Source organism: Gluconobacter sp. OJB (assembly GCF_039638275.1).
GTDB lineage: Bacteria > Pseudomonadota > Alphaproteobacteria > Acetobacterales > Acetobacteraceae > Gluconobacter > Gluconobacter cerevisiae.
The window spans coordinates 1,662,523-1,774,855 of sequence record NZ_JBDIWH010000001.1; the positions used below are offsets into that span (position 1 = coordinate 1,662,523).

Here is a 112,333-nt window from a genome sequence, read left to right on the forward strand (position 1 = left end):
CGCGGCGGCTGCATCTGAAGACACTCGTGAACCTGCGCGGACATCGTAAATGCGGCTCCGATGCGCTGTCCCGGGGGGCCAGCGCGAAGCTTGGGCTGGCGCATCTGGACATGGCCTTCGAAAGCCGGGGCGCGCCGCATCGCGACCGTATTCTGCGGTTCTACGACCTGTACCAAAATCTGGCTTTTCCCATGCTCATGCACTGCAAATCCGGGGCGGATCGTGCGGGGCTGGCATCGGGGCTAGTGCTGATGTTCGAAGGCGGTACGGCTCAGGACGCTCTCAAGCAGTTGCACTGGCGGTTCGGGCATTTCAACCGCTCCCGCACCGGCATTCTGGATGCATTTTTCCTGCGCTACCAGAAAGAAGCCGAGGGGCGTCTGCCGTTCATGGACTGGGTGCGGAACGAGTATGACGAGGACCGTCTGCGCGCCGATTTCAAGGCTGGAAAGCTGGCATCCTTCGTGAATGACAGCATCCTGCGCCGGGAATAGAGCACCCGGCGGTCAGTCCGCTTTCGGGTCTGCCGGGCCGAGGGAGCGGATCAGGTCTAGCATCCGTTTACGGACCGCAGGGTCCGGGATGCGATAATAGGACCGCACCAGATCAACCGTCTCACGGCGACTGAACAGGGCCGCCTCGTCCACAGGAAGATCGAACAGGCGCGGCGGCGGCACGGCGCGCGGAGGGGCTGGCCGGGGAGGAGGGGCGCCAAATACGGACTGCGTTTCGGCAAATCCCATAACGGGCGCCTGAGCAGACTGGGGCTGACCGAAAGCCGGAGCAGCTTCCGGGAACTGCCGGGGCGTGGCTGAGGACGCGCGTGCATCCCGCGGCGCCTGCATATCATCGAAAAAGAAGCCGATCGGCACATCCAGAACCTGCGACAGATCGTAAAGACGACTGGCACCCACGCGGTTTGCGCCGCGTTCGTATTTCTGGATTTGCTGAAAAGTCAGCCCCAGAGCCTCACCCAGTTTTTCCTGCGACAGCCCCAGAAGGGTACGACGCAGCCTGATCCGGTTGCCAACATGGACATCGACCGGCCCGGCCGCAGCGGAACTGCGTGGTTCGGAGCGGCTACGATCCGTAGAAGAAGGCTCTTTTTCTGACACTTTCAAATGGTTAATTAGACAACCGCAGATTGTCAATATTAACCTTTTACACCCTGTCCATACCGTTTCCGACGCGTAGGAAGCAGGGCCAGTACCATGCACAGGACCGAAAGCGTCAAAGGCGTTGCGCGCCCGAAACGGGAGAAGACCGTTGGAGGAAGTGGTGACGGGATATCGCTGACCAGCACATCCGCCAGCCCCCAACCCAAACGGGCGGTTTCGTGTCCGGTTGCGTCATAGATGGCGGAAATCCCGGTATTATTAGCGAAAACGACCGGAAGCCCCTCCTCTACGGCCCGCATCCGTCCGGTAGCCAGGTGCTGGCGGGGACCGGCGCTGTTGCCGTACCAGGCGTCATTTGAAATCGTCACCAGCCAGTCCGGCCGGTCATTGCGGGCTGTGACGGAGCCGGAGAAAATGATCTCGTAGCAAACCATCGGCCCTACACGCCCCAGACCCGGCAGGTCCCATGTCTTCAGGCCCGGCCCCGGCGTCAGAACACCGGGCAGGACGTTAAACGGCAGAATCCACGGCTGATATTCGCCGAACGGCACCAGACGGCTCTTGTCATAGATCGCCGCAATACTGCCATCCGGGGCCACCGCGATCAGGCTGTTGAACCAGTCCTTGCCGGACTGGCGATCCGAACCAACCAGAGCCGGGGCGCCGTCTGCCGCACGGGCGATCATCTGTCGGGCAAGCGTATCTTCGTCCAGAAGGCCGGGAAAGCCAGATTCCGGCCAGATCACCACAGGTGAGCGACCGCCCTGCGCATAGGCTTTCTGCGCGCCCTGTGCGGTCAGACTCAGATAGCGGCGGAAATTGCCGACCGCATCTGCATGGCTGATGACTTCCGCTTCCGGCACGTTGCCCTGCACCAGAACGGCACGGGGGTTGACGATGTTCAGGGGGGTTGCAGTGGAGAGGCGCCATGCCCCCGCGCCAACCCACAGCACGGAGACGGCCAGTACCGCCAACGCCGCACGTCTGCCACGGAACAGAGCGAGCGAGCCGAGCACGAGGGCCAGCGACAGCCCATCCACGCCCAGAACGGCTGCGGGCTGGATCAGAACATCTCCAGCAAGACCCGGCACCTCAAGGTCGCTTCCTAGCGGATTCCACGGAAAACCCGAGAACATGAAGACGCGCCCCATGTCCATGACGGTCCAGCTTCCGGCGAACATCAGCACACGCCGCCAGCCGAGGGGCACCACGCGGCACAGCACCGCCGGAACGCAGATGAAGGGGGCAATCAATAGCGCCACGCCGGGAGACGCGAACGGCACGATCCACCAGAATTCGTGAACGCGCGTCAGGATCGCGTTCGTCAGCCAGTAGAGCCCGACCGTATGGAAGCCCATGCCGAACAGAAAGCCGCACCATGCCGCCTGCTTCCACGACCGCGCGTCTTCCGACACGCGATACAGGATCATCAGCCCCACAGGCAACAGAAACAGAAAATGGACCGGAGGCAGGGACAGGGCTGCCAGCGCTCCGGCAAGCAGCATCAGTCCGGCAAGCCGCCAGCCGCGGACAGGGAGCGTCGAAATCATGGAGAACCGTCCGGCTGACGAAGGGGCTGAAATAGAAAACAGCCGGACACTCTGCAATGTTCTGCGGAAGATCCGGCTGTGAAGCAGGCTGTCAGTCGAGGGCGTCGCGCAGGCGGCGTTCGTAATGGCGGTAATACTTGTCCGCCAGAAGTTCGCTCTTCACCAGAACGGCGACGTCGGTGGTGTTGAACTGTTCGTCCACCACCGCGCCATCACCCACATAACCGCCCAGACGCAGATAACCTTTGATCAGCGGAGGCAGCTTGTTGAGACAGGCGCGGTAGTCCAGCACATGCGGATCGGTCCGCTGCATTTCCACGTAACGGTCCGGCAGCGCGCGGATACGCAGGGCCGGCGGGGCCAGATGGTTGTGGTGCATGTAGGTGAGTTGATCGGCCAGAGCGTCCGGGTCGGTTCCCGGCAGGCTGCCGCAGCCGAACAGCACGTCGATCCGGTGCAGGAAAATGTAGGACGCAATACCACGCCACAGAAGCTGCATGGCGGAGCGTCCGCGATATTCCTTCGCCACGCAGGAGCGTCCGACTTCAAGCAGACGTCCGGGAAACTCCGTCAGGGTAGAGATGTCGTATTCGGAGGACGTGTAAAAACGCCCCACCTTCTCTGCAGCATCCGAGCGCAGCAGACGATAGGTTCCGACGACACCGGCCGCGCCGGGGCCTTTGGCATGATCGATGACCAGAAGGTGATCGGCGGCCTCGTCGAATTCATCGACATCCCGTTTGGTGCGGAAAGCGCGTTCGTCGGGATGAGCGCCGAGTTCTTCGAAAAAGACGCGGTAACGCAGGGCCTGGGCGGCGTCGCGTTCTTCCTCCGTCTCGGCGATGCGCACACCGAGCGTGCCACCCCGCAGTTCCTGAAACCCGCCTTCGCGGTTCAGGGACAGAGTGGAGAGCGTCTCCATCTGACGCAGGGTTTCTTCGCTGCTGGCCAGCGTATGTGGAGCGGAAATGGGGGTGCCATCCAGTTTGGTGGTCATGATCCGCTCTTGTTCCTGTTTTCTGGAGGAGATTTTTTCCTGTCCTCGGGCTCGGCACGACGGCCAAACAGCTCGATGCGATGAGAGACGAGGTCAAATCCCAGACGCTGGGCCAACTGGGCCAGAAGACGGACCGGTTCGTCGTCTTCGAATTCAACGACCCGGCCACTATCCACGTCAATCAGGTGATAGTGGTTACCGCTGTCGCTGGCTTCATAGCGCGCCCGTCCGCCACCGAAGTCTCGACGTTCGAGAATACCCTTCTCCTCAAGGAGACGCACCGTGCGATAGACGGTCGCCACGGAAATGCGGCTGTCGATCTCGGAGGCGCGGCGGTAGAGTTCTTCGACGTCGGGATGGTCGTCGGCAATGGACAGGACATGTGCGATGACACGTCTCTGGCCGGTCATTTTCAGACCGCTTTCCACACACAGGCGGGCAATGTGCGAATCATCCGGCACGGGGGAGGACGGGGCCTTCCGATTCCCGGGGCTGCTGCGTCTCTCAGCGGTTTTCGTATCTGCGACCATATCTGCGGCCTAGCCGAAAAACAGGCGTGTTGTCCACTTTATGGAGCCTGTCGGGTTTTCCCTGTCGCCGGGATGAAGAAACCGGCGACAGGGAAAAGAGCTTCTCAGTCTTCGCGACGACGGCCGAGGCCGATCTTGCGGGCCAGCGAGGAACGGTGGTTCGCGTAGTTCGGAGCGACCATCGGATATTCCGGCGGCAGGCCCCAGCGCTCGCGGTATTCCTGCGGCGTCATGTTGTAGGCTGTCTTGAGGTGACGACGCAGCAGCTTCAGCTTCTTTCCGTCTTCAAGGCAGATAATGTAGTCCGGGAAAACCGACTTGCGCGGCGAAACGGCCGGGACCAGCTTCTCGGCAGGAGCCTCTTCCGGAACGTTCACCGTTGCAAGAGAGTCATGAACGGACCGGATCAGGGCCGGGAGAGCGTCAGCCGGAATATCGTTGTTTGATACATAGGCCGTAACGATCTGCGCGGTCAGCTGATGCAGTTCGGGAGCATTTGTCTCTTGCGACATGATAGATTAAGTCCTTCATCCTTGAGCGAGTGAGCATGTAGCAGTCATCAATTGCTGCGTTCAAGCATAAAAAGAAAGAAACGGACCCGTGACAGAAAATGAAACATTTTTCATAGATATAACGGAGAAAAAGTGCCCCATGACAACTGTATATGTCCGAGCCAAACTCGATGCCATGACTTCAGAACAGGAACTTGATGTGTGGCTCTATGGAACAGAAACACGGAAGAACGTCAGGGCATCAGTGCAGGCACTGGGTCATACAATTCTGGCTGATTCACCTGTTCCAGACAGAGCAGATCTTTACTGCCTGAGTATCAAAAGGCGTTAGAAACAAGGACCTGCGCGTCACTTCCGTCCCTGTAATAGCCGCGACGCAGTCCAGCTTTTACAAAACCGCATGCTTCATACAGCGCAGCCGCCGGATTGTTACAGACTGCTACTTCCAGAAATACTTGTCCTTTGGGCAGAATGGCCTGCACCAAAGACCTTCCGACACCTCTGCGGCGAAAATGTGGGTGAACGGCAAGTGTCAGGATTTCCGTTTCATCCAGAACTGTCCGCGAAAGAATGAAACCGGCGGGAATATTGTCGATCAGCGCAATAACGACTTCACTTCCCTGCATGGATAGTAAATCAATAAAGGACGCCGCACTCCAGACTTCTCCGCCATAAAACGCGGCTTCATGAAGCTCCGCCAGAAGCGGCGCACATTCAATCCCCATCACCCGCAGTTGGAACTCCTGTTCCGGAGCGTTCACAGGGGCAAGGGCCTCAGACCAGCAGCGGGAGGTTTGGCCTCGGGCGGATCGACGTAAAGCGGCATCAGGGCGCCGGGCAGGACACTTTGTGCGGCCTGAACGATACCCAAGGCGGTCGGCGCCTCGCAGAACAGCACGGGACACGGCCAATCCGATTTTTCGGACACGGCATCGCCCGTCACACAAGCCCAGTCCGCGGGATCGAGATCGACGGTCTGGCTGGCCATGACGGGCCCGTGCGGCGGGTCCACGAATACTCGGCCACGACGCGCAATGTTAACACAGACAGCGTCGGGACGCCCGAGCGTGGCGCGGATGGCTGCTCCCAACGTGACGCCGATCGTGGGGCAGTTCCAGCCTGCCGCCAACCCTGCGGCCAGTGACAGCGACGAACGCAGTCCGGTGAAGGATCCCGGACCAAGGACAGCCACGACGCGATCAGGGGCCGTGATCCAGTCATTTTGCGTCAAAAGATCGCGGATAGTGGGAGCGAAATGTTCCGAGGCGCCGCGTCCGGCCATCAGCTTTTCCGCAACAACCCGGCCGTCCTCGACCAGAGCCACCAGACTGGTCAGACCGGCCCCTGCCCCGGCCCCATTGAAAACGACCGTCCTTGAAGGCCCCGTCTTTACAGACACAGACACGCTTCTCCGAAGTCCAGTCGGGGTGCACGCGGTTCTGCATGATCGAGGGTGGGTTCGTTTTCCGCCGGATAACCAAGACCGACGAGGAAATTCACGCGCCAGCCGGTAGCGTTCAGCAGCGTGTCTTCGACCATGAAACAGTCAAAGCCGGACATCGGCATGGCGGACAGGCCCAGCATCCGGGCGGCGATGATGAGATAGCCGCCTTCGAGCGTGCCGTTGCGAAACGCCGTCTCGTCGGACAGGCCCACATCGGCGGCAAACCAGTCGCGCAGGCCTTCCTGCGGATTCAGGCGAGGCAGCGCTTCGAAAAACAGCGGATCATGACACACGACGGCAAGAACCGGAGCAGCCATGGCACGGGCCACGTTCCCCGGCGACAGCGCGGGGCGGATACGCTCGCGGGCGTCCTGTGTCGTCAGAAAAACGAAGCGACCCGGCGAGCAGTTGCCGGAGGTCGGCCCCAGCTTCACCAGATCGTACAGACGGCGCAGGACATCTTCCCCGACCGGGCGCGGCGATAAACTGCGCGGCGTCCGGGCCTGCGTGAACAGGGCTTCCGCACCCGGAACCGGAGCGCAATCAGGGGCTGTCTGGCCGTCCATGGTTCAGTCCTCGACCTGTTCGACCGAGGTGACTTCGGGAACATAGTGCCGCAGCATATTCTCGACGCCATGCTTCAGGGTCGCACGGGAAGACGGGCAGCCGGAGCATGCGCCCTGCATGGCCAGATAGACCACGCCGTCTTTATAGCCACGGAACGCAATGTCGCCGCCGTCACCGGCCACGGCAGGGCGCACGCGGGTGTCGAGCAGGTCCTGAATACGGCTGACGACTTCTGCGTCTTCGGGCGCCACGTCATGTTCCGGAGCGACCTGTGTTCCCGAAAGAACCGGACGGCCGCTTTCGAAGAACGTCGTGATCGTGCCCAACACGACGGGCTTGAGGTCGCCCCAGCTGATGTCGTCAGACTTCGTGACGGAGACGAAATCGCCGCCAAGGAAGACGCGGCGCACATTCGGCTGCCCGAACAGCGCAGTCGCCAGTTCGGAGCGTCCGGCAGCGACATCGGCATCGCCGAAATCAACGGGTCGGGCATCGCCGGTCACGCTGCGGCCAGGCAGGAATTTCAGGGTAGCGGGATTGGGGGTGTCTTCGGTCTCGATGAACATCGGGGTCATGTCCTTGCGTTCCAGTCCGCCCTGACATGTGCCACTTCGTCCCAAGGTGCAAGTGTCGGGACCACATTGGTCCGACTTCGCGTGTTTTTAACGCTGGAACGTGTCCCGTCAGACCTGTTCGCCCTGCCCCTCGCCTTTTCCCTCGGTTTTCCTTGACGGGGACGGGAGTTTCTTCGGCAGGATGATGGTCGCGCACAGCCCGCCATAACCTTTCGCGGCATCTCCGTGCCCGAGAACCAGAGTGCCGCCCTCACGCGAAATTTCGCGCTGTACGATGGCCAGACCCAGCCCGATTCCCCCCGTTGCCCGCGAGCGTGAGCTTTCCAGACGATAGAAAGGAGCGAGCACACGTTCGTATTCGCTCTCGGGAATGCCGGGTCCACTGTCGCTGATGGCGATTTCCAGCGCGCCGTCCTCGCGAGTGCGAAGTGTGGCGAGAACGTTGCCGCCATAATTGATGGCGTTTTCGATCAGGTTTGACAGAACGCGCTTCATGGCGAGTGGACGCACATGAACCAGCGCGCGATCCGGCCCTTCGTAATGGGCCTCATGACCCCGATCGACATGATCGTCCACAAGGGTTTCGAGCGTCGCGACGATATTGATGGTGCGGGGGACTTCGGGATCGTCGGCACCGGCCAGATAGGCGAGGATGCCGTTCACCATGGCTTCCATCTCGTCCAGATCGGCCTCGATGGCAGCCTGTGCCTCGCCGTCATTGAGAAAGCCACAGCGCAGACGCAGGCGGGTCAACGGCGTGCGCAGGTCATGCGAGACGGCCGCCAGAGCCTGCGTCCGGTCGTTGATGAGGCTCTGGATGCGCTCCTGCATCGCATTGATGGCACGGGCGAGGCCGCGCACTTCCGGCGGCCCACGCTCAGCCAGCGGCACCCATGTTTCGCTGGAACCGATACGATCCGCAACCGAGGCCAGCGCACGGAGCGGCATACTGAGGCCGCGGATCAGCATGGTCGCGGCAATGGCGACCGCTCCGGCAGCAATCGCGGCGGAAGCCAGACCACGCGTGACGCGGTGATGACCGAGCATCCCCGGCACCCGGAAGTGAATATAGCTTCCATCCGGCAGGCGCTGGGACCCCAGCACGTCCGCACTCCCCGGCCCCAGCGTATAGAGGTCCAGATGAGCCTGTTCGAGAATGGGATCGTCCGCCTTCAGACGCCGGACGAGCTGTGTGAGCGCGACGGGAGGATGTCCCGGCAACACGGGCGCGATGGAGGCTGGCTGCCAGGCCACACTGAGTTCGCTGCCCGAGAGCATGACAGCCAGAAACGACCTCTGGCTGACGGGCGCCGCAGCCAGCACGCGCAGATCCGTGCTCAGCGCCTCGCCAAGCTGGGCGATGCGCACGTCATCGACGATATAGGTTTCAGCCTGACCGTAGAAAATGGCGTTCGTAAGGAACACCAGTGTCACTGCAACGGTCAGGACAACGCAGACGCGCCCGACCAGCCCCAGCGGCCACAGCAGAATGCGATTCTGAATATTCAGACCCGTTCAACCTCTGCCACGAAGATGTATCCGAGGCCGCGCACGGTCCGGATAAGCTGGTCGGCGTCCGAGCCCAGCTTGCGGCGCAGGCGACTGACGAGAACGTCAATGCTCCGGTCCGACACGTCGCCCAGACGGGTGCGCGACAGTTCCAGCAGACGGTCACGGGCGATGACACGCTGCGGATTGTCCAGAAAGCTGGTCAGCAGGTCATGTTCCGCGCCGGAAATGTCGACGGTCGCCCCTGAGGGGTCGGTCAGTTCGCGGCGACGCAGATCGAGCGTCCAGCCCGCGAAACGCAGCGTCTCACGACGGACGCGCTCCTGCGGGGCGCCGGTGGTGGCGATGCCGCGACGCAGCACGGCCCGGACACGTGCCAGAAGTTCGCGCTGTCCGAACGGCTTGGGAACGTAATCATCCGCTCCCGATTCGAGACCGGTCACACGGTCGCGTTCCTCACCCCGGGCCGAAACCATGATGATCGGGACCTGAGCGGGAGGCGTCTCGTTTTCGTGCTGGGCGCCCTGCCCGCTGCGAAGCGCGCGGCACAGTTCGATACCGCTTTTGCCCGGCAGCATGATGTCCATGATGATGAGATCGACAGGTGCTACTTCAAGCGCAGCCCACATCTCCTCCCCACAGGCGACACCCCGTGCGCGGAAGCCGCCGCCCTGAAGGGCACGGAGGATGAGGGTCCGCATTCCGGCGTCATCTTCGACGACAAGGATACGGGCGGGAAGATCTGGGTCGGAAAGATTTGGCACCATGTTTTTTCCATAGTCTCCACAGGGCTGACATCACAAGCAACAAATCCTGACAATAAATCTTTCAGTGATTTGAAGGCTCATGACGAAAAGCAATTGGCATCGTACAGTACAACGCAACACGGCCACACCCGTTTTGCTGGCCTGTTTCATGCGTTCAGTTGGAGCCGCCAATGTCAAGAGTTTCACCCGGCGTCGTCAGTGGCGCCAGTTATACGGCCCTCATCAAGGCCTGCCATGAAGGGGGCTATGCGCTTCCCGCCATCAATGTCGTCGGCACCGACAGCGTCAATGCCGTTCTGGAGGCGGCGGCCCGGAACGGCTCGGATGTCGTCATTCAGGTTTCGAATGGTGGCGCCCGTTTTTATGCAGGCGAAGGTCTACCCGATGCCCATCGTGCCCGCGTGCTCGGCGCGGCCTCGATGGCGCGGCATGTTCACCTTCTGGCAAAAGAGTACGGCATTGCCGTCATTCTCCACACCGATCATGCCGACCGCAAGCTGATCCCCTGGCTCGACGACCTCATCACGCTGAGCGAAGACGAGTTCCGGACGACCGGCAAACCGCTGTTCACGTCCCACATGCTCGATCTGTCCGCCGAACCTCTTGAGGAAAACCTTGAGACATCAGCCGCAATGCTCAAGCGGCTTGCGCCTCTGGGGATGGGGCTGGAAATCGAACTGGGCGTCACCGGCGGCGAGGAAGATGGCGTGGGCCATGATCTCGAAGACGGTGCGGACAACGCGCATCTCTACACGCAGCCCGAAGATGTTCTGAAAGCGTGGAACCTGCTCTCCCCGATCGGCACCGTGTCGATCGCCGCATCCTTCGGCAACGTGCATGGCGTTTACAAGCCGGGCAATGTGCAGCTTCGCCCCGAAATCCTGAAGAACTCGCAGGATGCTGTCGAGCAGGCCACGCAGAGCGGACCCAAGCCCCTCCCGCTGGTGTTCCATGGCGGTTCAGGCTCGACGCTTGCGGAAATCAATGCCGCAGTCTCCTACGGCGTGTTCAAGATGAACCTTGATACCGACATCCAGTTCGCGTTCGCCCAGGGCGTGGGTAGCTACGTTCTGGAACATCCGGTAGCTTTCCAGCACCAGATCGACCCCGGCACCGACAAGCCGATGAAATCCCTTTACGATCCGCGCAAATGGCTGCGCGTGGGAGAGAAATCCATCGTCGGCCGTCTGGATGAAGCGTTCGAGATTCTGGGCTCCAAGGGTCGGTCCATCGCGCACAAAGCCTGACGGAACCTGCTTCCGGGAGGCCTAAGCATCCCGGTCAGGAGCTCCCCGTTCAGGGACCGGGCGTTGCGGAGGCGAGCTGCGCTTTCGCCACGTCCGGATTGTTCGGCAGGGCGTCTTCCCAGCCACCGCCGAGCGCGTTGTAAAGGCGCGTCAGGTTGGTGGCCAGCGTGGCATCACTGCTGGCGAGATCAAGCTGGGCGGACTGAAGCTGCGCCTGTGCGTTCAGGACGTTCAGATAGTTCGTCAGGCCGCTGCGATACTGGCTCTGGGCCAGCATGAGCGCATGGCTGTTGTCGTTGACGGCACCCTGAAGACCCTGACGATGGAGCTGTTCGTCCCGATAGGCGATCAGGGCATTATCCACGTCATGCCATGCCTTGATGACGGCCTGCTGATAGGAAATCGCCGCCGCCTTCTGCGCGTATTTCTTCAGCTCAAGCTGTCCGTACAGCCGTCCACCCTGAAAGATCGGGAGCGAAATGGACGGCCCGACATTCCAGGCGCGTGCGCTCCAGAACCCAAGGTCGCGGAACGATAGGGTCTGGAAGCCGAAATCGGCATTGATCGTGACCTTCGGATAGAAATCCGCCGTGGCCTCACCCACTTCGGCCACTGCACCGCGCAGATGGGCCTCGGCCTCCCGGATATCGGGGCGACGCTGAGCGAGTTCAGAGGGGATGCCAACAGGAACGACAGGCGGCACGACCGGCACACCGGCGCTCTTTTCCAGCTCGGCATTCAGGCTGCCCGGAGGCGCGCCCAGCAGCAGAGCGAGCGCGTTTTCTTCCTGCGCCACAGCCTGTTCAAGCTGCGCTTCCTGACCCTGCGTGTCATGCAGACGGCCCTGCGCGGAATCCACATCCAGTTCCGTCACCAGACCACCGCGATAGCGCTCCTGCGCGATGGAGGTGATCTGTGTCAGAACCCGCAGATTGTCGCGCAGGATCTTCAGACGCTGCTGATCGCCACGCAGGCCCATATAGCCCCGCGCCATGTCGGCCTGCTGGGCGATGAGGATGGAGCGGCGCTCTTCGTCCGTGGCCTGAAGATCGGCCTTGGCAGCGTCGTACTGGTGCGCGACGCGACCCCACAGGTCGATTTCATAAGTCGCGTCGATCGCGCTGCGCCACTGGTTCAGCAGCGGAACGGTGGCACCGTCGGCCCCTCCCTGAAGGAGTGGTCCGATCGAAGATCCGAGGGTGTTACCAGCGGATTTCGCGATATTACCGCCCACCCGGCTGATGATTTCCTGCATTTCCTTGGTGCTGTACTGGCTGCGCTGATACGAGCCCGAGGCACTCAGGGCCGGGAAGCGTTCAGCCCCGGCCATGATGAGCTGCGCGCGGCTCTGCGCCAGATTGGCGGTCGCGAGGCGGAAGGACAGGTTCTGGTTGACCAGACGAGATTCCAGCGACGTCAGTTCGGGATCGTGGAAGACCTGCCACCAGCGACTATCGGCCTTCATCTCGCTGATGATGCTGTCGGGCGCACCAGTCATATGATCGGTGTAATGCGCGGGCGACCAAGGCTTGGGCGCATGATATTCAGGCCCCACCATGAGGCAGCCGGACAGGGTGAACAGGGCGCAGCCGCAGAGCAGCGCGCGGGAAGTGAAGGCTGCGCTCACAAAGAAACTCCTGAAGCGGAAATGATCTTGCAGTGACCGACCGGTTCGGTCAGCATGTTAGAGAGACGACCTGACGGACAGAAGGATTTTTCGCTCACATGACGGGCATCATGGACGACGGCCACGCGGACACTTCCGGCGGGTGCGACAACACCGATCCTTCGGGGAGCTCCAAGCGCGAACAGATCCTGAAGGGGGCTGGAGCGATCTTTCTGGCAGACGGCTACGAAGGCGCGTCCATGTCCCGCATCGCGCAGATGGCCGGCGTGTCCAAGGGGACGCTCTACAACCATTTCGATGGCAAAGGGTCCCTGTTTTCCGCGTTCTTCGAAGAACAGGTCCGCTGCCGTCTTTCCCCCATCGAGGCGTTGTCGCGCGGCGGTGAACAGTCCGTCCGCATGACCCTGACCCGCTTTGCAAAGATGGCGGTTCATATGTTGATTTCGCCGGTGGCGCTGGGGCTCTATCGCATCATCGTCAGCGAAGTCGACAAATTCCCCCATCTGGCCGATACGTTCTGGCGCTACGGCTTCGGCCGGACGCTCAACAATCTGGCGGAATATCTTGCGCGCAGCGTGGCCCTTGGAGAACTGGACATCGCCGACCCGAGCCTGTCGGCCGAGCAGTTCCTGCTGATGTGTCAGGCCCGCATCATCCAGCGCCGCCGCTTCGGACTGCCGGTCGATGACAGCGATGCCGCCATCGCGGAATTCGCGGCCTTCACCGCCGACAGTTTCCTGAAAATCTACGAACCGCGCCATCAGTGACCGCCGCCTGAGGCCTGGGCCGCCTTCTTGCCGTTGGGAGACAGCAGGAAGCACAGCGGCACCACGAACAGCGCAATCACACCGATCCAGTCAAAAACTTCGTTATAGGCCAGCATGGCGACCTGAGAGGTGAATTCCTGAAAGGTCCGGTAGAGGGCAAAAGTGTGCGCCTGCGCGGCCGGGAACCCGTGAGCCTCCGCAACCTTCTGGGCATTGCCGATATAGGCGTTGAAACCCGGATTGGCGGGGGTCATGTGGTCCGCAACATAGGTCTGATGGCGCTGCCGGGTTTCGATGATCGCTGCCGTCGCCAGAGAAATGGCGAGGGAGCCGACATAGTTCCGGGCCATCGAGAACAGGGCGGACGCATCGGCATTCAGTTCGCGCGGCAGGGTCGAGTACGCAATCGTCGAAATCGGCACGAACAGAAACGCCAGAGAGGCCGTCTGACTGATACGGTAGAGCATCAGATGCCTGAAATCGATCGCGGCATAAAGGTTCGAGGCCTGAAACATGGCCATCCCCATCGCGAAGAACCCAAACGCGATGATGTAGCGCATCTGGATGAACTTCATCAGGATGCCCACGATCGGAATCAGACAGATCACCGCAACACCACCCGGCGCCAGAAGCAGACCCGACGTGGTCGCGGTATAGCCGAGAACCTGCTGGGCGAACTGCGGAACGACGATCGCTGAAGCATAGAGCGTCGCACCAACCATCGAGATCAGCAGCGTGCCGACCGCGAAGTTACGATCCTTGAAGACCGACAGACGGACCAGCGGGTTCTTCGCATAACACAGCCACAGAATGGCTCCGATAACACCGATCACACCCAGCACGGCCATGGTGACGATGAACGGCGAGCCGAACCAGTCGTCATCCTCGCCACGATCGCACATGACCTCGAGACAGCCGAGGCCGAGCGTAATCAGGCTGATGCCGATCACGTCCACCTTCTCGCGCTTCATGCGTTCCCACGGCGGATCTTCAACAAAAGCCGTGACGGCCATCACCGTCAGGATGCCGAAAGGCACGTTGACGAAGAAAATCCAGCGCCAGGAAAAATTATCCGTTAGATAACCGCCCAGCATTGGACCCAGAACCGGGCCGACAATGGTGGCGATGGCGGTCAGGCCGAACGCCGCCCCGCGCTTTTCGGGCGGGAACGTGTCCAGAATAATGGATTGCTGGCTGGGTTGCAGGCCGCCTCCGAAGAAGCCCTGCATCAGCCGGAACACCACCAGCATCGGCAGCGATGTCGCCAGTCCACACAGGAACGACGAGACGGTAAACATCGTGATGCAGATCAGGAAGTAGCGTTTGCGGCCGAAGAACCGTGACAGCCAGCCCGAAATCGTCAGCACGATGCCGTTCGCCACCAGATAGGACGTCAGCGCCCAGGTGGCATCATCATACGAACTGCCGAGCGATCCCGCGATATGCGGCAGCGCCACGTTGACGATGGTGGTGTCCAGCACCTCCATAAAGGCCGCCAGCGTGACCGTGACGGCCACAAGCCACGGATTGTGACTGGGTTTCCAGTCCTGATGCCCGGCAGTATCACTCATTTCACATAAACCGTCGGCACGACAGACAAACCAAGGGCCAGCGGAATGTTCGGATCAAGCCCGCTATCCACCACGATCTTGACCGGGATACGCTGCACCGTCTTCACGAAGTTTCCGGTCGCATTCTCAGGAGGGAAGGCGCTGAAGGATTCACCCGAGCCGAGCTGGATGGAATCCACATGACCGTGCAGTTTGAGCTGCGGGTAGGCGTCAACTTCAAGGTCCACCTTCTGGCCGGGTCGCATATGGGTAAGCTGCGTTTCCTTGTAGTTCGCCACGACCCAGATTTCCGGCTCGACGATGGAGAACATCTCCTGCCCGACCTGCATATAGTCGCCGCGCTCAACGTTACGCTGGGAAATCCAGCCGTCATGCGGGGCACGGACTTCCGTCCATTCGAGGTTCAGGCGCGCCTGTGTCAGGTCTGCGTTCGCTGAAGCGAGCGAGGCCTGTTCCTGAATGACGCGGGCATCGGCACTGGCCACGTTTTCCTTGACCGGCTCGGCCTGCGTGAGCTGACCCTGAGCCTGAAGGACGCGGGCTTTCGCCTGATCCAGCGCGGCGCGGGCGTAGTCGATATCCTGCTGCGACGTAGCGGCGCGGGCCACTGAACGCTGGCGACGGTAATCGGCTTCAGCCTTGATGAGCTCGGCCTGAACAGCGGCGAGGTTGCCCTGTGCCGTAACGAGCTGTCCGGGGAAGTTCTTGTGCGCCACGGCCAGCATGAGCTGATAGGCGTCAATATTGGCCTTCGCCTGAGACACGGCGGCTTCGGCCTTGTTCAGGGAGGCCGCATAATCCCGGCTGTCGATTCTCACGAGCAGGTCACCAGCGTGGACGAACTGGTTGTCATTCACCAGAAGCTGCGTGACGTAACCGTTGACATGGGGCGCTATGGCAACCTTGCGACCGGCCGTGTAGGCGTCATCCGTCTCGATATTGTTGCGGGTCAGGAAAAGATAGGCCCCGATACCCACGAGAACCAGAATCACCAACAGGATCAGCGCGATCCGAACAACGGGATTGCGCTTTTTCTGCGGCTTTCCGTTCTTGTCGGATGTCGTGTCATCCTGCGCGTGATCGGCCTGATCGCCTTGCGCCATAGTGTTTTTCTCGCTTTGAAAACAGGTCTGTCAGATCATGACCGGGCTTGCTGTGCGGGGCTTGGAACCCTCCGCTGACCGATCGGTTCGGTCATCCATGACATATCGCCTCGCGGCCTTCAAGCTGGAAAAAACTGATCCGTTTCCAATTTCATATCCCTTACACTTTTGGACGTCCGCAAAAATCCCGCAGCCGCGCGAGGCCCTCTCCAAAGCGCTGCCGTTCGATCTCTCCCTGCGCGCTCTCCCCCAGCCGCAGCAGCCAGGACGGGTGGGCCAGCGCCAGACGCCGGACGGTATTTTCACCCTCTCCCGCCGTCCAGAGCGTTCCGCGCCTTTCCGCCATCGCGCGACCCGGACCATCCAGCGCTTTCAGGGCCGTGGCACCCAGCGAGACAATGAGCTTCGGTCGGACCAGCGCAATTTCCTGTTCCAGCCAAGGGCGACAGGCCGCAACATGCGCCTCATCTGGGCTCTGATGGATGCGACGGCGTCCCTGAAGGCGGAAGCGAAAATGCTTGACCGCATTCGTCAGATACAGCGCGCTGCGATCGACCCCGGCTTTTTCCAGCGCCTCCTGCAAAACCTGCCCCGCCGGGCCGACGAAGGGCCGTCCGGCCAGATCTTCCTGATCGCCCGGCTGCTCGCCAACGACCATGATCCGCGCCTCAACCGGCCCCTCCCCAACAACGGCCTGCGTGGCTGCACAGTGCAGCGGACAGGCGGTGCAGATCCGAATTTTCGCCGCCAGATCTTCAGGCGTATGCAAGAGCGGCTGGACGGGAAGATTGTCGCGGGAACGCAGTCGTTCGTGAAAAGCCGGAGCTGGCAAAGGCGCCTGTTCGGCCATGGTCCGGACGCGCGCCTCGGCCCCAGCCACAAGCTGCGGGATCAGGCGCGTTTCGGGCAGGTTTTTCCAGTACCGACCCGGCATTTCACGACGCATGGCTTTCGTACGGACGCGGGCCGGATTGAACGTGGAGGCATAATAGGTGTTCCACAGATCCCCGAACCCGTCATCCAGTTCCGGCTGTTCGCAGGGTTCGGCAGAACAGACCAGATCCTTTCCGTCCCAGCGGATGGAGCCGCGTGGGGTCAGGATCATCCAGTCCATGTCCGTAAAGCGTTTTGCAAAGAACGGCGCGACCCGTTCGAGGATGTGATGCTGCGGCTCGAACCATGCGAGGAACCGCCGCCGCCCCTCCCTTTCGACCTGCGCGGGCAGTTCGCGAAAGCGGACGAAGGCCGTCATCTTGTGACAGTCCTGTCGGTTCTGCCGGATCATGATCCGCGCTTTTGCGATATCGGCATCCGTCGCCACATCCAGCAGATGCGGATTACCCTGAACGCGCCATGCGATCCGGTAAGCGAGCGCGAACCGGCCAGGATCAGAATGGCACAGCATATCCCGCAGCAGGGCGATGCAGGACGCGCGCAATGTCGCGCTTTTCAGGATCGGAGAGTCTGACAGCGCTACCATACCATCGCTGTCATTGGTCTGCTGCCCGAACAGATCCGTCTCGCCCCCTTGAATCCGCCAGTCGAGGGCCTCGGGCGGAATCGCACGCTGCAACGCCGCACGCGCCATTTCCCGCCACGGTTCAAAGGCTGCACTGTCCTCAAGGATCAGGACGTAGCGCGTCACAAAAGATTCATCTGCTGGGGAGCAGGACTGAACAGGCTGCGCAGATCGTGCCGATCCGTCAGGCGGGCGGGACTCCAGCCCGGTGTCTGCACAAAGGGCCGGACCTTGCGGATGGACACGTTCAGCCGCGCCAGATCCTCCAGCCGCACGGCCTGATGCCGTCGCGCCCGGAGAATGGCGGCCACGGTTTTCACCCCCAGCCCCGGCACCCGCAACAACATTTCCTTCGATGCCCGATTCAGATCCACCGGAAACAGCGCCCGGTTATCCAGAGCCCAGGCCAGCTTGGGGTCCAGCTCCAGATCGAGCATCCCGTCCGCACGCCCGGCCGTCAGCTCTCCGAAAGCAAAGCCATAGAACCGGAACAGCCAGTCCGCCTGATAGAGTCTGTGCTCGCGCTGAAGCGGCGGACTTTTCGCAGGCAGCAGAGCGGAAGCATCGGGGATGGGGCTGAAGGCGGAATAATAGACGCGCCGCAGCCCATAGGAGCCGTAAAGATTGGCGCTGCTGGCCAGAACATCCTGATCGGACGCCGCATCCGCCCCCACGATCATCTGCGTGCTCTGCCCCCCCGGCGCAAACCGTTCGGCTCGGCGCCCGGTATGGCTGCGCTCCTTGCCCGCATCGATTTTCAGCCGCATTTCCCCCATCGCCTGCCGGATACCACCCGCTTTTTTCTGCGGCGCGTACTGCTCCAGCCCGGCCACGGTCGGCATTTCCACATTGATTGAAAGCCGGTCCGCATAGCGCCCCGCTTCTTCGAGCAGACGCGGTGACGCATCGGGGATGGTCTTGAGATGAATGTAACCCCGGAACCCATGCTTCAGCCGCAGGTCCCGCGCCACCTGCACAAGCTGCTCCATTGTATGATCGGATGAGCGGATAATACCCGAAGACAGAAACAGCCCCTCAATGCAGTTGCGCCGGTAAAATTCCAGCGTCAGCCACACAACCTCATCGGGCGTAAAGCGCGCACGCTCCACATTCGAAGACGAGCGGTTGATGCAATAGGCACAGTCATAGACGCAGAAATTGGTCAGCAGGATTTTGAGCAGCGACACGCATCGCCCGTCCGGCGTATAGGCGTGACAGATCCCATTTCCGGTCGTGGACCCAAGCCCCCCGCTCTTTGCGGAGTCCCGACGCGTCGAACCGCTAGACGCACAGGAAGCGTCATATTTCGCCGCATCGGAGAGAATCGCCAGTCTCTGGGAGAGTGTTTTCTTCATGTCATGTTCTTATTTCGTTCCAGAGTATGGAACGCAAGAGAAACCGTGAAATTAACCTGTTGTTTCCCGGTTTTTCGTTATTTTCGGAGGGTTTTTTTTAACGGAACGGATTCAGCTTCCGTTAACCACTCCCCCCTATCCTGAGGACGCAAACCTGCACCGACGGAGAACCGATTCAATGTCATTGTCAATCAATACGAACACTGCGGCAATGGCCGCGCTCCAGAGCCTGAACCAGACGACGGCCGACCTGACCAAGACCGAAAACGCGGTCTCTACCGGCAAGGCCGTCAACACGGCATCCGACAATCCCGCGATGTATTCCATCGCCCAGAACATGACCGCCCAGATCTCGACGCTGTCGGGTGTTTCTACCGGTCTTGCGTTCTCCGCTCAGGTGCTGAACACCGCAACGACGGGCCTGTCGAGCATCTCGGCTTCCCTGCAGTCGCTCGCAACCACGATTGGCACGAACACGACAGGCGTCGACAACTCGACCCTGAACGAAGCCATCACCAAGACGCTGGCTTCCATCGATTCCGCCGCTACAGGTGCGAAGTTCCAGGGCGTGAACCTGCTCTCCGGCCAGACCGGCAACGGCACGACCTATACGAGCCTGTCGACCGCCATGGACGCACAGGGCTCCACGTTCACGCAGAACGGCTTCAACGTAACCTCCGCCGGTCTGGGCCTGTCCAACCTGAGCATGGAAACGGCGGGGATGAACATTGATCTGGGGACCACAAACTATACCGGAACCCAGAGTTTAACACTCAGCAGCACGGCTGCTCTCCCCGGGTCAGCTGCTGTCGCTGGTCAGGCTGCTGTTGCACCAGATCCCGATAAAGGCATTGCTGGCCAGCCTGCCATCCCTGACAAGGCTGCTGTGGCAGCTCACGGCTCAGCGACGGATCCGCTCATCACATACACCTTTACGCTTGATGAAGATGGATCGCAAACGGATGCTATCTCCAAACTAAATACAGCATCAGGGGGCACCTTCGCTCTTTCCGGCGGTCAACTGACAGAAAGCGGGAATGTTACCGCAACACAAACCACCGCTTCAGACGGATCCGTAACGTTCTCACTGTCAAATGGCAAAAGCGTTGTCGCCTCCAAGGACGGCAACGGAAACTCCGTTTATACAGTTACAACCGCGACTGATTCGAATGGGAATGCGACGGGCAAGACCGTTATTTCCAATGTCGATCTCAGCAAGGCTACAGGCGCGGACGCGGCAACTGGCACAGGTGCCAGCCAGTTGATGGTCAATAAGACTAATCTGCTCACACAGGCCATGCAGTATCAGGGTTTCGCCGTAAGCCGTGATTCCAATAATCATCTCACGGTTGCGGGCAATGGCCTCGACACGTCAAGCGATGCCCTGACCGCTGCCAAAGGACTGAACTCCTCAGCCACCCCTACAGCCGTCACCGGCGCTTCCGTCGTCAGTGCCGTCGTTCAGGCTGCAATTTCGAGCGTGACGCGCACCGCGTCTTCGATCGGTTATTCCAGCACGACGATCTCCAACCTCCAGACCACGACGTCCAGCCTCTCCAACGCCCTGACGACGGGTGTTGGCGCGCTGACGGACGCCGATCTGGCAGCCGAGAGCGCCAAGCTGACCTCGCTTCAAACGAAGCAGCAGCTCGCCGTTCAGTCGCTGTCGATTGCGAACTCGCAGTCGTCCACCCTGCTCAGCCTATTCCGCGGCTGATCAGGTTTCTGAAGGGTGCCGGTTTGTCCGGCATCCTTCAGATCTTCCTCCTGCCAAAGCGCAGGACTGCTTCAGAAGCCCCTTGCCCTCTTCGTCCAGAGGCTTCTGAATTAGTCTTTTCCGAAAGGAGTTTGCCTTCGTGACCTATGCAGCCTCACAGTACCAGAAACAGTCCGGAAGTTATCTGTCTTCCCGGGAAATGGAGGTCATGGCGTTCCGGCATGTCAATTCACTGCTGACACAGGCAAAGGATCATGAAAAGAAGGTCGCAGCACTGGCAGCCAACCTGAAACTATGGAGCATCCTGTCTCTCAGCGTCGAGCGGGTCGATTGCCCCCTCCCATCCGTGCTGCGCGATGATATTCTCAAGGTTGGATCGTGGTCGATGCGCTATTCCAACGCGGCTTTCAATGCCCCCAAGGACTTGCAGCCCCTCGTTGACGTCAACAATGACATGATCGAAGGCCTCTCCACGAACACCAACCCTTCCGTCGTGACGACGGCCGCCTCTCACGCCTATGCCGGCACAACCGGGACGTCTTCGCTGGAACTTGTGGGCTGAAGCTTTTCCGCTGACAGGCTTACGTTTTTTGCGAGACGCATGAGAACTGAGAGCCAAACTCTACAAAAGGGCGCCGACTCAGCCGGACGCCCTTTTTTCATGCCCCGGTGACTTCAGGGAGTAATGGCCAGCCGGTTATCCGAACGGTCGATATCCGGAATGACGTGATCCGGGTCGAGAGTCACGGCCTTGAGACCGTCATGCACCGGCAGTGCGACCACAATATCGCTGCTCTGGCGCCAGGCCTCGGTCGGAATGCGGAGGTCTTCCGATTTTCCATCCGCATAATCGGCGCGCAGGATCACCGGTAGCGGAAGCGTTCCATAATTGCGGACCTGTACGGTCGCGGGCTTTCCGGCATCGTGATGGACGTCTCCGAGCGCATAGTCCGGGGCGGCATTGGTGAAGTACCAGCCGCGCCAGAACCATCCCAGATCCTCACCCGCTTCGCTGCTCATCAGGCGGAAAAAATCCGATGGGGATGGGTGTTTGAAAGCCCATTCCGCAATATAGTGCCGAAACGCAGCGTCAAACCGCACCGGTCCGAGGATCTGTTCGCGCAGCAATTTCAGCCCATAAGCGCCTTTGAAATACGTCACGCTATGGCGGTATTTTTCAGAAACGCCATCAGCAGCGATCATGAGCACGGGCGCATCCGGATCGGTCAGGACCGGAACGATATCCTGTGCAGGATTGCCGGTTTTGGGAGCGAATTCTGAATCGCGCTTGGGGGCGAACTCGCCGTTATTGAAGTGATCGGACGCATAGACATCAATGAAGGTGTTGAAGCCCTCATCCATGAAGGCGTTACGGCGTTCATCCGTCCCAACGATCATCGGGAACCAGCCATGACCCAGTTCGTGCGTCGTGATCCAGAAAAGCTGCGGATCGCGGTCGCTGATGCCGTCAAAAACGATGCCCGGATATTCCATTCCCGCGCCATGACCACCCAGATTGATGGCGTTCGGCCAAGGGTATTCGAACCACTGCGACGAGAAATATTCGATGGCATGTTTGACGTAATCTGTTGAGCGGTCCCAGCCATGCGGCCCGATCCCCTCACGCGGATAGACCGACATCGCAAGTCTCGGCACGGCATGATAGTTCGTCCAGGGCACGACGGGCGGCAGGTTGATGCGCGCGGCATCCCAGACAAAGGCTGGCGAGGCGGCAAACGCCACATCGCGTGTGTTCCGCATCCCGTAATGCCAGGTGACCTCACCACTCTGTTTCAGATGGCTTTTTGGATCGGTGATGTCATCGAGCGTGCGGATCATGACGCGCGCATCGCTCTGCGCGGCCTGTGCAAGGCGGTTCCGCTCGACGGATGTCAGGACCTGTTCGGGGTTGAGCAACGCGCCGGAGCCTACGAGCGTGTAGTTCCACGGCACCGTTACGCTGTAGTCAAAGCTGCCATATTCGAGGAAAAATTCCTGCCCCAGATAGGGCAGCGTGTTCCAGCCCCGACGGTCATCATAGACGCTCAGGCGCGGATACCACTGCGCGACTTCATAGATGTCGCCTTCGCGGGTCGGCGTAACAGCGGTACGGCCGCCCCACGGACCGGGGATTGTGTAGTGCCAATCGATTTTCACGAAAGCCACGCCATGCGGATCGATCGTGCGGGGCAGCGTGAGCTGCATCCGCGTGTCGGAAATCAGCGGCGTGACCTCCACTTCGCGGCCACCCTGCACGACCGAAACGTGTTCGATCGTCATGCCGTCGGTATGATCGCCCGTCATCATGTGGCTGCCGGGAATGGCGCCGACAGCAGCGCGCGTGTCGGCGCGGTAGATATTCTGGTCAAGCTGGAGCCACAGGACATCCAGCGCCTCGGGGCTGTTGTTGCTGTAGGTCACGGTTTCGGAACCGTGCAGCACATGCGCCTGCGTATCGATCCGCGAATGGATGACGTAGTCCGTACGGTTCTGCCAGTATTGCGGCCCCGGAAGCCCCGACCCTGAGCGATAGACGTTCGGAGCGTCAGGAAGGGTCAGGGGGGCGAAGACGGTGGCCGGGTCAGCGAGGGTTTTCGCAATGACGGTCTCGGGCAGCAAGGCGGCGGGAGCAAGTACGCCTCCCAGCAGGGGAAGCAGAAAAAGGCGCACAGACATCCGGGGCGGGCCCTCCGTTGGGTAAGTTCGATGTTATTCCGTTATAATATCTCCAAGCGCTCCCAGATAGGAGGCAAGATCAACTTTCAGCGGCATCAGATAGGCATTGTCGTTTTTCTGGTTCACGATACCCAGCATGCGCCGTGCAAAAGTGATGTTACCTTCAAGCGTCCCATCGTAATCACGCGGGAAAATAACGTGGTTCATGCGCTCCCAGTACCGGCGCGACTTCTCGCCCAGAACAGGCGAGATGCCCCAAAACACCGTGTCGTCCCGCAGCCAGTCCATGCAGTATTCGAGCATCGGAATGTCGAAAAGCGGCTGGGTGAAGAAGCCACAGGCCCCGGCGTCACGCTTGCGCGCGATCTCTTCAAGCTCCTGATACGGCGCACGGCGATAGGGGTCGAACACCGCATAGACCTTCAGATGCGGGGCTTCGCGGCGGTAGCGTTCAATGATCTGGGCGGACGTGTTGGGATAGACCACGCGATCGCTGCCCGCAGGCGGGGGATCGCCAGCGACGACCAGAATGGAAGTCAGTTCCGGCCGGTCCGCACCCGGCAGCGGCGCACCCGGGGCGATATCGGTCGCACGGACATGCGCGATCACCTCGAACGGCGTCTGTTTCACAATCAGCGATGCGGCGTCATGGCTGCGCAGATCAAAACGGATCAGATCCGGGACGTTCAGTGTGCTGACCTGCGGCAGAATATCCCGCACGGTCTGCACATCCGCCATCAGGGATTCGACGTTGCGTGGGACCAGTTCGACAGAAACGCGCGTCATGAGGAGGCATCCGCAGAGGTTACGGAGGATGTGGCGCGAGCCGCCTGGAGCGTGTTGTGCAGCAGGCAGGCAATCGTCATCGGGCCAACGCCACCCGGAACCGGCGTGATGTGACCCGCGACAGGAAGCGCTTCGTCGAACACTACGTCCCCGACCAGACGGGTCTTGCCGTTTTCCGCTGCAACGCGGGTAATGCCGACGTCAATTACGGTCGCACCCGGCTTGATCCAGTCCCCGCGGACCAGACCGCTCTTGCCGGTCGCAACGACCAGAATGTCCGCTTCGCGGGCCAGTTCCTTCGTGTTGCGGGTATGGATATGGGCGACCGTAACCGTGCAGTTTTCCTTGAGCAGAAGCTGCGCCATCGGCTTGCCGACGAGGTTGGACGCTCCAATCACCACAGCATGCTTGCCCGTCATGTCCTTATGGACGGACTGGAGCAGCATCAGGCAGCCCAGCGGCGTGCAGGGTACGATCCCGTCGATCCCGAGGGACAGACGGCCCGCATTGACTTCGCCCAGACCGTCCACGTCCTTGTGCGGCGCAATCGCGTTCGTCACCACAACCGGGTCAATCTGTGTCGGCAGGGGAAGCTGGACCAGAATACCGTGAATTTTCGGATTGGTGTTGAGCTGCGCGATCAGGTCCAGCAGCTCGTCCTGTGACGTGCTCTGTGGGAGCATGTGCATGAAGGAGCGCATCCCCACGCGATGGGTCTGGATCGCCTTGTTCTTCACATAGACTTCCGACGCCGGATCGTTGCCCACCAGAACGACGGCAAGGCCGGGGATCGTGTTACCCTGCTCGACGAACTTCGCCACTTCACGGCCCACCTGATCGGTCAGGGCGCGGGCGATGGCTTTGCCGTCGATGATTTTTGAGGCCAGTTCGGACTGCTTCTCGGGGGACGACATGCTCATGGGCTCTCCGGATGACAACAGGCGGTCGTTTCAGTTACGCTGACGAATGGGCCGTAACGGCTACAGGAACTGAGGATGGTCTCGTGACCGACGAAATACGCAAGAACTTCGCCAGTGACAATGTTTCTCCCGCATGTCCCGCCGTTATGGACGCCATGATGCGCGCCAATGCGGGCAATGTGGGCTCGTATGGCGACGATGCGCTGAGCCGGTCCCTGAATGCGCGGTTTGGCGAAGTTTTCGAAACGGAGGTTGCGGTCTTCCCGGTTGTGACGGGAACGGCGGCCAACAGTCTGGCGCTGTCCTCGCTGGTGGCACCATACGGCGCGGTTCTGTGCGACCAGAGCGCGCATATCAGCAACGACGAAGGCGGGGCGCCTGAGTTCTTCATGCATGGCGCCAAACTCGTCACGCTCCCCTCCGCCGACGGCCGCATGGAGGCCGAGGCCCTGCGCACGGGATTGCGGGTCAATGCGGAGGGCGGGATTCTCAAGCCCCCCATTCACGCCCTGTCACTGACACAGGCCACCGAATGGGGCACGGTCTATGCACCGAAAGACCTCGCGGCACTTTGTGAGATCGCGCATGAGCATGACGTTCCTGTCCATCTGGACGGCTCGCGGTTGAGCAACGCCATCGCGCATCTAGGCTGCACGCCAGCGGAGGCGACATGGAAAGCCGGGGTCGATGTCCTGTCGTTCGGCGGCACCAAGTGCGGGGCGATGGCGGCGGAAGCGGTCGTGTTCTTCGTCAATGACCGCACGCGCCCGGTCCTGAAGGATTTCGAGCGTCGCATCAAGCGCAGCGGGCATCTGTGGTCCAAGGCCCGCTTTTTGAGCGCACAGCTTCTGGCGCTGCTGGAAGACGATCTGTGGCTGAAGAACAGCACCCATGCCAACGCCATGGCCCAGCGCATCGTCGAAGGTCTGCGCCGTCACGCTGGCGCGCAGCTTCCGTTCGAAACGCAGGGCAACGAGGTGTTCGTCATCCTGCCGGACCGGCTTGTCGAAGAACTGGAAGCAGCAGGATTTGGCTTTTATCGCTGGCCCACGCCGGAAGGCGTATCGGGCACGCTCATCCGCCTCGTGCCGAGTTTTCATACGCGCATCGAAGACGTCGATGCGCTGCTGGCCGAGCTTGCCGCCTGAATGATCAGCCTGTTCGACCTGTTCAAGATCGGCATCGGGCCGTCCTCGTCCCATACCGTCGGCCCCATGCGTGCGGCCGCCCGCTTTGCGGAGAGTCTGTGCGATGCGCCAGACGTGGCGCGACTGCGGGTAACGCTTTATGGCTCGCTCGCCTGGACGGCCCGGGGCCACGCAACGGACCGCGCAGTCATTCTCGGGCTGGCGGGAGAAAAGCCCGACACGATAGATCCGACGCTCGCGGACGACATCGTCCATTCCGTGACGCAGGCGCATCTGATCCCGTTCAACGGTCATCCCACGCCGTTCAATCCGGACACGGACATCGTGCTCGACACGAAGACCGTCCCGCCCGTCCATCCCAACACGCTCCAGTTCGAGGCGTTCGATTCCACAGAGACCCTGCTCGCCTGCGCGCGGTTCTGTTCGGTCGGCGGCGGCTTCATCGTACCGGAACAGGCCACCGAGACCGCGACCTACGCCCAGCCCGACATGCCGTATGACTTCACCAGCGGTACGGAGCTTCTGGAGCGCACGCAAAACACGGGGCTTGATATCGCAGGCGTCGTTCTGGCGAATGAAAGCGTCTTGCGGCCCCGCGCCGAGGTCGAAGCCTATCTGGACCGGATCGTCTCCGTGATGATGGAGTGCGTGGACGCCGGGCTGCACCGCTCCGGCACGCTGCCGGGGCGTCTGAATGTCCGCAGACGAGCCGCCGCGCTGTACGAACGGCTCAAGGAACAGAGCCGCAGCAACCAGCCCTCCGCGCACGGCATCATGGACTGGATCAGCCTGTTCGCCATTGCGGTGAACGAGGAAAATGCCGCCGGAGGGCGCGTCGTCACGGCACCCACCAATGGCGCCTCGGGCGTGATTCCGGCCGTGCTGCGCTATTATCGGGAGTTCTGCCCCGAATATTCGCTCGAGGGACAGCGCCGGTTTCTGCTGACGGCAGCAGCCATCGGCGGGCTGTTCAAGCTCAATGCGTCCATTTCAGGCGCGGAAGTCGGCTGTCAGGGGGAAGTCGGCGTAGCGTCCTCGATGGCAGCAGCGGGGCTGGCGGCAGCTTTGGGCGCCACGCCGCTTCAGGTTGAAAATGCCGCCGAAATCGGCATGGAACATCACCTCGGCATGACCTGCGACCCAGTGGCCGGGCTGGTGCAAATCCCGTGCATCGAGCGCAATGCGTTCGGCGCAATCAAGGCCATCAACGCGGCCTCCCTCGCCATGCACGGCGACGGCGCGCATCATGTCTCGCTCGATCAGGTCATCCGCACGATGGCCGAGACGGGACGCGACATGAACCACCGCTACAAGGAAACGTCCCTCGGCGGTCTGGCCGTCAATTTCCCCGAATGCTGAAAAACCTCATGCTGCGGCCATGAACTCCGCAATGGCGTCCGCAGCGCGTTGCGAGCCGCCCAGCAAAGGGGTGCCAAAGGTTTCCTGAAACAGGCTTTCCTGCGCCGGGCGATACGCCACATGACGTTCCTGCGCACGGGCGATGGCGGGCATGAGATCGTCCAGATCCTCCACCACTTCGCCCAGCGTCCAGTGCAGGAAATACGGATCGTCCCGCCAGGGCAGCTTGCGCGGATTCAGGAAAACGCAGGGGCGCGGAATACCGAGAAACTCGTAAACCTGACTGCTGACATCGCCAATATAAAGCGCGGCCTGAGACGTATAGGTCATGTCCAGCATGGCGGATGACCCGGTATCGACCAGAACCTCTGGGCTGCGCTGCCGCTTGAGCTGACGTTCGCGGATACCGAACCCCTTGTGGAAGGTCTTGATATGCGGCGCTACGACCAGATTGTAATCGCTCTGGCTGGACTCACTCTGGGCCTTGAAGCCCTGAATCAGCGGCATCATCCAGCCTGATGCCGAAGTCAGCTTGCGCTGGTAGTGCGGATTATACAGCGCGAATGGACGACCGTTGCCGAACGAGATCGTTTTTTCGCGCTGTACGGCCTCGAAAACGTCGAATTTCGGATACCCTACAACCCGCGTTGTTTCCTGTTTCAGCAGACCCTTGTCCTGAAAATAGGTCTCGACCTTGGGGCCGGGAACGAGCGTCAGGTCAAAGTCCCGCACCAGATGCTCGTCATTGACATAGCGGTCTCCGGCGCCATGCATGAGCAGGATGAGTTTCGGGCCGCAAAGCCCCATTTCCTTGAGCACACCGGCCGTATATTCCGTCGCCACCACTGCATCGTACTGGTTCAGTTCGGCGATGTTCTCGCGCAGCACGACCAGACGCTCCTGATCGAGGCGTCTTGCGCGCTTCAGTAGCCGGGCTTTCAGGGATTTCGGAAACGCCTTCAGTGGCAGGTCGGGAACGTCCAGCGCGCGGCGGATGCGCGCAAGATGCTTCACCGTTTCGGGAAAACTGTAATACTCCACCACGTCATGACCGGGGATTGCAGCCAGCGCGCTGGCGACGGACGCCGTATGGTAGCACTGATAGGGTTCAGCAATATAAATGAAGGCGATTTTCATAACTGATCAAATGCGTCCTGCCTGAAAAACAGGCTGGAAACCTGTGCTTCTCGGGATTGGGGCCTTCGGAAGAAGACGGGTCGTCGCAAGATCCCGTCCGCAGAAATCCTGACACCGAAATATGTAATATTTTCTTCATAATCCCTGACCTTTTCATGTCAAGAAACCTTCCGGGAGTGCTACAATTCGTTACTGGCATGGACAGTCTGACGGGTTTGTGGTCAGTAAGGCCCGCATGTCCGGTGAACGCTCCGTTTTCAGATCCATTTTCAAAAATGTCAGCGTTCTCACCCTCGGTCGTATTGCCAATGCACTGTGCAGTTTCATCTATATTGCCGTGGCCGTCCGGGCATTGGGACTTTCCGATTTCGGACTGCTGATCCTGATCCATTCCCTGGCCTCGACCGGTTCCGTCCTGTCGCGGATGCAGTCCTGGCAAACGCTGATCCGTTTTGGCAGCGACAGCTTCAGCAGCGATGACACGGACCTTCTGCACCGTGTGGTTCATTTCTGCATTCGCCTCGACACGCTTTCTGCGGCTTTTGCCATCGTGTTCGGCCTCGTGGGCGTGCAGATCTACGGGTACACCGCACACTGGTCCGCGCATGTGCGGTTTCTGGCGGATCTATATGTGTGCGTCAGTCCACTGATGTACTCAGGCTGGGCAAACGGTATCCTGCGGATGGCGGGGAAATTTCATCTCGTCCCGATCATCGACAGTTGCGCCGCCATCGCCAAGACATTTGGCGTACTGCTGGGTTACGTCCTGCATCTGAAGCTCGGATATTTCCTGTTCGTCTGGGCCATGACGATCGTTATCGATTACAGCTTCTATGTTTATTACGCGCTGGACATCCTGCACCGGAAATTCAAATTCCGGTATTTCCGGGCGTTCCGGCACTGGCGCTGGCAGCTTCCGGGCATGTGGCAATTTACGCGCGCGGCCAGCATCAACCAGACGCTAGGCAACATCTCGGGCCATGTGGCGACGCTGGTGGTCGGGACGGGTCTGGGGCCGGCGGAAGCCGCCGTTTTCCGCGTCTGCCGTCAGATCGCGGACGGAATTGTTACTCCAGCGCAGCTCATCTCGCCCGTGCTCTATCCCGAACTGGTCCGGATGCGGGACCGGCAGGACTGGCGCGGCCTCAAACGCGTGACGTGGAAAATGTTCGGTGTTCTGGGCGCATTATCCTGCGTGCTTCTGCTGCTGTCCGCTTTCTTTGGATCAACGATTTTCCGCTTCCTGCTGCATGTCCATGTGCATCACACCTCGCTCTATATTTCCATCATGCTGCTGGCGGCCGTGTTCAGCCTGCTGGTCATCCCGCTGGAACCGCTGCTGATTGTCGTAGGGCATGTGAAGTTCCTCATGACCAACCGCACCGCCGTCATGGCGGTCTATTTCCCGGCCCTCTATGTCCTGACGCAGCATTTCGGTCTCGCGGGAGCCTGCCTGTCGACGGCGGCGTGCAATGCGACAATCCTGCTGTCGCAGATGCTGGGCGTGTGGTTCTTCTACGGCCGGATTGGCAAGACGGAGCGCTGAAAGCCCGCCACGATCAATGCAGAAAAGGCGGGAAGGTCTGACCCTTCCCGCCTTTTTCTGGTTCTGACGCGCCTCTTACTGAGCGTCGTCGGAGCTGTCGTCGTCCGAACCGGTCGGGGAGACGGCCACGAAAAGCTGCTGCCCGTCACGCAGGATGCGCAGGAGCGGCGGCTGTTTGCGACCCAGCGCGTCATGCACCTGCGCCACGACGGCCTTGGGCGACGGCGTGACGTGATTGCCAACCGCCACGACAATATCGCCCGGACGGATTCCGGCCTGATCGGCGGGTGAGCCCTGCACGACATCGGCCACGACCGCGCCCTGCACGCTGTCATCCAGACCCAGTTCCTGACGCGCACGCGGCGTCAGAGAGGCCAGCGACACGCCCAGCTTGCCCGCACCGGACTGCGCACTGTCGGTCGCATCGCCCGAAGCGTGATCCTGAGCGGACAGGTTGCCGACCGTGAAGTTCACCGTCATCGGCTTGCCATCCCGCAGCAGCCCCAGCGTCGCCTGCGTGCCTGGCGCGATGGAGACGACCTTCACCGCCAGATCATGACCTGTCTTGATCGGCTTGCCGTTCAGCGTGGTCACGACGTCGCCACTCTTGATGCCAGCCTTCTCGGCCGGGCTGCCCTTGGAGACAGAGGCCACCAGCGTTCCGTGCGGCGGCGCGCCCGGCTCGGGGGACTGGAGGTTAAGGGCCTGCGCCATCGTGGGCGAGATGTCCTGCCCCTCGATGCCGAGATAGCCGCGCGTGACATGGCCGGTCTTTTCAAGCTGGCTCACGACGGATTTCACGGTATCGGACGGGATTGCAAAACCAATGCCGATCGACCCGCCGCCATTGGGCGAGATGATCATGGAATTGATACCCACGACCTTGCCGTCCTGCGTAAACAGCGGACCGCCAGAGTTGCCGTGATTGATCGGGGCATCGACCTGAATGAAGTCGTTATAGGCGCCCGAATGCAGGTCACGCCCCAGTGCCGAAACGATACCCGCCGTCACCGTACCACCCAGACCATACGGGTTACCCACTGCAATAACCCATTCGCCCGGCTGCACCTCGTCGGAATCGCCCAGTTCAATGAAGGGCAGCTTGCCGGTCGGCTTGACGCGCAGCAACGCCACGTCCGTCTTCGGGTCGCGACCGATGATCTTGGCCGGGAGCGTCGTGCCGTCATCGAGCGTGACCGTTACCTTGGTCGCCCCATTCACAACGTGGTTGTTCGTCACAACATAACCGTCAGACGAGATGATGAACCCCGAACCACGGGCCTCGACCGTCCGGTTAGGCTGCTGCTGTTGCGGCATCATCTGGAACGGGAAGGGAAACGGGAACGGCGAGCCCTGTCCCATACCACCGCCCCCACCGCCCGGGCCGTTTTCTTCTTCTTCCGCCACATCCGCCTTGATGTGGGACGTGATGGACACGACAGCCGGCTTCACCTGCTTGACGAGCGTGACGAAATTGGGGAGCGCCTGAACGCCCGTCTGGGGCTTGATGGCGCCGCTGGGTGCTGTGGCTGCGGGCGTTGTGTCCGCAAAAGCGAAGGGGGCCGCGACCAGCATGGTGGTGGCAGCGAGAGCGGACAGGGACGTGCGAAAGCGTGTGGTCATATCAATCCCGACTTGTTGCGAAACATCGTGGCTTATAGCGCTGAACTATGAACCCCGTTCCCGTTCCACAAGCTGACCGCCGGGTGAAACATCCGTAAGTTCGTGACGGACTGTGAATTTCGGCAGCCGCAACCTCATTCTGCGATGGGTTTACGGAGTTTGCGGAAGAAGTCTTTCAGCAACCCCGACGCCTCGCGCTCGCACACCCCTCCGATCACTTCGGGGCGATGCAAACAGGACGGACGCTCGAAAATCCGTGGCCCATGCTCCACCCCACCACCTTTGGGATCATACGCGCCGAACACGACCCGCCTGATCCGAAAATGTACGATCGCAGCAGCGCACATCGGGCAAGGCTCCAGCGTCACGACTAACGTGCAGTCCGTCAGACGCGGACTTTTCAGAAACGCGGCGGCCTCGCGCATGGCCAGAAGCTCGGCATGGGCAGAGGCATCATGCGCGCCTTCCACGTGATTGCGCGCGATCGCCAGAACGCCTCCGTCCGGCGCCAGCACGACCGCGCCGACTGGCACTTCCCCACAGGATGCCGCCTCCCGCGCGGCCTGTAGCGCCGTCTGCATCGCCGGACCAATATCCGTGTGAATCCTTGTCTGACCCTGACTCATGATGCGATGATGCGGCGCATGACCCCTCCCCGTCCATCCCCTTCGCAGCGCGCGCCGCTGATCGGCCTGACGCTGGATCATGAACCCGGCGGTCCGGGGCAGTTCTCGCGCTATCCCTTCCATGCGCTGCGGGAAAATTACCTAACGGCCGTGAGCGACGCGGGCGGTATGCCGGTTTGTCTGGGTTATGATTGCGATGCCGAGGCCCTTATGGCGCGGTTGGACGGGCTGATCGTCACGGGCGGCGCATTCGACGTCGATCCGGCGCTGTATGGCGAGGACCCACATCCACTGACCAGCCCGCGCCCGGCCCGCACCGCCGCCGAACTGGCCCTGTTGCGAGCCGCACTGGCGCAGGGCAAGCCGGTTCTGGGCATCTGCGGCGGCATGCAGCTTCTGGCCGTACACGCCGGAGGCACGCTGATCCAGCATCTTCCCGAAGAATTGCAACACGAACAGCCCAACCCGCGCCACGAACCCGGCCATGCGATAGACATCGTCCCCGACACGAAACTCGCGCAGATCGTTGGGGAGGAGCGCATGAGCGTGAACTCCTCGCATCATCAGGCCGTCCGTGACCCCGGACGGGCCAAAATCTGCGCCCGCGCGCCGGATGGCACCATCGAAGCGATCGAGCTTGATGGCCCCGGTTTTGCCATTGGCGTACAGTGGCATCCCGAATTCTCCCTCGACCCCGGCGACCGTCGCCTGTATGCGGCGCTTGTGGAGACTGCACGATGACCGACGACGACACCGAAAACACCGCCCCCGAGATGCCCGAAATCTCTGACCTGCACGAGGACACTGCGCCCGAAACGGACAGAGCCGCCCCGAGAGGCGAGCGCATCGCCAAGGCGCTGGCCCGCGCCGGCGTGGCCAGCCGCCGCGATATCGAACGCATGATCGAAGACGGACGCATCAAACTGGGCGGACAGATCGTCACGCATCCGGCGACGTTCGTGCAGCCGGGCGACATCATGCTGGTGGACGGCAAACCCGTGGACTCCCCCGAGCGCACGCGCCTGTGGCGCTACCACAAGCCCGACGGCCTGATGACGACCCACAAGGACCCGGAAGGCCGTAAAACAGTATTCGACACGCTGCCCGAAGGTTTGCCGCGCGTCATCAGCGTGGGGCGTCTGGATATCAATTCCGAAGGTCTGCTGCTGCTGACCAATGACGGCGAACTGGCCCGCCGCCTCGAACTGCCCGGCAATTCCTGGGTCCGTCGTTACCGCGTGCGCGTTTTCGGTGTTGTAGACGAAAAGCGTCTGGCTTCACTGATCAACGGTTTCGACTATGACGGCGTGCGCTACGGTTCCATCGAAGCCGCACTGGACTCGAAAAAAGGCGACAATGCCTGGCTGACGGTCAGTCTGCGCGAAGGCAAGAACCGCGAAATCCGGCGCGTCATGGAAGGTCTGAACCTGCATGTCAGCCGTCTGATCCGTCTGTCCTACGGCCCGTTCCAGCTTGGTTCGCTGAAGGCCCGCGAGCTTGAGGAAGTCCCCGGCAAGACCCTGCGCGAACAGATGCCGGACCTTCCCGCCCCGAAGCGTCAGCGGACGCGCTGATCGATGCGGATTGTTGGAGGAGACAACAAGGGCCGAGCCCTGACCGCGCCGTCCGGAACCAGCACGCGCCCCACGTCGGACCGCACGCGACAGGCGATTTTCGACATGCTCGCCCATGCGCCTTGGTACGGACAGGAGGAGCTGGAAAAAGCCCTCGTTCTGGACTGCTATGCCGGAACTGGCGCAATGGGGCTTGAAGCCCTGTCACGCGGTGCGGAAAAAGCCGCGTTCATCGAACGTGACCGCAGCGCACTGGCGGCATTGCGGATCAATCTGGACATCTGCAAGGCCCGGGACCGCTCCCGCGTGCTGAGTTGCAGCGTCACGCATCCGCCCAAGGCCACGGAACCCTACACGCTGATTTTTCTGGACCCGCCCTATGGCAAGGGGCTGGTCGAATCGGGTCTGCGGGCACTGGCGCGGAACGGCTGGCTGGCACAGGGCGCACTGATCGTGACCGAAACGGGGGCCACGGAAGAATTTACGCCCATCATGCCACCTTCCGAACACTTTATGCCCACACTCACGCCAGAAATCCTCTGCGAGCGTCGTTTTGGCGCCGCGAAGGTGACGATCTGGAAGCATTCCTCCACTTTTCCTTAATTTTCCCTCTGTATTCAGTACCCTGTCGGCTATAGTTCAGAGTGAATTTTACAAGCCGCAATCCAGAAAACCGACGGGGTGACGAGACTTGGCCGCGTTCAGCCGATCGACCAGTACAGTGCGCAACATCGTCCGCGATGCCCATGACCGGCACATGACACCAAAACTGCGCAGTGCCCTGCGCGCCCGCTGCATGGAGCTTCTCGGGCTGGTCCTGCTGATCTTCGCCGTGGCGGTCGGGATCGCGCTGTGGAGCTTCAATCCGCACGATCCGTCCTTCAACACCTCGACGGGAACGCAGCCGACGAACCTGCTGGGCCGCACGGGCGCGACCATTTCGGATGGCCTGATCCAGTGGCTCGGCCTCGGCAGCGGCATGCCGATCGTCATCCTGCTGGCCTGGGCCTGGCGCATGGTCCGCCATCACGGCATGAGCCTGCCGATCCTGCGGATCGTGGCCGCCCTCGCCCTCCTTCCCGCCAGCGCCACCTTCATCGGCACGCTCCAGCTTCTCATTCCCGGCCTTCAGGTCGATTGGCCGACCGCCAGCGGTCTGGGTGGAGAAATGGGCGTCTCCTGCGCGCAGCGTCTGCTGGGCGCGGCCCATGCCGAAGCCGGGGCGGCTGGAAACGCGATTGCCGTTATTCTTGTCCTGCTGCTGATGGGCCTGTTGCTGCCGCTCGCGATGGGTCTTGAAGCCCGCGAATGGCGTGCTCTGGGCAAGACAGCCATGGTGTTAGGACGCCAGCCCTTCTCGCTGGCCAAGCGCATGAACGGCCCGCAGACATCCGATCATCGTCCCGCACCCGATCCGCGCCTTTATGAATTCCAGCCCAGCCCGGCCGGTGGCGCTCCGGCGGCGGATGCAGCCCCTCTGTCCTTCCTGCGTCGCAGTTTCGGCAAAAGCGATCCGCGTTCCCGGCCTGAGCCGTTCGTGCCGCAGAATACCGGCTGGATGCAGCCGCCCATGGACACGCAGGACGATCCCTACAGCCAGCCAGCCGCCGAAACACGCCCGGTCAGCCGTACGGAAGCCGCAGCCGCCCGCGCCCGCCAGACCACCGTCCCGGAAGAGGAAGAGGCACCGTCCAACCCCTATGCCGAGCGTCTGGCCCAGATCGCCCGCCAGCGTGACACGCCGCTGCCCCCTGTGCGCCGTCAGATCGACGACGAAATGGACGAAGAACTGCCCCAGAGCAGCATCGACACGCCGCCCGAACCCGAACCGCAGAAGCGCGGCCTGTTTGGAATGCGTCGTCCGGAACGCCCTTCCGAAGCTGTTGCGCCCCGTCCTGCCGCCCCGCGCAATGCCGTAACGACCGGCTGGGAACTGCCGCCGCTGGGCCTCCTGAACCCGCCGCCGCCTCATGCCGTGACCGGCCCGTCACAGGAGACGTTGCAGTCCAATGCGCGTCTGCTGGAGAGCGTTCTGGCCGATTATGGTGTGCAGGGGACAATCGGCGATATCCATGCCGGTCCGGTCGTCACGCTGTACGAACTCGAACCCGCACCGGGCATCCGTTCATCGCGCGTAATCGGGCTCGCCGATGACGTAGCGCGCTCGCTGTCTGTTCTGAGCGTGCGTATCGCAACCGTGCCGGGACGCAACGTGATCGGCATCGAGGTGCCCAACGCAAAGCGCGAGACGGTCTATTTCTCCGAACTGCTCCGCACGCCGGAATGGTTGAACGGAAACGGGCGTCTTCAGATCGCGCTCGGCAAGGATATCGCTGGCGTTCCGGTTTATACCGACCTTGCGAAAATGCCGCATCTGCTCGTCGCGGGTACGACCGGCTCGGGTAAGTCGGTCGGCGTGAACGCCATGATCCTGTCGCTGCTCTACCGGCTCAGCCCGGAAGAATGCCGCCTGATCATGATCGACCCCAAGATCCTCGAACTGTCGATCTATGACGGGATTCCGCATCTCCTGACGCCGGTTGTGACGGAACCTGCAAAGGCCGTCAGCGCGCTCAAATGGACCGTGCAGGAAATGGACCGCCGCTATCGTCTGATGGCGCAGCTTCAGGTCCGCAACATCAACGGCTACAACGAACGCGTAAACCAGCTCCGCTCTTCGGGCGAAATGGTGACCAAACGCGTCCAGACCGGCTTTGACCCCGAAACGGGCCGCCCGGTGTTCGACGAACAGCAGGTCGCAACAGAAAACCTGCCCTATATCGTCGTCGTCATTGACGAGATGGCCGACCTGATGATGGTCGCGGGCAAGGAAATCGAAACGGCCGTTCAGCGTCTGGCCCAGAAGGCCCGTGCAGCAGGCATTCACGTCATCATGGCGACGCAGCGGCCCTCCGTGGACGTCATCACCGGCACCATCAAAGCCAACTTCCCAACCCGGATTTCCTTTCAGGTCATCAGCAAATTCGACAGCCGCACGATCCTTCAGGAACAGGGCGCCGAACAGCTTCTGGGTCAGGGCGACATGCTGTTCATGCAGGGTGGCGGCCGCATCACGCGTGTCCACGGCCCGTTCGTGGCGGATGAGGAAGTCGAGGCCGTGGTGGCAGATCTACGCTCCAAGGGCGACCCGATCTATAATGACGACGTGGTCTCCGGTCAGGATGACGACAGCGCGGGCGGCCTGACGGCAGGAACGGGCTCCGGCGGTGACGGAGAAGGCACCCTGTTCGATCAGGCCGTGGATATCGTAATGCGTGAAGGCCGGGCCTCCACGAGCTTCATCCAGCGCCATCTTTCCATCGGTTATAACCGTGCGGCCAAGCTGATCGACCAGATGGAAAAGGAAGGCATTATCGGTGCCGCCAACCATGTGGGCAAACGCGAGATCCTTGTCCGCCGCAAGGAAGAACATGAAGACTGACCGGAAAGACCGGATCCGACGCGCAAAAGCCTCGCGCAACGCCCATAAGCCGCGCCGCCTGCCAGAACAGACGGACCTCCCCGCGGCTGAAGGCCCGCGCACACCGTTTTATCCGGGAATGGACATTCCCATCCTGCTGGAAACGCCGCGCTTCCTGATTCTGGACAAACCAGCAGGACTGGCGGTGCATCCCGGCCCTTCCACGCAGGATTCCGTCGAAACCCGCCTGCTGCCGCATCCGCGCGGAGGGCCGTGGCTGGCGCATCGGCTGGATACGGATACGTCCGGCTGCCTGCTGGTTGCACGGCGCAAGACGGCGCTGTTAGAGGCACAGGCAGCGTTTCAGGAACGCCAGGTCCGCAAGCTCTACTGGGCGGTTGTGGTGGGGGATCTGCCGCAGGATAGCGGCGAGATTAATGCGCCGCTTCTGCGGAAATCTGCCCCCTCAGGCTGGCGCATGGTTGTGGATGCGAAAGGCGATGAGGCCCGGACGCGCTGGCGTGTGCTGGGACGCGGGAAGGGTCTGTGCTGGGTAGAGCTGGAACTGCTCACAGGACGGACCCATCAGGCCCGCATCCATTGCGCGGAACTGGGAACGCCGATCCTTGGCGATAGGGTTTACGGGGCTGCGGCAGGTTCTTCTTTGCCGGGGCTGCATCTGCTCGCCCGCAGTCTGGAACTGAACCTGCCATCCGATACGCTCGTCGCGGAAGCGCCCCCGCCAGATTTCATGGCGGGAACGCTGCGGCGAATGGGATGTAAGAGTGTGGGTTAGTCCTGAACGAGTTTCAGGGTTCCCGTCACACTGTGGATAACGACATGATCGCGGCCATCGCCGACCTTGCCGGTGGCCGTGATTGTCCGGGCCTCTTCTGACCCGCTGGATTCTTTTTCCCAGTTCCCTGTCTGCACAATCAAACCGAGCGACTGCTCAAGCGGCAGTGTCTTGTCCGAGCGGCGCTGCTTCAGGTGAATGTCGAAGGTTCCGCCAAAGCCATGCGGCAGATGGATCGTCATGTCACCGCTGACCGTACCGATATCAATCGTGCGCCTCTGCGGCGCGGCATCGAGGGTAAGGTTTATATCTCCGTTAACACTGCGGATCATGACATCCCGGGCAGCATGGTTGATCGTGTCGTCACCACTCACGCTACGGATCGAAGCCGCGCCGTCGGAATGATCGAGCGTAACATCGCCGCTGACGCTGCGGATTTCGACAGCGGCTATCGCATGATCCACATCCAGCGTACCGTTGACCGTATGAACGTTGAGCGGCCCTCTGGACTGCTTGATATGAATATCGCCGCTGACGGTCCGGACGGACAGGGGACCGTCTGACGTCCCGATGCTGACATCGCCGTTAATGCTGGAGATTTTTCCGCCCTCGGGCAGGGCAGACAGAGAGATATCGTCTGAAGTCGAAGACTGGATCAGCGGTGCAGCGCAGACCGGAAAGGCCAGTGCGGTACCGAAGGCGAGGATAGGAAGGGAAAGCGCGAAACGGTTCATGGTATGGGCCTTTCGGGCTTCAGCAATTTACGACAGGACGGTTGAGCAGGGCAGCATGGACGCCACGGGCAATGGCCCAGGCCGTGAGAATACCCCAGGCCAAGGTCAGCCCCCACGGCACCACCATGAACACCAGTCCAAGGCCGCCCGTGATGGCGCCCAGACCCGCCACCATGACATGGATCGTCCCGATCACGGTCAGGGCGAGCGCGCCGTACCAGAACATCCGCACCTGCCAGTCGAGCTGCGTGCGCGTCAGCCCCGTAGCGGAGCGTCGGCTTTTATGCGCAATCATCACGCCGATCAGGGCTGTCACGCCCGTGAAAAATCCGGCGACATACAGAGCATAGATCAGCAGGACCAGATCGCGGCCGCTCCGGGCATCATCTCCGCGACCATAACGGCCTGCGGGTTCGTAAGGGACGTAGGATGCGTACATGAGGGAGACATTCCTCTGAGAAAAACTCGACAGCAGCCTTGATGCATGAACCGTGCCAGATCTGGATTTCCTGAGATTCCAGTGAATGGAATCCGTCTGGAACTTCAGGAAATGGCGTATTGCGCCAGTTCGTAACGAGCTTATTCCGCCAATGCCTGGAAACGTCTGGGAAGCGGGCCTTCTCCTGCCAGAATTCCACGCACGCCCACGACCAGCGATACAAGCAGGACGATGTTCCAGACTGCGAAAATGCCGATCGGCAGCAGGAAGATAAGCTGGCCGGGGCCAGAACTTCCGGGCGGTTCTGTCAGGAAGCATGCCAGAAACAGAGCAGCACAACCGATGATGAAGGCAACATCATACCAGAACAGGCGCACCAGCCAGTTCAGATGCATCCGCTCCACCCCGACGCTCGATCTGCGCAGGAGATAGGCGACGATGACACCCGCCAGAAGGCTGATTCCCGTGAAGAAACGGGCGATATACAGCGCGTAAACGAGCAGGACGCCGCTTCTGCCGATGACAGGGGTGGATTCTTGGGAGGATCGGGAAAATTCGCTCAAGCGCGTCTCCTGATGGAAGGTTTAAATAAAAACGCCCGACCAAAGGGGCCGGGCGCAAAATCACGCGATGGTGATGTCCCGGAGGATGTCAGCGGCCCAGTTTGCGGAGCTTCACACCCGCCATGAGCCGTTTTTCGATGACGGCAAGAGACATTCCCCGCGTCTCGGGCACGAACAGGAACGTGAGCAGCAGGAACAGTGCGTTCAGACCGGCGAAGAGCCAGAACGTGCCTGCTGTGCCGAGGGCCTGCATAAGGGTCAGGAAGCTTACACCAACCAGAAGATTGGTCATCCAGTTGGTGAAGGTCGAAATGGCAATTCCGAAATCGCGACCGCCGAGTGGCTGAATTTCGGAGCACAGCACCCACATCAGTGGCCCCGCCGACATGGCGAAACCAGCGCAGAAGATCATCAGCAGAAAAACAGCCGCGATCTGGGAGGACTGCGTGGTCATGCCGGTCTGGAGCAGCATGGCAAGAATGCCCATACCGAACGCCATGACCGTGAAACCTGCATAGAGGATCGGCTTGCGACCCCAGCGATCAACCAGCCCCACAGCCACGAAGGTCGCCAGCATGTTCACCAGACCGATGATGGCCGTGCACCACATCTGCGACTGAGCATCGAAATGCGCCGCCGCGAGAATATTGGGCGCGTAATACATAACGATGTTGATGCCCGCGAGCTGCTGCATCATCTGAAGCATCACGCCCAACGCCACGGAACGGCGGAAATTGGGATTGGTGCGGAAGAGCTTGAAACCCTCCTGTTTCGTCTCAAGCTGCTCGCGGATGGCACGGATTTCCTTGGCGGCTGTCAGCGGGTCATCCCGCAGATCAAGCAGGATCTGCCGCGCTTCTTTGTGACGTCCCTGCGCCATCAGCCAGCGCGGGCTATAGGGCAGGAACAGCACGCCGATCAGAAACAGAATGGCCGGAATACCCGCCACACCGAACATCCAGCGCCAGTTGCCGCTATAGGAAAAATACGTGTCGGACAGGAACGCAATGAAAATGCCGACCGTCACCATAAGCTGATAGGTCGAGACCATCGCCCCGCGGGACTCTTCGCTGGCGATTTCTGACAGGTAGAGTGGGGCGGTGAAGGCGGAAATCCCCACCGCAACGCCCATGACGACCCGAAAGGAAATCATGGACGCGACCGACCAGCTCATGGCGCAGCCAATCGTACCGACCACGAAGATCGCCCCCCCTACGATCAGGGAATGTTTGCGGCCAAGAGTTTTGGACATCCAGCCCGCACTCAAAGCACCTGCCGCCGCACCCGCCATCATGGAGCTGACGACCCATTCCAGCGCGATGGTGGAAGCGTGATATTCCTTGCCGAACAGGTCCAGCGCCCCTGCCACAACACCGATATCAAGCCCGGACATGAGACCCGCCAGCGCCGCGATCACGCCAATGGCGATGATCTTGAAGCGCGTTGCGTCGAAAATGGATGTGCTGCTGTCATCCTGCGGCGAAATGGTCCCTGTTGTTCCAGGCTGATCGTTCATAGGCCAGTGCGTTCCTTTTGTTCTGTCATAGAATGACATCAATCTTTCATGCGGATGTCATATCCGTAACCTATAACACAAAACCGTTTACAGCGTGAGCGCGCTGCGGATCTCGCCGACTGTGAACCCGTTCCAGTTCCGCATGGTCTGCGTGGCAGTTGCGTCCAGAATGTCGCGGTCTGCGGCGTCCCGGCACAGTGTTTCACCGCCGAAGCGACGCAGCAGGGCGGACATTACGACTTCCGCAGCGCGGTTGGCGCCGTCATCGGTCTTGATGGCCAGACCGAGGCCCAGTTCCGGCAAAGACGCGATCATCACGCCTTCTGCGCCCATCTTCACAAAGACCCGTGTGCCGAACCGATCCATGATTTTCGTGTCGTAGCGCCCTGTCCCGGCGACCATGAACGGATTGGCCGCCACGGCCTCACGAAGACGTGTGGTCGCACGGGAGCGCCCTTCGGACAGCCCGGTTCCCGCACCAAATTTTGCAAAACCTTTCGCAAGCGCCTTCAGAGGGACGGCATAGGTCGGCATGGAACAGCCATCCATGCCGCGGTTAGCATCGTCATGTGGCGCGTCCATCATGACGGCCAGCACATCCGTCACGCGGCGCTGGATTTCGTGGGACGGGTCGATATAGCCGGTCGGATCGATTCCCTGATCGCAGGACAGGCACACCATGCCCGCGTGTTTGCCCGAACAGTTGTTGTGCAGCGGGCAGGCGTCCTGATGTGCGGCCGCCAGCGCGCGGCCAGCCGGTTCGTAGGTCGGCCAGTGCGTTCCGCATTCCAGAGACCCGACATCCCGGCCGACCGACGCCAGCATCGTGGCCGCCATTTCGGCATGGGCTTTCTCGCCACCATGCGAGGCACAGGCAAGCGCCAACGCATCGCTGCTCAGACCGAGACGGTCCGCAGCGCCACTTTCCACCAGTTCGATCGCGAGCAGGGACTTGACGGTCGAACGCGGAAATACCGCTGCCTCTACATCCCCACACGACCAGACCACGCTGCCATCGGCATCCACGACAACCGCGCGGCCCAGATGATGGGATTCGACACGTCCGCCGCGCGTGACCTCGGCCAGAAGGCCCGACTGTGCTGCCATATGATACTCTCCCTGCCTCTCATGATTTTTCTGGACCGAGCACATAGCACGGACGGCCGTCCTGACGATCTGCCGTCAGCCAAGGCTGGATCAGACGCCGCCGGACACGCACGATCCCCAGATCTTCCGTCACCGGAGCATCCGCGAGATCCTGCGCCAGATGCGCGGCCGTGCGGAATATGAGGCTGTCCGTCAGAGAGAGGCCATTTTCCACAATCATCCGGGCGCTGACGAAATCCGTCAGATGATACACAAACGCTTCCCCAGACGGAGGGCGGAACCTGACAGGATTCAGGAGGCAGGCTTCGACCTCCTCCGCATCCAGATGCGTCCGCGGTGGCGTCCAGCCCAGAAGATCCGGCTGATCAGCCGGAGCCACAGAGGCGCGGGGCAGCGGAGTTTCCGGGCGCGGACGACGGGACTGGGGTAGCGTTTCAAACAGCGGCGCCGACGACGGGGAACGACGGCGGCCCATGCGTTTCAGCCTGCCGTGGTTTTCGGGCGGCGTACCGGCAGGACACCGGCTTTCTGACAGGCCACGCACAGGCCTTCAATTTCGACGGTCGCGGACTCGGCTTTAAAGCCCATGCTCTGTGCCGCACGGGTCAGAACCGGCGCGATGGATTCCTGCTCAAGTTCCCACGCCCGATCACAGCCTCGGCAGATCAGAAACTGCGCCCGGTGCATTCCGCCTTCGTCATGGTGGTTGCACCCATGCGGACATTCCACGGCGTGCGAACAGCCTACAAAGGCGCTCAACCGCTCCAGACGGTGGATCAGACTGTTTTCCAGCAAAAAATCCAGCGCCCGGTAAACCGTAGGCGGGGCGGCTTTCGGGTGGGCAGGGCGCAGTCTGGCTAGAAGATCATAAGCTCCGGACGGTTTCTCGCTGGACAGGATCAGCCCCAGCACCTGCCGACGCGTTTCGGTCAGGCGCTGCCCGTTGCGCTGGCACCACTCAGTCGTGAGGTCGAGGCGCTGTGTGACTTCGGGCGAGAAAACGAGCGTATCAGCAGTGGCAGAAGAATCCGGCATGGACGTCAATATGGCATCCCCGCCCTGCTTTGCCGAGAGACCCACGCACAAACAGTGTCAGGTTGCGAACTGCCGCACCAGATCCTGGATCAGGTCCGGATCGCTTTCCAGCATGACCTGTCGGCGGAGTTGGTCGCAGTCTTCGAGCGTCAGGGTGCGGATCAGGCGCTTCACACGCGGCAGGGAGGCGGAGTTCATGGAAAAGGACCGCAGACCCAGACCGATCAGCAACGCCACCACGCGCGGATCAGACGCCATTTCCCCGCAGACCGAAATCGGACGGCGCGCCTTCAAGGCCGAATCTGCCGCCGCTTCGATCAGTCGCAGCACCCCCGGATGAAGCGGGCTGTAGCGGTCGGCTACCATGGAATCCGAACGGTCCACGGCAAGCGTGTACATCGTCAGGTCATTGGTGCCGAGCGCCATGAAATCAGCGTGCCGGGCCAGCGTATCCACCGTCAGAGCGGCGGCAGGGGTTTCGATCATGATCCCCAGCGGCGGCAGCGGATCGGGCAACGTATGGCCCTTGCGCTTGAGGCGTCGGGCCACCCGGTCATAAATCTCCCGCGCTGCCACGATTTCGTCTGCGGACGTCACCATCGGCAGCAAAATCCGCACCGGCCCGATGACTGCGCCCTCTTCAGGCTCGGCAGCCCGCAGGATCGCGGCGAACTGCGTTTCCAGCACATCCGGCACCCGCAGGAGCAGACGCACACCCCTCAGGCCCAGCGCAGGATTTCCACCATCCGCAACCTGCTCTGCCAGACCCAACCGACGCATACAGGCCCTGCCCTTTTCGCCACCCCAGTCCAACACGCGGATCGTGACGGGACGGCCATCCATGGCCTGCACGATGGCGCGATAGGCGTCGGTCTGGCCGTCTTCGTCGGGCAGGTCTTCGCGTTCACCGAACAGGAATTCGCTACGCAGAAGACCTATGCCCTTCGCACCATTGCGCAACAGCATCGGCATTTCCGCCGGCAGTTCCAGATTGGCCGAAAGTTCAATGTCTTCGCCGCTCTGAAGCTGGGCTGGCAGACGCTTGAGCCGCCCGAACGCCCGCTTTTCCTTGACCTCACGCTGCGCGAATTCCCCCGCCAGACGCAGTTCGGTTTCGTTAGGTGACAGCGTGACGGTCCCGAGATGCCCGTCCACGACCAGCATCTCGCCTTCCTGAACCTGCGCCATGAGGTTCGGAACGGCGAGGATGGCGGGAATATCGAGCGCGCGCAGCAGGATCGCCGTGTGGTCCGCGCCGCCCCCGCCCTGCGTGACGACCGCCGCAATCCGCGCAGGATCGATCATGGCAACATCGGCCGGACGCAGCTGCTCCGCCACCAGAATAGAGCCGGGAGGCAGGCTCGAAAACGCGCGATAGGAGATGCCGGTCAGGTTCCGCATCAGGCGCCGCCCGACTTCTTCGAACTCGCCCGCAAGACGCAGATTGGCGTCGGCGTCCTGTGCGCTGTTCTCCCGCGCCACAGCCTCAGCCATGCGAGAAACCTGCGCCGCCAGTTCCTGCGTGACGTCCGAGACGGCTGCCTCCGCACAGAGCCCCTCACCCGCGATCCGCTCCCGCACCTGACGCACAAGTCGCGACGGGCCGAGCATGCGTTCATAGACCGTCAGAAGGGAGGCGATTTCCGCACGCCCCTCTTCCGGCAAGCCGACCAGCCGGTCGCGCATTTTCTCTATCTGATGAAATGCCCGAGCGATGGCTTCGTCCAGACGGACGTTCTCTACCTCCGGCCCAATGGCGCTGTAGCGTTCGGTGATGTCGGGCAGCGGGAGGGCTTCAACCCGTCCGGCAGGGCCGAGTGCCATACCGGGCGTGATGGCCTTGCCCTGAAGAAACGTACTGGAGGACGCGCTGCGGCGGGGCTGTCGGGAAGAGCGGCGACGGGACGGCGTTTCAGTCACGCTCGCCAAATCCGTCCGCGATCAGGGCCTCCAGAGCATTGAGCACCTCGACCGCCTGAGGCCCGTGGGCACGGAGCGTCACGCTCTGCCCCTCCCCGGCTCCCAGCATCATCAGTCCCATAATCGACAGGGCGGAGACGACATTGGAGCCGTGGGCAATCGTGGCCTCGGCGTCGAAACACTCGGCGGTCGTCACGATCTTGGCGGCTGGTCGGGCATGAAGGCCCAGATGGTTGACGATGCTGACAGTGCGTGGCGGGACGGACAGGGTCGTATCACTCATTCAGCGAACTCGATTCAATGAACCGGCAGCGTACAGGCACGCGGCCCGCCATGGAGACAGGGAGCAGGAAGTTGGGACGCCACGGCGATATACTTCCGCCCCGCCATTGTGGCCTTTTCCACGCAACCCGCAAGATCCAGATCGCGACGTGTTTTCGCCAGTTTGACCAGCATCGGCACATTCACGCCCGACACGACCTCAACATGCCCCGGCTCGCGCAGGGACAGCGCCAGATTGGAAGGCGAACTTCCAAAAATATCCGTCAGCACCAGAACGCCATCGCCGGTATCGAGGCGCTGGAGCAGGCGTTCGGCCGCAGGACGCAGCACGGCGGGATCGTCATCATCCGCAACGCCGACCACGCCCACCTGAGTCTGCGGACCCACGACATGAACCAGCGTTTCCAGCAGGACATCGCCAAGACGTCCGTGCGTAATCAGCATGAGTCCGATCATACTGTTCTGTCCTGTAAAGAAAGATCCTGTAGTGGGTCCTGCGGAGGGACGGCCCAGCGCCGGGGCGCCACCCCTTTGCGGGCGAGTTCGCGGTGCAGAACCATCATCGGCCCGACCGGCATGGTTTTGGGAAGAATACGGGCCAGTTCTTCCACGATCGTCACCGAGCGATGGCGTCCGCCGCTGCATCCGATAGCGATAGTGGCATATTTCTTGCCTTCCGCGACAAAACGGGGAAGCACCAGTTCCAGAAGGCTCTGGATATGGCCGAAAAAAGCGGGATAGGCCGGGTCTGACTTCACGTACTGCACGACTGCCTCATCCAGACCGGTCATGGGCTGGAGGAACGGATCATAATGTGGATTGCGCAGGAAACGCGCATCGAAAACCATGTCGGCTTCGCGCGGCAGACCTGACGGATAGGCAAAGGACATCAGCGCAACCGTCAGCCCGTCCCCACCCGAGCAGCCAAAGCGCGTTTCAATCAACTGGCGCAGCTCCGGCGAAGGCAGGTCGGACGTGTCGATCACCAGATCCGCATTGGCGCGCAGCGGAGCCAGAAGGGCGGTTTCCTGCTCGATTCCGGGAAGAATGGTGCCGCTTGTCACCAGCGGATGGCGGCGGCGCGTGGCGGTGAAGCGACGCAGAAGGATTTCAGGTTCGGCAGTGGCGTAGAGGAGTTGCACCACGCAGTCCGGCAGAAGGCGAAGGCGCTCCAGCTCTTCAAGAACGCGAGAGGCTTCGAACCCGCGACTGCGGACGTCGATTCCGATGGCCAGATTCTGTCCGGCCCGTGACGCGAGCGCTTGGATCAGGTTCAGAGGTGGGTTGTCCACGACCTCATGACCCAGATCTTCCAGAACCCGCAATATGGATGATTTTCCCGCCCCGGACAGACCCGTTACAATCAGGATCCGACGGGACCCGTGACCATAGCCGGATAAGGAGCCAGACTCGGGATGGTTCGCCGATGCCATGCCACACTCTAGCCTTTTTTCTTTTGGTACGGAACTATTTCAAACCTTCACGTTTTTTTAGCGTTTCTCCGGCCCCGGCGACCCATTCGTAAGAGCCGCAACAGGCTTTGAGCGCTGCCCTGATCCGGGCCACCGTTCCCGGAAAACCGGGCTCCAGACACAACATCACCGCACCCGTCCAGGGGTCCCGGCACGATTCGGGCAGGCGTGGCTGTCCCTGCCCTAGACAGACCCGCAGGCGGACCGTCGCTTTCACAACAAAAGGTGTCCGCAGAATTCCCACACCCCGGACTTCGATCAATCCTGCCAGCCGCGCGGGGGCCGAAGCGACCACCCCCTCCAGCAGCACACGGTCATCCGCCACGAGATCAAAACCCGCATCCATCAGCCGCAGGGCCAGTTCCGATTTCCCCGCGCCCGGGGGGCCGGAAATCAGGACAGCTTCCCCGTTCCACGCCACGCAGCTTGCATGGACCGAATCTTCAGAGAGGGATGGCGAGACGGACATGACGGATTGCGACCTCATCAGGAGCGGACTAAGACCTTGGACCGGACAGGGGCATGACGGCCCCCTGACATGGATCAGGACTTCGAACCACCATGGGCGTATCCTTCCCTTCATCGACCGTCACCGTACATGGAGACGAGGTCACCTGCACGGATTTCAGTGGTTTCAGCCCGGAAGGGGATCGCCCCGGACGGCTGTCGGATGAGTGTCAGGCAGCACTTTCGGCCATTTCTCTGGCTTTGGCCGATCATGGCCTCACGCTGGACCACACCCGGCATGTCGCGGCCATGATCCGCGAGGGCCAGACCTTCAGCCAGTGTCAGGCAGCCCTGAACGAGGCTTTGGGGGCCGCAAAACCCGCGCTGACCCTGCGGATCGTGCAGCGTTTTCCTTTCCCCGAACAGCGCATCGCCCTCAGCCTGACGGCTACACCTCACGGATAATGGAAAAATACGCCACTTCATGGCGGATTTTATGATTTTACCGAGGTGATTTATCTTCAACCTGCTGAAGATCGAATTTTTCTGACTGAAAATAAAAACTGGCACGCTTCCTGCACTGAAGATTTCCAGACGCAATCAGCGTCGGATCTGACTTCAGGAACGTCGTGCCATGACCCGTTTTTCCTCCTTGCTGCTCTGCGCCCTCTCCATCACCAGCCTTGCCCTGCCGCTTCAGGCCACACACGCCGCTCCCAGCGGGATCGGGACGACCAGCACGGAAATTGACCTCTCGTCGCTGGATCTCAGGGCCACGCGGGACTGGACCATCGCCAACCAGAAAATTGCCCAAGCGTCTCACGTCGTCTGCCAGAAGCTCATTCAGGACAACTGGCTGGTGGACAGCGATGGCGCCGATTGCGAGCAGGACGCCTTTTCCCGCGCCCATGATGACCTTTACGTCCTGCGGGATCAGCAGCGCGCGCGGCATCAGGCTGGTCATGTGATCCTTGCCCTCTCCGCCAGGAAGTGACCGCCATGTCCCGGCCCGCTTTTGCGGCCCTGATGCTGGCGCTGCCAGTGGCCGCGGCCCTTGTTCCGGGCGCGATTGCGGGCCTGTACCCGGAACCAGCCATCACCGTGCAGGGCACGGGCCGGATGGTAGCATCAGGACGCGCGAGGGAGCCGCACCACGAAACACGCCCCCCGGATCGCCCCGGACGCATCCATCCGGTTCTCGGCGAACAGGTTGCCGCGCAGGGCGTGAATGATCTGCCGACTGATCGCGAGCCCGAGCCCGGAATGCTGGCCGAAGTTCTCGGTCTGGGGGCGCTCTGAATAGAAGCGGTCGAAGATGCTTTCCAGCTTGCCGGGCGGAATGCCGGGGCCCTGATCGGTGATGGTGATTTCCACCACGCTGCCCGTTCCCGGCCCGCTGCCTGCGATGTCGCGCGCACTGGCATGGAGGGCGATGATGCCCTTCGGCGGCGAGAACGAGACCGCATTGCCAATCAGGTTCCGCAATACCTGAACCAGACGATCCTCCACGGCCAGCGCCTTGAGCGGCGGGTCCTGATCGCGGACATCCAGACGCAGCACGGGATCGTTTTCCCGGCGGGTGGTCTGATGCATTTCCGCGAGAATAGCGAGGAGAGCGACGACCGAAACGGGTTCAGGCCGCACGCGGGAGAGTTCGGCATCAATCCGGCTGGCATCGGAAATATCGGTAATCAGACGGTCCAGCCGTTTGACGTCGCTGTTGATGATCCCCATCAGCCGGTCGCGACGTTCAGTAATCTGAATGCGCGGCAACGTCTCGATGGCGGAGCGGATGGAAGAAAGCGGGTTCTTGATTTCGTGGCTGACATCGGCGGCGAAGCGTTCGATGTCGTCCATTCGCGCCCAAAGCGCCAATGCACTGCCCCGGAGCGAGCGGGCCAGAACGCCGATCTCGTCCCGACGGACCAGCAACCGTTCAGGCACCAGATCCTTGCGCCCATCCGCCTCACGCATGTCGTTGGACGCGCGCGCCAGAGTCAGCAGCGGACGCGCGATCGTGAGCGACAGATACCAGGACAGCAGCACCGTCACGACAAGCGCCGCCAGAACCAGCGACAGGATCGAGGACCGAACGGCGAAAAGCGTCCGATCCACTTCCGGCGCGTGACGCGTCAGCTGGATTTCGCCAACCGTCACACCATCGCGCACGACCGGCTCCACCACCGTCACGACCAGTTGGTGGTCCTTGGTGCGGCGGATGAAGGGCGGCAGTTCGGCCTGCGACTGGAGCGGCCGGGCATCATGCGGGCCGTCCATGGCGGTGTCATTGGTGTCGAGCGTGACTTCCTCGCTGGAGGTCAGCGGCAGGAGCGACAGCAGCCAGTCATAGAAACTTTCAAGGATATTGTTCCGCGGCGGCTGCCACGGCGTGCCATCAACAGGGTCGGGAAGCGCATGGTCCTGCTTGCGGCGCGAGGCCGTGCGGCTGTCCACCACCAGCTTGCCATCCGGATCGAACAGTAAAGCGTGAGCATTCGGACTCGGCTCGGTCAGGCTGGCCAAAAGCGGACGGGCCTGCGCGACGTCCAGTTCCAGATTACCGCCGGGCGCGGGATGGCCCGGCCCATGCGCACTGACCCGAACAGCGGACTGGCCAAGCGCGCCAGCATAGATATGCGCCTGTTCGCGCAGGGCGTTGACGTCGGTTTCCAACAGTCCGTTCTGGAACTGGTCCAGAAACAGCAACGTGACGGCCAGCAGGGCGAGCGGCAGGGCGTTAAGCAGCAGAATTCGCACCAGAAGCGGAGACGCCAGACGCCGCCGCGATAGCGAGATTTCCGAAGCCCGGGGCGGGCGCAGGCGCTTCAGGATCTTTGCGCCGATCCTCCGCAAAGACTCGCCCAGCCCTGCCCGCAGACCAGCCCGGGCCGATTCGGCACGCCGCCGGTCCCGGCCCTGTTCCAGCCGTTCAGCATCGAGAATATGGCCTGTCGGAAAAGCCCCCGAATCATCGTCCACGCGCGCTTACTCGTCTCGGTAGCGGTAGCCGATGCCGTACAGCGTCTCGATCTGGTTGAACTCGTCGTCCACCTGCCGGAACTTCTTGCGGACGCGCTTGATGTGGCTGTCGATCGTGCGGTCATCGACATAGATGTTGTCCCCATAGGCAGCATCAATGAGCTGATCGCGCGACTTCACCATCCCCGGACGCAGGGCCAGAGCCTTGACCAGCAGAAACTCCGTGACCGTGAGCGCAATGTCCTGCCCGTCCCACAGGCACTGATGACGCGTCTCGTCCAGCGAGAGCTTGCCGCGAACGATGGCGGAGCCGACGGCTGCCACCCCCGTGGCCTCGGCCCGGCTGGCATCCTGACGGCGCAGCAAAGCGCGGATACGCTCGATCAGCAGGCGCTGGGAGAACGGCTTGGTGATGTAATCGTCAGCCCCCAGACGCAGGCCCATGAGCTGGTCCAGCTCCTCGTCCTTGGACGTCAGGAAAATGACCGGCAGGTTCGAGCGCGAGCGCAGGCGCTGGAGCAGCTCCATGCCGTCCATGCGCGGCATTTTCACATCCAGCACCGCAAGGCTGACCGGGCGCGACGTGATGCCCTGCAGCGCGCTTTCGCCGTCGGTATAGGTGTGAACGGTAAATCCTTCGGCTTCGAGCGTCATCTGAACCGACGCGAGAATGTTCCGGTCATCGTCCACCAGCGCGATAATCGGCGCGGCGGAAGCTCCGGGCGGCGTCTGCGAGGCAGGCGCGGGCGGCGCGTAGGGGGTTCGGGGCGTCTCCATAAGGGGTCCGTCTGCTGAGAACTGTTGCGGCTTTTTACCTATAACCCATGATCCATGATGGCGGAAAATAGGCTTTTCAATGACATGATGCGTCGTTATGCGACGGCGCAACCCTTGTCTTTAGGACAATCAGCGTTATCTCCTGAAGAAGAACGGGGCCGCATGATGGCCCGTCCCACCAAAGAAGGTCGTGACATGACAGACCACAACGCCTCGCCGGAAACGGCCCATGACGTGCCTGAACAGGGCGTCGAGACCTCCGGACACGAGACACCGGGCATGAACGAAACCGGCGGTGAAACGCTGGAAGAGACGACTCCCGAAGCCCGCATCGAGGCTCTTGAAGCCGAGGTTGCGGAACTCAAGGACCGCTGGGTTCGGTCGGAAGCCGAAAGCCAAAACATCCGCGCCCGCGCCAAGCGCGATATCGAGGATGCCCGCCAGTACGCCATCCAGAAATTCGCCCGCGATGTGGTGGAAGCCGCTGACAATCTTGAGCGCGGTCTGGCCTCCCTGCCCGCCAAGACAGAAGGCGAAGACGTCCTCATCACGAAGCTGCGTGAGGGAATCGAGGGCACACAGCGCTCGTTCCTCGGCATTCTCGAACGCAACGGCATCACCTGCGAAGACCCGACCGGCAAGCCGTTCGACGCCAACCTGCATCAGGCGATGGCGGAACAGCCTTCCGACCAGCATCCGTCGGGCCATGTCATGCAGGCCTGGACGCCGGCATGGCTGCTCAAGGGCCGCCTGCTGAAGCCCGCCATGGTCGTGGTCGCCAAGGGCGAACCGGCTGCGGCACCGCAGGGCGTCGACACCACGGCCTAATTGACCGCAGGGTCGATTTTCTTTGCGGAACGGCAGCCGGGAACGGTTGGCGTTCCGCAACACCCTGCTAAAGTCGGCTCATGAGTCGCATACTTGTCATAAAGCTCGGCGCGCTGGGCGATTTCGTTCAGGCTTTCGGCGCTTTCGCGTCCATTCGGGCCGCCTTTCCCCACGCCACGCTGACCCTTCTGACGACCGCGCCTTTCGTGGATCTGGCCCGCGCCGCACCGTGGTTTGACGAGATCCTGACGGATGACCGCCCGTCGATGCGGAACCTGCCGGGGCTGTGGCGCCTGTCGCGAAAACTGCGCGGTTATGACCGGGTCTTCGATCTTCAGACCTCGGGACGGTCTAAAACCTATTTCCGCCTTGCCGGACAGCCTGCAAACTGGTCGGGTATTTCCGATGGCTGCTGCCATCCGCACGGCAATCCGTCTCGCAACGCCATGCACACGCTGGCCCGGCTCGACGACCAACTCCATGACGCCGGAGTCACGCCCCTGCCACGCAGTGTTCCGCGCTGGCTTCAGGGCTATGGGCCGGACATTCCCGCCCCCTATGCCGTTCTGGTGCCGGGCGCAGCTCCCCACCGTCCCCAGAAACGCTGGCCCAGCGCCCGCTTCGCCGAAATCGCAAAATCCCTTGCCGCGAAGGGCATCCGTCCGCTCATCGTCGGCACGCAAACCGAAGCGCCTCTGGCTCAGGACATCCTGCTCGCCTGCCCAGCGGCCCTCGACCTGACGGGCCAGACCACGATGGTCGAACTCGCAGGCGTGCTCGACCGTGCCTCCCTCGTGATTGGCAACGACACCGGCCCGATGCATCTGGCTGCCGCGATGGACACACCCTGCCTCACGCTGTTTGGCCCGGACAGCGATCCGCGCCTGACGGCCCCCCTCACCCTCACGTCCGGCAGAACAGAGCTGATCGTGGTGCCCGATCTGGCGATGCTGCCCGTCGAGCGGGTCGAGGCCTGCATGAACGCCCTGCTGTCCCGATGACCCGAATCCGCTGCGTCATGATGCAGAAGAACGAGGCGACCCTGCTGGAGCCTTGGATTCTATGGCACGCGGCGATTTTCGGCTTTCCCAGCCTGACCGTGATCGACAATGGGTCGACCGATCCCACCGTTCTGGAGATCCAGCGCCGCTATGAAGAAAAAGGCGTGCGGATCATCCGCGATCATGCAGCGCCCAGTGATTTCCTGCACAAGGGCGAGGTCATCGCGAACATCATCCGCCAGTGGGATGCAGAAGAGTCCTATGATTTTGCCGTCCCATTAGATTGCGACGAGTTCCTGACGGTTTTTCTGGACCAGCTTTCACTCGATCCTGACGTTATCCGCCGACAGTTCGACTATCTGGAGCAGGAAAACGCGACCTTCATTACCGAACGCCTACTGCTGAACGTGCCAGAGGCGCCGGATTATTACCTGCCCCAGATCGTCCGGCGCAGTCTGTTCAAAGCACGAACGATCGTCAGTCTGGACCGCGGCTTCCACAATCCCCAAAGCCTTTATCCTGAGCGCTACGTCCGCACGCCTTTCGTGCATCTCCATCTGCACAACCGCCCCGATTATGAAGATATCCGCCGCTTTGCGCGCCAGAAACTGACCGCCACAGACACAGGCGACGCACTGGAACACCCTGCAAACGGGACACATCTTCACTTCTATTTCCGTACGGACGCCGAGGCTTTTTCTGCCGGTTACCGGCCTGTTCCAAACATTTATGCGCCCATAATCGCGCAGCGCTTCCGCGATCTTGGCGTCGATCCGGACATCCTGTTGGGCACGGGAGAGAGCGTTCCACACCCTCCACTCAGCATCCCGTCCGGCTTTGTGGCCCATCGGGCGCGGAACGACGGGCAGCAGCACGAATATCGGGTGTTCGATCCGCTGTATTATGCCCAGAGCAATCCGGACGTGACGCAGGACCCCTATTACGGGATCTGGCCCCTCATCCATTATGTCACGCTCGGATGGGACGAAGGACGGCAGTCCGATCCCCATGATGGGCCTGCGCTCGTGATCCAGACGGACAAAGCGACCTGAAAACGGTTCGACTGTTCGTCTGGGGGTTGCGGCGGGACGGGGATTGAGGCCATTTACCCGTTCATTTTTCGGCAGAGCAATCTGCCGGTCCCACTCGCACAGGAGCGATCTCCATGCCCGCCATCACACTCCCCGACGGAAGCGTCCGCACATTCGACGGGACGGTGACGGGCACGACGATCGCCGCCTCCATCGGACCGGGCCTTGCCAAGGCCGCCATGGCGATGGAAGTGGACGGCAAGCCCGTCGATATCAGCACCGAAATCAGCAGCGACGCGTCCGTGAAGTTCGTCACCCGCAAGGATGAGGACGCGCTGGAAATGATCCGCCATGACGCGGCGCATGTTCTGGCCGAAGCCGTGCAGTCCCTGTGGCCTGAAACGCAGGTCACGATCGGGCCGAGCATCAAGGACGGGTTCTATTACGATTTCTCCCGTGAGAAGCCGTTCACCCCGGAAGACTTCCCGGCCATCGAAGAAAAGATGCGCGAGATCGTGGCGGCCAACACGCCGTTCGTCCGCGAGGTCTGGGACCGTGACGAGGCCATCCGCTTCTTCGAAGAGAAGGGCGAGGACTTCAAGGCCCAGCTGATTCAGGATCTGCCGGAAGACGAACAGATCTCGATCTACCGTCAGGGCGAATGGCTCGATCTGTGCCGCGGCCCGCATCTGCGCACCACAGGCGATGTCGGCACGGCGTTCAAGCTGATGCGCGTGGCCGGGGCCTACTGGCGTGGCGATCATCGCAACCCCATGCTGACCCGCATCTACGGCACCGCATGGCGCGACAAGAAGGAGTTGGACGCCCATCTCCTGCGCCTTGAGGAAGCCGAGAAGCGCGACCATCGCCGCATCGGCCGCGAGATGGACCTCTTCCACATTCAGGAAGAAGCCGTCGGACAGATCTTCTGGCACCGCAAGGGCTGGCGTCTCTACACGGTCCTTCAGGACTATATGCGTCGCGCGCAGGAGCGAAACAATTACGAGGAAGTCCGCACCCCGCAGCTCGTGGACCGCGCGCTCTGGGAAGCGTCGGGCCACTGGGACAAGTATCGCGAGAACATGTTCATCGCGAGCGTTGAGGACGAGGATAAGACCCTTGCCCTCAAGCCGATGAACTGCCCGTGCCACGTGCAGATCTTCCGTCACGGCCTGCGCTCCTATCGTGAGCTGCCGCTGCGGATGGCGGAATTCGGCGCGTGCCATCGTTACGAACCGTCGGGCGCGCTGCACGGCATCATGCGCGTGCGCGGCTTCACGCAGGACGATGCCCATATTTTCTGCACGGACGACCAGATCGCGGACGAAACCGCGAAGTTCGTGAAGATGCTGGCGGAAGTCTATTCCGACCTCGGATTCGAGAGCTTCCGCGTGAAGTTCTCGGACCGCCCGGAAACACGCGCAGGTTCGGACGAGGTCTGGGATCGGGCAGAAGGCTCTCTCAAGAAAGCCTGTGAGATCGCAGGCGTCGAATACGAGTACAATCCGGGCGAAGGCGCATTCTACGGCCCCAAACTGGAATTCGTGCTGACGGATGCCATCGGTCGTGACTGGCAGTGCGGTACGCTTCAGGTGGACTACGTTCTGCCCGAGCGTCTGGATGCGTCCTATATCGGCGAAGACAGCAACCGTCATCGCCCGGTCATGCTGCACCGCGCGATCCTCGGCAGTTTCGAGCGCTTTATCGGCATTCTGATCGAGCAGTATGCTGGCAAGTTCCCGCTCTGGCTGGCGCCCACGCAGGTTGTCGTGGCGTCCATCGTCTCGGATGCTGGCGATTACGCCAACGAAGTGGCTGCGACCCTCAAGGCTGCGGGACTCCAGGTCGAGACCGACATCCGCAGCGACAAGATCAACGCCAAGATCCGCGAACACAGCCTCGCGCGCGTTCCGGTCATTCTGGTCGTCGGTCGTCGCGAAGCCGAGGAACGCAAAGTCGCCATGCGACGTCTGGGCGGCGCGACGCAGGAAATCCTGTCGCTCGACGAAGCCGTTTCGGCTCTTGCGAAAGAGGCTCAGGCCCCTGACATCGCACGTACGACAAAGGATTGAACGTAATCCCCTTGCACCGCGCGTAAGGCAGGACTATGTGCAGAAGGAACGGGATCGGAAATGGCCGTATCCCGCCTTTCTTCATAAAGGCGGGTGCAGGCTACCGGGCCCGAACGAAACTGATGACAGGAGCTGACCATAGCTAGACCGCCGATGCAGGCCGCGCCCACCCGTGAAGGACCGCGCGTCAACGAGGAAATCCGTGTTCCGCAGGTTCGTCTGATTGACGAAGAAGGCGAAATGCAGGGCATCATGACGACCCGGGATGCCATGATGCGCGCTTTTTCGGTGGGTCTCGATCTTCTGGAAATCAGCCCGACTGCTGTTCCTCCTGTCGTGAAAATTCTCGACTACGGCAAGTTCAAGTATGAGCAGCAGAAGAAGAAGAACGAAGCCCGCAAGAAGCAGAAGGTCGTTGAGATCAAGGAAGTGAAAGTTCGTCCGGGTACGGGCGAGCATGACTTCCAGACAAAGCTCAAGGCCATCCACAGCTTTCTTGACGAAGGCGACAAGGTCAAGATTTCCCTGCGCTTCAAGGGCCGCGAAATGGCCCATCAGGAACTCGGCATCAAGATGCTTGAGCGTATCCGGCAGGAAGTCGAAGAAAAGGCGAAGGTGGAGCAGATGCCCCGCCTTGAAAACCGCCAGATGCTGATGGTGATTGCTCCCCGCTAAGGGGTGCTTTCATCCTGCGAATAAAAAGCCGGCCACTTCCGCTTCGGGAATGGTCGGCTTTTTTATGGATTGCGCCTCAGGCGGCTTCGGCCGCGAGGTGCGTCTGGTAAAGCGCAACAAACTGCCGCAGCATATCCGCAATTTCGGCCACCGGCGTCTCCCAGTCTCCTGAGTAGGGCTGTCGGAAGATTCGCATAGTGGGATACCACGGCGTCGTGGAGCCGGTTTCCCCCCAGCGCCAGCAGGCATCACTCCGTGAAAGCATCCAGACCGGCAGGCCGAGACCACCGGCCAGATGCACTATGGACGTATCGACACTGATCAGCAGATCCACGCCATAAAGCCCGGCCGCCGTATCCGCGAAATCCACAATACCGTTCGTCGCATCGATCACAGGCAAGCCGGTCTCGGCAATCTGGTTTTTCGCGGCCCCAAGCTGGAAACTGACGAACCGGACCCCTTGTATGTCCATTATGGGCGCGAGTTTCTCCAGAGGGACACTCCGGCGTCGGTCCACCTGTGTGGCAACGGGATCATGAGACCGGGGGTCGCCGTTCCAGACCAGACCGACAATCAGCTCAGGCTGCTCAGGGGCCCGCACCACGCCCCGTCGCAACGCACCGCCAACGTGCTCCTGTTCCTCAACAGGTACGGGCAGATACGGACATTCAGGAGCCGTGTCCGGCGTCAGACCCAAACGCATCGGCAGGCCGACAAGCGGGCAATGCAGATCCAGAGGCAATGATGGATCAAGTGCCGAAACGACGCGGTCAATGCCTTCCATCCGTTCCAGAAGTCTGACGAGCGTAGGCGGAACCTGCACCACGGTCGTCGCCCCAAGCGCCTTGAGCAGTGGCACAAAACGGATGAACTGAAGCGTATCGCCATAGCCCTGTTCATGGTGGATCAAGATGGTTTTGCCCGTCAGGTCCTCTCCCTCCCATTGCGGGACAGAAAGATCCGTGCGCGGCGTCTGACAGCACCGCCAGCGCCATTCATATTCCCGCCATCCGGCATCAAAATTTCCGATTTTCAGAAGACTGACAGCCCGCCCGAAACGACAGACGCCGTTTTCCGGCGCCAGAGCAATCGCCCGGTCATAATAGGGAAGCGATTCTTCACTCCGGCCAAGACACTGAAGCGCATGAGCAATATTGTTGATGGCCGGAACATGGTTCGGGCAGAGAGAGTCGCCGGTTATGGCGTTTTGAAGGGCGTCACGGAATGCGCCCTTACGAGCCTGAACCAGACTCAGATCGACGTAATAGGGCGCCTCGGACGGTTTTTGCTGAATGGCGACCTTCAGTGCCCGCTCTGCCCCGTCCAGATCCCCTCCTTCCAGACAGACAATCCCTAGCCGATGCCAGATCCTCGGAGCATTGATATCCAGATTCAGGCTCTGAAGATAAAAATGGCGCGCCTGTTGCCAGTCTTTGAGGCGTTCGTACAGACATCCGGCCAGAAATGCAGAATGAGGGTCCTGAGGGAGGGTCTGGACACCGTCATTCAGCTTTTCGAAGGCAGCGGGAGCATCGCCTGCATCTGCCAGAGCGAGAATATCCTGTGCCAGCAAACGAAAAGAATTGGGCATGGGGGCTCCTTTTTTTCCGTCGTATCGAAAGCCCCCTAAGAAACCCTTAAAATCTCTCGTTTTCCTGCCCAGACTGAACGCTTCAGCTCTCCAGCCTGCGGGTCAGGCGCTGGAGAAACGGACGGAAACGCAGAAACTGCCCGTATCCCCATTGCAGAATCGCCAGAATGACCGGGTTCCGGGCCACCAGCCCCATCGGTCGCAGCAGGGGAATGGCGCGCCACATGGCTGCGAAGGCCGCCGCACCTTCATACAGATGCCCGTCTTCTTCCGCATGGAAACGGGCCAGCAAGGTTTCCCGGTCCAGTGGGCAGGCCTGCGCCGACTCCAGATTGATGAAGCGGATGGCCTTGCGCCGGTCCAGACGTTTCATCAGCGCGATTTCACGCCGACACAAAGGACATCCGCCATCGAACCAGACCGTCACCATAGCATGTAACGCCCCGGCAGACGGGACCATTACTGCGATAGTTCCGCCTGCACGAAGACGTTCACGCGGAGGGTCTGCTCATCCGGGCTACGCTGCGGTGGTGCGGAATCCGCCATGCGGGCCGCCATGAGCATGACAGGGCGCGGGCCTGGCTCCTGGGAGGAAATGCGGACTTCCTTCAGACGTACAAGGCGCAGACCCAGCGTCTGTGCGCTCTGCTCCGCCTGCTGACGGACCTGTTTGAGGGCCGCCGTCCGGGCGTCTTTCAGAAGCTGCTCACGAGTGGCATCGTCCAGCGACCAGTCCATTCCCTCCAGCATCAGGGACTGCGACTGGAGTTGTCCGGCCAGCGCGAGAAGCTGCACGGAATCCTTGCCGGTGAGTTCAAGCTCCTGTCGGGCCGTCCAGCTTTTGGGCGCGTGCTCGGGTGTGTTCTCGTAGATAGAGTATCCCCCGGCCCTCGCTTCAATTCCCGCCTGACTGCCCGCCAGTTTCAGGGCTGCGGCCATGCGGGTGTTCACGTCCTTCTGGGCCGTTGCGGCAGACGGGCTATCAGCACGGACAGACAGGCGGATCGTCAGTTCCGTTGGCGCGGCGTGGGCGTTGCCTGTCACGTTGAAATCAAGCTTGGTCGTGGACGGTGTTGTGGTCTGGGGCATGTCAGCGGCCTGTGCTGTGGAGAACGTCCCCGAGAGGGCAAGCGGAGACACGGACAGGGCGGCCACCAGAAGGGGGGCTGGCCGGATCAGAGAAGAAAGACGGGTCATCAGATCTCCTGAAGGCAGGTATCGTGTGGAACGCCCCGAAAGCTGGCAGCAGAAAACGTCAGTCAGCGCGGCTCAGGAGCGTGTTTCAGCAGGACCAACGCCCGACGCAGGCGTTCGATCCCCGCCCGGACATGCCCCTGTGTGCATAGCAGGTTTCCCTGCGCGCGAAGGTGACGCGCATCTTCCATCATCCCCAGCGCAATCGCCCCGGAAGGAGCAGTCAGTTCAGCATCCACGCTTTTACGCAGCCGTGCGCAGTATTCCGCCGTCTCTGACGTGACGGAAATCGCATCGTCCGAGCGCCCTGACGGCTGGTGTTGCGCCGGGTGCAGGACTGGCGACGCGGCCAGACAGCCGAGCAGACAGAAAGCCGGGAGAAGCACCGGCGAAGGAAGGGAAAGGCGCATTACGGACTCTCTAGCCCATTCCAGCTAAGCGCAGGGTGGGGCGGGCATGAAACTTCCGTCATGCAGCCTTGGCGGCGGGAGTCACGACCGGCAGGAGCAGAGTCGCGGACAGACCCTGATCTCCATTTTTCAGCTCAAGCGCACCGCCATGCAGGCTCATGACAGCCTGTACGAGCGACAGGCCAAGCCCGGCCCCCGGCGTATTGCGGGCTGTTTCGGCACGGAAAAACCGTTCTGAAGCCCGGCAAAGATCGTCCTCGCTCATACCGGGTCCCTGATCCGCAACGGTGATGGCCAGACGTTCGCCCCGCATCTCCACCGAGAGGGTGATGGCCGTGTCGGGAGGAGCGAACTTGATGGCATTGTCCAGCAGATTGGCGACGGCCTGTTGCAGCAGATGCGGATCGCCATTCACGGGCCGCACGGTCCCGGCCCTGAAGACCAGCCGGAGCCCGGCATCCTCGACGGACGCCTCGTAAAGTTCGCTCAATCCTTCCAGAAGGGAGCGCACATCCAGAATTGTGAAGGCCGCCCGTCTGGCGCCCGCCTCAAGCTGTGCAATGCGCAGCAGAGCTTCGAAAATCGACGTGACCCGATCAAGATCCATAACCGCACGATCAATTGCGGCGTGAAGTTCTTCGGCGGAAGTGGCGGTACGATTAGCATCTTCCAGTCGGGCACGAGCGCGGGCGATGGGGGTTCGCAGATCGTGGGCGATGGCATTGGAAACCTGCTTGACGCCCTCCATCAGACGGTTGATCCGCTCCAGCATGGTGTTGACAGTCTGCGCTACCAGATCAGTTTCGTTGCCGGTCAGGGGGATGCGCTGGCTCAGATCGCCCTGCGCCACCGCTGCCGTCGTGCGGGCGATGGAGCGAACAACCTGCCGGAAAATCCTGCGGATGACCAATGCGCCGCCCGCCGCCAGCAGCGAGATCATCACCCACGCCCAGATCAGCGTGTCGGTCAGAACGTGTCGGACAAGCTGCCTCCCGCGAACGTCGCGCCCTACGATCATCCGGAAGCCCTGCGTCAGGGCATAAGCGTGCATCTTGGCATTGGTGCGGAAACCGTCGCGCTTGATGGCCAGTTCATAAAACTGGTCCATCTGGGTAATGACGACGGGCCATCCGGGCAGATTTCCGGCAAATTTGCGACCATCAGGGCCGACCAGAAGGTAGAGTTCGTCATCATCGACGTTCTGGTCCAGCCTGTCCTGAATGGCGAGACTGAGCGCGGGGGGGCCACCCTGCGTCCAGCGATGAGACAAATCAGCCGCATCGACCTGCACCGCCAGTTCAACCTGACGGTCAAGCTGGCCCGTCGTGTTCCACCAGATGAAGGACAGGAACGCGCCGGCGGAAATCACGAACACCAGCCCGTAGGCCAGCGCGAAATTCAGCCCGGCCGAGCGGACCGGCCAGCGCAGACGCCGTTTCAGAAACAGTCCGAGACGGCGACCTTTACGCAGAAGCATTCCCAATCAGTCCGCCCGCAGGATGTAGCCCGCATTGCGGATCGTGTGGATCATGGGCTTGTCGAACGGCTTGTCCACCTTCTGGCGCAGGCGCGAAACATGCACGTCGATCACGTTGGTCTGCGGGTCGAAGTGATAGTCCCAGACGCGCTCAAGCAGCATGGTGCGGGTCACGACCTGTCCGGCATGGCGGATCAGGAATTCCAGAAGACGGAACTCGCGCGGTTGAAGGTCAATCTTCTCGCCGCCGCGTTTGACGGTGCGCGAGAGCAGATCCATTTCCAGATCACCCACGACCAGTCGCGTCTGCGGCGCACTTTCCGGGCGGCCGCGACGGCCCAGCGCCTCAACACGCGCCAGAAGTTCTGAAAACGCGAAAGGCTTGGTCATGTAGTCGTCGCCACCGGCCTTGAGGCCCGCGACGCGCTCATCCACATCCGCCAGCGCTGACAGCAGCAGGACCGGCGTTGCATTCTTCTGACCACGCAGGGTTTCAAGAATCCGCAAACCGTCGATGCCGCCCGGCAGCATCCGGTCCAGAATCACGACATCATAGTTTTCGCTGACGGCCAGAAACAGGCCGTCCTTGCCGTTATCCGCCTCATCAACGACATGCCCGGCTTCCCGCAGCCCCTTGAGCACGAAAGCACGGACAGTAGGATCGTCTTCGACCAGCAGGATACGCATTGTTGTCTCTCTTCCTTGCGAACGCAGTCTTGCCGTTCCTTGCGGGAAAGAATACCGGCTTGAAGAGCGCCGTCAAAGGCAGTTGTTACAAAACAGGCTGCCTAGCGGGGAATTGCGTTGTCAAACGCATTCTGCTGCGCGTCGCGCAGGGATGAAGCGCTAATCGGCCCCCATGAGAACGGGGAGGCCTCCGAAAGCCCGTCGTGATAACTGCTTTGCCCCCGTGACGGCGACATGGGGCTGCACCCGGCAAGCCCGATTAGCAGGACCAGAGCGCACAGGCAGACTAATCTGCGGGCTGGCTCAGTCATCCGCATCCTGCGGACGCGGACCAATATGGATAGGCAGCGTCAGAGAGTGTTTGCCGCGCTGGATCTGAAAGCTCAGGACCACGCCGGGACGCGCCGCCGCAATACTGCGCAGAAGCATCCGGGCGCTGGTGACGGGCACATTGTCCACCTGCGTCACGATATCGCCACGCCGTAGACCGCCCTTCTGGGCCGGGCCGCCATTATCGACACCAGCAATGCCAATCGCTGCATCCCCATCATCAAGCGTGATGCCGAGCCAGCCATGTTCGGCATGACCCGTTGCCTCGATTTCCGCGACGATCGGGGCCACGATTTCGGACGGAATACCGAACCCGATCCCGACCGAACCGCCAGCAGGCGTCACGATGGCGGCATTCACGGCCACGACCTGCCCGCGCATATTGAAAGCCGGGCCGCCCGAATTGCCGGGGTTGATTGGGGCATCAAGCTGGATGAAATCGTCGAGCGACCCGATGCCCAGATCGCGCCCGACCGCCGAGACAATCCCCGCCGTAACGGACGATCCGAACCCGAACGGATTGCCCGCAACAAGAATCCAGTCCCCGATATCGGTCTGCTGGCTGTCGCCCCAGGTGACATGCGGAAGCGGCTCGGGACTATCGACCTTGATGACGGCAATATCCGTCAGCGGATCGGCCCCCAGCAGACGCGCCGGCATTTCATGGCCGTTGGAGAGCGAGACCACGACCTTGTCCGCCCCACCCACGACATGGCGGTTGGTCACGATGATGCCGGACGGGTCGACGATAAAACCCGATCCCGCGCCGACCATTTCTTCCTGCTGGCGCTTCATCCGGTCCCGGTAGCGCTTTTCAAGCGGGGTGCCGCGGATCTGAGGCGGAATATGGTCGTGACCATCGGGGCTGTTCTGGGTAATGGCGATGTTGACCACGGCCGGGATCACCTGCCGCACCAGCGGGGCAAAACTCAGCGGACCATATTTAACCAGAAGTGGCGGCAGAGCGGGCGCCGGAGCCGGGACCACGGCGGGCTGTGTGGGGATGCCATGTGCGTCCGTGTTCTCGCCCGCAACGGTGCGATCGGGAATGATCGTCGGGAGCATTTTCGGCGCGGGAGCCTGCACGACTGCGGGCTTCTGCGGCTGTTCCACGGAATGCGCAATATTCTGCGGGCTGTTGCCATGACCGCGCAGGGCCAGCATCAGCCCCACCGTCACCACAGTGGCCGTTCCGGCACCGATCGCAGCAGCCTGCAGGGTGCGGTTCATGGGAAACAGGACAGGAACATCGTCATACCAAATCTGCTAACACAGAATTGTTCCACATCCCAAGATCCTGACGATTCAGCGCCCCTGCTGAGATTTCGAACGCGGTTTCGGCGGCTCTGCCGTCGTGGGGTCCTCGGGCCAGTCATGGCGGGGATAGCGGCCACGCATGTCCCGGCGCATATCGGCCCAGCTCCCCTTCCAGAAGCCTTCCAGATCCGCCGTGATCGCCTGCGGACGTCCGGCGGGAGACAGCAGCGCGCATTGCAGGGCAAGCTGTCCATCCGCGAGTTCCGGCGTCCGGGCGGTACCATAAAAGGCCTGAGCACGGGCGGAAACCGTAGGAACAGCGCCGGTATAATCGATGTCGTGCGTGCTGGCCTTCAGGGTCAGACGTGGCGGGAGCTTGCGGTCCAGCGCGGACAGATCGGTATAGTCCAGCCGCGCGCGCAGAATGGACAACAGGTCCAGCGCCCGGACCTGCGCGAGCCGGTCACATCCCGCAAGATACGGCTCCAGCCACTCCAGAGACGCCGCCAGCCCATCATCGGACAGGTCCGGCAGATGCGGCGCATAGGTCGCGCAGGCATGGGCCACGCGGGCCTGAAACTGACGTCCGGCCTCCGTCCAAGTCAGGGCCTGCGCCGGAGTCGCGGCGATCTGCTGCAAGAGAAGGCTCTGCGCTTCCTCGGGGCTGATCTCGCCGTTGCGGTCGCGCAGGACCAGAGCGCCCAGACGGAGCCTGCGACGGGCGATAATGCGGCCGGATGTCCCGTCCAGCGTCGTCTCGACCTGCTCGCGGGTCCGGTCCAGAAGGGTCTGGGGCAGGTTTTCAGCATCAAGCGGGGCTGCGAGCGTGATTTCCGTTGAGGTGCGCGTATGGAACGCCGCCCCGGCCAGTAGTTTCTCGCGGGCCAGCGGATCATTGGCCAAAACGCGGGCACTCCCCCCGCCCGCCAGTCGGAAACGCCCAAGCTCGCCTGCTGCCTGCGCCACACGATCCGGAAACCCTGCGGCCAGCAGCGCGCCCGCATGGTCCGGCAGCGGGATGAGCGGCACGTCCCGCTCCCCCATCCGGCGCATGAAGCGCTTTGCGGACTGACGCATGTGGAACAGGTTGGCACGGTCAGCCCGGGGATCGTCGCGCTCGAACAGGGCGAAGCGGAGACGGATATCAGCGCCCGGCGATGGGCCGGAAGGGCGGTTTGGACGTGGACGGAGCGGATCGCGCTCTTCCAGCAGCGCCGCCAGACAGGCCGCCGTCACGCGCTCCGGCAGGGTCCGGGCCGCGCACAACATCGCGGCCAGACGCGGATGCGTGCCGAGGGACGCCATGCGTTTGCCAAGCGCCGTAATGCGGTTGACATCATCCAGCGCGCCGAGTTCCCGCAACAATTCGCGCCCGCCCGCCAAAACGCCGGAAGGCGGCGTGTCCAGCCGCGGCAGACTGTCCGGAGCCGTTCCCATGACCTCCTGCCAGGCGGCGGTGACGAGTGCGAAATCCGTCAGATCGGCTACGAGAATTTCCGGCGCGTCCTGCGGGCGCAGGCTGCGCTGCGTCATTTCCGACCACAGCCGAATGGCAATGCCCGGAGACTGCCGCCCTGCACGGCCTGCACGCTGGGTGGCGGTGGCGCGGGATATTTTCAGCGTTTCCAGCCGTGACAGGCCCGTATTCGGAGCAAGCCGCGGGGCCCGGCGCAGACCGCCATCCACAACAATCCGCACGCCCGAGACCGTGACGGACGTCTCGGCAATGGACGTCGCCAGCACGACGCGGCGCGTGTCGGACGGCGCGATGGCGCGGTCCTGATCTTCGGTCGTCTGCTCGCCGTGCAGCGGGAAGATCGGAACCGTGCCGTCCAGCAGCGCCTGAGTACGGCGGATTTCGCCAACCCCGGGCAGGAACGCGAGAATATCGCCGTCTTCCTCCGCCAGTGCCTGACGGATCGCGCGGGCGCAGGCTTCCGGCAGGTCCCGCATGTGGGGAATGTCGCGGGTATGGCGGATGTCGATGGGGAACTGGCGGCCTTCGCTCTCGATCAGCGGGGCGTTCATCAATGTTGTGAACGCGCGACCATCCGGTGTGGCGGACATGGCCAGAATCCGCAGATCGGGCCGCATTTCACGCTGTATGTCCAGACAGAACGCCAGTGCCGCATCCAGATCCAGCGAGCGTTCATGCACTTCATCGAACAGCACCGCGCCCACACCGTCGAGCAGCGGATCGGTCAGCAGACGACGCAGAAGCAGACCCTCGGTCACAACTTCGATGCGCGTTCTGGCAGACATTGCGGAATCGGTGCGCGTGCGGAACCCCACGATGCCGCCCGGCTTCTCACCCAGCGACGACGCCATGCGCGAGGCCGCCCCCCGGACCGCCACGCGACGCGGCTCCACGAGAATGAGGCGCTGCGTCCCGAGCCACGGTGCATCTAGAAGGGCGAGCGGCGTCAGCGTCGTCTTGCCCGCACCCGGAGGCGCGACGAGAACGGCGTTGGGCTGCGTCTGCAACGTCGACAGAAGCTCCGGCAGAATCGCCGTGACGGGAAGTTCGGGAGGAAGAATGAAGGTCAGAACGCGACTCCCGCACCGGCAACACCAGCCAGCAGTTTAAAAGTTTTTGGTGCAGCTCTCCGCCTTTTTTGAAAAAGGCGGAACCCAAAAACTTTTCTCTGTATTTTTTACCGCAATGGGAAGCCGAGTTTATGCAGCACCGTGCGCATGACGTGACGGCCGCTCAGGCCCTTGAAGCTGTCCACACGCTTGGCCACTGTTTCCGACCAGGCACGCGACGACAGACCCTGTTCCTTCTGGTAGTCGTCCGCGATCCGGTCATAGGCCGCGATGCCTGCGGCTTCGTTTTCCGTGCTGTAGCGCTCGCGGTGCAGCACCACGTCCTGACCCAAGCGCGGTTTGTGACCGTTCTGGGCTGCGGGATCGGGCTGGCCAACGCACAGACCCACAACCGCCACCGAACGCGGGGGCAGGGACAGGAGTCGTGCCACTTCTTCGGGATAATTCCGCAAGCCGCCGATATAGACCGTGCCCAACCCAAGGGACTCGAAGGCAGTGACGGCGTTCTGGGCCGCAATACCGGTATCGAGCGTCGCCATGAGGAAGATTTCTTCATAGTCGAGCGCTTCGTGCCCCGTCCCTGCCCGCTCCGCGATCCGCTCCAGCCGAGACAGATCCACGATCCATGCGAGGAACAGAGGCGCGACTTCGATATGCTTCTGGCCGCCGCACAGTTCGGCAAGTCTGGCCCGCGTTTCCGGGTTCTCGACGGCCACGACGGACCAGACCTGAAGATTGCTGGACGTCGCAGCCGAGGACGCCGCCGCAATACCGGCCTCCAGCGTGCCTTCGGGCAGGGCATCCGGCAGATAGGCCCGGACCGAATGGTGCGACAGCAGCAGGTCAAGCACCGCATTGTCCGGCAGGGTTTCCGGCGCCGTCGTGCGGTACCGTGTCTGCCACAGTGCGGAAATCCTTTCGGAAGAGGTGCCCGACATAAAGTTTTTCCTTACTCGTCGTACGTCATCAGAGCGTTCAGCGGAACGTCCAGTTTGTTACGGCCTTTCAGATCCGCAAGCTCGATCAGCACGGATGCGCCCACGACTTCAGCGCCGACCTTGCGCAGCAGGTCGATGGACGCAGCGAGCGTGCCGCCCGTCGCCAGCAGATCGTCCAGCACCACAACGCGCTGGCCTGGCTTGATGGCGTCTGCCTGAATATGCAGCTCGTCCTCGCCATATTCGAGGCCGTATTTCAGGGAAATGGTCTTGCCCGGCAGCTTGCCCGGCTTACGCAGCATCGTGAAACCACAGCCCAGACGCAGCGCGAGCGGAGCGGCGGTCAGGAAGCCGCGGCTCTCGATTCCGGCCAGCATGTCCGGCTGCCATGCGGCGATCGCACGGGCCAGACGAGCCGTGGCGACCTGCCAGGCGTCGGGCGAGCGGATCAGCGTCGAGATGTCATAGAACAGGATGCCCGGCTTCGGAAAATCCGGAATTTCGCGGATGTAACTCTTGAGATCGAGCGGCTTGGGGTCCTGAAACGACATGGTGGCACGGCTTTCATCTGGTCATGGCAAACAGCGCGGCATGTAGGGGAGTCTCCCCCCCAACTCAACCCCGGTCTCAGGTCCGGATTGCGTCTGTCGCCTGTTCGATGGCTGCGAGAAGCCCGGCCCTGCGGAACGGTTTGGGCAGAACAGCCATACCATGCGGGGCCGTGTCGCGGTCTTCATAATCGCCGGACATGAGCACGACGGCCATCTGCGGACGACGCTCCCGGAGCAGATGCGCGATCTCCAGCCCGTTGTGCGACCCCGGCAGGTTGAGATCCGTCACCAGAAGATCGGGGGCGTCCTCCCCCTCCAGCGCGGCCTCCCCGTCCAGCACATGCCGGACACTCCAGCCCTCCCGCTGGAGAACCGTCTCGACCACAAGTGCAATGGCGGCATCATCTTCGACAAGAAGTGCTTTCATGACGGATGCTTCCTTAAGAAGGGCGCGGTGGTTCCGCCACCGCAGGCAGGCTGGGTCGCAGCAGGGCGAAGCCCATGGCGGCCAGGAACGCAAAAGCCATGAAAAACGCCATCGGAACTGCTGTCCCGGACGGCATCAGCCCGAACAGCGCACTCGCCACGGCGCCGAAAAGATACTGCATCGTCCCCGCCAGCGCCGACGCCGAACCGGCACGATCGGACTGTTCTGACAACGCGCCAACCATAGAATTCGGCCCTATAACGCCCGTGGGCGCCATGGTGATGACAAGTGCGATAATGAGCGGCCACAGGAACATCGCCTTGATATGGCCTTGCGGGTCGAGATCGTAATTCGACACCAGCGCCAGAAGAAGCAGGACGGCACACCCGGCCAGACTGACACCCAACGCGGAAAACAGCATCTTCCCCGTACTGACACGGCCCACGAGCTGACCATTGATGGCGGACGCCCCGATCATGCAGACGGCGAACAGGCCGAACAGCATACCGTAATGGAACGGTGACATCCCGAACACATCTTCGAACAGCATGGGGGCTGCGGTCAGATAGGTGAAGGTCACGAAGCCCAGAAAACTCCAGACCAGACCGTTCGTAATGAAGCTGCGGGTCCGCAGGATATAGGTGTAGCGTTCGATGATGGAGATGGGTCGCAGGTCCCGGCGGTCCTGCGGAGCGAGCGTTTCGGGGAAGACCGTCATCAGCAGAAGGGTACAGAGGCCGCCATAAACGGCCGTGGCCCAGAAGATCATGCGCCAGTCCACGAATTTCAGCGCGAAACCGCCCAGCATGGGCGCGAGAATCGGCACGGTGCCCTGAATGACGATCAGGCGGGACATCATTTTCGACGATGCATCCCCTTCCGTCAGATCGCGGATGCACGCATTCGGCACCACAAGCCCGGCAGACGCCATGATGGCGGAAAAGACGCGGCAGATGCACAAAAACGTCATGCTCGGCGCCATCGCGCAGCCGATTTCGCCCAGCGTATAGCCCAACATCCCGATCAGCAGCGGCCAGCGGCGGCCAAACCGGTCCGAAATCGGGCCGATGCTGATCTGCCCGATGGCCAGCCCGATCACCCAGGCCGCCATGGTCGCACTGCCCGCACCGGGTGAGGTGTGAAGCTGGCGCTCCATTTCGGGGAGAGCCGGAAGATAGACATCCGTCGAAACCGGCCCGACAGCCGTAAAAATTCCCAGCAGAACCGGAAGCCATGCGGGCAGGGAATCTCCCCGTCTGAATCTCATGGTCTGGTCTGTCATGCGCGTTTGCCTGTTCACTTCAGGTTGCGGATTGATGGTCTGATGACGTGGTCAGGGGGCGTCCCGTTCCCGGCCATGCTGACGCAGCAGAACAGCGCCCAGCACACCCGACACGACGAACAGGATTCCCGCAAGCCCCAACTGAAGGACATGCCCGATCCGCGTCCCGGACCCGACCAGAACGAAAATCAGGGTCTGCGGCAATCCGCCCAGAAAGGTCGCGACCGAGAACGGCAGCAGCGGCAGCTCGAACAGCCCCGCCGCCGTCGAAACCAGCAGTGCAGACCCCACAGGCATCAGCCGCAGTGTCAGCACCGCCCGGAAGGGCTTTGCATGGAGCGTGCGGGCCAGAGCGGCATAATCCGCTTCCAGCCTGTCATGCAGCCGCGCCCGGAACGCTGTCGGGGCCAGAACCCGTGCCCAGCCATACGCCAGAACCGCCCCCAGCATATAGGCCACAGAACACAGGACAAGCCCGCCCCATAATCCAAAAGCCAGCCCCGCCGCCACACACAGCGCCTGACGCGGCAGACCGCACGCGCTGTAGGGCACGGCCAGCAGCAGGAACCACAGCGGCGCGCCCGGCGTCTCGTGCCAGTGCGGAGCGTTTTCCAGCAGATGATGGATGAACGGCAGCCGCTGGAGTGCTGCCACCAGCACCAGCATCGCGCCGATCGTCAGCGCGGCACGCCACGGCACGATCTGCCGCAAGGTACGGCGCAGGTCCGGATCGGGGGGAAGAGACATCGGGCTACCCATTCCTGCCCGATACCAGCCGCAAGCCGCCGCGGCTATGGGTGGGCGCGTAAACACGTGTTCATGCTGGCGCGCTTACCGTTGAAGAATGGGCATCTGGAGAAATCATCCGGCTGCATTTTCCTCTTGAAGATATATCGTAAGATACTATATCGTTCGATATATCGAATAGGAGAACATCATGTTCAGACGTAAAATGGATTTTTTCAGCACGGCCCGTCATGGCCATCATCATCGTGGCGGCTTCTTCGGCAGAGGCCGTCCCGTCTCGGAAGGCGACGACCAAAAAGAGGGTGGCAATAGTGAAGGCCGAGGCGAGCGGCCCAATGAGAAACGGGGCGGTCGTCACTGGGGCATGGATGGCTTTGGACACCGGCATGGCGGACGTGGTGGCGGCATGGGCGGTGGACGCTTTGGCGGGCGCTTCGGAAGAAGCTTTGGCGGCGATCTCGGCGGTGAAGACTTCACACGCGGTCGAAAGCTGACAGCCGATGAGCTTCAGCTCGTTATCCTCGCTTTGCTCGCGGAAGCCCCAGCCCACGGCTATGAGCTGATCCGGCGCCTCGAAGAGCGGTCGGGCGGATTCTATAAGCCCAGCCCCGGCGTAATCTACCCTTCCCTCACCTATCTTGAGGAAACCGGCCTTGCCGCCGTCACACAGGAAGGCAACCGCAAGCTCTACAGCCTGACGGACGAGGGAAAAGCCAGCCACGAAACCCGCAGTGAGGAAGCAGCCCGCATCCTTGACGTCCTGAGCCGTATCGGCGCCCGCATGGCGGATGTCCGCGAGGCGTTCACCGGCGTCAACGACCTCGATCCCACGCTGGGGCAGGCCTTTCACGATGCGCGCTTTGCCCTGAAATCCGCTCTGAAATCCCGCCGCGGCGCGGGTGCAGACGAATTGCGCCGGATCGTAGCGATCCTCAACCGTGCGGCAGCGGAGATCGTAAACCCTGCTTCCGATCAAAAGACATCGGACGAATAAGGCAGGGCGCGCCTCTCCCAACGCCTGCACCGATGCCGTAAAGGATGGTCCATGATCGTTCAGGACCATCCCAATTTCTGCAACATGCCCGAGGACATGCGTTACTACCGGCCGGAGCATTTCGGGGCGGGATTCATCGAAAAATCGATGGTGTTCCTGCTGCCGGAACGGCTGAGGAAGTTCCGGCGCAACCTGTGGCATGTCCGGCGCAATTCCGGCGACGATGCAGTCTATATGCCGCTGTTCCGCGTCAATTGCGTCCTGCCGTCGGAGCCTGCTCCTGCTGGGCTTCAGGGGCCGTTCGACGTGTACCCCTTCTATACCCGCACCACGAAAACCCGCAGCCGCGAGCTGGATTATTACGTCCTGTTCGTCTTCCGGGACCGCATGTCGTGGATGCGCTGCAAGACGCTGCTCGAAAAGCCCTGACTCTCACGCAGCTTTGCCTTTGCGGACGGGCTCCAGCGGGTCAATGATGCAACATCATCAACCACCACAAGGCTCTCCGCCATGCCCAAGACCCTTTACGCCACGCTCAAGGCCCTTCCCGGACAGCGCGAAACCCTGCGCGGCCTGCTGACGGCGCTTGCAAAAGACGTCCGCGCCGAACCCGGCTGCGAGCGTTTCAAGGTCTATACGCTCGCCTCCGACCCCGACCTGTTCCATGTGGAAGAAACCTATCGGGACGACGCAGCCTTCGCCGCCCATATGGCCACCGAACACGGCAAGGTGTTCAACCAGAAGATCACGCCACTGGTCGAAGGCGGCGGATCGGAAGTTGTTTTTCTGGATGCGGTGATCTGATCGCTATTTCAGATACAAATAGAACGGGATGATCCCGAAGATCGCCCAGGCCACGATGAAAATGAACGGGGCCTGATGGGCGAACAGGGCGCCACGCTGGGCGCGGCGCATCATGTCACGGGTTTCGTCTTCGTTCGGTGCCAGAGTGAAATCGGTTAGATCCGGACTTCGGGTGTGCAGATGGCGCTGCTTGCCCTCCCATTTGCCGATTGCAGCATAAGCCGCACGGATGCCCGGCAGCGCCATCAGCGCCAGCACAAACCCCAGTAGCGAAAACAGGGGCGGCAGCAGAAGCACCATGCTGTCGCCCCACCGTTTCGTGGAGCCGGTCATGGCCGTTGCATAAGCGATGACCAGAAACGCCTGCGATCCCAGAAGAGCCTGAAGACGACCATTCACGATTTCGGTCTCGAACCGGATCTCCGAGCGGTAGAAAGCAAGAAGCTCGTTATCGGTCGGATGACCCTGTGCGACGATCTGAGTGGTATCTGGAGACGGCGATGCGGTGTCGTCCATCGGGACCTTCGTGATATGCTCGGTCTTCGATAGCGCCCCAGATATGTCTCAGGTTCCGCAATTTTCGGGAAAGTCCTGTCAGATCAGGCCTTTCGCACGGATCAGAGCGAAAGCGGCGAGCGAGACCATGCATTTCATTTCGCCTTCGCGGATCATGGTCTCGAACGCCTCCAGCGTCATGTCGTGACAGGTGATGTCCTCTTCTGTGGCTTCCAGATCCGTCTCGCCACGGGTCAGGTTGCGGGCAAGGAAGACATGCCCCTTCTGGTTCGAATACCCGGCGCCCTGATACATCGTGCCGACATGGATCATCTCGCCGGCACATAACCCGGTTTCCTCGCGCAGTTCGCCCAGCGCCAGCTCGACGGGATCGACGTTCTCTTTCGTCTCCCACATGCCCATCGGCAGTTCCCACAGCCGCTCGCCTACCGGATAGCGGAACTGCTGGATCAGCGTGACCTTCCCATCGGCATGCAGCGGCAGGATCACGACGAATTCGCCCCGTTCCACGATGCCATAAAGGCCCTGCTTTCCGTTGGGATGGACGATGATGTCTTCACGCAATGCGGTCCAAGGATTGCTGTAGGCCAGCCGGGTCGAAAGCGTCTGGAAACCGGCATCCCTGCGGGCGTCTTCGAGGGTCTTATCGGTGCTCATGGACGGCTCCTGATCTTGTTTCGTTCTTTCGAATCGGCGACACTCGCGTCATGGAGCAACGCCGGATCGTGCATATCGACATGGACGCATTTTACGCGTCTGTCGAACAGCGGGACGACCCCTCCCTGCGCGGCCGTCCGCTCGCGGTCGGGCGGGGCGAAGCGCGGGGCGTGGTTGCAGCCGCAAGCTATGAGGCCCGGCGCTTCGGCGTCCGCTCGGCCATGCCCTCAGTTACGGCCAAACGCCTGTGCCCGGAACTGCTGTTCGTCCCCGGACGCTTTGATGTCTATCGGTCCGTGTCCGCCCAGATCCATGATATTTTCTCCCGCTATACACCTCTAATCCAGCCGCTATCGCTAGATGAGGCCTATCTGGACCTGACGGACCATCTGGGCGCCTATGGCTCGGCCACATTGGTCGCGGACCGCATCCGCGCGGACATCCACGCGGAGACCGGCCTGACCGCCTCGGCTGGCGTGTCCTACAACCGGTTTCTGGCCAAGCTGGCCTCGGATTACCGCAAGCCTGACGGGCTGTTCGTGATTACGCCCGCCATGGGCCCGGATTTCGTTTCCGCGCTGCCCGTGGATGCGTTTCACGGCATCGGTCCAGCCACCGCCCGGAAAATGCGCGCCCTCGGGATCGAGACGGGCGCGGATCTGCGGACACACAACATCGAGACCCTGAGCCGGCATTTCGGCAAAGCAGCGGCATTCTATTACGGCATCTCACGCGGCATTGATCATCGTCCCGTCGTTGTGAACCGGGAGCGCAAATCCCTCGGAACCGAACAGACCTATCTTCAGGACCTGACTTCCGAACCCGACGCACACACGGCCCTGACGCAGATTGCCGCCAAGCTGTGGGGCAGTCTGCAACGCCGTCAGCTTCAGGCCCGCACCGTGACCCTGAAGGTCAAATACGCCGATTTCCGCCAGATTACCCGCGCCCGCACCTTACCTGCACCGGTTCCGTCCGAAGACGTCCTGCTACAAACGGGGCAGACTCTCATGATGCCGCTGTTTCCTTTTGTGACGGGCGTCCGTCTGCTGGGCCTGACACTTTCGGGCTTTCATACCCCCGCACCCACGTCCTCCGACCAGATGGAACTACTGTTCCGCGACGCGCCCGACCCGTCATAAGCGCCCTCCACGCGGAATTTATGAGGGAAAGGCTAGGCGGCCCTCGTGACGGCACCCGTCATCTGGCCTATGCCATAAGGGATCTTTTCACAGATAAGCCTCAGGAGAGCAGAGCCATGACCGCGCAGGAAACGTCGGCGGCCTCACCGACGAAACGCGTTCTTGCCGTCGTTCTGTTCAATCTTCTGGTCTATATCGTGATCGGCCTGCCCAATGCCGTTCTGGCGATTTTCGTCCATGAGAGCCTGGGTTACAGCACCACCGTCGCGGGCATCACGTTCTCGCTCCAGTATTTCGCGACCTTCGCCGCGCGACCTTCCGCCGGACGGCTGGTAGACCGGATCGGCCCCAAACCCGTCGTCATCGGCGGACTTGTCACCTGCGTTCTGTCGGGCCTGCTGCTTGCAGGGTCCGGGCTGTTGGCCGCAACGCCGCTGCTGTCTCTGGGAGTGCTGCTCTCCAGCCGCCTGATGCTGGGCTGGGCGGAAAGCTGGGCCGCGACCGGGGTGATCGTCTGGAACATTCGCCGCGCCGGGGCCGAAAACACCGCCATCGCCATTTCATGGAACGGCATCTGCTCTTATGGCGGAATCGCGCTGGGCGCACCGGTTGGCGCGAAACTGTCTTTGCTGGCCGCGCCTTATGGCGGTCTGGTCTCGGTGGGTATCCTCTCGGCGGCGCTACCCCTGTTCGGCCTTGCGATCATCGGATTCTATCCCGCCGTCAAACCTCTCCCCACAACCAGCAAGCCCATCGCCTTCTCGCGCGCCCTCAGACTCGTCCTGCCGCACGGCTCCGCACTGGCGGCTGGGTCCATCGGATTTGGCGCGATCTCGTCGTTTCTGGCCCTGTACTATTCTGTCCTGCACTGGGAAGGCGCGGCAACCGCGCTGGCGGTTTTCGGATTCATTTTCGTCGTCATCCGCTTTTTCTTCGCCTCACAGATTGCGATCCGTGGCGGCGTGTTCGTAGCGATCGTCTCGCTGCTGGTGGAAGCGCTGGGACTCGCCACGCTCGGCCTGTTCCAGACACCGTTCGCAGCCCTCGTGGGGGCCGCGCTGACCGGGGCCGGATTCTCACTTCTCTTTCCGGCTCTCGGCGTTCTGGCCGTCAACAGCGCGGGGCCCGAGAACCGTGGGGCGGCTCTGGGCGCCTATTCCGTCTTCATTGACCTTGCCATCGCGTTCTCGGGGTTGTTTCTTGGACAGGTCATCGAGTTCGCGGGCTACAGAACGATGTTTGCCACCACCGCCCTGTGTTGTCTGGGCGGCGTGCTGATCAGCCGTTCGCTGGGCCGCCGGATTTCCTGACAGATCCTTGCTTCAACTGACACGGACCCGACATGATCATTCGTTCCTGCGCCGTTTTCTGTGGTTCCCGCTTTGGCAACTCCCCTGCTTACGCTGAAGGGGCAACGGAGATCGGAACAGCTCTGGCGCAACACGGAATCACACTGGTCTATGGCGGCGGGCATGTCGGGCTGATGGGCACGGTGGCGGATGCAGCGCTCAAGGCGGGCGGCAAGGTGATCGGCGTCATCCCCGAATTCCTTCATACCCGCGAGGTGATGCACAAGGGCGTCACGCAGCTTGAAGTCACGCCGGACATGCACACCCGCAAAGCCCGCATGTTCGAACTGTCCGACGCCTACGCTATCATTCCCGGCGGCCTCGGCACATTCGACGAACTCATGGAAATCATGACCTGGAAGCAGCTCGGCCTGCATCAGGGGCCGATCTATATCGTCAATATCGACGGCTGGGCCACGTCTCTGGTGCAGACGCTGAACGATGCCGTCGATCAGGGTTTCGCAGAACCGTCAGCCCGCCGCCTGTTTACGGTTGTGCAGGACGTGCCGGAACTGATGGAGCATCTGTCCGTCAGCGTTCCGGCCTGAGCATGGAGCGGGGCGCGTCCCCGCTCACCCCTCCAGCGTCGCGACCAGCAAAGCGACAACCTCTTCCAGACGCACACGATCCGCGTCCGAAAACCGGTCCTTCACCGGGCTATCGATGTCCAGCACGCCCACGAGCGCGCCACCCGCTACGACCGGCAGCACGATTTCTGATTCCGACGCAGCATCACACGCGATATGCCCCGGAAATGCGTGCACATCCGGCACGACCAGCGTCTCGCGGTTCTGCGCGACCGTCCCGCACACGCCCCGGCCCAGCGGAATGCGCGTGCACGCCAGCCGCCCCTGAAACGGCCCCAACACAAGCTGCTGTTCAGCCTCTTTCCAGAGATAGAACCCGGACCAGTTGATCTGCGGCAGAGCCTCAAACAGCAGGGCCGCGATATTGGCCATGTTGGCGATCATGTCCGTCTCGGTCGACACGACGGACCGTACCATCGGAACAAGCTCGTCAACGCTCAGGCGATGGATGGGAGCACTCATGAAAAGACAGTCCTGCAAAAACGGAAGATTGAGGCCGCCGATCATAAGTCAGATCGGAAAAAACGCGAAAGGACGCCATTTTTAATGGAAAAGTGTCCATTTCCCGTAACGCTCTCAGCCCTGCGAGAATTATTAGAAATTATTCACAAAATAAAAAACAGTTTCCTCAAATGAAGAGACTTCTAAAAGAGGCCGGTCCTTTCGTCTGAAAGATCCTTTTCATGATCCTGACATCCCAGACCCTTCCGACTCTGCCGGACTCCATCCTGACCTCCCCCTATGATCGGGCGATGGTGACACCCGGCATTGTCCATCTCAGTGTCGGCAACTTTCACCGTGCCCATCAGGCCGTCTATACGGACCGCGCGCTGGCCCTTCCGGGGCAGTCCGGCTGGGGTATCGTGGGTATGGGCCTGATGGATTTTCCCGGCGAAGTGGCAAAGGCCGAGGCCCTGCACGCACAGGACGGCCTCTACACCCTGCGCGCCTGTCCGCCGAACCGTCCTGACACGGTCCGGGTCGTCAAGTCGCTGGTCGAATACATCCATGCCCCCGCCGACCGCGAAGCCGCTCTGAAGCGCCTGACGGACCCCGCCATCCGCATCGTCAGCCTGACCATTACCGAAGGCGGCTACTATATGGATGAAGCGGGCCGGTTCATGACCGAACACCCCACCATCGCTGAAGACCTGCATCGCCCGGTCCCGCAGACGGCATTCGGTATGATGACCGAAGCCCTGCGCCAGCGCCGTGATGCCGGGATCGCGCCCTTCACCATCCTGTCCTGCGATAACGTGCCTGCGAATGGCGATGTCGCCCGCAATGCCGTGCTGTCCTTTGCCCGTTTGCGTGATGCGGAACTGGCGGCGTGGATCGAGGCCGAAGTGGCTTTCCCCTCCTGCATGGTTGATCGCATCACCCCGGCCGTTCACCCCGCCGACGTGGCGCGACTCAATGCCCAGAGCGGCATCGAAGACCGCGTTCCGGTTTTCTGCGAAGACTTCATCCAGTGGGTCGTGGAAGACAACTTCCCCGCCGGACGCCCGGCCTGGGAGCAGGTCGGCGTTCTGTTCACGGACGATGTCGAGCCTTACGAACAGGTCAAACTGCGGATGCTGAACGCATCCCATTCCATGTTGGCCTTGCCCGGCGTGCTGATGGGATACCGGCTGGTCGACGAAGCCATGGGCGACGAGCATCTGGCCGCCCTGCTGGAACAGTTCCTGCGCGATGACGTCGCACCGCAACTGACGGCCCCTCCGGGCATCAGCCTGTCGGACTATGCCGCCCAGCTTCTGGAGCGGTTCCGCAACCATGCCGTCAGTGATCAGCTTCTGCGTATCACGTCGGACAGCACATCCAAGCTGCCGGTCTTCCTGCGCGCCACGGCGGAAGACGTTCTGAAAAAAGCGCAGGACCCGCGTCGCATCGCCTTCGTCCTCGCCTGCTACTGTGCCTATCTTGTGGGCCGCGACGACGTGCAGGCCAGCTTCGCCGTCACGGAACCCCGCCTGAGCGCCGACGACCGTGCTCTGGCGCTGGACCCGAACCCGGCCAAGGCGCTGGAAATGAGCGTATTTGCAGGATGGGGCCTTGAAGACTCCGCCGAGTTCCTCACGCGCTTCATCCAGACCCGCGAAGACCTGAAAACACGCGGCACCGCAGCCGTTCTGAAGGATCTGGTCACAAACGTCTGAAAGTTTTTGGGTTCCGCCTTTTTTCAAAAAGGCGGAGTTCTTTGAAGCTTTTTGAAAAAAGCTTCACCAAAAACTTTTAGACATATCAGTCCGAGACGCGGGCGATATCGGCACCGCAGGCGGCGAGCTTGCGGTCCACGCCTTCATAGCCCCGGTCCAGATGATAGATGCGGCTGAGCTGCGTCTCGCCTTCTGCAGCCAGACCCGCGAGGATCAGCGAGAAAGATGCCCGCAGGTCGGTCGCCATCACCGGCGCACCCGACAGCTTCTTCACGCCACGGATGATGGCGGAGCGGCCATGCACATTCACGCGCGCGCCCATGCGGTTGAGTTCGGGAACATGCATGAAGCGGTTCTCGAAGATCGTCTCCGTGATCATGGACGCCCCTTCCGCCACGGACAGCATGGCCATGAACTGCGCCTGCATATCCGTCGGGAAGCCGGGATACGGCTCGGTCATGATGTCCACACCCTGAAGCGTCCCGCTGCGACGCACGCGCAGACCGCGCGCCTCTTCCACAACCTGGACACCCGTTTCCTCAAGCGTGCGGATCACGGCACCCAGATCATCGGCCCGTCCGCCCACGAGCAGCAGATCGCCGCCCGTAATGCCAGCCGCGCAGGCATAGGTGCCGCACTCGATGCGGTCCGGCATGACGGCGTAATGCGCGCCATGCAGTTTTTCCACACCGTCGATGACCAGCGTGCCCGAGCCTTCACCCGTGATCTGCGCGCCCATAGCGTTGAGGCAATGCACCAGATCGCTGATTTCAGGCTCACGCGCGGCGTTAACGATATGGGTACGCCCCTTGGCCAGCGTCGCGGCCATCAGCAGGTTCTCAGTCGCGCCTACACTGGCAAACGGCAGGATGATCCGATCACCCTTCAGTCCGTCCGGCGCAGTTGCGTTGATATAGCCGTTCTCCAGCCGGATCTCGGCGCCCAGCGTCTCCAGCCCCTTGAGATGCATGTCCACAGGACGCGTACCAATGGCACAGCCACCCGGCAGCGAGACCTTTGCTTCCCGCGCACGCGCCAGAAGCGGCCCAAGCACCAGAATGGAAGCCCGCATTTTGGAAACGATGTCATACGGCGCCTCGACAGAACCGATCTCGCCGCCAATCGACAGTGTACGCGGTCCGACATCTTCAACCGCAATCCCCAGTCCCAGAAGCAGATCGCGCATCGTCTGGATATCCGCGATGCCCGGCACATTGGACAGCACCAGCCGCTCGGACGTCAGAAGCCCCGCGACCATGAGCTTGAGGCCGGAGTTCTTGGCCCCGCCGATCTCGATTTCGCCTGTCAGGCGGCGGCCACCGCGAATGATGAAACGGTCCATGGTGCGATCCTTGAGAAACGGGCCTTGAGAAGCGGGTCTTAAGAAGATTAGAGGCGGGGCGTGGTAACGCCGGACTGGCGCATGTATTTGCCGGCACGGTCGGCATAGCTGACCTCACAGGGGCTGGCACCCTGGAAGAACAGGAACTGGCAGATACCCTCGTTCGCGTAGATTCGCGCGGGCAGCGGCGTGGTATTACTGATCTCGATCGTGACCTGCCCCTCCCATTCCGGCTCCAGTGGCGTGACGTTCACGATGATGCCGCAACGCGCATAGGTGGACTTGCCAAGGCACACCACCAGCGTGTCACGCGGGATGCGGAAATACTCGACCGTATGCGCCAGAGCGAAGCTGTTGGGCGGAATGGTGATGTCGCCCGTGCGGGTGACGAAACTGTTGGAGGCGAAATTCTTCGGATCGACGATGGCGCTGTCCACATCCGTGAAAATCTTGAAGTCTTCCGCCACGCGCGCATCATAACCATAGGATGACAGGCCGTAGGAAATGACGCCCTCGCGCTTTTGGGCTTCCACGAACGGCTCGATCATACCTTTTTCACGGGCCATCTGGCGAATCCATGTGTCGGGCATGATAGGCATGAAGGCACTCCTGAGCGAGGGCGACAGAAATCGCCGCGCGTCTAACCCACCTGCTCTAGCGAGCGACGCTCGATCACGCAATGTGTCGGATCAGTCATTTTTCGTGAGCGTTCGTGACGAACGGCTCAGCAGGGCTTCCAGCCATTGTGGACGCAGCTCGCTCGTCAACACACCACCCACGATCAGCACGGCCCCCAGCAGTGTGGACGGGGGCAGATGATCCCCTGCCAGCCACCCAACAAGCCCGCCCCAGACAGGCTCTCCGGCATAGATCACGGCTGCTTTTGTGGGAGAAACGGATTTCTGCGCCCAGTTCATCACGACCTGCACGAGCGCACTCAAACCGCCCAGAGTCAGCGCACAGGCGATCCAGACCCACGAGAAGGCCGGAAGCGCTTCTCCCGAAACCGGGACCATCAGCCCGGCAAACAGACTTCCGGCAAAAAGCTGCATGACCGTTATGCGCAGACTGTCCACACCGCGTGCATAAAGGCTGATCAGGACAATCTCGATTGCAATGGCAATCGCCGCACACAGCGTCAGCAGATCGCCGCGACCGAAAGACAGCGACAGCGCCGCCGGCCCCGCCAGACAGACCAGCCCTGCGAACGCCAGTCCGATCCCAAGCCAGCTCATCAGGTGCGGCGCGCGGCGCAGGAAAGCCCACTGAAAGATCGGCACCAGCGGAACATACAGCGCCGTAATGAAAGCGGAGCGACTGCTGGTGATGTCGTGCAGCCCTGCGCTCTGCAACACGTATCCGATCGCCAGAGTAACGCCGATCAAGGTTCCGGCCCAGATTTCCCGCCGGTTGAAATCCAGCAGTTTCCGCCTGGCCATCAGCCCGACGAAAACTGCCGCCATCATGAAACGGACAAAAACGAAAAACCGCGGTCCGCAATGCTGCATGGCGGTATGCAGCACGAGAAATGTTCCACCCCACAGAACTGTCACGCCTGTCAGCGCCAGCTCCTCTGGGGACGGCATGGAAAAATTGCGTTTCACTGGCTCTCAGCGCTCGTTGGGGGGGATGAGACAACTTCATCCTGTGGACGGGCACGCTGCTGCTGTTTGCGGCGCATCAGATTGGCCCGGAGCGCCTTGGCTTCACGGCTTTCCCGCTCTTCCTTTGCGGCCGCAGCGCGGTCTCGGATGATCTGCTCCGTGGGTTTTCCGTCCTTACCGGTCATGGTTCTGTTCCTCGAATGTCGTCCGCAGATGGGTGCCCAGAAGTTCATCATAAACGCCCAGCGTCCGGGCCTGCATCAGGTCTGTCGTATAGTTGGCAACGGCATGGGCGCGGGCTTTTTCCGCCAGCCAGTTCAACGCATCCTCATCTGTTTCCAGTACGCTTTTCAACGCATCCGCCAGAGCATCCGCATCACCGGGTGGTACAACAAGACCCGTCTCGCCCGGCAGGATCGTTTCCATCATGGCTCCCTGCGCCGTACCGATCACCGGACGGCCCATCATCTGCGCCTCGACCAGCGTCCGCCCGAACGGTTCGGGCCGGAGCGAGGGTGCCACGACAACGGTCGCCAGATCACAGGCCGCAGGCATGTCCGTGCAGGTTCCGGCAAACCGGACCCGATCTTCAAGGCCGAGTTCCCGCACACGCTGTTGGAGTCTGCGCGAAAACTTCCGGTCGCCCTCGGGCCCCGCCAGAACACAGATCCACCCCGTATCCGCCCGATCCCGCAGGAGCGCCAGCGCCTCGATCAGAACGCCCTGCCCTTTCCAGTCCGTCAATCGTGCGGGCATGAGAATGACGTCTTCGCCATGCAGCACACCCCAGGATTCGGCAAGTTTCTGGACGCGCTCGCCGGAAATCACACCGGGCTCGAAGTCCTGCGGGTCTGCGCCACGCGGAATAACGCGCAAACGGCTTTCCGACACACCGTATTCGCTACGCAGGCGGCCCGCAATGAACTCCGAAATGGCGATGACCCGCGCGCCCCGCGCCAGCACGGAATTATAGAGTTTCTTGCCCCACCATGTGGCCTCGTGAACGCCGTGCCATGTCGTTACGAGCGGGATGTTCTCCCGGCGACACGCGATCCATGCTGCCCAAGCCGGAATCCGCGAACGCGCGTGCACGAGGTCCACGCCTTCACGCCGGATGATCGCCTGAAGATCCCGTGCTCGACGCAGGACGGCGAAAGGCGATTTTATCTTCAGATCAAGGTCGATATGCCGCCCGCCCGCATGACGAAGCTGCACCAGAAGCCGCCCCGGACGCGAGGCCACGAGCGCGGTCCCGCCGCCTTGTGTGATGGCAGAGGCAATCTCGACAGCCCCGCGTTCCAGACCGCCGGTGCCCAGCGCCGGAAGAACCTGAAGAATGACGGGAGAGCGGTCGGTCATGAGGGTTCTGCGGGGCCTGTTCCGGAAGGAGTATTTTCAGACGAAAACAGCCTGTAGCCGGGTCTGCATCCCCTTCCCACCCGAAAAATGGAAAAACGACTATCCTGAACGACGAAGGGGTGGCCCCCGTGCCATTTCCGGCACGAAAACCACCCCTCTTCGTCTGCCCGGAAGCGGAAGCCCCCGGTTTTATCAGCCCTTGTGATCGGGCAGAGCGTAAACCACAAGCTGGTCGCTGACCGGCGTCATCATGAAGTGATGTCCACCTGCCATGATGGCGACGTACTGGTGACCATTGGCCTCATAGGTCATCGGGTTAGCCTGACCGCCGCCCGGCAGGACTGCGCTCCAGACCACCTTGCCGGTGTGCTCGTCGATAGCGCGGATCTGGTTATCTGTAGCCGCAGCGATGAACACCAGACCGCCAGCCGTCACGACAGAGCCACCATTGTTCGGTGTACCGATTTCCCAGGGCAGACCAGTCGGCAGACCCCACGGGCCATTGGCACGAGCCGTTCCCAGCGGATGCTGCCACAGCACCTTCTGGCCATGCTTCATGTCGATGGCCGTAATCATGCCGTAGGGCGGACGGTTGCACATCATGCCCGTGTACTGGTTCCAGAACGGGGTCACGACAATACCGTAAGGCGTGCCGTCCATGGCGCCGTTACCTTCGGCTCCGCCACCACCCGGCTTGTAGTTCGGGTCGTCGATCGGCATCAGGCCAAGCTGGTCGGCCTTCTTGCGGGTCACGAGCTGGTCGTACATCGGGGTGATGTTCCAGTTCGCAATCAGGATGCCGCTCTGCGGATCATAGGACATGGAGCCCCAGTCACTGCCGCCGTTATAGCCCGGATATTCGATCCATGGCTTATCGACGCTCGGCGGCGTGAACTCACCCGTATAGTTCGCACGGCGGAACTTCACGCGGCAGAAGAGCTGATCGATGGGGGACATACCCCACATATCAGTCTCTTTCAGGTCCGGCACGCGCAGGGCCGGCATCCCCGTGGACCAGGGCTGCGTCGGTGTACGCGGATCGCCCGGAATCACACCCGGCGACGGAGCAGGACGTTCCTCAACCGGCAGGATGGGCTTGCCGTCACGGCGATCAAGTACGAAGGTCTGACCACGCTTGGTCGGCATGATGAGCGCCGGAACAGGCTGGCCATCCGGGCCGGGCATGTCCATCAGCGTCGCCTGCGAGCCGATGTCATAGTCCCAGACGTCCTTATGGGCCGTCTGGAAGACCCAGCGCGGTGCGCCTGTCTTCACATCGATGGCAACGACTGCGGAGGACACCTTGTTTTCTTCGGGGCTACGCAGCGCACTGTAATAGTCCGAAGCCGAGTTGCCGGTTGGGACGTAAACGAGGCCAAGCGCGTTATCGCCAGTCATGGCAGCCCAGGAGTTCGGCGTGCCGCGGCTGTAATGGTTGTTGCCGGTCGGCTGGCTGTGGTCGTTAGGATTATTCACATCCCAGGCCCACAGGAACTTGCCGCTCTCGGCGTCATAACCACGGATCACGCCTGACGGCGCCCAGCGGCGCTGTCCGTCAAGCACTTCGTGGTTCACCACAACCACACCGTTAATGACAGGCGGCGGCGTCGTCATGGATACGAAGCCCGGAACGGATTCGCCCAGACCCTGCATCAGGTTCACCTGACCACCATGCCCGAAGCCCTCGCACAGATTGCCGGTCGCGGCATCAACCGCGATCAGGCGCATGTCGAGCGTGCCTTCAAGAATACGGTTGTGACAGGGCTGACCTTCCGGCACCTGGGACGACGTGAAATACGTCACGCCCTTACACGCAGCGGTGTAGGGGATGGATTCGTATTTCTCGTTGATGTTGTGGCGCCAGATTTCCTTACCCGTTGCCGGGTCGAGCTTCATGATGTCGTTCTGCGCCGAACACATATAGAGGCCGTCACCCACCTTGATTGGCGTGGTTTCGGCTGCCCATTTGTTGACCTGTCCCGGACGCGGATAGCTGCCGGTATGGTAAACGAAAGCGACCTTGAGCTGATCGGCGTTCTGCGGCGTGATTTCGGACAGCGGCGAGTAGCGCGTCTGGCTGTCATCACGACCATAGGCAGACCAGTCACCCTGTGCAGGGGCAGCGCTCTGCTGCGGCACCATCTGCGGCACGTCATTCGGGTCCATGGACCCGATATCCGGCAGGTTGGCGGCATTCACGCCCGGAGCCTGAGGCGCGTAAGGAGACGGGCCGGAAAAACGGCTCGTGCTGGCAGGAGTCGTTGCCGTCGGCTCGTCGGCATTGCCGGGGCCCGGAACGGAAGCCGTCGGCGAACCGCCACTTCCGGCGGGGGCGAACTGGGCATTGGCGGCCAGCGGAACGCAGGCCAGCGTCACGCAGGCTGCAGTAGCGAGAAGATAGGATCTGCGCATCAGACGGCTCCCCTCAGGGTGCGGCGGGTTTCCAGTCGGCGAAGAACCGGAATGGTGAGAAAAACAAGAATACCCAGCATCGTCGGACCCATAGCGCGCGGCATGAGATCAATTGGGCTGAAACCCACTTCCCACAGCGACCAGACCCAGGTGTAGGCAAGCGCACCCAGATAAAGAAATGCGCCGATTGTGCGTCCCAGAACCATGAACACGCCGCTGGCAACCAGCAGAATGCCACACAAAACGTAATAGACGGAGCCGCCCAGCATCGCGAGTTCTGCACCCTCGATGACAAAGAACAGACCCACCAGAACGATAACAACCCCGAGCACGAACGTGAGCCACTCGGTCAGGGTCCTGTTGCCATAATAAGTATTTGGCATCGGTGAAAGCCTCCTGCACTGATACCCCGGACGGTAATTCCGGACTTTCAGGAAAGCTACGGCTCTTTTGCAATATTTCTATGTTTCACTCTAACAAAAGCGTGTGCGAATACAGTTTTATTTCGGTGAATTCAAATAACCGTGATCCTTATTACCCGGCCGGAATCGTGACAACAGCGCCACCCGTATGATTCGTTGCCGCAAGAGCCGCCAGAACCTGCACCATCGTAAATGCCAGTTTGCTCTGGAAATCCCGGTCGCTGATCCAGAACCACGCATTGTGATAGCTGACGGCAGCATAGGGGCCGTCAGGTTCTTCCTTACTTGAATGGATCACGACTTCCGGCCGATTCTCGATTCCAACCTGACCAATCGTCGGCGGCGTGCGACCAGCCTTGATGTCTCCTTCCGGAACCTCGACCTCATAGGCAAGCTGCGTCAACATCGCGAGCATTGAGCGTGTCAGGATCGCAATCTGACCCGGATGCTTGGGATAAGGCCCATAGACGATCTCGGCCTCTTCCGCCGTCGGGTCGAGATGCAGCAGACGGCGCACTTCCGCCTGAATCGCAAGCAGATTACTTTCCGAAGTGGAGGTCAGAACAAGATAGGACCGCTCAGGACCCGGGCCGCCACCATTACTGTCGGACTTGCCGCCGTTCTTCTTGCTGTCTGTCGGCGTCACAGGATCGGTCGTGATCCGGATGGTCATGGCTCCCGCGACCTGAAGCTGACGCAGGTCGTGCAGCAGCAGATAAAACCGAACGGACCCGCCGCCGAACGGTCCCGCACCGAGGCCCCGCACATTGGACAGGCCATCAATGGACTGCGCCGTCAGACGCAGCAGCGTGTCGATCGGCAGACCGCCAAGGCTGAGCGGCATGATGACGGTCGGCGAAATCGGGCGGACCACATTCTCGGCATATTGCTGCCCCGTCACGGGCTGATAGGTGAAAGTCGGGCTTTCCCCCATCGACATCGTGCCTGTCCCGAACAGGTAATTCCCAACCGCCGTTGCCGGGTAGGCATAAAAGCCGCCGCTGACGCTCTTGGAAACGCTGTACCCCGCAATGACCTGTGTCGTGTCTAGGAAGGTCGGCGGATCAGCGTAACGCAGTCGCACGATGTTGAGCAGCATCTCGTGCTTCTGGGTATCCCCCAGCGCACGGGAATATTCGAGCTGGTCATTGCGCAGCTTCCCCGGCCCCATCGGACCACAGGCGGAAAGCCCGATTGCAGAAAAACAGGTCAGGGCAGCCAGCAGCGTGGCACGAAAGTAGGGATGATTCGGCATAGCTGTGTGAAGACTGTCCCATTGGCAGGCAAAGCGGAAGGCCCGACCTTACTAAAGGGCGGCGCGCATATCTGAAACCGCCATCTTTCTTTTGAATGCCCTTTTCACTGCGAGACAGGACAAGATTCTCGACGAAATGTGTCGTCCAAGTGCTTGAAACACCTTCCAGCCTTGCCTAGATCAGTAGTCGAAACACAGGCCCGTGAGGGTCTGGGGACGTCAATAGGGTTCGATCCGGTGCCTCACAGGGCCGGGACGGACCGCTGAGAGGACTGATTTTACATGAGCAAAGTCATTGGCATTGACCTTGGTACCACCAACTCCTGCGTCGCCGTACGCGAGGGTGACGAAACCAAGGTGATCGAAAACAGCGAAGGCGCCCGCACGACGCCGTCCATGGTCGCTTTCACCGACAAGGGTGAGCGTCTCGTCGGACAGGCCGCGAAGCGTCAGGCTGTGACCAATCCCTCCAACACCCTGTATGCCGTCAAGCGCCTGATCGGCCGCCGTTACGACGACCCGACTGTCCAGAAGGACAAGGAAATGGTGCCTTATGGCATCGTCCGTGGCGACAATGGCGACGCATGGGTTGAAGCCCGCGGCGAGAAATACGCACCGTCGCAGATCGCTGCCTATGTTCTGGGCAAGATGAAAGAAACCGCCGAAGCCTATCTTGGCGAAGGTGTGTCGCAGGCTGTCATTACGGTTCCGGCCTACTTCAACGACGCCCAACGTCAGGCCACCCGTGACGCTGGCAAGATCGCCGGCCTCGAAGTCCTGCGCATCATCAATGAGCCGACCGCAGCAGCCCTCGCCTATGGCCTTGGCAAGCGCGATTCCGGCACGGTGGCCGTGTATGACCTTGGTGGTGGCACGTTCGACGTCTCCATCCTCGAGATCTCCGACGGCGTGATCGAAGTGAAGTCCACGAACGGTGATACGTTCCTGGGTGGTGAAGACTTCGACAACCGCATCATCGGTTTCCTCGCCGACGAGTTCAAGAAAGAGCAGGGCATCGACCTGCGTGGCGACAAACTCGCCCTGCAGCGCCTGAAGGAAGCCGCTGAAAAGGCCAAGATCGAGCTGTCCTCCTCCAAGGAAACCGAGATCAACCTGCCGTTCATCACGGCTGATGCCTCCGGCCCGAAGCACCTCGTGGTCAAGCTGTCCCGCGCCAAGCTGGAAAGCCTCGTCGACGATCTGGTGCAGCGCACACTCGGCCCGTGCCGTGCAGCTATCAAGGATGCGTCCGTCTCCCCGAGCGAGATCGACGAAGTCATTCTCGTCGGCGGCATGACGCGTATGCCGAAGGTCATCGAGACGGTTAAGGAATTCTTCGGTAAGGAACCGGCCCGCAACGTCAACCCTGACGAAGTGGTCGCCATCGGTGCCGCCGTTCAGGGCGCTGTCCTGAAGGGTGACGTCAAGGACGTCCTGCTGCTCGACGTGACGCCGCTGTCGCTGGGCATCGAGACGCTGGGTGGCGTGTTCACCCGTCTGATCGACCGCAACACGACGATTCCGACCAAGAAGAGCCAGACCTTCTCCACGGCCGAAGACAACCAGAACGCCGTGACCATCAAGGTCTATCAGGGCGAGCGTGAAATGGCAGCCGACAACAAGCTGCTGGGCAACTTCGACCTTCAGGGCATTGCACCGGCACCGCGTGGCATGCCGCAGATCGAAGTCACCTTCGACATCGACGCAAACGGCATCGTGAACGTGTCCGCCAAGGACAAGGCCACGAACAAGGAACAGCAGATCAAGATCCAGGCTTCTGGTGGTCTGTCTGACTCCGACATCGACCGCATGGTCAAGGACGCGGAAGCCAACGCTTCTGCCGACAAGGCCAAGCGCGAACTGGTTGAGCTGCGCAACAGCACGGAAGGCCTCATCCATCAGACCGAGAAGTCCATCACCGAAGGTGGCGACAAGGTTCCGGCGGCTGACAAGTCCGAAGCGGAAGCTGCTATTGCCGAAGCCCGCGAAGCTCTGGGTGGCGAAAATCTCGACGCCCTGAAGGCTGCCAGCGACAAGCTGACGCAGGCTGCCATGAAGGTTGGTCAGGCTGTCTATCAGGCCGGTCAGGGTGCAGAAGGCGCTGCTGCTCCGGAAGCGGAAAAGAAGGACGACAACGTCGTCGACGCCGACTTCGAAGACCTCGAAGACGACCACAAGAAGCACTGATCGGGTGACTTTCCCGGATGGAGCGCAACGCTCCGTCCGGCCCTGTTTTCCGAGGGCGCCCGTTCCCGCAAGGGGGTGGGCGCCATTCTTGTTTTTCCGGCCCATAACAGGGACCGCCTTCCGGAACGCCCCCTAAGGACCGAACATGGCCATCAAAATCGATTACTACGAATCCCTTGAAGTCTCCCGCACGGCCTCGCCGGACGAGCTGAAAAAAGCCTTCCGCAAGCAGGCCATGCGGTACCATCCCGATCGTAATCCGGGTGACGATGCCGCCGAGCAGAAATTCAAGGAAATCAACGAAGCGTATGATGTTCTGAAGGACGGGCAAAAGCGCGCGGCCTATGACCAGTACGGCCATGACGCCTTTGAAGGTGGCATGGGCGGAATGGGCGGCGGCTTCGGCGGTGGTTTTGCCGGTGCGGGTGGTCTGGGCGATATCTTCGACCAGATGTTCGGAGACATGATGGGTGGCCGTCGGGGTGGTGGACGCCGGACCGGGGCGGATGTCCAGGTTCAGGTCGAAATCACGCTGATGGAAGCCTTCACGGGCGTGAAGAAGGATGTCGAGGTCCGCACCCGCGTGGCCTGCGAGTCCTGTCACGGTTCGGGCTCAGCTGATCCCAAAGCGGGCAGCACCACCTGCCCGACCTGTCATGGTGCAGGCAAGGTCCGGGCGCAGCAGGGCTTTTTCCTCGTCGAGCGCCCCTGCCCGACCTGTCATGGCTCGGGGCGGACCGTCGCCAATCCGTGCAAGGTCTGTCACGGCACGGGAACGCAGGCAAAGACCGAAACCATCAGTATCGACATTCCGGCTGGCGTCGAGGATGGCACCCGCATCCGCATGGCGGGCAAGGGCGAAGCTGGCGGCGAAGGCGTGCAGCCGGGCGATCTGTATGTGCACGTCTCCGTTCTGTCGCATGACATTTTCCAGCGCGACGGGGCGAACATCTATTGCCGTGTTCCGCTGCGCATGACGCAGGCGGCTCTGGGCACGGAAGTGGAAGTTCCGGTCGTGGATGGCGGCCGTACTAAGGTCCGCATCCCTGCCGGAACACAGACCGGCGAGACGTTCCGTCTGCGCGGCAAGGGCTTCTCGGTCCTGCGCTCCTCAGCCCGTGGGGACATGTATATTCAGGTCTCGGTCGAGACGCCGAGCCATCTGACGAAGCGGCAGCGCGAGCTTCTCGAAGAATTCGAGAAGGAAGCCGGGGACGACCATGCCAAGGGCAGCCCCGAAAGCAGTGGCTTCTTCGCCAAGGTCCGCGACTTCTTCGAAGGTCGCTGATCTTTATCAGGCCTACGAAAAACCCCGGTGCCTTCAGGAAGGGCACCGGGGTTTTTTTATGTCAGTTTTTTAGATCAGGCCGCGCCGAAAATATCCTTGAGGGTCTTTTCCATCACCCCGGCATCCAGCGTTTTGCCCAGCCAGTGCTCCACGCCGATCACGCCCTGATTGACCAGCATACCAAGCCCGTCCAGCACGGTGCAGCCTTTGCTTTCCGCCTCGCGCAGCAGGCGCGTTCTGGGTGGGTTCGGGATCACATCAGCGACGATCAGACCCTTACGCAGGGTTTCGACCTTCAGAGGCGGCATGGTTTCGGCATCACCCAGACCGATGGAGGTCGCATTGATCAGAATGTCCACGTCCTGCGGCACGCTGGCGTCACCGTCCCAGGCCTGAACATCCGCCTTGGCCGACGTGTTGTCCCGGACGAGGGCAGCGATGATTTCGGCTTTTTTCGGGTCGCGGTTCATGACGGTGATATGGGCGGCGGAGGCCAGACCCAGTTCTACGGCGATGGCGCGCGCGGCCCCACCCGCACCCAGAAGCAGAACCTTTTTGCCGGACGGGTCCGTGACCTTTTTGAGAGAGGCCAGAAAGCCCTTGCCGTCCGTATTGTCGCCGATCAGACGGCCATCGCGGATGGAGACGCAGTTCACGGCCCCGATGATCCGGGCGGATTCGGCCACTTCGTCAAGATACTCGATGACCTTGACCTTGTGCGGCAAGGAACAGTTGAACCCGACCCATTCCATAGCCTTGGCGCCCGCCACGGCGTCCTTCAGACCCTCGGCCTTGACGTCACAGTTGATGTAGCGCGCATCGATGTCGTGGTGCTGGTAAGCGGCCTCGATCATGGCGACAGTGGGGTTGTCGTCGCAGGGTGTCGAGAACGATCCCGTCAGGATGCTGCGGAAATTCTGCTGGCTCATGAGAGGCTCCTCGGATCTGTGCAGTCTTGCTTGCACATGACATGACGCCCGAGAGCGCAGAAGGTCCATTCACATTCCGGAAATCTCGATTTTCTGTCTCAGTCGTCGACGGGCACAATCAGACCCAGAAGGGCCGCCTCCCGCCCTGTCAGCAGATCAGCCAACGTATAGCTGTCCAGAACCGCCAGAAACGCCCCCAACGCATCGCCCAGCACGCTACGCAGCACACAGGCCGGAGACAGCACGCAGGGCCGCCCATCCGTGCTGTTGCGGCCTTCGCAATCCACCAGCGCCATATCGTCCTCGGTAAAGCGCACGACCGCGCCCACATTGATTTCCGCAGCCGGCCGCGCGAGTTCCAGCCCGCCGCCCCGTCCACGGACGGTGGTGACGAAACCTCCCTGCCCCAGACGATGGACCACCTTCACCAAATGGTTTTCAGAAATACGGTAGGCCTGCGCGATCTCACGGATGGAAACGCGGCCTGAGGCATGGGCGCCCGGATGGTGAATCCCCAGATGGATCAGCACGCGCAAGGCGTAGTCAGTGTGCAGTGTCAGACGCATGGCGCCTCCTCTGCCAGATTGACAGGATTAGGTCACGCTTATAAAGATGTATTTTATATACACCTTTTAGGGGACCGCTCATGTCCACTTCCGCCGACCGCAGTCTCACGCCAGACATCATCGCCATCATCAAGGCCACCATCCCTGCACTCGAAGCGCATGGTGTGGCCATCACATCCGAAATGTATCGTCGTCTGCTGGCCGATCCGACGATTGCGGAAATGTTCGATCCGACCCATCAGTCGACAGGGATGCAGCCCCGGGCGCTGGCCATGGCCGTGCTGGCCTATGCGAAAAATATCGACAATCTGGGCGTGCTGGGCGGGGCAGTCGAACGGATCGCCCAGAAACATGTCAGTCTCGAAATCCAGCCCGAACACTATCCGCATGTCGCAACAGCTCTGCTCGACGCGATTTCAGTCGTTCTGGGCGATGCCGCAACGCCGGAAATCCTTGATGCCTGGGGCAGGGCCTACTGGGCACTGGCCGATATCCTGATCGGTCGCGAGCATCAGCTTTACGACAGCAGCGCCCATACCGAAGGAGGTTGGACGGGTTGGCGGGCTTTCCGCATCGCGCGCGCCACGGCAGAATGCGCGACCGTCACGTCGCTCGAACTGGAGCCTGTGGACGGAAAGCCGGTCATCAGCGCCGTTCCGGGTCAGTATCTGGGCGTTGATCTGGACATTCCGGGCCATGGCCGGACCCGCCGCAATTACAGCATTACTTCTAGCCCCAACCGGACGGGCTATCGCATCAGCGTGCGTCATGTTCAGAACGGAGTTGTTTCAGGCTGGCTGAACAGCAACGCCTGCGTCGGCACGGAACTTCTGCTTTCACCGCCTGCGGGCAATTTCGTCCTGCCGGAAAAAATCGAGGGACCGCTGGGCTTCATCTGCGCCGGGATCGGCATCACACCCATGATCGGAATGCTGGAAACACTGGCCGGACCAGACATCACGACGCCTGTTCAGGTCGTACAGGTTGCCCATTCCACCGAAACCGCGCCCTTCGCGGCACGTCTGGCGGAACTGTCCCACAATACCGCAGGGCGCATCCAGGTCGTGACGCGTCTGACTTCAGAAGACGGACACCCGACCGCCGCCTGGGTCGCAGAGCAGCTGCCGGATGGCGTCTCGGCCTATCTGTGCGGGCCGACAGGCTTCATGCGCGACATGGTGCAGGGCCTGCCGGGCGCCGGAGTTCCGGCCAATCGCCTGCGTTACGAGACGTTTGGACCGGATACCGGCGTGACGGACTGACTTTAGAGCGCGCTGGCCTTTTGTTCTGCGTCCGAGAGGATGCGGGCACGGTCGGCGCCGCCGTTGGTGGCGAGACCTTCGGCTTCGATCACGGTGATGTCCGTAATGCCGATCATGGCAAAGACGGATTTCAGGTAGCTGAGCTGATGCTCGAAAGAAGCTGCGGGCGAGCCTTCGCCATACAGGCCGCCACGTGCCAGAGCGAGCACGACTGTCTTGCCTTTGGCCAAACCTTCAATGCCGGACGGACCATAACGGAAGGTCTGACCCGCCACCATGATGCGGTCGATCCAGGATTTGAGCTGGCTGGAAATCGACAGGTTGTACATCGGCACGCCAATGACGACGATATCCGCAGCCTTGAAATCATTCAGAGCCTTGGCGCTGGCGACCAGTTCGGGGCGAGCCGACACATCCGGCGTCAGTTCCTTGCCGAGCCATGACAGGGCTTCGACGTCGAGATGCGGCAGCGGATCGCTGGCGAGATCCAGGGAAATGACCTCGAGGGACGGGTCTTTCTTGCGAAGCTGCGCGACAGCGGCGGCACTGACCTGACGGCTGGCAGAGCTGTCACCGAGAATGCTGGAATCGATGTGAAGAAGTTTCATTTTGATCTTTCCGGTTCCTGATCGTAACCAGCACCAGATAAGGAACCTTTGAACCCCGCCGCAAGAAGGCACATTCCGGAGCCATAGGCACATGGATGTTCGCATCAGTGACACCGCCCCTCCCCCGAAGCCGTCCGTAAAGCCGGGTGCGGCACCTCTGGACTGCGCACAGGACAGCGGCGCCTGCGCCGTCATCCGCTCCATTCTCGCCCGCACGACGGACAAGTGGAGCATTCTGATCGTCAAATCGCTCGGGCGTGGATCGCACCGCTTCAGCGAACTGCGCCGCGCGATTGACGGAATTTCACAGCGGATGCTGACGCTCACTTTGCGCAATCTGGAACGTGACGGCCTCGTCCTGCGGACTGTCACGCCCACGACTCCGCCGCGCGTGGATTATGAACTCACGACGCTTGGGGAATCGCTCTGGACACTGACAGAAGCCTTCGGTCAGTGGGCGATGTCGAACCGCCCCGAAATCGAATCCGCCCGAGCCCGCTTCGACGCCCGGCTAGACGCCGATCTCTGATTTTTTCGCACGCAAGGCCCTCTTCATGACCCTGATTTCCGCCCCCCGTATCGGTATTGCCGGCATCACGGGCCGACTTGGCACCCTCTGCGCCGAGGAAGCCGGAAGCGCCCTCGCAGGCGGCCTGTCCCGCACGGCAGATGCCTCACGCAACATCACGACCGACCCTGCCACGCTCGCAAAGAACTGCGATGTGGTGATCGACGTCAGCCATGCCACCACTGTCCCGGCCCATGCGGTGGCCTTCGCGCAGGGCGGATGTGCGTGGGTTCTGGGAACCACGGGTCTCGATCGTGGCGCACAGGATGCCGTGAACGCGGCGGCGCAGCATATTCCCGTCCTTCAGGCCGCCAATTTCTCTCCGGCGCTGACGCTGTTTCTGGAACTGGCCCGGCAGCTTGGCGCGGGACTGCCGGATTATGATGCGGAAATTCTGGAGGTTCATCACCGCCAGAAGCTGGATGCGCCCTCGGGTACGGCGCTGGCGATCGGAAGGGCCGTGGCGGAAGGACGTGGAGTCGCATTCGAGGATGTGGCCCGGACTGACCAGAACGGTCTGCGCCCGGAAGGGGCGATCGGATTCGCGTCTCTGCGCGGTGGGCAGATCGTGGGCGAACACGACCTCGTCCTGATGGCCGCGGACGAACAGATTACCCTATCGCACCGCGCACTGGACCGGCGAGTCTTCGCCAGAGGCGCCCTACTCGCCGCAAAATGGCTCGCCGGACGCCAAGCCGGACTCTACACAATGGCCGACGCGCTCAAGCACTGATTCCGAATCAGGGTGCAGGGATCAAGATCCCTGCCGGGCCCGGGCAGAGCCCGGACTCCCCAATCAACCACCAGCGATCGGCAGATTCACCCCCGTCATAAAGCTGGAATCATCCCCCAGCAAAAACGCGACCACACCGGGGATTTCGTTGATATCGCCATAACGGCGCATCGGGACGCTCCCGATCATCTGTTCGGACACCACCTTGGGATCGGTGGAGAAATACTGGCTTCCCACCTTGGCCTGAAGCTCGACCTGACGCTCCCACATGAAGCCGGGGCCCATATAACCGGGGCTGATGGCGTTCACGCGGATATTGTAGGGGGCAAGATCCAACGCCGCCGTTTCCGTCAGGGCGATGATGGCGCCTTTGGACGCGCCGTAAGCAGCCATATTCGGCGGCCCCTTCACACCGGCCATGCTGGCTGTGTTGACGACACGACCGTAATTCTGCGCGATCATATGCCGCACGACGGCCTTGAGGACATGAAACGCGCCGGTGACATTGATCGTCAGCACGCGCGCGAAATCCTCGGACGGGTAGTCCTGCACCGGGGCGAATGCGCCCTGATATCCGGCATTGTTGAACAGGAAGTCGATCTTCCCGAAATCCCGCACCACATCGTCCACCGTCGCGGTCACGGCCTCTTCGGACGTGACGTCACAGATATAGGACCGGGCGTCGACGCCCTTTTCCCGTACGGCGGCTTCGGCTTTCTCAAGGGCCTCCCGGTTCATGTCCAGCAGGGCGATGGCCGTCCCTTCCCCGCCCAGACGGAGGGCGGTCGCAAGACCGATATTGCCACCCGCGCCGGTGACGAGACAGACTTTACCGCTAAAGTGATTCGACATTTCAAATGCCTCAAATTTCCTGTTTTTCCCGGTATCGACCTCGTGCCGCGTCTTTGACGGGCCATGATGGTCACGGGAGCACAAACGCAGCATGGCCGGTGTCGTTGAAAAATGAAACAGGGGCTGGCGCTCTCTTTTTCGTAATATCTGTCCGGTTTTTTTGTAATTTCAGAGCGGTTTTCGGGACTTTTCCGCAGAAAACTGCGTTCAGACCCGCTGCTACCCCTTGACCCTTGCGTCCAATTCCGCCAAGCCGTCCCCTCCCTGAATGCCACAGACCGCCTGCCAAGGCACACTGTGGCCCTTCTCACCACTCATTCCCTGCGAGGTCCCTGAGTGCGCAATCACGGCGATTTCCTTTTCACATCCGAGTCCGTTTCCGAAGGCCATCCCGACAAGGTGGCGGACCGCATTTCCGATACCGTTCTGGACGCCTATCTTCAGGCCGATCCGGAAGCGCGTGTTGCCTGTGAGACGCTGGTCACCACCAACCGCGTCGTCCTGGCCGGTGAAGTCCGCGGCCCCAAAGAGGTCGAGGACACGCTGATCGACCGCGCCCGTGAAGCCATCAAGGACATCGGCTACGACCAGGAAGGTTTCTCCTGGAAGAAAGCCGAGATCACTTCCTACCTGCACGCACAGTCCGCCGACATCGCACAGGGCGTCGACAGTGTTGGTGACAAGGACGAAGGTGCTGGCGATCAGGGCATCATGTTCGGCTACGCCACGCGCGAGACCGAACACCTGATGCCTGCGCCGCTGTTCTATGCGCAGACGATCCTCGAGCGCATCCGCGACTACCGCAAGAGCGGCGACGCCCGTGGTGTTGGCCTTCTGCCGGACGCCAAGAGCCAGGTGACGCTGCGTTATGTCGACGGTAAGCCCGTTGGCGTCACGTCCGTCGTGATTTCCACGCAGCATGTCGAAGGCATGAGCCAGCACACGATCCGCGAGACGCTGCGCGACGTGGTCAATGGCATCCTCCCCGAAGGCTGGAACTGCCCGGAAGACGAGTTCTATGTGAACCCGACCGGCAATTTCGTCATCGGCGGACCGGACGGCGATGCAGGCCTCACGGGCCGCAAGATCATCGTCGACACCTATGGTGGCGCAGCCCCGCATGGTGGCGGCGCGTTCTCCGGCAAGGACCCCACGAAGGTGGACCGTTCGGCAGCCTATGCCGCGCGTTACCTCGCCAAGAACGTCGTGGCCGCCGGCCTGGCCGACCGCTGCACGATCCAGCTCAGCTACGCCATCGGCGTGTCCAAGCCACTCTCGGTCTATGTTGACCTCGATGGTACGGGCAAGGACGTGGACGAAGCCCGTCTGGGTGCGATCCTCAACGACGTTGTGGACCTCTCCCCGCGCGGCATCCGCAAGCATCTGCGCCTGAACCGTCCGATCTATGTTCCGACCTCCGCTTACGGCCATTTCGGCCGTGCGCCGGATCCGGTTCTGGACAACTTCACCTGGGAACAGACCGATCTGGTCACCACGCTGCGTGGCGCCCTCAACCGGTAATCTGGCAGAAAACCCCTGGTCGAGTCTCTCAAACCCCAGCCGGAGCGGCTTTACGGTCGCCAGCGCGGCCATCCGCTCCGGGCCCGGCAGCAGCACCTTCTTGAGAAGGCGCTGCCCCGGCTTTCCTTCACCTCACCGGAAAATCCCGCTGCGGGATTCTCCGATGCGGTCTCGCGCGTTTTTCTCGAAATCGGTTTCGGCGGTGGCGAACATGCCGTTGGCCAGTCCGAACTGAACCCGGATGTCGGCTATATCGCCTCCGAGGTCTTCGAGAACGGCCTGTGCTCCCTGCTCTCGCGCCTCGTGCCCGAAGGCGAGGAAGACACGGCTACGCCGCCTCCCCATTTCCGCATCTGGGCCGAAGATGCCCGCCTGCTGCTCAAGGACATGCCCGACGCATGCCTCGACCGGGCGTATCTGATGTTCCCGGACCCGTGGCCCAAGGCCCGGCACGCCAAGCGCCGCTTCGTGCATCCGGAAAACATCAAGCAGATGCACCGCGTCCTGAAACCCGGCGCCATCTGGCGCGTCGCCAGTGACCATCCCGTCTATCAGGAGTGGGTCACGGAGGTGATGGGCAAGCAGGACCTGTTTGATGCGCCGCCCCCGGCGAAGGAACGTCCCGAAGGCTGGTCACCCACACGCTATGAGGCCAAGGCCTTCCGCGAAGGGCGCGTGCCGTTCTACTGGACTTTCACGCGCCGCCCCTGAAACCCTTATCTCAGTTATTCAGCGAGTTTCCTGACATCATGACCCAGATCGAACGCGAAGAAATGGAATTCGATGTCGTGGTGGTCGGTGGCGGTCCCGCCGGTCTGTCCGCCGCGATCCGCCTGAAACAGCTGATGCCGGATGCGGGTGTCTGCTTGATCGAAAAAGGCAGCGAGATCGGTGCCCATATCGTTTCGGGCGCCGTCATCGAGCCGCGCACGCTTGATGAACTTCTGCCGAACTGGCGCGATCTGGACGCCCCGCTGCGGACGCAGGTGACGGAAGAGCGGATGCTGTTCCTGACCGAAACGCGCTCCTTCGCGGTTCCATATCTGGACCGCGTGATGCCGCAGATGGCCAATCACGGAAATTATGTCGTTTCGCTCGGCGAAGTCTGCCGCTGGCTTGGCGAGCAGGCCGAGGCTCTGGGCGTTGAGATCTATCCGGGCTTCTCGGGTGCGGAACTGTTCATCGAAAATGACCACGTCGCTGGCGTCATCACGGGCGACATGGGCATCGAACGCAACGGCGAGCATGGGCCGAACTTCACGCCCGGCATGATCCTGCGCGCCAAGCAGACCATCCTGACCGAAGGCGCGCGCGGCTCCCTCACAGGCCATGCCATGAAGCGTTTCGGCCTGCGCAAGGGCGTGGAGCCGCAGACCTATGGCCTCGGCATCAAGGAAGTCTGGGAAATTCCGGCGGAAAAGCACCGTCCCGGCCTCGTGCAGCACAGCTTTGGCTGGCCGCTCGACGATCACACCTATGGTGGCGCCTGGCTCTATCATTTCGGGGAAAATCTGGTCAGCTTCGGCTTCGTGACCGGCCTCGATTACGCCAACACCTATCTTTCGCCGTTCGAGGAAATGCAGCGCACCAAGCTGCACCCGGCCTTCCGGGAGCATTTCGAAGGCGGCAAGCGTCTGATTTACGGCGCACGTGCCCTGTCGGAAGGCGGATTCCAGTCCATTCCGCGTCTGACTTTCCCCGGCGGCGTGCTGGCTGGCGATTCGGCGGGCTTCCTGAACGTGCCCAAGATCAAGGGCACGCATACGGCCATGAAGTCCGGCATGATCGCGGCTGAAGCCGTGGCCGAGGCTCTGGAAAAGGACAAGAAGGAAGCCGCCAGCATGACGGCGCGCGTCCAGCAGTCCTGGCTGTGGTCCGAACTGCGCGACGTCCGCAACATCCGCCCGGCCTTCGCCAAATGGGGCATGAAGCTCGGCGCGCTCTATTCCGGGATCGACAGCATGATCCTGCGGGGCCGTGCGCCCTGGACGCTGCGTCACCCGCACGCCGATAACGAGACGCTGCGTCCGGCCTCGGTATGCACGAAAATCGACTATCCCAAGCCAGACGGAAAGATCACTTTCGATCGCGTCAGTTCGGTCTTCCTGAGCAGCACGAATCACGAGGAGAACCAGCCGGTTCACCTCAAACTCCGCAACGAGACCGTCTGGCAGACCGTCAATCACGACGTGTTCGATTCGCCGGAGAGCCGCTACTGCCCGGCCGGTGTGTATGAACAGGAACAGACGGGCGAAAACGCCTGGCAGCTCCGGATCAACGCCCAGAACTGCGTGCACTGCAAAACCTGCGACATCAAGGACCCGACGCAGAATATCGACTGGTGCACGCCCGAAGGTGGCGGCGGTCCGAATTATCCGGTCGGGATGTAATTTTCTTCCTGCAAAAGGGCACCGCCAGAGCGGAATGTGACTTTTCCGGTCAATCCCGCTACGGTGGCGCCCGTTTTTGTGGCGGCGACAGCAGCGAAAGATGACGATGAAAGTTCTGGTCCCAGTCAAACGGGTGGTCGATTACAACGTCAAGGTACGTGTAGCGGCCGATGGCAGCGGTGTCGAAACGCAGGGCGTGAAAATGTCCATGAATCCGTTCGACGAAATCGCAGTCGAAGAAGCAGTGCGCCTGCGTGAAAAAGGTGCGGCCAAGGAAGTCGTGGTCGTGACCGTCGGCGCACAGGCTGCGCAGGATGTGCTGCGTACGGCCATGGCGATGGGCGCGGACCGCGCCATCCTCGTCCGCACGGACGACACGCTTGAGCCGCGCGCCGTGGCCAACGTGCTCAAAGCAATCGCCACGCGCGAAGAGGCTGGCCTGATCTGCATGGGCAAGCAGGCGATCGACGACGACATGAATGCTACGGGCCAGATTCTGGCCGCGAAGCTCGGCTGGCCGCAGGGCACATTCGCCAGCGCTGTGACGGTTGCCGATGGCCGGATCGAAGTCGCCCGCGAAATCGACGGCGGCACGGAAGTCGTGTCCCTCACGCTCCCGGCTGTGGTAACGGCGGATCTGCGCCTCAACGAGCCGCGCTATGCGTCCCTGCCGAACATCATGAAGGCCCGCAAGAAGCCGCTTGAGACGGTCGAGATCGACAGTCTCGGCGTCGATACGGCGTCGCGCCTGACGGTAGTCTCGGTGGCCGAACCCGCCGAGCGCAAGGAAGGCGTGAAGGTAAACAGCGCGGCCGAACTGGTCGAAAAGCTCAAGACAGAAGCGAAGGTGATCTGATGACCGCTCTTGTTCTGGTTGAAGTCGAAAACGGCGCGGTCCGTCAGGCTTCCCGTTCGGCTGTTGCCGCCGCCTCCCGCTTCGGTGCGGTCGATGCCATCGTGTTCGGAGACGGCGCCCAGGCCGCTGCTGCCCTGCCGGGTGTGACGCGCGTTCTCAGCGTGCCGGGTCTGGTCAACGATCTGGCCGAGCCCGCCGCCGATCTGCTGGCCGCCCGTGCGAAGGACTACAGCCATATCGTGGCCGCTGCCTCCGCCACCGGCAAGAACATCCTGCCGCGTCTGGCGGGCCTACTGGACGTGCAGCCTATCCCCGACGTGGTTGAGATCAAGGACGCCGATACGTTCGTGCGCCCGATCTATGCCGGTAACGCGCTGGCAACGGTTCGCTCCGCCGACAGCATCAAGGTGCTGACGATCCGTGGCTCCAATTTCGATCCGGTTGCTGCCGAAGGTGGGGCCGCCACGGTTGAGACAATCGAAGCTCCGGCCAGCGAGAAGTCTGTTTTCGTGAAGGTCGAGCTTTCGGCCTCCGATCGTCCGGAACTGGAATCTGCCCGCGTGGTGATTTCCGGCGGCAAAGGCCTGAAGGACGCTGCAAACTTCAAGCTGCTCGAACCCATTGCCGACAAGCTGAACGCCGCCATCGGCGCCTCGCGTGCGGCCGTGGATTCCGGTTTTGCTCCGAACGAAATGCAGGTTGGCCAGACTGGCAAGATCGTGGCGCCGGAACTCTACATCGCCGTCGGCCTGTCCGGTGCGATCCAGCATCTGGCTGGCATGAAGGATAGCCGCGTTATCGTGGCCATCAACACCGATCCGGAAGCGCCGATTTTCAAGGTCGCCGATTACGGCATCGTGGGTGATCTGTTCGAGGTCCTCCCGGCGCTCGAAAAAGCGCTGTAAGGCACTGTTCGCCTGAAACGACAAAAAAGGGGCGCCCCATGACGGGAAGCCCCTTTTTTCATGACGGGACCTGACGCAGGTTTAACTGGCTCTTCGCGCCCCATGAGGCACTCTGTCGGGCACGGAGACCCTCATCATGACCCTGCGCAAGTTCATCCGCGACATCCTGCCCTGCCTGCCCGTCCTTCTGGGCTTCCTGACCATTCACAGTGCTCTCGCCGCCGCTTACATCGTGCCTTCGGCATCCATGGAGCCGACGCTGCGGATCGGCGACCAGATCGGCGTCATTGTCCCGTCCTACGGTCTCAGTACGGCCAATCTGCCGTTCGGGACGTTGCTGAAGCCCTATTCCGAAACGGGCACCCGCCTGTTCGGGCATCTGCCCCATCGCGGCGATGTGGTCGTGTTCCGCGCACCCGCCAACCTGCATCAGACCTGGATCAAGCGCGTGATCGGTCTGCCAGGCGATACGGTGGCTCTGGTGCATGGTCGGGTCATCCTGAACGGAACGGTGCTTCCATGGAAAGACATGGGGCCAACCCGCGAAGAAAGCCGAAAGAACGTCTGGCGTGCGGCAGAACGCTATCAAGAAACCCTGCCGGGAAACATCCACCACGATATTCTCAAAATGTCGCAGGACGGAGACCTAGACAACATTGCCCCCTTCGCCATTCCCGCCAACCATCTGTTCGTTATGGGCGACAACCGGGATAACTCCGCCGACTCGCGGGTCAGCGTAGCGGACGGCGGCGTCGGGCTTCTTCCCGTCTGGAACCTTCAGGGACAGGCCCGCGCCGTCCTGTGGTCATGGCGGGATATCGGCAGAACGGCGCTCGTTCTCTGATTTTTCGCCCTAACCCTCTTGCAGGAAAGCATTAACCCCTGTAGGAGAAGCGCCGTCGGCCGGAGTGTAGCTCAGCCTGGTAGAGCACTGTGTTCGGGACGCAGGGGCCGGAGGTTCGAATCCTCTCACTCCGACCAGCCGATAATTTTTCCAGAAATCGCTAAAACCGTTTCAGGCCCACAGGCCAGAGCATTTCTGCGCCAGAATTTTGCTCCTGACGCTCAAAACCTATAACGCAAAAAAAATGCCCTCCCCCTTTCGGGAGAGGGCAAAACGGCTTCAGGAACGCTTGTCAAACGCCGAAGAAGTCGGCCAGACGCCCTGAGCAAAAACCTGCCCGTAAGCATGGACTTCCGTCAGATAGGTCCGCTCACCTTCGAGGACGATCTTCACGGTCGGGGCAAGGGTGCCACCGATGCGATAGGTCGCCGGGCTCTCCGGATCAGCCGAACCGGGCTGCGGCAGGGTGTCGATGAAAGACTGCACGTAACCGGCAGGATCGACGAAGTGAGAGTAGGTTTCGTACGGCGCGGAGGACGGGTTGCCGAGCACCAGACCCGAACCGTTCAGCGGCGCGTACGGACCGAAAATGCCGTCCCGCGAGACAAAACCATACACACCATCCGGACCGATGCTGTTGCCGGTGAAGGTGGAATGGTGGGAGATCGTGAACAGATAGGTCAGACCGTCCTGGAACACGACATGGGGACGCTCCGTCTGGTCATTGACACCAAGCGCCGTGACGAGAGCCGGAAGCATTTCCCATTTGGAGAAGTCGCCCTGCGTGGCGTCCGACTTCAGACGGGCGATGCCGATGGCCGCAGCGCCATACTGGGCATTGGCCGGAACCGTCGTGGCAGGCGGAACTGCGCCCATTTCGTCGGAACCAATGGTAAAGTTCCCACGCATGCCCGGAACATTGCCTTCAAACAGGGCATAGATGTGGTTGTCGCCGGGATTGCGGAAAATATGCGGATCGCGGAAATCCCAGTACTGGTCCTCGACGATGTTGGCATAATGCACGCCATCGGCTTCGAACATGTCCGTGCAGACATCGAAACCCTCGAACCACACGCCATTTGCGTCGGCAAGGACACGGCCTGTCGTGTAGGACGGAACGGACTGCGGCGGCGTCTGATTGACCGAGGTGTAGAACAGGTCGATCGTGTTGGCGCTGTTCTCGCGCATGACGGCACAGCCGGACCATTCCCAACTGCGGGAATTCGCGCCTTCCTTGATGACACGACCGCCGAACTTCCAGTCTGCGCCATTACCGGTACGGCTATAATAATAACCGATATAGGAAAAATCGTTACGGCGGTGCCAGCCCTCGGCCGTATCGCCCGTGGCGGCGCGATCGGCGACGAGGGCGAACATGATGTACCAGCCCTTGAAAGTCACGGTTTTGCCGTGGATGTCACGCAGCAGCCAGGTGTCCCACTGCCAGACATCGGAATCGATGACGGGGAATGCATAATCGATGACCGGCATGGTCGTGGTCGGATCATCGGTACGGATCTTCATCGCATCAGCGATCGTCCAGCGTGAACCCGACTGGACTGCGCTCTGCTTGCTGGAAACAGCGTTCATGAATTTTCCTGTAACTGAAAAAGAAAAGAACCAGACGCACGCCAGCATCCGAGACCCTGTTTCAGGTCCAGATGCTGGAGAAACGTCTGAATAAGGAGATCAAATCCGATACTGAGCCGTAATGTTCCAAACAGAAAAACAAGTATTTTTTCTAAAATGCTCAACAAAAAAGGCTGCTTCTTGTGGAAGCAGCCTTTTCAAAATTCTTTGACCTGAAATTGTGTTTTGAACCATTGATTAATTACGCTTAATGGCTCAGTGCCACAGTTATAGGAAAAAGCTGCGCGCGATGCAAGCAGAAAATTTCTATTTGCTTTTGCAGGCTCCGGTTCACAAAAAAACCCACCCGTCACCGGGTGGGTTTCTAAACGGATCAGAAAGTCGCAGGGCTCAGCGGCGCTGAAAACCAGCCAGAGCAGAGCGCGAAAGCTCTTCCAGAAGATCAATCGCAGCTTTCGAATCGTTCAGACAGGGCACAAGAGCAAACTCCTCTCCTCCCGCTTCCATGAACTCTTCCCGAAGTTCGTTCCCGATTTCATCCAGCGTTTCGATGCAGTCCGTCATGAAGCCGGGCATGATCACGGCAATCTTCGTGACCCCCTGCGCCGGAAGAGCCTTCACAAAAGGCGCCGTGTAAGGCTGGATCCATTCAAGCGGCCCGAAACGGGACTGGAATGTCAGAGGCATCTGCTCCTCGCTCAACCCAAGAGCAACGCGCAGCCCGGCAATCGTCCGCTCGCATTCGTCGCGGTACGTATCGCCCTTTTCGATGCAGGTTTTGGGAAGACCATGAAACGACGCGACGATCTGCTGCGGTTTGAAAGGGAGTTCTGCCAGCCTGTCCTGAACAGAGGTTTCAAGCGCACGTATAAAAGCAGGGTGATCCGGAAAGGATGGAACTGTCAGGACAGCAGGCTGGCGTCGCAGACGCATGAGCGCACGGAAAAGCTGGTCATTGGCCGTTGCGGTCGTGGTCGCGGAATACTGCGGATAAAGCGCGATGCTGACGATCCGGTCACATCCCTGATCCATCAGGCTTTCCAGCGCCTTTGCAACAGAAGGACGGCCGTAGCGCATGCCCCATTCCACTGGCACGCCATCAGCCTTCAGCCGTTCAGCCAGCCCTTCGGCCTGCCTGCGGGTATAGACCCGCAACGGTGAGGCGTTTTCTTCCTTATGCCAGATCCGCGCGTAGTTCGCGCCGCTGGCGAAAGGACGTTTTGTCAGGATGATGCCCTGAAGAATGGGCTGCCAGATCAGAGGAGGACTCTCAATGACGCGACGGTCAGAGAGAAACTCGCTGAGATATCTTCTGACTGAGAAATAGCCTGTATCGTCAGGCGTACCCAGATTGATCAGAAGAACACCCGTCCTGCCTTCGGGCGGAGGGGTAATGCGTGGGGTTTTATGTAAGAAAGCCATGGTGCCCTCTACTGTGGAACCGGGCACGCACTTAGGAAAGAGGGAAAACGTCTGAAGATACGCGCCCCTTGCGGGACGCTATCGTCGGTGCCGTACTTTCGCATAGGAAACATCCGGTTTCCGCGTCCCTTGCAGGATAGTATAGGCACACACCGCAACAGCGACAGCCATAGGACCAACATACGGCAGAAGAGTATTCGTCAGAGCCATACTTGCCTCCTTTGAGCCTTTGGAAAAGATTTTCCGGTAAGCTCAATTCAGAGATTGAGCACATCTCTTCCGCATTTCAAGAAAAAAATCGGAATTCTTCAAAAAACATTCAAAAAAATGAAATATTCTCTTTTTTCCAATACCTTAGGTGAATACGACTCTGCGTCACCTTGGCAGCCACAGGCAACCATCCCATCTCAGAGCGGTTACAGATACATCATCCGTTTTGAATTAAGGATTTTCAGACATGGCTACACAGGACCCCGTCATTTACGTTGTGGCTGACGGAGAAAAAGCCCGTTTCCTGCGCCTTGAAGGATCGCAGCTCCGCACGATCGAAACCTTCGACCTGCACAAAGGCTCCAGTGCGGAAAAGGACGTCTCGTCCATCAAGGCTCCACACGAAAACCCACGTGATCAGCTCAAGGTGCACTTCACCCGCGATCTGGCAGCCCATATCAACAAGGCCGCACAGGACCCCAATGTGGAAGGCATCCTGCTTGTCGCTCCGCCGCAGGCTTCGCACGAAATCCGCGAACATCTCGACAAGCCGACCACGAAGAAGCTCTTCAAGACGCTCGTCAAAGATCTGGTCAACACACCGGATCACGACCTGCTGAAGCATCTCGATCGCCCGGAAACAGGCTGGTCCGAACTCGCTTCCGTCTGATTTTGGTCAGATCAAGGGGAGGGCCATCCAACGGTCTTCCCCGCCACGCAGGGTTGCCTCACTCCGGTTGTCTCAGGCCAGGATGAGGGCAGCCCTCGCAGGCAGCGCACGGCCAGAAGCCCGAAACATTGCGCTTCCAGAGCATCGCCATCCCATCCTAAAATATCCACCGAGGCTACGTTCCCAAGCCGCCGGTTCAGCCCATCCATCAGAACCGGATTGTGACGCCCGCCTCCTGCGACAAACCACATTCCCGGTCGCACCGGAAACGCTGTTCGGGCAACGGATTCAACCGTAAAAGCCGCCAGAGTCGCGGCACCGTCTTCCGCAGACAGATCCCGCACCAGCGCCATGGCTTCGGGATGAAAACTCAGCCTGTCGAGTGATTTGGGCATAGAGCGCGCAAAATACGGCATCGCCAGAAGCGCTTCCAGAACATCCTGACAGACCATTCCCGCAGCCGCCAGTGTGCCACCGAAATCACAAGGCTGGCCCGTATGCTGGAGCGCCCAGTCATCCAGAAGCGCGTTTCCGGGTCCGGTATCGCAGGCCCATACGCCCCGCTGCCCGTCCGAATCCTTCGGTCCCAGAAGCGTCACGTTGGCGACACCCCCAATATTGAGAACCGCCACGGGACGCTGTTCCTGCTGAAGCAAAGCGGCGTGAAACACCGGTACGAGCGGCGCGCCTTCCCCGCCATTTTCCAGATCCCGCGTCCGGAAATCATGCACGACCGGTACGTTGCACCGCTCTTGGAGGAGTCGGGCATCCCCGATCTGCCAGCTTCGACCCAGTTCGGGCTGATGCAGGATGGTCTGACCATGAAACCCGATCACCGCAGGCTCCAGATCCGGTGCCTGCTCCCGCAACAGACGCACCGCCTCCACATGCTGCACCGTCAGGTCCCGGGCGAGCGCCAGAACTTCGGGATCATCCGACGCCAAACCTGCTGCACGATCCAGCAGAGCCCGCGTTTTGGCCCGGAGTTCCGGGCTGTAGGGCAGCGTCAAAGACGGCCCGGTACGCCCGATTCGCACACCATCCGTTTCGATCAGAGCGGCATCGACCCCGTCCAGAGACGTCCCGCTCATCAGTCCAAGCGCCCAGACCATTCCGGTCGCGCCCGCATTGACCGCAGCGTTCAAAGCCCGGCAAGCGCCAAATGCAGATTGCCCTGACACCGCTCCAGAAGCGGCTCGATCTCCGCCAGATCTACCCCGTGCCGCAGAAGCACGGCCCGTTTTGTGTTTCTTTGCACGAGCTTCAGAGCCTCACGCGCCTCTTCAGCTGTTCCTCCGGCCAGTTCCATGACCATGCGTTCCGCGCGCACCTGAAGCTTGTCGTTGCTGATGCGCATATCCACCATGCGCCCACGATAGACATGCCCCAGACGCGTCATCAGCGCGGTGGAAAACAGGTTCAGCGTCACTTTCTGCGCTGTCCCGGCGGCCATGCGCGTTGAGCCCGCGAGAACTTCAGCCCCCGTCGGAATGCAGATCCCGAACTCCGCTTCCTTCAGCAAGCGCGACTCCGGGTTGCCACTCACGCCGATCGTCAGGGCTCCGAATTCCCGTCCGAGTTGAACAACCGCACAAGTGTAAGGCGTGTTGCCGCTGGCCGCGACGCCGATCACCACGTCCTGCGCAGTCGGGTGATAATCCATCAGATCAAGCCGCGCCTGATCCTCCCGGTCCTCTGCACCTTCCGCGGCCTGGGTCGTCGCCCCGGCGCCACCCGCCAGCAGCAGAACCAGCTTTTCGGGCGCGACCCCAAAGGTCGGCGTCAATTCCACGCCGTCCTGCAAGCCGATGCGACCGGATGTCCCGGCCCCCGCATAGACCAGCCGCCCGCCGGCCTGAAGCCGAGGCACAGCCGCCTCAACGGCGCGCTCGATGGACGGCAATGCCTCAACAACCCGATCCAGAGCCGCCTTCTGCGACGTCAGCAGTCGGCCCAGAAGAGCATCGAGCGGCAGGCGTTCGATATCCTCATTGACCGCAAGAACCGTTTCCGTACGGGACGCCGTCATTCGGCCTCGTCTTCGTCCGGAATTTCGTTGCGACGGAAAAGCTGCCCGTCCTTCAAAAGCCCCTGCTCCACGATGCTTTCCGCAATCTGAACCGCATTGAGCGCCGCGCCCTTACGTAGATTGTCGGACACGCACCACAGCGCCAGACCGTTCTCGACCGACGGATCAATCCGCAGACGCGATACATACGTCGCATCCTCGCCCACACAATCGATCGGCGTGACGTAGCCGCCATCTTCGCGCTCGTCCCGCAGGATCACACCCGGCGCCTTGCGCAGCGCCTCGCGTGCCTTCTTCAGATCAACCGGCTTTTCGCACTCGATGCTGATGGCTTCAGAATGCCCAATGAACACCGGAACGCGCACGCAGGTCGCCAGAACCTTGATGTCCGGGTCCATGATCTTGCGGGTTTCGACGGCCATCTTCCATTCTTCCTTGGTCGCACCGTCGTCCATGAAACGGTCGATATGGGGAATGACGTTGAAGGCAATCTGCTTGGTGAACTGAGCAACCGTCGGCGGGTCGTTGACGAAGGTGCCCTTGGTCTGGGCGAACAGCTCGTCCATCCCGTCCTTGCCCGCGCCCGAAACGGCCTGATAGGTCGAGACCACGATCCGCTTGATGCGGAACAGGTCATGCAGTGGCTTGAGTGCCACGAGCATCTGTGCGGTGGAGCAGTTCGGGTTGGCGATGATGCCCCGGCTGGCCTTGCCGATGGCGGCGGCGTTCACTTCCGGCACGATCAGCGGGATGCCCGGCTCCATGCGGAAATGGGACGTGTTATCGATCACGACGCATCCGGCAGCCGCAGCCTTGGGCGCATAAACGGCCGAAACCGAACCGCCCGGCGAGAACAGCGCGATATCCCAGCCTTTGAAATCGAACGTCTCGAGATTCTGAACCTTCAGGACCGTCTTGTCCCCGAAGGAAATCTCACGTCCCGTGGAACGCGGAGACGCAAGAGCCACGACCTCATCGACCGGAAACTCCCGCTCCGCCAGAATTCGCAGCAGTTCACGCCCGACCGCACCCGTAGCGCCAACAACCGCAACCCGATAACCCATGATCTTTTCCCGTTCCCTGAAAATCAGCCCGAAAAGGGCAGACGCTTCAAAAGCGCCGACAGACGGTGCCGCCGCAGTTCGTAGCGAGCCTTGCGCCCCGTCGCCATATAGTTGAGCTGGATCGCATATCGCGTTCCGACAAACTGCCGGTGCCCGTGCCAGGTGGCCGGACCGTTCGGGAACACCAGAAGCGTCCCCTCTGCGGGCGTCACCTCGACGTCGAAATCCTCGACATCATCAGGCCCGCTCAGCAGTCGCAGACAGCCATCGCGTGAGGCCCAGTCCTCGCCGCGCGGATTGAGATACAGCAGGATCGTGACCAGCTTGGCCTCCGAATCCCGATGGATCCGCCCGTCCTTTTCCCGCGTGCGTCCGCGCACCGTCAGCATGGTCGGCGCCTCCGCCAGATCCAGCCCGAATTTCTCCGCCACCAGCGCCTTGAGCTTCGGCCCCTGCAACTCCGCAATCATGCCCGCAACACGCGGCGTCAGCTTCAGGGCTTCCGGCGGAAAGGAGCCGCCGGACTTCATATCCGGCAGATCGGAGACAACCGCCTTGAGGTCATCATTGCCAATGAAATGCGGCACCACCACATGCGGAAACGGTTTTTCCGCCACGGGCATGCGCTCGAACGCATCATAATCAAGGGAAATCCTGCTCATGGCGCGGAAGGCTAGACGCGGCCCACGTCTGCGACAAGGCCTATTCCACACATGTGAGACCTGCCTTTTACGAAAGAATATTACCCCCGCAGCGGCTTATGCACTCTCACCATCCGGCTCGTCGCCAGATAGCGGACATATCCTGCCCCCAGACGGTTCGCACCCCCCGTACACACATGCGGTCCCGGCAGGGACGAGACCCGCCCATCCCAGACGGTATGAAGCAGGCGCGGATCTGTCCGGCATTCCAGCGTCCGGTGATCCACCCCGGATTGTCCGACATCATCCGCCAGAACGGAACGCGCGGACAGATCGTCCCGACGCGGCTCCTGCGCTCCCGCTGATGCACCCGTCAGCACAAGACCACTTCCCGTCAGAACTGCAAGAAACAGCAGAGCACGCATCAGCGAAACTCCCATCCCAACAAGGCCGGCTCAGGACCGGTCAGTCACCAAGACGACTCTCGGGCATTAAAAGTTGCGGCAACTTTGTGGCAGAAGGAACAGATTTTTCCCACATTTCCCAAGTAAGGCGCTGATTTCGCTGTCCTGACCATTATATTTCCTATATAAAACATGGTGTTGAAGGCTGCGAGGGGCGCGTTTCATGGATCACCCAGAGGGTGCGGGCTTGCAACGGGCAGATCGGGTGGATTTCGACCCTCGCGTGCGGCTGGAATTTCGCGGCACGCAGCTCAGTTCCGACGGCGGCCTTCTGGTGATGCGCGAGCTTGATGACGCGCTCGGGTTGTCCGATTTGGCGTCAGCGGCGCTGCGCGATACTCGCTCTGGCAAGAACACGGTCCATCGGCTCGACGGCCTGTTCCGGCAATCAGTCTTTGGGCGGCTGGCCGGATACGAGGATGTCAACGACGCCAACCGTCTCGCCTGCGATCCGGTCATGCGCCAAGTTGTCGGCGGCAGAGCGGTCGATGCACAAGCGGCCTCGGCATCGCAGATGGGACGGTTCGAGACCGAGACGCTGGCTCTGGCCGGGAACCGTGCCGCGCTGGCCGACCTGAACGGGCAATGGATCGACCGGTTCCATGACCGTAACGGGCTGAAGTACATCGTTCTGGACATGGACAGCTCGGTCAGCCCGACCCATGGCGACCAGGAAGGGTCCGCCTGGAATGGCCATTTCGACTGTAGCTGCTATCACCCCAACTTTCTGTTCAACCAGTTCGGGATGCTGGAACGCTGCGCCCTGCGCCATGGCAACGTCCACAGCGCCGATGGCTGGCGTGATGTTCTCGACCCCGTCATTGCGCGCTACGCGGAGCGCGACCTTGGTGGCAGGTTCTTCCGGGCCGATGCTGCCTACGCGATCCCGGCGATCTATGAGCGATTGGAAGAAGCGCGGTTCTTCTACGCCATCCGGCTGCCCGCAAACGCGGTCCTCAAGGACAAGATCGCGCATCGGCTAACGCGCCCTGTCGGGCGGCCGTCACTGACCAAGGTCAAGCGGTTCTTCGAGGAATTCGAGTATCAGGCGGCGTCCTGGGACAAGGAACGCCGGGTGATCGCCAAGATCGAATGGCATCCGGGCGAACTGTTCCCGCGTGTCGGCTTCATCGTCACCAACCTGCCGATGGAGCCGGACTGGGTGGTGCGGTTCTACAACCAGCGCGGCACCGCCGAGCAGCACATCAAAGAGGGCAAATACGCCTTTCGCTGGACGCGGCTGTCGTGCCGGAAGTTCCGCGACAATGAGGTGCGGCTGCAACTGCACGCCCTGGCGTACAACCTGGCCACCTTCTTGCGCTGCATCGAGCTGCCCGAGGCCATGGCCGACTGGTCGTTGACCAGCCTGCAACTGAAGCTGATCAAGATCGGGGCACGTGTGGTCCGTCACGCCCGCACCATCACCTTCCAGCTGGCCGAGGTCGCTGTCACCGGCACGATGGTACGCGCCATCCTCGCCGCTATCCGCCGATTGCGAGCGCCACCGCTATGCGCATGATCGCGATCCACGCTCAAACTGAACGAAAGCGGCTGGACAGATCTGTCCGCTGCGCTGAAAAACGCCGCCCCTGGGCAAGGAAACAGCGGCTTCGCGGTCTGATCCGTCCAGATCCAGCAGTCTGCGCGACCGCAGGTGCCGCTTGCGGCAGAAAATCCTTGTCTAGCGCTCGGATACAGGCGATCTTCACCTCAAACGCCACGCCACTTG

General features: G+C 61.4%; 112 protein-coding genes and 1 tRNA gene (1 of these 113 cut by a window edge). 42 read left to right on the forward strand and 71 right to left on the reverse strand.

Annotated elements, in window-relative coordinates; translation table 11 throughout:
- On the forward strand, positions 1-494 hold the 3' portion of the coding sequence (locus tag ABDK74_RS07640; protein WP_346003350.1) for a protein tyrosine phosphatase. Its footprint begins 169 nt before the window's first position; only the last 494 of its 663 coding nucleotides appear in the window; its start codon lies beyond the left edge, outside the window; the stop codon is at positions 492-494.
- Positions 495-506: 12 nt separating this feature from the next.
- On the opposite strand, the gene ABDK74_RS07645 is transcribed toward ABDK74_RS07640, so the two are convergent.
- The 5 genes from ABDK74_RS07645 to ABDK74_RS07665 form a co-directional block, all read right to left on the reverse strand.
- Positions 507-1,121, reverse strand: coding sequence for a helix-turn-helix transcriptional regulator (locus tag ABDK74_RS07645; RefSeq protein WP_346003351.1), 615 nt, complete (start codon positions 1,119-1,121; stop codon positions 507-509).
- Positions 1,122-1,153: 32 nt separating this feature from the next.
- Positions 1,154-2,668 carry an apolipoprotein N-acyltransferase gene (gene lnt, locus ABDK74_RS07650; RefSeq protein ID WP_346003352.1) on the reverse strand — a complete coding sequence of 505 codons (1,515 nt, stop codon included), beginning with the start codon at positions 2,666-2,668 and terminating at the stop codon, positions 1,154-1,156.
- Between the two features lie 91 nt (positions 2,669-2,759).
- Entirely contained in the window at positions 2,760-3,590 is an 831-nt protein-coding gene (locus ABDK74_RS07655; protein ID WP_194254093.1) for a GNAT family N-acetyltransferase, read from the reverse strand.
- Positions 3,591-3,661: 71 nt separating this feature from the next.
- Complete coding sequence (locus ABDK74_RS07660; RefSeq protein ID WP_194253897.1) at positions 3,662-4,195, reverse strand: Fur family transcriptional regulator; 534 nt, start codon at positions 4,193-4,195, stop codon at positions 3,662-3,664.
- 104 nt (positions 4,196-4,299) lie between these two features.
- Positions 4,300-4,707 (reverse strand): MucR family transcriptional regulator, encoded by a 408-nt coding sequence (locus ABDK74_RS07665; RefSeq protein ID WP_062029993.1) that lies wholly within the window; start codon positions 4,705-4,707, stop codon positions 4,300-4,302.
- A gap of 88 nt (positions 4,708-4,795) precedes the next feature.
- Between ABDK74_RS07665 and ABDK74_RS07670 the strand changes: the two genes are divergently transcribed.
- A complete protein-coding gene (locus ABDK74_RS07670; RefSeq protein WP_346003353.1) occupies positions 4,796-5,038 on the forward strand; it encodes a sulfurtransferase TusA family protein in 243 nt (80 codons plus the stop codon).
- Here the strand turns inward: ABDK74_RS07670 and ABDK74_RS07675 are convergent.
- The 6 genes from ABDK74_RS07675 to ABDK74_RS07700 all read right to left on the reverse strand — a co-directional run bounded on the left by ABDK74_RS07675 (position 5,025) and on the right by ABDK74_RS07700 (position 9,569).
- On the reverse strand, positions 5,025-5,432 hold the full coding sequence (locus ABDK74_RS07675; protein WP_346004185.1) for a GNAT family N-acetyltransferase: 408 nt from the start codon (positions 5,430-5,432) through the stop codon (positions 5,025-5,027). The two genes, ABDK74_RS07670 and ABDK74_RS07675, sit on opposite strands and share 14 nt — an antisense overlap.
- A 32-nt stretch (positions 5,433-5,464) precedes the next feature.
- Positions 5,465-6,106: a tRNA (adenosine(37)-N6)-threonylcarbamoyltransferase complex dimerization subunit type 1 TsaB gene (tsaB, locus tag ABDK74_RS07680; protein WP_346003354.1), complete on the reverse strand. Its 642-nt coding sequence runs from the start codon at positions 6,104-6,106 to the stop codon at positions 5,465-5,467.
- Positions 6,097-6,717, reverse strand: coding sequence for a malonic semialdehyde reductase (locus ABDK74_RS07685; protein WP_194253900.1), 621 nt, complete (start codon positions 6,715-6,717; stop codon positions 6,097-6,099). Before ABDK74_RS07685 ends, tsaB begins: the two co-directional genes overlap by 10 nt.
- A gap of 3 nt (positions 6,718-6,720) precedes the next feature.
- On the reverse strand, positions 6,721-7,284 hold the full coding sequence (locus ABDK74_RS07690; protein WP_194254095.1) for a NifU family protein: 564 nt from the start codon (positions 7,282-7,284) through the stop codon (positions 6,721-6,723).
- A gap of 117 nt (positions 7,285-7,401) precedes the next feature.
- Positions 7,402-8,778, reverse strand: a complete 1,377-nt coding sequence (locus tag ABDK74_RS07695; RefSeq protein WP_346004186.1) for an ATP-binding protein — start codon at positions 8,776-8,778, stop codon at positions 7,402-7,404.
- Between the two features lie 20 nt (positions 8,779-8,798).
- Complete coding sequence (locus ABDK74_RS07700; protein WP_099285864.1) at positions 8,799-9,569, reverse strand: response regulator; 771 nt, start codon at positions 9,567-9,569, stop codon at positions 8,799-8,801.
- Positions 9,570-9,739: 170 nt separating this feature from the next.
- On the opposite strand from ABDK74_RS07700, the gene fbaA reads away from it, so the two are divergent.
- Positions 9,740-10,816, forward strand: coding sequence for a class II fructose-bisphosphate aldolase (gene fbaA / locus ABDK74_RS07705; RefSeq protein WP_346003355.1), 1,077 nt, complete (start codon positions 9,740-9,742; stop codon positions 10,814-10,816).
- 49 nt (positions 10,817-10,865) lie between these two features.
- On the opposite strand, the gene ABDK74_RS07710 is transcribed toward fbaA, so the two are convergent.
- A complete protein-coding gene (locus tag ABDK74_RS07710) occupies positions 10,866-12,443 on the reverse strand; it encodes an efflux transporter outer membrane subunit (protein WP_346003356.1) in 1,578 nt (525 codons plus the stop codon).
- A 98-nt stretch (positions 12,444-12,541) separates the two neighbouring features.
- Between ABDK74_RS07710 and ABDK74_RS07715 the strand changes: the two genes are divergently transcribed.
- Complete coding sequence (locus tag ABDK74_RS07715; protein WP_346003357.1) at positions 12,542-13,210, forward strand: TetR/AcrR family transcriptional regulator; 669 nt, start codon at positions 12,542-12,544, stop codon at positions 13,208-13,210.
- Here the strand turns inward: ABDK74_RS07715 and ABDK74_RS07720 are convergent.
- The 4 genes from ABDK74_RS07720 to ABDK74_RS07735 form a co-directional block, all read right to left on the reverse strand.
- Complete coding sequence (locus ABDK74_RS07720; protein WP_194253904.1) at positions 13,204-14,781, reverse strand: DHA2 family efflux MFS transporter permease subunit; 1,578 nt, start codon at positions 14,779-14,781, stop codon at positions 13,204-13,206. The genes ABDK74_RS07715 and ABDK74_RS07720 overlap by 7 nt on opposite strands.
- On the reverse strand, positions 14,778-15,884 hold the full coding sequence (locus ABDK74_RS07725) for an HlyD family secretion protein (RefSeq protein ID WP_194253905.1): 1,107 nt from the start codon (positions 15,882-15,884) through the stop codon (positions 14,778-14,780). Before ABDK74_RS07725 ends, ABDK74_RS07720 begins: the two co-directional genes overlap by 4 nt.
- Before the next feature lie 160 nt (positions 15,885-16,044).
- Positions 16,045-17,529 (reverse strand): UdgX family uracil-DNA binding protein, encoded by a 1,485-nt coding sequence (locus ABDK74_RS07730; protein ID WP_346003358.1) that lies wholly within the window; start codon positions 17,527-17,529, stop codon positions 16,045-16,047.
- Positions 17,526-18,758 (reverse strand): putative DNA modification/repair radical SAM protein, encoded by a 1,233-nt coding sequence (locus tag ABDK74_RS07735; RefSeq protein ID WP_346003359.1) that lies wholly within the window; start codon positions 18,756-18,758, stop codon positions 17,526-17,528. Before ABDK74_RS07735 ends, ABDK74_RS07730 begins: the two co-directional genes overlap by 4 nt.
- A 178-nt stretch (positions 18,759-18,936) precedes the next feature.
- Between ABDK74_RS07735 and ABDK74_RS07740 the strand changes: the two genes are divergently transcribed.
- Both ABDK74_RS07740 and ABDK74_RS07745 read left to right on the forward strand, forming a co-directional pair.
- A complete protein-coding gene (locus ABDK74_RS07740; protein WP_346003360.1) occupies positions 18,937-20,475 on the forward strand; it encodes a flagellin in 1,539 nt (512 codons plus the stop codon).
- A 139-nt stretch (positions 20,476-20,614) separates the two neighbouring features.
- Positions 20,615-21,037 carry a flagellar biosynthesis regulator FlaF gene (locus ABDK74_RS07745; protein ID WP_194253909.1) on the forward strand — a complete coding sequence of 141 codons (423 nt, stop codon included), beginning with the start codon at positions 20,615-20,617 and terminating at the stop codon, positions 21,035-21,037.
- Positions 21,038-21,150: 113 nt separating this feature from the next.
- Here the strand turns inward: ABDK74_RS07745 and ABDK74_RS07750 are convergent, their stop codons facing one another.
- From ABDK74_RS07750 to folD, 3 genes are read right to left on the reverse strand one after another with little or no spacing between them, the layout of a single operon-like run.
- Complete coding sequence (locus tag ABDK74_RS07750) at positions 21,151-23,151, reverse strand: M1 family metallopeptidase (RefSeq protein ID WP_346003361.1); 2,001 nt, start codon at positions 23,149-23,151, stop codon at positions 21,151-21,153.
- 33 nt (positions 23,152-23,184) lie between these two features.
- Positions 23,185-23,937 carry a methylenetetrahydrofolate reductase gene (locus tag ABDK74_RS07755; RefSeq protein ID WP_346003362.1) on the reverse strand — a complete coding sequence of 251 codons (753 nt, stop codon included), beginning with the start codon at positions 23,935-23,937 and terminating at the stop codon, positions 23,185-23,187.
- Entirely contained in the window at positions 23,934-24,857 is a 924-nt protein-coding gene (gene folD, locus ABDK74_RS07760) for a bifunctional methylenetetrahydrofolate dehydrogenase/methenyltetrahydrofolate cyclohydrolase FolD (RefSeq protein ID WP_346003363.1), read from the reverse strand. Before folD ends, ABDK74_RS07755 begins: the two co-directional genes overlap by 4 nt.
- Positions 24,858-24,940: 83 nt before the next feature.
- On the opposite strand from folD, the gene ABDK74_RS07765 reads away from it, so the two are divergent.
- Together ABDK74_RS07765 and ABDK74_RS07770 are read left to right on the forward strand one after the other, a co-directional pair.
- Positions 24,941-26,005, forward strand: a complete 1,065-nt coding sequence (locus tag ABDK74_RS07765) for a low specificity L-threonine aldolase (RefSeq protein WP_346003364.1) — start codon at positions 24,941-24,943, stop codon at positions 26,003-26,005.
- Positions 26,006-27,364, forward strand: coding sequence for an L-serine ammonia-lyase (locus ABDK74_RS07770; RefSeq protein ID WP_346003365.1), 1,359 nt, complete (start codon positions 26,006-26,008; stop codon positions 27,362-27,364). It begins immediately after the preceding gene.
- A 6-nt stretch (positions 27,365-27,370) separates the two neighbouring features.
- Here the strand turns inward: ABDK74_RS07770 and ABDK74_RS07775 are convergent, their stop codons facing one another.
- The gene (locus tag ABDK74_RS07775) at positions 27,371-28,501 is read right to left on the reverse strand and encodes a CDP-glycerol glycerophosphotransferase family protein (protein WP_346003366.1); all 1,131 of its coding nucleotides are present in this window, start codon (positions 28,499-28,501) and stop codon (positions 27,371-27,373) included.
- Between the two features lie 235 nt (positions 28,502-28,736).
- On the opposite strand from ABDK74_RS07775, the gene ABDK74_RS07780 reads away from it, so the two are divergent.
- Positions 28,737-30,047 (forward strand): lipopolysaccharide biosynthesis protein, encoded by a 1,311-nt coding sequence (locus ABDK74_RS07780; RefSeq protein WP_346003367.1) that lies wholly within the window; start codon positions 28,737-28,739, stop codon positions 30,045-30,047.
- Positions 30,048-30,122: 75 nt separating this feature from the next.
- Here the strand turns inward: ABDK74_RS07780 and ABDK74_RS07785 are convergent, their stop codons facing one another.
- The gene (locus tag ABDK74_RS07785) at positions 30,123-31,670 is read right to left on the reverse strand and encodes a Do family serine endopeptidase (RefSeq protein WP_346003368.1); all 1,548 of its coding nucleotides are present in this window, start codon (positions 31,668-31,670) and stop codon (positions 30,123-30,125) included.
- Between the two features lie 134 nt (positions 31,671-31,804).
- Positions 31,805-32,296, reverse strand: a complete 492-nt coding sequence (locus ABDK74_RS07790; protein WP_346003369.1) for a nucleoside deaminase — start codon at positions 32,294-32,296, stop codon at positions 31,805-31,807.
- A 6-nt stretch (positions 32,297-32,302) separates the two neighbouring features.
- Here ABDK74_RS07790 and ABDK74_RS07795 point away from each other — a divergent pair, with 6 nt between their 5' ends.
- From ABDK74_RS07795 to ABDK74_RS07815, 5 genes are all read left to right on the forward strand, one after another.
- Positions 32,303-33,037, forward strand: coding sequence for a gamma-glutamyl-gamma-aminobutyrate hydrolase family protein (locus ABDK74_RS07795; protein ID WP_346003370.1), 735 nt, complete (start codon positions 32,303-32,305; stop codon positions 33,035-33,037).
- A gap of 32 nt (positions 33,038-33,069) precedes the next feature.
- On the forward strand, positions 33,070-33,870 hold the full coding sequence (locus ABDK74_RS07800; protein WP_346004187.1) for a pseudouridine synthase: 801 nt from the start codon (positions 33,070-33,072) through the stop codon (positions 33,868-33,870).
- A gap of 3 nt (positions 33,871-33,873) precedes the next feature.
- Positions 33,874-34,473 carry a 16S rRNA (guanine(966)-N(2))-methyltransferase RsmD gene (gene rsmD, locus ABDK74_RS07805; protein ID WP_194253921.1) on the forward strand — a complete coding sequence of 200 codons (600 nt, stop codon included), beginning with the start codon at positions 33,874-33,876 and terminating at the stop codon, positions 34,471-34,473.
- A 118-nt stretch (positions 34,474-34,591) separates the two neighbouring features.
- Positions 34,592-37,312, forward strand: coding sequence for a DNA translocase FtsK 4TM domain-containing protein (locus tag ABDK74_RS07810; protein ID WP_408874504.1), 2,721 nt, complete (start codon positions 34,592-34,594; stop codon positions 37,310-37,312).
- Entirely contained in the window at positions 37,302-38,087 is a 786-nt protein-coding gene (locus tag ABDK74_RS07815) for an RNA pseudouridine synthase (RefSeq protein ID WP_346003371.1), read from the forward strand. The genes ABDK74_RS07810 and ABDK74_RS07815 overlap by 11 nt, the downstream gene beginning before the upstream one ends.
- Here ABDK74_RS07815 and ABDK74_RS07820 read toward each other — a convergent pair.
- From ABDK74_RS07820 to ABDK74_RS07875, 12 genes are all read right to left on the reverse strand, one after another.
- A complete protein-coding gene (locus tag ABDK74_RS07820) occupies positions 38,084-38,821 on the reverse strand; it encodes a DUF4097 family beta strand repeat-containing protein (protein ID WP_346003372.1) in 738 nt (245 codons plus the stop codon). The two genes, ABDK74_RS07815 and ABDK74_RS07820, sit on opposite strands and share 4 nt — an antisense overlap.
- Positions 38,822-38,840: 19 nt before the next feature.
- The gene (locus ABDK74_RS07825; protein ID WP_346003373.1) at positions 38,841-39,260 is read right to left on the reverse strand and encodes a hypothetical protein; all 420 of its coding nucleotides are present in this window, start codon (positions 39,258-39,260) and stop codon (positions 38,841-38,843) included.
- Positions 39,261-39,400: 140 nt separating this feature from the next.
- Positions 39,401-39,823 carry a hypothetical protein gene (locus tag ABDK74_RS07830; RefSeq protein ID WP_346003374.1) on the reverse strand — a complete coding sequence of 141 codons (423 nt, stop codon included), beginning with the start codon at positions 39,821-39,823 and terminating at the stop codon, positions 39,401-39,403.
- A gap of 88 nt (positions 39,824-39,911) precedes the next feature.
- Complete coding sequence (locus ABDK74_RS07835; RefSeq protein ID WP_346003375.1) at positions 39,912-41,339, reverse strand: sugar porter family MFS transporter; 1,428 nt, start codon at positions 41,337-41,339, stop codon at positions 39,912-39,914.
- Positions 41,340-41,426: 87 nt separating this feature from the next.
- Complete coding sequence (locus ABDK74_RS07840; protein WP_346003376.1) at positions 41,427-42,446, reverse strand: asparaginase; 1,020 nt, start codon at positions 42,444-42,446, stop codon at positions 41,427-41,429.
- Between the two features lie 19 nt (positions 42,447-42,465).
- Positions 42,466-42,921 carry a hypothetical protein gene (locus ABDK74_RS07845; RefSeq protein ID WP_346003377.1) on the reverse strand — a complete coding sequence of 152 codons (456 nt, stop codon included), beginning with the start codon at positions 42,919-42,921 and terminating at the stop codon, positions 42,466-42,468.
- A gap of 5 nt (positions 42,922-42,926) precedes the next feature.
- Entirely contained in the window at positions 42,927-43,481 is a 555-nt protein-coding gene (locus ABDK74_RS07850) for a Fur family transcriptional regulator (RefSeq protein ID WP_346003378.1), read from the reverse strand.
- A 57-nt stretch (positions 43,482-43,538) separates the two neighbouring features.
- The gene (gene ptsP / locus ABDK74_RS07855) at positions 43,539-45,401 is read right to left on the reverse strand and encodes a phosphoenolpyruvate--protein phosphotransferase (RefSeq protein ID WP_346003379.1); all 1,863 of its coding nucleotides are present in this window, start codon (positions 45,399-45,401) and stop codon (positions 43,539-43,541) included.
- The gene (locus ABDK74_RS07860; protein ID WP_211566230.1) at positions 45,394-45,684 is read right to left on the reverse strand and encodes an HPr family phosphocarrier protein; all 291 of its coding nucleotides are present in this window, start codon (positions 45,682-45,684) and stop codon (positions 45,394-45,396) included. Before ABDK74_RS07860 ends, ptsP begins: the two co-directional genes overlap by 8 nt.
- Before the next feature lie 14 nt (positions 45,685-45,698).
- Positions 45,699-46,139, reverse strand: coding sequence for a PTS sugar transporter subunit IIA (locus ABDK74_RS07865; RefSeq protein WP_099285746.1), 441 nt, complete (start codon positions 46,137-46,139; stop codon positions 45,699-45,701).
- A complete protein-coding gene (rapZ, locus tag ABDK74_RS07870; protein ID WP_346003380.1) occupies positions 46,136-47,116 on the reverse strand; it encodes an RNase adapter RapZ in 981 nt (326 codons plus the stop codon). The genes ABDK74_RS07865 and rapZ overlap by 4 nt, the downstream gene beginning before the upstream one ends.
- 34 nt (positions 47,117-47,150) lie before the next feature.
- A complete protein-coding gene (locus ABDK74_RS07875; protein ID WP_346003381.1) occupies positions 47,151-47,624 on the reverse strand; it encodes an HPr kinase/phosphatase C-terminal domain-containing protein in 474 nt (157 codons plus the stop codon).
- Positions 47,625-47,716: 92 nt separating this feature from the next.
- On the opposite strand from ABDK74_RS07875, the gene ABDK74_RS07880 reads away from it, so the two are divergent.
- Positions 47,717-48,067 (forward strand): endoribonuclease L-PSP, encoded by a 351-nt coding sequence (locus ABDK74_RS07880; RefSeq protein ID WP_346003382.1) that lies wholly within the window; start codon positions 47,717-47,719, stop codon positions 48,065-48,067.
- A gap of 169 nt (positions 48,068-48,236) precedes the next feature.
- Positions 48,237-48,596 carry a UrcA family protein gene (locus ABDK74_RS07885; RefSeq protein ID WP_194253934.1) on the forward strand — a complete coding sequence of 120 codons (360 nt, stop codon included), beginning with the start codon at positions 48,237-48,239 and terminating at the stop codon, positions 48,594-48,596.
- A 134-nt stretch (positions 48,597-48,730) separates the two neighbouring features.
- On the opposite strand, the gene ABDK74_RS07890 is transcribed toward ABDK74_RS07885, so the two are convergent.
- Together ABDK74_RS07890 and ABDK74_RS07895 are read right to left on the reverse strand one after the other, a co-directional pair.
- On the reverse strand, positions 48,731-50,581 hold the full coding sequence (locus ABDK74_RS07890) for a stimulus-sensing domain-containing protein (protein WP_346003383.1): 1,851 nt from the start codon (positions 50,579-50,581) through the stop codon (positions 48,731-48,733).
- A gap of 6 nt (positions 50,582-50,587) precedes the next feature.
- On the reverse strand, positions 50,588-51,358 hold the full coding sequence (locus ABDK74_RS07895; protein WP_062031216.1) for a response regulator transcription factor: 771 nt from the start codon (positions 51,356-51,358) through the stop codon (positions 50,588-50,590).
- Between the two features lie 162 nt (positions 51,359-51,520).
- On the opposite strand from ABDK74_RS07895, the gene ABDK74_RS07900 reads away from it, so the two are divergent.
- From ABDK74_RS07900 to infC, 5 genes are all read left to right on the forward strand, one after another.
- The gene (locus ABDK74_RS07900) at positions 51,521-52,186 is read left to right on the forward strand and encodes a nucleotide exchange factor GrpE (RefSeq protein WP_194261172.1); all 666 of its coding nucleotides are present in this window, start codon (positions 51,521-51,523) and stop codon (positions 52,184-52,186) included.
- 80 nt (positions 52,187-52,266) lie between these two features.
- Positions 52,267-53,187 (forward strand): glycosyltransferase family 9 protein, encoded by a 921-nt coding sequence (locus ABDK74_RS07905; protein WP_346003384.1) that lies wholly within the window; start codon positions 52,267-52,269, stop codon positions 53,185-53,187.
- The gene (locus ABDK74_RS07910; protein ID WP_346003385.1) at positions 53,184-54,239 is read left to right on the forward strand and encodes a glycosyltransferase family 2 protein; all 1,056 of its coding nucleotides are present in this window, start codon (positions 53,184-53,186) and stop codon (positions 54,237-54,239) included. The genes ABDK74_RS07905 and ABDK74_RS07910 overlap by 4 nt, the downstream gene beginning before the upstream one ends.
- Before the next feature lie 113 nt (positions 54,240-54,352).
- Positions 54,353-56,290, forward strand: coding sequence for a threonine--tRNA ligase (gene thrS, locus ABDK74_RS07915; RefSeq protein ID WP_346003386.1), 1,938 nt, complete (start codon positions 54,353-54,355; stop codon positions 56,288-56,290).
- A 153-nt stretch (positions 56,291-56,443) separates the two neighbouring features.
- Entirely contained in the window at positions 56,444-56,965 is a 522-nt protein-coding gene (infC, locus tag ABDK74_RS07920; RefSeq protein ID WP_194253940.1) for a translation initiation factor IF-3, read from the forward strand.
- A 76-nt stretch (positions 56,966-57,041) separates the two neighbouring features.
- On the opposite strand, the gene ABDK74_RS07925 is transcribed toward infC, so the two are convergent.
- The 13 genes from ABDK74_RS07925 to ABDK74_RS07985 all read right to left on the reverse strand — a co-directional run bounded on the left by ABDK74_RS07925 (position 57,042) and on the right by ABDK74_RS07985 (position 70,403).
- Positions 57,042-58,556, reverse strand: coding sequence for a tetratricopeptide repeat-containing glycosyltransferase family protein (locus ABDK74_RS07925; RefSeq protein WP_346003387.1), 1,515 nt, complete (start codon positions 58,554-58,556; stop codon positions 57,042-57,044).
- Between the two features lie 82 nt (positions 58,557-58,638).
- Positions 58,639-59,016, reverse strand: coding sequence for a DUF393 domain-containing protein (locus ABDK74_RS07930; RefSeq protein ID WP_346003388.1), 378 nt, complete (start codon positions 59,014-59,016; stop codon positions 58,639-58,641).
- Positions 59,016-59,753, reverse strand: coding sequence for an SIMPL domain-containing protein (locus tag ABDK74_RS07935; RefSeq protein ID WP_346003389.1), 738 nt, complete (start codon positions 59,751-59,753; stop codon positions 59,016-59,018). Before ABDK74_RS07935 ends, ABDK74_RS07930 begins: the two co-directional genes overlap by 1 nt.
- A gap of 62 nt (positions 59,754-59,815) precedes the next feature.
- Positions 59,816-60,160, reverse strand: a complete 345-nt coding sequence (locus tag ABDK74_RS07940) for a hypothetical protein (protein WP_346003390.1) — start codon at positions 60,158-60,160, stop codon at positions 59,816-59,818.
- A gap of 58 nt (positions 60,161-60,218) precedes the next feature.
- Positions 60,219-61,637, reverse strand: a complete 1,419-nt coding sequence (locus ABDK74_RS07945; RefSeq protein WP_346003391.1) for an ATP-binding protein — start codon at positions 61,635-61,637, stop codon at positions 60,219-60,221.
- 6 nt (positions 61,638-61,643) lie between these two features.
- Positions 61,644-62,324, reverse strand: a complete 681-nt coding sequence (locus tag ABDK74_RS07950; protein WP_011252400.1) for a response regulator transcription factor — start codon at positions 62,322-62,324, stop codon at positions 61,644-61,646.
- Between the two features lie 303 nt (positions 62,325-62,627).
- Positions 62,628-63,884 (reverse strand): trypsin-like peptidase domain-containing protein, encoded by a 1,257-nt coding sequence (locus ABDK74_RS07955; RefSeq protein ID WP_346003392.1) that lies wholly within the window; start codon positions 63,882-63,884, stop codon positions 62,628-62,630.
- A gap of 75 nt (positions 63,885-63,959) precedes the next feature.
- The gene (gene hrpB, locus ABDK74_RS07960) at positions 63,960-66,458 is read right to left on the reverse strand and encodes an ATP-dependent helicase HrpB (RefSeq protein ID WP_346004189.1); all 2,499 of its coding nucleotides are present in this window, start codon (positions 66,456-66,458) and stop codon (positions 63,960-63,962) included.
- 107 nt (positions 66,459-66,565) lie between these two features.
- Entirely contained in the window at positions 66,566-67,396 is an 831-nt protein-coding gene (locus ABDK74_RS07965; RefSeq protein ID WP_346003393.1) for an NADPH-dependent oxidoreductase, read from the reverse strand.
- 11 nt (positions 67,397-67,407) lie between these two features.
- A complete protein-coding gene (locus ABDK74_RS07970; protein WP_346003394.1) occupies positions 67,408-67,947 on the reverse strand; it encodes an adenine phosphoribosyltransferase in 540 nt (179 codons plus the stop codon).
- A 76-nt stretch (positions 67,948-68,023) separates the two neighbouring features.
- Positions 68,024-68,374: a response regulator gene (locus ABDK74_RS07975; RefSeq protein ID WP_346003395.1), complete on the reverse strand. Its 351-nt coding sequence runs from the start codon at positions 68,372-68,374 to the stop codon at positions 68,024-68,026.
- Between the two features lie 13 nt (positions 68,375-68,387).
- Positions 68,388-69,656 (reverse strand): multidrug effflux MFS transporter, encoded by a 1,269-nt coding sequence (locus ABDK74_RS07980; RefSeq protein WP_408874474.1) that lies wholly within the window; start codon positions 69,654-69,656, stop codon positions 68,388-68,390.
- Between the two features lie 51 nt (positions 69,657-69,707).
- Positions 69,708-70,403, reverse strand: a complete 696-nt coding sequence (locus tag ABDK74_RS07985) for a VTT domain-containing protein (RefSeq protein WP_346003397.1) — start codon at positions 70,401-70,403, stop codon at positions 69,708-69,710.
- 190 nt (positions 70,404-70,593) lie between these two features.
- Between ABDK74_RS07985 and ABDK74_RS07990 the strand changes: the two genes are divergently transcribed.
- The 3 genes from ABDK74_RS07990 (at position 70,594) to ABDK74_RS08000 (ending at position 72,201) form a co-directional block, all read left to right on the forward strand.
- The gene (locus tag ABDK74_RS07990) at positions 70,594-71,397 is read left to right on the forward strand and encodes a PadR family transcriptional regulator (RefSeq protein WP_346003398.1); all 804 of its coding nucleotides are present in this window, start codon (positions 70,594-70,596) and stop codon (positions 71,395-71,397) included.
- A gap of 51 nt (positions 71,398-71,448) precedes the next feature.
- Complete coding sequence (locus ABDK74_RS07995) at positions 71,449-71,826, forward strand: hypothetical protein (protein WP_346003399.1); 378 nt, start codon at positions 71,449-71,451, stop codon at positions 71,824-71,826.
- An 81-nt stretch (positions 71,827-71,907) separates the two neighbouring features.
- The gene (locus ABDK74_RS08000) at positions 71,908-72,201 is read left to right on the forward strand and encodes a putative quinol monooxygenase (RefSeq protein WP_194253953.1); all 294 of its coding nucleotides are present in this window, start codon (positions 71,908-71,910) and stop codon (positions 72,199-72,201) included.
- Positions 72,202-72,204: 3 nt separating this feature from the next.
- Here ABDK74_RS08000 and ABDK74_RS08005 read toward each other — a convergent pair whose 3' ends face one another.
- Both ABDK74_RS08005 and ABDK74_RS08010 read right to left on the reverse strand, forming a co-directional pair.
- Positions 72,205-72,717 (reverse strand): hypothetical protein, encoded by a 513-nt coding sequence (locus tag ABDK74_RS08005; RefSeq protein ID WP_194253954.1) that lies wholly within the window; start codon positions 72,715-72,717, stop codon positions 72,205-72,207.
- 78 nt (positions 72,718-72,795) lie between these two features.
- Positions 72,796-73,374 (reverse strand): NUDIX hydrolase, encoded by a 579-nt coding sequence (locus ABDK74_RS08010; RefSeq protein WP_194253955.1) that lies wholly within the window; start codon positions 73,372-73,374, stop codon positions 72,796-72,798.
- A 50-nt stretch (positions 73,375-73,424) separates the two neighbouring features.
- Here ABDK74_RS08010 and dinB point away from each other — a divergent pair, with 50 nt between their 5' ends.
- The 3 genes from dinB to ABDK74_RS08025 all read left to right on the forward strand — a co-directional run bounded on the left by dinB (position 73,425) and on the right by ABDK74_RS08025 (position 76,413).
- Positions 73,425-74,516 carry a DNA polymerase IV gene (dinB, locus tag ABDK74_RS08015; protein ID WP_346003400.1) on the forward strand — a complete coding sequence of 364 codons (1,092 nt, stop codon included), beginning with the start codon at positions 73,425-73,427 and terminating at the stop codon, positions 74,514-74,516.
- A gap of 116 nt (positions 74,517-74,632) precedes the next feature.
- Complete coding sequence (locus ABDK74_RS08020) at positions 74,633-75,826, forward strand: MFS transporter (protein WP_346003401.1); 1,194 nt, start codon at positions 74,633-74,635, stop codon at positions 75,824-75,826.
- A 32-nt stretch (positions 75,827-75,858) separates the two neighbouring features.
- On the forward strand, positions 75,859-76,413 hold the full coding sequence (locus tag ABDK74_RS08025; protein ID WP_346003402.1) for a TIGR00730 family Rossman fold protein: 555 nt from the start codon (positions 75,859-75,861) through the stop codon (positions 76,411-76,413).
- Positions 76,414-76,437: 24 nt separating this feature from the next.
- Here the strand turns inward: ABDK74_RS08025 and ABDK74_RS08030 are convergent, their stop codons facing one another.
- A complete protein-coding gene (locus ABDK74_RS08030) occupies positions 76,438-76,914 on the reverse strand; it encodes a GAF domain-containing protein (RefSeq protein WP_211575112.1) in 477 nt (158 codons plus the stop codon).
- A gap of 221 nt (positions 76,915-77,135) precedes the next feature.
- On the opposite strand from ABDK74_RS08030, the gene ABDK74_RS08035 reads away from it, so the two are divergent.
- Positions 77,136-78,611 carry a mannitol dehydrogenase family protein gene (locus ABDK74_RS08035; RefSeq protein ID WP_346003403.1) on the forward strand — a complete coding sequence of 492 codons (1,476 nt, stop codon included), beginning with the start codon at positions 77,136-77,138 and terminating at the stop codon, positions 78,609-78,611.
- An 85-nt stretch (positions 78,612-78,696) separates the two neighbouring features.
- On the opposite strand, the gene murA is transcribed toward ABDK74_RS08035, so the two are convergent.
- The 8 genes from murA to ABDK74_RS08075 form a co-directional block, all read right to left on the reverse strand.
- Positions 78,697-79,953: a UDP-N-acetylglucosamine 1-carboxyvinyltransferase gene (murA, locus tag ABDK74_RS08040; protein WP_346003404.1), complete on the reverse strand. Its 1,257-nt coding sequence runs from the start codon at positions 79,951-79,953 to the stop codon at positions 78,697-78,699.
- A gap of 47 nt (positions 79,954-80,000) precedes the next feature.
- Positions 80,001-80,552 carry a dCTP deaminase gene (gene dcd / locus ABDK74_RS08045; protein WP_206034072.1) on the reverse strand — a complete coding sequence of 184 codons (552 nt, stop codon included), beginning with the start codon at positions 80,550-80,552 and terminating at the stop codon, positions 80,001-80,003.
- A 90-nt stretch (positions 80,553-80,642) separates the two neighbouring features.
- Positions 80,643-81,557, reverse strand: coding sequence for a DMT family transporter (locus ABDK74_RS08050; RefSeq protein WP_346003405.1), 915 nt, complete (start codon positions 81,555-81,557; stop codon positions 80,643-80,645).
- A complete protein-coding gene (locus ABDK74_RS08055) occupies positions 81,554-81,742 on the reverse strand; it encodes a hypothetical protein (RefSeq protein ID WP_194253963.1) in 189 nt (62 codons plus the stop codon). The genes ABDK74_RS08050 and ABDK74_RS08055 overlap by 4 nt, the downstream gene beginning before the upstream one ends.
- Entirely contained in the window at positions 81,732-82,916 is a 1,185-nt protein-coding gene (locus ABDK74_RS08060; protein ID WP_346003406.1) for a glycosyltransferase family 4 protein, read from the reverse strand. The genes ABDK74_RS08055 and ABDK74_RS08060 overlap by 11 nt, the downstream gene beginning before the upstream one ends.
- 192 nt (positions 82,917-83,108) lie before the next feature.
- On the reverse strand, positions 83,109-85,328 hold the full coding sequence (locus ABDK74_RS08065; RefSeq protein WP_194253965.1) for a pyrroloquinoline quinone-dependent dehydrogenase: 2,220 nt from the start codon (positions 85,326-85,328) through the stop codon (positions 83,109-83,111).
- Complete coding sequence (locus ABDK74_RS08070) at positions 85,328-85,711, reverse strand: glycerol dehydrogenase (RefSeq protein WP_194253966.1); 384 nt, start codon at positions 85,709-85,711, stop codon at positions 85,328-85,330. The genes ABDK74_RS08065 and ABDK74_RS08070 overlap by 1 nt, the downstream gene beginning before the upstream one ends.
- Before the next feature lie 151 nt (positions 85,712-85,862).
- Positions 85,863-87,005, reverse strand: coding sequence for a hypothetical protein (locus ABDK74_RS08075; RefSeq protein WP_194253967.1), 1,143 nt, complete (start codon positions 87,003-87,005; stop codon positions 85,863-85,865).
- Between the two features lie 282 nt (positions 87,006-87,287).
- Between ABDK74_RS08075 and dnaK the strand changes: the two genes are divergently transcribed.
- Both dnaK and dnaJ read left to right on the forward strand, forming a co-directional pair.
- Positions 87,288-89,192 carry a molecular chaperone DnaK gene (gene dnaK, locus ABDK74_RS08080; protein ID WP_346003407.1) on the forward strand — a complete coding sequence of 635 codons (1,905 nt, stop codon included), beginning with the start codon at positions 87,288-87,290 and terminating at the stop codon, positions 89,190-89,192.
- Between the two features lie 145 nt (positions 89,193-89,337).
- Entirely contained in the window at positions 89,338-90,480 is a 1,143-nt protein-coding gene (dnaJ, locus tag ABDK74_RS08085; protein ID WP_346003408.1) for a molecular chaperone DnaJ, read from the forward strand.
- Positions 90,481-90,554: 74 nt separating this feature from the next.
- Here dnaJ and aroE read toward each other — a convergent pair whose 3' ends face one another.
- Both aroE and ABDK74_RS08095 read right to left on the reverse strand, forming a co-directional pair.
- Positions 90,555-91,409, reverse strand: a complete 855-nt coding sequence (aroE, locus tag ABDK74_RS08090) for a shikimate dehydrogenase (RefSeq protein ID WP_346003409.1) — start codon at positions 91,407-91,409, stop codon at positions 90,555-90,557.
- Between the two features lie 98 nt (positions 91,410-91,507).
- A complete protein-coding gene (locus tag ABDK74_RS08095) occupies positions 91,508-91,975 on the reverse strand; it encodes an Rrf2 family transcriptional regulator (RefSeq protein WP_346003410.1) in 468 nt (155 codons plus the stop codon).
- Between the two features lie 80 nt (positions 91,976-92,055).
- Here ABDK74_RS08095 and ABDK74_RS08100 point away from each other — a divergent pair, with 80 nt between their 5' ends.
- Complete coding sequence (locus ABDK74_RS08100) at positions 92,056-93,237, forward strand: globin domain-containing protein (protein WP_346003411.1); 1,182 nt, start codon at positions 92,056-92,058, stop codon at positions 93,235-93,237.
- Positions 93,238-93,239: 2 nt separating this feature from the next.
- Here ABDK74_RS08100 and ABDK74_RS08105 read toward each other — a convergent pair whose 3' ends face one another.
- On the reverse strand, positions 93,240-93,845 hold the full coding sequence (locus ABDK74_RS08105; protein WP_346003412.1) for an NAD(P)H-dependent oxidoreductase: 606 nt from the start codon (positions 93,843-93,845) through the stop codon (positions 93,240-93,242).
- A gap of 91 nt (positions 93,846-93,936) precedes the next feature.
- Between ABDK74_RS08105 and ABDK74_RS08110 the strand changes: the two genes are divergently transcribed.
- Positions 93,937-94,374, forward strand: a complete 438-nt coding sequence (locus ABDK74_RS08110) for a helix-turn-helix domain-containing protein (RefSeq protein WP_346003413.1) — start codon at positions 93,937-93,939, stop codon at positions 94,372-94,374.
- Positions 94,375-94,399: 25 nt separating this feature from the next.
- A complete protein-coding gene (gene dapB / locus ABDK74_RS08115; protein WP_346003414.1) occupies positions 94,400-95,146 on the forward strand; it encodes a 4-hydroxy-tetrahydrodipicolinate reductase in 747 nt (248 codons plus the stop codon).
- 63 nt (positions 95,147-95,209) lie between these two features.
- Here the strand turns inward: dapB and ABDK74_RS08120 are convergent, their stop codons facing one another.
- The gene (locus ABDK74_RS08120) at positions 95,210-95,998 is read right to left on the reverse strand and encodes an SDR family oxidoreductase (protein ID WP_346003415.1); all 789 of its coding nucleotides are present in this window, start codon (positions 95,996-95,998) and stop codon (positions 95,210-95,212) included.
- A 336-nt stretch (positions 95,999-96,334) separates the two neighbouring features.
- On the opposite strand from ABDK74_RS08120, the gene metK reads away from it, so the two are divergent.
- The 7 genes from metK to ABDK74_RS08155 all read left to right on the forward strand — a co-directional run bounded on the left by metK (position 96,335) and on the right by ABDK74_RS08155 (position 102,651).
- Positions 96,335-97,519, forward strand: a complete 1,185-nt coding sequence (gene metK, locus ABDK74_RS08125) for a methionine adenosyltransferase (RefSeq protein WP_346003416.1) — start codon at positions 96,335-96,337, stop codon at positions 97,517-97,519.
- Between the two features lie 15 nt (positions 97,520-97,534).
- On the forward strand, positions 97,535-98,230 hold the full coding sequence (locus ABDK74_RS08130; protein ID WP_194261330.1) for a tRNA (guanosine(46)-N(7))-methyltransferase TrmB: 696 nt from the start codon (positions 97,535-97,537) through the stop codon (positions 98,228-98,230).
- A gap of 38 nt (positions 98,231-98,268) precedes the next feature.
- Positions 98,269-99,909, forward strand: coding sequence for an electron transfer flavoprotein-ubiquinone oxidoreductase (locus tag ABDK74_RS08135; protein WP_346003417.1), 1,641 nt, complete (start codon positions 98,269-98,271; stop codon positions 99,907-99,909).
- 106 nt (positions 99,910-100,015) lie between these two features.
- Positions 100,016-100,765, forward strand: a complete 750-nt coding sequence (locus ABDK74_RS08140; protein WP_062031103.1) for an electron transfer flavoprotein subunit beta/FixA family protein — start codon at positions 100,016-100,018, stop codon at positions 100,763-100,765.
- Positions 100,765-101,670 carry an FAD-binding protein gene (locus tag ABDK74_RS08145; protein WP_346003418.1) on the forward strand — a complete coding sequence of 302 codons (906 nt, stop codon included), beginning with the start codon at positions 100,765-100,767 and terminating at the stop codon, positions 101,668-101,670. Before ABDK74_RS08140 ends, ABDK74_RS08145 begins: the two co-directional genes overlap by 1 nt.
- A gap of 136 nt (positions 101,671-101,806) precedes the next feature.
- The gene (gene lepB, locus ABDK74_RS08150; protein WP_346003419.1) at positions 101,807-102,514 is read left to right on the forward strand and encodes a signal peptidase I; all 708 of its coding nucleotides are present in this window, start codon (positions 101,807-101,809) and stop codon (positions 102,512-102,514) included.
- 60 nt (positions 102,515-102,574) lie between these two features.
- Positions 102,575-102,651 (forward strand) — tRNA-Pro (locus tag ABDK74_RS08155).
- 142 nt (positions 102,652-102,793) lie between these two features.
- Here the strand turns inward: ABDK74_RS08155 and ABDK74_RS08160 are convergent.
- Entirely contained in the window at positions 102,794-104,104 is a 1,311-nt protein-coding gene (locus tag ABDK74_RS08160) for a glycoside hydrolase family 68 protein (protein WP_346003420.1), read from the reverse strand.
- A gap of 390 nt (positions 104,105-104,494) precedes the next feature.
- Positions 104,495-105,526, reverse strand: a complete 1,032-nt coding sequence (gene hemH / locus ABDK74_RS08165) for a ferrochelatase (RefSeq protein WP_346003421.1) — start codon at positions 105,524-105,526, stop codon at positions 104,495-104,497.
- Between the two features lie 457 nt (positions 105,527-105,983).
- Between hemH and ABDK74_RS08170 the strand changes: the two genes are divergently transcribed.
- On the forward strand, positions 105,984-106,406 hold the full coding sequence (locus tag ABDK74_RS08170; RefSeq protein ID WP_346003422.1) for a host attachment protein: 423 nt from the start codon (positions 105,984-105,986) through the stop codon (positions 106,404-106,406).
- An 11-nt stretch (positions 106,407-106,417) separates the two neighbouring features.
- Here ABDK74_RS08170 and ABDK74_RS08175 read toward each other — a convergent pair whose 3' ends face one another.
- The 5 genes from ABDK74_RS08175 to ABDK74_RS08195 form a co-directional block, all read right to left on the reverse strand.
- Positions 106,418-107,518, reverse strand: a complete 1,101-nt coding sequence (locus ABDK74_RS08175; protein ID WP_346004190.1) for an anhydro-N-acetylmuramic acid kinase — start codon at positions 107,516-107,518, stop codon at positions 106,418-106,420.
- A gap of 29 nt (positions 107,519-107,547) precedes the next feature.
- Complete coding sequence (locus tag ABDK74_RS08180; protein WP_346003423.1) at positions 107,548-108,435, reverse strand: N-acetylmuramic acid 6-phosphate etherase; 888 nt, start codon at positions 108,433-108,435, stop codon at positions 107,548-107,550.
- Positions 108,432-109,499 carry an aspartate-semialdehyde dehydrogenase gene (locus tag ABDK74_RS08185; protein WP_346003424.1) on the reverse strand — a complete coding sequence of 356 codons (1,068 nt, stop codon included), beginning with the start codon at positions 109,497-109,499 and terminating at the stop codon, positions 108,432-108,434. Before ABDK74_RS08185 ends, ABDK74_RS08180 begins: the two co-directional genes overlap by 4 nt.
- Before the next feature lie 23 nt (positions 109,500-109,522).
- Positions 109,523-110,161 carry a 2OG-Fe(II) oxygenase gene (locus tag ABDK74_RS08190; RefSeq protein WP_346003425.1) on the reverse strand — a complete coding sequence of 213 codons (639 nt, stop codon included), beginning with the start codon at positions 110,159-110,161 and terminating at the stop codon, positions 109,523-109,525.
- Between the two features lie 80 nt (positions 110,162-110,241).
- Entirely contained in the window at positions 110,242-110,565 is a 324-nt protein-coding gene (locus tag ABDK74_RS08195; protein ID WP_346003426.1) for a hypothetical protein, read from the reverse strand.
- A 202-nt stretch (positions 110,566-110,767) separates the two neighbouring features.
- Here ABDK74_RS08195 and ABDK74_RS08200 point away from each other — a divergent pair, with 202 nt between their 5' ends.
- On the forward strand, positions 110,768-112,123 hold the full coding sequence (locus ABDK74_RS08200; RefSeq protein WP_006473457.1) for an IS1380-like element IS1247 family transposase: 1,356 nt from the start codon (positions 110,768-110,770) through the stop codon (positions 112,121-112,123).
- The last annotated feature ends 210 nt before the right edge of the window (positions 112,124-112,333 follow it).

Excerpts from the sequence above, each read along its gene's own strand:
- ABDK74_RS08160 (WP_346003420.1), bottom strand. The coding sequence starts at position 104,104 with ATGAACGCTGTTTCCAGCAAGCAGAGCGCAGTCCAGTCGGGTTCACGC.
- ABDK74_RS08170 (WP_346003422.1), top strand. The coding sequence starts at position 105,984 with ATGGCTACACAGGACCCCGTCATTTACGTTGTGGCTGACGGAGAAAAA.
- lnt (WP_346003352.1), bottom strand. The coding sequence starts at position 2,668 with ATGATTTCGACGCTCCCTGTCCGCGGCTGGCGGCTTGCCGGACTGATG.
- ABDK74_RS07875 (WP_346003381.1), bottom strand. The coding sequence starts at position 47,624 with ATGTCCGTCTCGCCATCCCTCTCTGAAGATTCGGTCCATGCAAGCTGC.
- dnaK (WP_346003407.1), top strand. The coding sequence starts at position 87,288 with ATGAGCAAAGTCATTGGCATTGACCTTGGTACCACCAACTCCTGCGTC.
- ABDK74_RS07780 (WP_346003367.1), top strand. The coding sequence starts at position 28,737 with ATGTCCGGTGAACGCTCCGTTTTCAGATCCATTTTCAAAAATGTCAGC.
- dcd (WP_206034072.1), bottom strand. The coding sequence starts at position 80,552 with ATGCCTATCATGCCCGACACATGGATTCGCCAGATGGCCCGTGAAAAA.
- ABDK74_RS08005 (WP_194253954.1), bottom strand. The coding sequence starts at position 72,717 with ATGGACGACACCGCATCGCCGTCTCCAGATACCACTCAGATCGTCGCA.
- ABDK74_RS07715 (WP_346003357.1), top strand. The coding sequence starts at position 12,542 with ATGACGGGCATCATGGACGACGGCCACGCGGACACTTCCGGCGGGTGC.
- ABDK74_RS07945 (WP_346003391.1), bottom strand. The coding sequence starts at position 61,637 with ATGCTTCTGCGTAAAGGTCGCCGTCTCGGACTGTTTCTGAAACGGCGT.
- ABDK74_RS08140 (WP_062031103.1), top strand. The coding sequence starts at position 100,016 with ATGAAAGTTCTGGTCCCAGTCAAACGGGTGGTCGATTACAACGTCAAG.
- ABDK74_RS07775 (WP_346003366.1), bottom strand. The coding sequence starts at position 28,501 with ATGAAAATCGCCTTCATTTATATTGCTGAACCCTATCAGTGCTACCAT.
- ABDK74_RS07895 (WP_062031216.1), bottom strand. The coding sequence starts at position 51,358 with ATGGAGACGCCCCGAACCCCCTACGCGCCGCCCGCGCCTGCCTCGCAG.
- ABDK74_RS07930 (WP_346003388.1), bottom strand. The coding sequence starts at position 59,016 with ATGGTCCCGTCTGCCGGGGCGTTACATGCTATGGTGACGGTCTGGTTC.
- murA (WP_346003404.1), bottom strand. The coding sequence starts at position 79,953 with ATGGACCGTTTCATCATTCGCGGTGGCCGCCGCCTGACAGGCGAAATC.
- ABDK74_RS08070 (WP_194253966.1), bottom strand. The coding sequence starts at position 85,711 with ATGCCAAATACTTATTATGGCAACAGGACCCTGACCGAGTGGCTCACG.
- ABDK74_RS07910 (WP_346003385.1), top strand. The coding sequence starts at position 53,184 with ATGACCCGAATCCGCTGCGTCATGATGCAGAAGAACGAGGCGACCCTG.
- aroE (WP_346003409.1), bottom strand. The coding sequence starts at position 91,409 with ATGAGCCAGCAGAATTTCCGCAGCATCCTGACGGGATCGTTCTCGACA.
- ABDK74_RS07790 (WP_346003369.1), bottom strand. The coding sequence starts at position 32,296 with ATGAGTCAGGGTCAGACAAGGATTCACACGGATATTGGTCCGGCGATG.
- ABDK74_RS07990 (WP_346003398.1), top strand. The coding sequence starts at position 70,594 with ATGTTCAGACGTAAAATGGATTTTTTCAGCACGGCCCGTCATGGCCAT.
- ABDK74_RS07750 (WP_346003361.1), bottom strand. The coding sequence starts at position 23,151 with ATGTCTGTGCGCCTTTTTCTGCTTCCCCTGCTGGGAGGCGTACTTGCT.
- ABDK74_RS07885 (WP_194253934.1), top strand. The coding sequence starts at position 48,237 with ATGACCCGTTTTTCCTCCTTGCTGCTCTGCGCCCTCTCCATCACCAGC.
- ABDK74_RS07835 (WP_346003375.1), bottom strand. The coding sequence starts at position 41,339 with ATGAACGATCAGCCTGGAACAACAGGGACCATTTCGCCGCAGGATGAC.
- ABDK74_RS07845 (WP_346003377.1), bottom strand. The coding sequence starts at position 42,921 with ATGGGCCGCCGTCGTTCCCCGTCGTCGGCGCCGCTGTTTGAAACGCTA.
- ABDK74_RS07665 (WP_062029993.1), bottom strand. The coding sequence starts at position 4,707 with ATGTCGCAAGAGACAAATGCTCCCGAACTGCATCAGCTGACCGCGCAG.
- ABDK74_RS07735 (WP_346003359.1), bottom strand. The coding sequence starts at position 18,758 with ATGAAGAAAACACTCTCCCAGAGACTGGCGATTCTCTCCGATGCGGCG.
- folD (WP_346003363.1), bottom strand. The coding sequence starts at position 24,857 with ATGAGCATGTCGTCCCCCGAGAAGCAGTCCGAACTGGCCTCAAAAATC.
- ABDK74_RS08020 (WP_346003401.1), top strand. The coding sequence starts at position 74,633 with ATGACCGCGCAGGAAACGTCGGCGGCCTCACCGACGAAACGCGTTCTT.
- ABDK74_RS08175 (WP_346004190.1), bottom strand. The coding sequence starts at position 107,518 with ATGGTCTGGGCGCTTGGACTGATGAGCGGGACGTCTCTGGACGGGGTC.
- ABDK74_RS08120 (WP_346003415.1), bottom strand. The coding sequence starts at position 95,998 with ATGTCGAATCACTTTAGCGGTAAAGTCTGTCTCGTCACCGGCGCGGGT.
- ABDK74_RS07795 (WP_346003370.1), top strand. The coding sequence starts at position 32,303 with ATGATGCGGCGCATGACCCCTCCCCGTCCATCCCCTTCGCAGCGCGCG.
- ABDK74_RS07955 (WP_346003392.1), bottom strand. The coding sequence starts at position 63,884 with ATGAACCGCACCCTGCAGGCTGCTGCGATCGGTGCCGGAACGGCCACT.
- infC (WP_194253940.1), top strand. The coding sequence starts at position 56,444 with ATGCAGGCCGCGCCCACCCGTGAAGGACCGCGCGTCAACGAGGAAATC.
- ABDK74_RS07880 (WP_346003382.1), top strand. The coding sequence starts at position 47,717 with ATGGGCGTATCCTTCCCTTCATCGACCGTCACCGTACATGGAGACGAG.
- ABDK74_RS07820 (WP_346003372.1), bottom strand. The coding sequence starts at position 38,821 with ATGAACCGTTTCGCGCTTTCCCTTCCTATCCTCGCCTTCGGTACCGCA.
- ABDK74_RS07690 (WP_194254095.1), bottom strand. The coding sequence starts at position 7,284 with ATGTTCATCGAGACCGAAGACACCCCCAATCCCGCTACCCTGAAATTC.
- ABDK74_RS08195 (WP_346003426.1), bottom strand. The coding sequence starts at position 110,565 with ATGCGTGCTCTGCTGTTTCTTGCAGTTCTGACGGGAAGTGGTCTTGTG.
- ABDK74_RS07950 (WP_011252400.1), bottom strand. The coding sequence starts at position 62,324 with ATGCGTATCCTGCTGGTCGAAGACGATCCTACTGTCCGTGCTTTCGTG.
- rsmD (WP_194253921.1), top strand. The coding sequence starts at position 33,874 with ATGCGGATTGTTGGAGGAGACAACAAGGGCCGAGCCCTGACCGCGCCG.
- dnaJ (WP_346003408.1), top strand. The coding sequence starts at position 89,338 with ATGGCCATCAAAATCGATTACTACGAATCCCTTGAAGTCTCCCGCACG.
- ABDK74_RS07995 (WP_346003399.1), top strand. The coding sequence starts at position 71,449 with ATGATCGTTCAGGACCATCCCAATTTCTGCAACATGCCCGAGGACATG.
- ABDK74_RS07700 (WP_099285864.1), bottom strand. The coding sequence starts at position 9,569 with ATGGTGCCAAATCTTTCCGACCCAGATCTTCCCGCCCGTATCCTTGTC.
- rapZ (WP_346003380.1), bottom strand. The coding sequence starts at position 47,116 with ATGGCATCGGCGAACCATCCCGAGTCTGGCTCCTTATCCGGCTATGGT.
- ABDK74_RS08200 (WP_006473457.1), top strand. The coding sequence starts at position 110,768 with ATGGATCACCCAGAGGGTGCGGGCTTGCAACGGGCAGATCGGGTGGAT.
- ABDK74_RS08185 (WP_346003424.1), bottom strand. The coding sequence starts at position 109,499 with ATGGGTTATCGGGTTGCGGTTGTTGGCGCTACGGGTGCGGTCGGGCGT.
- ABDK74_RS07785 (WP_346003368.1), bottom strand. The coding sequence starts at position 31,670 with ATGACCACACGCTTTCGCACGTCCCTGTCCGCTCTCGCTGCCACCACC.
- ABDK74_RS07940 (WP_346003390.1), bottom strand. The coding sequence starts at position 60,160 with ATGCGCCTTTCCCTTCCTTCGCCGGTGCTTCTCCCGGCTTTCTGTCTG.
- ABDK74_RS07900 (WP_194261172.1), top strand. The coding sequence starts at position 51,521 with ATGATGGCCCGTCCCACCAAAGAAGGTCGTGACATGACAGACCACAAC.
- ABDK74_RS08105 (WP_346003412.1), bottom strand. The coding sequence starts at position 93,845 with ATGAAACTTCTTCACATCGATTCCAGCATTCTCGGTGACAGCTCTGCC.
- ABDK74_RS07825 (WP_346003373.1), bottom strand. The coding sequence starts at position 39,260 with ATGTACGCATCCTACGTCCCTTACGAACCCGCAGGCCGTTATGGTCGC.
- ABDK74_RS07755 (WP_346003362.1), bottom strand. The coding sequence starts at position 23,937 with ATGACGCGCGTTTCTGTCGAACTGGTCCCACGCAACGTCGAATCCCTG.
- ABDK74_RS07720 (WP_194253904.1), bottom strand. The coding sequence starts at position 14,781 with ATGAGTGATACTGCCGGGCATCAGGACTGGAAACCCAGTCACAATCCG.
- ABDK74_RS08135 (WP_346003417.1), top strand. The coding sequence starts at position 98,269 with ATGACCCAGATCGAACGCGAAGAAATGGAATTCGATGTCGTGGTGGTC.
- ABDK74_RS07985 (WP_346003397.1), bottom strand. The coding sequence starts at position 70,403 with ATGTCTCTTCCCCCCGATCCGGACCTGCGCCGTACCTTGCGGCAGATC.
- ABDK74_RS07660 (WP_194253897.1), bottom strand. The coding sequence starts at position 4,195 with ATGGTCGCAGATACGAAAACCGCTGAGAGACGCAGCAGCCCCGGGAAT.
- lepB (WP_346003419.1), top strand. The coding sequence starts at position 101,807 with ATGACCCTGCGCAAGTTCATCCGCGACATCCTGCCCTGCCTGCCCGTC.
- ABDK74_RS08055 (WP_194253963.1), bottom strand. The coding sequence starts at position 81,742 with ATGACCGGTAAGGACGGAAAACCCACGGAGCAGATCATCCGAGACCGC.
- ABDK74_RS07675 (WP_346004185.1), bottom strand. The coding sequence starts at position 5,432 with ATGGGGATTGAATGTGCGCCGCTTCTGGCGGAGCTTCATGAAGCCGCG.
- ABDK74_RS08000 (WP_194253953.1), top strand. The coding sequence starts at position 71,908 with ATGCCCAAGACCCTTTACGCCACGCTCAAGGCCCTTCCCGGACAGCGC.
- ABDK74_RS07860 (WP_211566230.1), bottom strand. The coding sequence starts at position 45,684 with ATGAGTGATACGACCCTGTCCGTCCCGCCACGCACTGTCAGCATCGTC.
- ABDK74_RS08110 (WP_346003413.1), top strand. The coding sequence starts at position 93,937 with ATGGATGTTCGCATCAGTGACACCGCCCCTCCCCCGAAGCCGTCCGTA.
- ABDK74_RS08025 (WP_346003402.1), top strand. The coding sequence starts at position 75,859 with ATGATCATTCGTTCCTGCGCCGTTTTCTGTGGTTCCCGCTTTGGCAAC.
- ABDK74_RS07815 (WP_346003371.1), top strand. The coding sequence starts at position 37,302 with ATGAAGACTGACCGGAAAGACCGGATCCGACGCGCAAAAGCCTCGCGC.
- ABDK74_RS07935 (WP_346003389.1), bottom strand. The coding sequence starts at position 59,753 with ATGACCCGTCTTTCTTCTCTGATCCGGCCAGCCCCCCTTCTGGTGGCC.
- ABDK74_RS07685 (WP_194253900.1), bottom strand. The coding sequence starts at position 6,717 with ATGGACGGCCAGACAGCCCCTGATTGCGCTCCGGTTCCGGGTGCGGAA.
- ABDK74_RS07925 (WP_346003387.1), bottom strand. The coding sequence starts at position 58,556 with ATGCCCAATTCTTTTCGTTTGCTGGCACAGGATATTCTCGCTCTGGCA.
- ABDK74_RS07865 (WP_099285746.1), bottom strand. The coding sequence starts at position 46,139 with ATGATCGGACTCATGCTGATTACGCACGGACGTCTTGGCGATGTCCTG.
- ABDK74_RS08145 (WP_346003418.1), top strand. The coding sequence starts at position 100,765 with ATGACCGCTCTTGTTCTGGTTGAAGTCGAAAACGGCGCGGTCCGTCAG.
- thrS (WP_346003386.1), top strand. The coding sequence starts at position 54,353 with ATGCCCGCCATCACACTCCCCGACGGAAGCGTCCGCACATTCGACGGG.
- ABDK74_RS07740 (WP_346003360.1), top strand. The coding sequence starts at position 18,937 with ATGTCATTGTCAATCAATACGAACACTGCGGCAATGGCCGCGCTCCAG.
- ABDK74_RS08100 (WP_346003411.1), top strand. The coding sequence starts at position 92,056 with ATGTCCACTTCCGCCGACCGCAGTCTCACGCCAGACATCATCGCCATC.
- ABDK74_RS08035 (WP_346003403.1), top strand. The coding sequence starts at position 77,136 with ATGATCCTGACATCCCAGACCCTTCCGACTCTGCCGGACTCCATCCTG.
- ABDK74_RS08190 (WP_346003425.1), bottom strand. The coding sequence starts at position 110,161 with ATGAGCAGGATTTCCCTTGATTATGATGCGTTCGAGCGCATGCCCGTG.
- ABDK74_RS07980 (WP_408874474.1), bottom strand. The coding sequence starts at position 69,656 with ATGACAGACCAGACCATGAGATTCAGACGGGGAGATTCCCTGCCCGCA.
- ABDK74_RS08065 (WP_194253965.1), bottom strand. The coding sequence starts at position 85,328 with ATGCGCAGATCCTATCTTCTCGCTACTGCAGCCTGCGTGACGCTGGCC.
- hemH (WP_346003421.1), bottom strand. The coding sequence starts at position 105,526 with ATGGCTTTCTTACATAAAACCCCACGCATTACCCCTCCGCCCGAAGGC.
- ABDK74_RS07905 (WP_346003384.1), top strand. The coding sequence starts at position 52,267 with ATGAGTCGCATACTTGTCATAAAGCTCGGCGCGCTGGGCGATTTCGTT.
- ABDK74_RS08060 (WP_346003406.1), bottom strand. The coding sequence starts at position 82,916 with ATGACCGACCGCTCTCCCGTCATTCTTCAGGTTCTTCCGGCGCTGGGC.
- ABDK74_RS07800 (WP_346004187.1), top strand. The coding sequence starts at position 33,070 with ATGCCCGAAATCTCTGACCTGCACGAGGACACTGCGCCCGAAACGGAC.
- ABDK74_RS08030 (WP_211575112.1), bottom strand. The coding sequence starts at position 76,914 with ATGAGTGCTCCCATCCATCGCCTGAGCGTTGACGAGCTTGTTCCGATG.
- ABDK74_RS07840 (WP_346003376.1), bottom strand. The coding sequence starts at position 42,446 with ATGGCAGCACAGTCGGGCCTTCTGGCCGAGGTCACGCGCGGCGGACGT.
- ABDK74_RS07975 (WP_346003395.1), bottom strand. The coding sequence starts at position 68,374 with ATGAAAGCACTTCTTGTCGAAGATGATGCCGCCATTGCACTTGTGGTC.
- ABDK74_RS07850 (WP_346003378.1), bottom strand. The coding sequence starts at position 43,481 with ATGCCGGATTCTTCTGCCACTGCTGATACGCTCGTTTTCTCGCCCGAA.
- ABDK74_RS07970 (WP_346003394.1), bottom strand. The coding sequence starts at position 67,947 with ATGTCGTTTCAGGACCCCAAGCCGCTCGATCTCAAGAGTTACATCCGC.
- ABDK74_RS07770 (WP_346003365.1), top strand. The coding sequence starts at position 26,006 with ATGATCAGCCTGTTCGACCTGTTCAAGATCGGCATCGGGCCGTCCTCG.
- ABDK74_RS08180 (WP_346003423.1), bottom strand. The coding sequence starts at position 108,435 with ATGACGGCGTCCCGTACGGAAACGGTTCTTGCGGTCAATGAGGATATC.
- ABDK74_RS07655 (WP_194254093.1), bottom strand. The coding sequence starts at position 3,590 with ATGGAGACGCTCTCCACTCTGTCCCTGAACCGCGAAGGCGGGTTTCAG.
- ABDK74_RS08095 (WP_346003410.1), bottom strand. The coding sequence starts at position 91,975 with ATGCGTCTGACACTGCACACTGACTACGCCTTGCGCGTGCTGATCCAT.
- ABDK74_RS07725 (WP_194253905.1), bottom strand. The coding sequence starts at position 15,884 with ATGGCGCAAGGCGATCAGGCCGATCACGCGCAGGATGACACGACATCC.
- dinB (WP_346003400.1), top strand. The coding sequence starts at position 73,425 with ATGGAGCAACGCCGGATCGTGCATATCGACATGGACGCATTTTACGCG.
- dapB (WP_346003414.1), top strand. The coding sequence starts at position 94,400 with ATGACCCTGATTTCCGCCCCCCGTATCGGTATTGCCGGCATCACGGGC.
- ABDK74_RS08075 (WP_194253967.1), bottom strand. The coding sequence starts at position 87,005 with ATGCCGAATCATCCCTACTTTCGTGCCACGCTGCTGGCTGCCCTGACC.
- ABDK74_RS07965 (WP_346003393.1), bottom strand. The coding sequence starts at position 67,396 with ATGTCGGGCACCTCTTCCGAAAGGATTTCCGCACTGTGGCAGACACGG.
- ABDK74_RS08010 (WP_194253955.1), bottom strand. The coding sequence starts at position 73,374 with ATGAGCACCGATAAGACCCTCGAAGACGCCCGCAGGGATGCCGGTTTC.
- fbaA (WP_346003355.1), top strand. The coding sequence starts at position 9,740 with ATGTCAAGAGTTTCACCCGGCGTCGTCAGTGGCGCCAGTTATACGGCC.